109 protein-coding genes (2 of these 109 only partly in view) are annotated in these 115,343 nt (G+C 45.6%); 39 read left to right on the top strand and 70 right to left on the bottom strand.

All coding sequences use genetic code 11. The annotated features are described in order from the left end of the window. From ACETMN_RS24920 to hcp, 3 genes are all read right to left on the bottom strand, one after another. A protein-coding gene (locus ACETMN_RS24920; RefSeq protein ID WP_091013651.1) for a helix-turn-helix domain-containing protein crosses the window boundary here: on the bottom strand, nt 1–552 show its 5' end (the start). The gene continues 1,074 nt to the left of window position 1, outside the view; the window shows 552 of its 1,626 coding nt (coding positions 1–552); the start codon lies at nt 550–552; its stop codon lies off the left edge, out of view. A gap of 255 nt (nt 553–807) precedes the next feature. Beyond that, on the bottom strand, nt 808–2,190 hold the full coding sequence (locus tag ACETMN_RS24925) for a PTS transporter subunit EIIC (RefSeq protein ID WP_411735245.1): 1,383 nt from the start codon (nt 2,188–2,190) through the stop codon (nt 808–810). 257 nt (nt 2,191–2,447) lie between these two features. Next, on the bottom strand, nt 2,448–3,740 hold the full coding sequence (gene hcp, locus ACETMN_RS24930) for a hydroxylamine reductase (RefSeq protein ID WP_091013647.1): 1,293 nt from the start codon (nt 3,738–3,740) through the stop codon (nt 2,448–2,450). Nucleotides 3,741–4,047: 307 nt separating this feature from the next. Between hcp and ACETMN_RS24935 the strand changes: the two genes are divergently transcribed. Beyond that, complete coding sequence (locus ACETMN_RS24935) at nt 4,048–6,699, top strand: cation-translocating P-type ATPase (RefSeq protein WP_411735246.1); 2,652 nt, start codon at nt 4,048–4,050, stop codon at nt 6,697–6,699. A gap of 68 nt (nt 6,700–6,767) precedes the next feature. Here the strand turns inward: ACETMN_RS24935 and ACETMN_RS24940 are convergent, their stop codons facing one another. Continuing rightward, the gene (locus ACETMN_RS24940; protein WP_179198419.1) at nt 6,768–7,151 is read right to left on the bottom strand and encodes a VOC family protein; all 384 of its coding nucleotides are present in this window, start codon (nt 7,149–7,151) and stop codon (nt 6,768–6,770) included. A gap of 285 nt (nt 7,152–7,436) precedes the next feature. Between ACETMN_RS24940 and ACETMN_RS24945 the strand changes: the two genes are divergently transcribed. Then, entirely contained in the window at nt 7,437–8,777 is a 1,341-nt protein-coding gene (locus tag ACETMN_RS24945; RefSeq protein WP_411735247.1) for an MFS transporter, read from the top strand. A 156-nt stretch (nt 8,778–8,933) separates the two neighbouring features. Here the strand turns inward: ACETMN_RS24945 and ACETMN_RS24950 are convergent, their stop codons facing one another. Then, the gene (locus ACETMN_RS24950; RefSeq protein ID WP_091013641.1) at nt 8,934–9,590 is read right to left on the bottom strand and encodes a DUF2625 family protein; all 657 of its coding nucleotides are present in this window, start codon (nt 9,588–9,590) and stop codon (nt 8,934–8,936) included. A 285-nt stretch (nt 9,591–9,875) separates the two neighbouring features. On the opposite strand from ACETMN_RS24950, the gene ACETMN_RS24955 reads away from it, so the two are divergent. Then, on the top strand, nt 9,876–11,342 hold the full coding sequence (locus ACETMN_RS24955; protein ID WP_411735248.1) for a DUF5123 domain-containing protein: 1,467 nt from the start codon (nt 9,876–9,878) through the stop codon (nt 11,340–11,342). Nucleotides 11,343–11,470: 128 nt separating this feature from the next. On the opposite strand, the gene ACETMN_RS24960 is transcribed toward ACETMN_RS24955, so the two are convergent. Together ACETMN_RS24960 and ACETMN_RS24965 are read right to left on the bottom strand one after the other, a co-directional pair. Beyond that, nucleotides 11,471–12,454 carry a sensor domain-containing diguanylate cyclase gene (locus tag ACETMN_RS24960; protein WP_091013636.1) on the bottom strand — a complete coding sequence of 328 codons (984 nt, stop codon included), beginning with the start codon at nt 12,452–12,454 and terminating at the stop codon, nt 11,471–11,473. Nucleotides 12,455–12,479: 25 nt separating this feature from the next. Continuing rightward, complete coding sequence (locus ACETMN_RS24965; protein WP_192133511.1) at nt 12,480–13,286, bottom strand: alpha/beta fold hydrolase; 807 nt, start codon at nt 13,284–13,286, stop codon at nt 12,480–12,482. A 218-nt stretch (nt 13,287–13,504) separates the two neighbouring features. Between ACETMN_RS24965 and ACETMN_RS24970 the strand changes: the two genes are divergently transcribed. From ACETMN_RS24970 to ACETMN_RS24990, 5 genes are read left to right on the top strand one after another with little or no spacing between them, the layout of a single operon-like run. Next, complete coding sequence (locus tag ACETMN_RS24970; RefSeq protein ID WP_091013631.1) at nt 13,505–14,719, top strand: MFS transporter; 1,215 nt, start codon at nt 13,505–13,507, stop codon at nt 14,717–14,719. Further along, a complete protein-coding gene (locus ACETMN_RS24975) occupies nt 14,712–15,281 on the top strand; it encodes a TetR/AcrR family transcriptional regulator (RefSeq protein WP_091013628.1) in 570 nt (189 codons plus the stop codon). Before ACETMN_RS24970 ends, ACETMN_RS24975 begins: the two co-directional genes overlap by 8 nt. A gap of 46 nt (nt 15,282–15,327) precedes the next feature. Further along, on the top strand, nt 15,328–15,978 hold the full coding sequence (locus ACETMN_RS24980) for a hypothetical protein (protein WP_192133508.1): 651 nt from the start codon (nt 15,328–15,330) through the stop codon (nt 15,976–15,978). 34 nt (nt 15,979–16,012) lie between these two features. Then, complete coding sequence (locus ACETMN_RS24985; protein WP_105599872.1) at nt 16,013–16,570, top strand: DUF1697 domain-containing protein; 558 nt, start codon at nt 16,013–16,015, stop codon at nt 16,568–16,570. Between the two features lie 53 nt (nt 16,571–16,623). Continuing rightward, a complete protein-coding gene (locus ACETMN_RS24990) occupies nt 16,624–17,271 on the top strand; it encodes an Imm50 family immunity protein (RefSeq protein WP_341073764.1) in 648 nt (215 codons plus the stop codon). An 80-nt stretch (nt 17,272–17,351) separates the two neighbouring features. Here the strand turns inward: ACETMN_RS24990 and ACETMN_RS24995 are convergent, their stop codons facing one another. The 3 genes from ACETMN_RS24995 to ACETMN_RS25005 form a co-directional block, all read right to left on the bottom strand. Further along, nucleotides 17,352–17,795: an Hsp20/alpha crystallin family protein gene (locus tag ACETMN_RS24995; protein ID WP_036617413.1), complete on the bottom strand. Its 444-nt coding sequence runs from the start codon at nt 17,793–17,795 to the stop codon at nt 17,352–17,354. 191 nt (nt 17,796–17,986) lie between these two features. Next, nucleotides 17,987–19,189: an MFS transporter gene (locus tag ACETMN_RS25000; protein ID WP_411735249.1), complete on the bottom strand. Its 1,203-nt coding sequence runs from the start codon at nt 19,187–19,189 to the stop codon at nt 17,987–17,989. 111 nt (nt 19,190–19,300) lie between these two features. Then, nucleotides 19,301–20,260 carry a helix-turn-helix transcriptional regulator gene (locus ACETMN_RS25005; protein WP_091013614.1) on the bottom strand — a complete coding sequence of 320 codons (960 nt, stop codon included), beginning with the start codon at nt 20,258–20,260 and terminating at the stop codon, nt 19,301–19,303. Between the two features lie 243 nt (nt 20,261–20,503). Between ACETMN_RS25005 and ACETMN_RS25010 the strand changes: the two genes are divergently transcribed. Then, on the top strand, nt 20,504–22,090 hold the full coding sequence (locus ACETMN_RS25010; RefSeq protein WP_411735250.1) for a choice-of-anchor I domain-containing protein: 1,587 nt from the start codon (nt 20,504–20,506) through the stop codon (nt 22,088–22,090). A 495-nt stretch (nt 22,091–22,585) separates the two neighbouring features. On the opposite strand, the gene ACETMN_RS25015 is transcribed toward ACETMN_RS25010, so the two are convergent. Continuing rightward, nucleotides 22,586–24,829: a carboxylesterase/lipase family protein gene (locus ACETMN_RS25015; protein WP_411735251.1), complete on the bottom strand. Its 2,244-nt coding sequence runs from the start codon at nt 24,827–24,829 to the stop codon at nt 22,586–22,588. A gap of 642 nt (nt 24,830–25,471) precedes the next feature. Here ACETMN_RS25015 and ACETMN_RS25020 point away from each other — a divergent pair. Both ACETMN_RS25020 and ACETMN_RS25025 read left to right on the top strand, forming a co-directional pair. Further along, nucleotides 25,472–27,124, top strand: a complete 1,653-nt coding sequence (locus tag ACETMN_RS25020) for an alkaline phosphatase (protein WP_411735252.1) — start codon at nt 25,472–25,474, stop codon at nt 27,122–27,124. Between the two features lie 164 nt (nt 27,125–27,288). Beyond that, nucleotides 27,289–27,654, top strand: coding sequence for a VOC family protein (locus tag ACETMN_RS25025; protein WP_411735253.1), 366 nt, complete (start codon nt 27,289–27,291; stop codon nt 27,652–27,654). Nucleotides 27,655–27,770: 116 nt separating this feature from the next. Here ACETMN_RS25025 and ACETMN_RS25030 read toward each other — a convergent pair whose 3' ends face one another. The 4 genes from ACETMN_RS25030 to ACETMN_RS25045 form a co-directional block, all read right to left on the bottom strand. Then, nucleotides 27,771–28,994 (bottom strand): GNAT family N-acetyltransferase, encoded by a 1,224-nt coding sequence (locus ACETMN_RS25030; protein ID WP_411735254.1) that lies wholly within the window; start codon nt 28,992–28,994, stop codon nt 27,771–27,773. Between the two features lie 192 nt (nt 28,995–29,186). Next, nucleotides 29,187–30,665: a methyl-accepting chemotaxis protein gene (locus ACETMN_RS25035; RefSeq protein ID WP_091013599.1), complete on the bottom strand. Its 1,479-nt coding sequence runs from the start codon at nt 30,663–30,665 to the stop codon at nt 29,187–29,189. Between the two features lie 300 nt (nt 30,666–30,965). Next, nucleotides 30,966–32,009 carry a polysaccharide lyase family 1 protein gene (locus ACETMN_RS25040; RefSeq protein WP_091013596.1) on the bottom strand — a complete coding sequence of 348 codons (1,044 nt, stop codon included), beginning with the start codon at nt 32,007–32,009 and terminating at the stop codon, nt 30,966–30,968. A 289-nt stretch (nt 32,010–32,298) separates the two neighbouring features. Continuing rightward, nucleotides 32,299–33,141 (bottom strand): AraC family transcriptional regulator, encoded by an 843-nt coding sequence (locus ACETMN_RS25045; protein ID WP_105599895.1) that lies wholly within the window; start codon nt 33,139–33,141, stop codon nt 32,299–32,301. Between the two features lie 114 nt (nt 33,142–33,255). Between ACETMN_RS25045 and ACETMN_RS25050 the strand changes: the two genes are divergently transcribed. Beyond that, nucleotides 33,256–35,241 (top strand): beta-galactosidase, encoded by a 1,986-nt coding sequence (locus ACETMN_RS25050; protein WP_411735255.1) that lies wholly within the window; start codon nt 33,256–33,258, stop codon nt 35,239–35,241. A gap of 135 nt (nt 35,242–35,376) precedes the next feature. On the opposite strand, the gene ACETMN_RS25055 is transcribed toward ACETMN_RS25050, so the two are convergent. The 8 genes from ACETMN_RS25055 to ACETMN_RS25090 all read right to left on the bottom strand — a co-directional run bounded on the left by ACETMN_RS25055 (nt 35,377) and on the right by ACETMN_RS25090 (nt 39,856). After that, nucleotides 35,377–36,519 carry a DUF4179 domain-containing protein gene (locus ACETMN_RS25055; protein ID WP_411735256.1) on the bottom strand — a complete coding sequence of 381 codons (1,143 nt, stop codon included), beginning with the start codon at nt 36,517–36,519 and terminating at the stop codon, nt 35,377–35,379. Further along, on the bottom strand, nt 36,509–37,039 hold the full coding sequence (locus ACETMN_RS25060) for a sigma-70 family RNA polymerase sigma factor (RefSeq protein ID WP_210109153.1): 531 nt from the start codon (nt 37,037–37,039) through the stop codon (nt 36,509–36,511). Before ACETMN_RS25060 ends, ACETMN_RS25055 begins: the two co-directional genes overlap by 11 nt. Nucleotides 37,040–37,230: 191 nt before the next feature. Continuing rightward, nucleotides 37,231–37,632, bottom strand: a complete 402-nt coding sequence (locus ACETMN_RS25065) for a hypothetical protein (protein WP_411735257.1) — start codon at nt 37,630–37,632, stop codon at nt 37,231–37,233. A 36-nt stretch (nt 37,633–37,668) separates the two neighbouring features. After that, nucleotides 37,669–37,995, bottom strand: a complete 327-nt coding sequence (locus tag ACETMN_RS25070) for a hypothetical protein (RefSeq protein WP_105599902.1) — start codon at nt 37,993–37,995, stop codon at nt 37,669–37,671. A gap of 13 nt (nt 37,996–38,008) precedes the next feature. Then, nucleotides 38,009–38,725, bottom strand: coding sequence for an SMI1/KNR4 family protein (locus tag ACETMN_RS25075; protein WP_411735258.1), 717 nt, complete (start codon nt 38,723–38,725; stop codon nt 38,009–38,011). Beyond that, complete coding sequence (locus ACETMN_RS25080) at nt 38,685–39,365, bottom strand: hypothetical protein (protein ID WP_411735259.1); 681 nt, start codon at nt 39,363–39,365, stop codon at nt 38,685–38,687. The genes ACETMN_RS25075 and ACETMN_RS25080 overlap by 41 nt, the downstream gene beginning before the upstream one ends. Before the next feature lie 28 nt (nt 39,366–39,393). Beyond that, nucleotides 39,394–39,615 (bottom strand): DUF6386 family protein, encoded by a 222-nt coding sequence (locus ACETMN_RS25085; RefSeq protein ID WP_411735260.1) that lies wholly within the window; start codon nt 39,613–39,615, stop codon nt 39,394–39,396. Then, nucleotides 39,563–39,856, bottom strand: coding sequence for a DUF6386 family protein (locus tag ACETMN_RS25090; protein ID WP_411735261.1), 294 nt, complete (start codon nt 39,854–39,856; stop codon nt 39,563–39,565). The genes ACETMN_RS25085 and ACETMN_RS25090 overlap by 53 nt, the downstream gene beginning before the upstream one ends. Before the next feature lie 188 nt (nt 39,857–40,044). On the opposite strand from ACETMN_RS25090, the gene ACETMN_RS25095 reads away from it, so the two are divergent. Then, nucleotides 40,045–40,422, top strand: a complete 378-nt coding sequence (locus tag ACETMN_RS25095) for a PilZ domain-containing protein (protein ID WP_091013573.1) — start codon at nt 40,045–40,047, stop codon at nt 40,420–40,422. 69 nt (nt 40,423–40,491) lie between these two features. Here the strand turns inward: ACETMN_RS25095 and ACETMN_RS25100 are convergent, their stop codons facing one another. Together ACETMN_RS25100 and ACETMN_RS25105 are read right to left on the bottom strand one after the other, a co-directional pair. Next, entirely contained in the window at nt 40,492–41,835 is a 1,344-nt protein-coding gene (locus tag ACETMN_RS25100) for a uracil/xanthine transporter (protein ID WP_411735262.1), read from the bottom strand. A gap of 50 nt (nt 41,836–41,885) precedes the next feature. Continuing rightward, nucleotides 41,886–42,473, bottom strand: a complete 588-nt coding sequence (locus ACETMN_RS25105; RefSeq protein WP_411735263.1) for an ankyrin repeat domain-containing protein — start codon at nt 42,471–42,473, stop codon at nt 41,886–41,888. 184 nt (nt 42,474–42,657) lie between these two features. Here ACETMN_RS25105 and ACETMN_RS25110 point away from each other — a divergent pair, with 184 nt between their 5' ends. Next, entirely contained in the window at nt 42,658–43,560 is a 903-nt protein-coding gene (locus tag ACETMN_RS25110; RefSeq protein ID WP_341073776.1) for a LysR family transcriptional regulator, read from the top strand. Nucleotides 43,561–43,631: 71 nt separating this feature from the next. Here the strand turns inward: ACETMN_RS25110 and ACETMN_RS25115 are convergent, their stop codons facing one another. The 6 genes from ACETMN_RS25115 to ACETMN_RS25140 form a co-directional block, all read right to left on the bottom strand. After that, nucleotides 43,632–45,536: a beta-glucoside-specific PTS transporter subunit IIABC gene (locus ACETMN_RS25115; protein ID WP_091013565.1), complete on the bottom strand. Its 1,905-nt coding sequence runs from the start codon at nt 45,534–45,536 to the stop codon at nt 43,632–43,634. A 129-nt stretch (nt 45,537–45,665) separates the two neighbouring features. Next, nucleotides 45,666–46,517, bottom strand: coding sequence for a BglG family transcription antiterminator LicT (gene licT / locus ACETMN_RS25120; RefSeq protein WP_036668684.1), 852 nt, complete (start codon nt 46,515–46,517; stop codon nt 45,666–45,668). Nucleotides 46,518–46,750: 233 nt separating this feature from the next. After that, nucleotides 46,751–48,175: a glycoside hydrolase family 1 protein gene (locus tag ACETMN_RS25125; protein WP_411735264.1), complete on the bottom strand. Its 1,425-nt coding sequence runs from the start codon at nt 48,173–48,175 to the stop codon at nt 46,751–46,753. A 21-nt stretch (nt 48,176–48,196) separates the two neighbouring features. Next, the gene (locus ACETMN_RS25130) at nt 48,197–49,885 is read right to left on the bottom strand and encodes an S-layer homology domain-containing protein (protein ID WP_341073777.1); all 1,689 of its coding nucleotides are present in this window, start codon (nt 49,883–49,885) and stop codon (nt 48,197–48,199) included. Between the two features lie 155 nt (nt 49,886–50,040). Then, entirely contained in the window at nt 50,041–51,498 is a 1,458-nt protein-coding gene (locus ACETMN_RS25135) for a glycoside hydrolase family 1 protein (RefSeq protein ID WP_091013560.1), read from the bottom strand. Between the two features lie 289 nt (nt 51,499–51,787). Next, on the bottom strand, nt 51,788–52,081 hold the full coding sequence (locus ACETMN_RS25140) for an antitoxin Xre/MbcA/ParS toxin-binding domain-containing protein (protein ID WP_083657375.1): 294 nt from the start codon (nt 52,079–52,081) through the stop codon (nt 51,788–51,790). Nucleotides 52,082–52,228: 147 nt separating this feature from the next. Between ACETMN_RS25140 and ACETMN_RS25145 the strand changes: the two genes are divergently transcribed. The 3 genes from ACETMN_RS25145 to ACETMN_RS25155 all read left to right on the top strand — a co-directional run bounded on the left by ACETMN_RS25145 (nt 52,229) and on the right by ACETMN_RS25155 (nt 55,009). Beyond that, nucleotides 52,229–53,293 carry a suppressor of fused domain protein gene (locus ACETMN_RS25145; protein WP_411735265.1) on the top strand — a complete coding sequence of 355 codons (1,065 nt, stop codon included), beginning with the start codon at nt 52,229–52,231 and terminating at the stop codon, nt 53,291–53,293. 64 nt (nt 53,294–53,357) lie between these two features. Further along, nucleotides 53,358–54,119 carry a LuxR C-terminal-related transcriptional regulator gene (locus tag ACETMN_RS25150; protein WP_091013552.1) on the top strand — a complete coding sequence of 254 codons (762 nt, stop codon included), beginning with the start codon at nt 53,358–53,360 and terminating at the stop codon, nt 54,117–54,119. Between the two features lie 110 nt (nt 54,120–54,229). After that, on the top strand, nt 54,230–55,009 hold the full coding sequence (locus ACETMN_RS25155; RefSeq protein ID WP_091013550.1) for a hypothetical protein: 780 nt from the start codon (nt 54,230–54,232) through the stop codon (nt 55,007–55,009). Between the two features lie 114 nt (nt 55,010–55,123). Here the strand turns inward: ACETMN_RS25155 and ACETMN_RS25160 are convergent, their stop codons facing one another. Next, nucleotides 55,124–56,875 (bottom strand): ABC transporter ATP-binding protein, encoded by a 1,752-nt coding sequence (locus ACETMN_RS25160; RefSeq protein WP_306299266.1) that lies wholly within the window; start codon nt 56,873–56,875, stop codon nt 55,124–55,126. A 142-nt stretch (nt 56,876–57,017) separates the two neighbouring features. Between ACETMN_RS25160 and ACETMN_RS25165 the strand changes: the two genes are divergently transcribed. From ACETMN_RS25165 to ACETMN_RS25175, 3 genes are all read left to right on the top strand, one after another. Further along, nucleotides 57,018–58,460 carry an ABC transporter permease gene (locus ACETMN_RS25165; RefSeq protein ID WP_091013544.1) on the top strand — a complete coding sequence of 481 codons (1,443 nt, stop codon included), beginning with the start codon at nt 57,018–57,020 and terminating at the stop codon, nt 58,458–58,460. A gap of 40 nt (nt 58,461–58,500) precedes the next feature. Continuing rightward, nucleotides 58,501–60,012 carry an ABC transporter permease gene (locus ACETMN_RS25170; RefSeq protein ID WP_091013541.1) on the top strand — a complete coding sequence of 504 codons (1,512 nt, stop codon included), beginning with the start codon at nt 58,501–58,503 and terminating at the stop codon, nt 60,010–60,012. A gap of 74 nt (nt 60,013–60,086) precedes the next feature. Beyond that, on the top strand, nt 60,087–61,907 hold the full coding sequence (locus tag ACETMN_RS25175) for an ABC transporter substrate-binding protein (protein ID WP_091013539.1): 1,821 nt from the start codon (nt 60,087–60,089) through the stop codon (nt 61,905–61,907). Nucleotides 61,908–61,962: 55 nt separating this feature from the next. Here the strand turns inward: ACETMN_RS25175 and ACETMN_RS25180 are convergent, their stop codons facing one another. The 4 genes from ACETMN_RS25180 to ACETMN_RS25195 form a co-directional block, all read right to left on the bottom strand. After that, nucleotides 61,963–62,262: a DapH/DapD/GlmU-related protein gene (locus tag ACETMN_RS25180; RefSeq protein WP_411735266.1), complete on the bottom strand. Its 300-nt coding sequence runs from the start codon at nt 62,260–62,262 to the stop codon at nt 61,963–61,965. Further along, entirely contained in the window at nt 62,259–62,606 is a 348-nt protein-coding gene (locus ACETMN_RS25185) for a maltose acetyltransferase domain-containing protein (protein WP_411735267.1), read from the bottom strand. Before ACETMN_RS25185 ends, ACETMN_RS25180 begins: the two co-directional genes overlap by 4 nt. Nucleotides 62,607–62,667: 61 nt before the next feature. Further along, the gene (locus ACETMN_RS25190) at nt 62,668–63,675 is read right to left on the bottom strand and encodes an ROK family protein (RefSeq protein ID WP_091013536.1); all 1,008 of its coding nucleotides are present in this window, start codon (nt 63,673–63,675) and stop codon (nt 62,668–62,670) included. A 492-nt stretch (nt 63,676–64,167) separates the two neighbouring features. Beyond that, nucleotides 64,168–64,620, bottom strand: coding sequence for a hypothetical protein (locus tag ACETMN_RS25195; RefSeq protein WP_411735268.1), 453 nt, complete (start codon nt 64,618–64,620; stop codon nt 64,168–64,170). Nucleotides 64,621–64,831: 211 nt separating this feature from the next. On the opposite strand from ACETMN_RS25195, the gene ACETMN_RS25200 reads away from it, so the two are divergent. Further along, complete coding sequence (locus tag ACETMN_RS25200) at nt 64,832–65,032, top strand: hypothetical protein (protein ID WP_026080945.1); 201 nt, start codon at nt 64,832–64,834, stop codon at nt 65,030–65,032. A 183-nt stretch (nt 65,033–65,215) separates the two neighbouring features. Next, nucleotides 65,216–65,716 (top strand): AAA family ATPase, encoded by a 501-nt coding sequence (locus tag ACETMN_RS25205; protein WP_197997797.1) that lies wholly within the window; start codon nt 65,216–65,218, stop codon nt 65,714–65,716. Nucleotides 65,717–65,851: 135 nt separating this feature from the next. Here ACETMN_RS25205 and ACETMN_RS25210 read toward each other — a convergent pair whose 3' ends face one another. From ACETMN_RS25210 to ACETMN_RS25220, 3 genes are all read right to left on the bottom strand, one after another. Further along, nucleotides 65,852–66,055 (bottom strand): hypothetical protein, encoded by a 204-nt coding sequence (locus tag ACETMN_RS25210; protein ID WP_091013531.1) that lies wholly within the window; start codon nt 66,053–66,055, stop codon nt 65,852–65,854. Nucleotides 66,056–66,128: 73 nt separating this feature from the next. After that, complete coding sequence (locus tag ACETMN_RS25215; protein ID WP_143786462.1) at nt 66,129–66,650, bottom strand: hypothetical protein; 522 nt, start codon at nt 66,648–66,650, stop codon at nt 66,129–66,131. A gap of 194 nt (nt 66,651–66,844) precedes the next feature. Beyond that, nucleotides 66,845–67,582, bottom strand: a complete 738-nt coding sequence (locus ACETMN_RS25220; RefSeq protein WP_091013527.1) for a cyclase family protein — start codon at nt 67,580–67,582, stop codon at nt 66,845–66,847. Between the two features lie 200 nt (nt 67,583–67,782). Here ACETMN_RS25220 and ACETMN_RS25225 point away from each other — a divergent pair, with 200 nt between their 5' ends. Further along, nucleotides 67,783–68,418, top strand: a complete 636-nt coding sequence (locus ACETMN_RS25225; protein WP_091013524.1) for a type 1 glutamine amidotransferase family protein — start codon at nt 67,783–67,785, stop codon at nt 68,416–68,418. Here ACETMN_RS25225 and ACETMN_RS25230 read toward each other — a convergent pair. After that, the gene (locus ACETMN_RS25230; protein ID WP_411735269.1) at nt 68,402–69,316 is read right to left on the bottom strand and encodes an NADP-dependent oxidoreductase; all 915 of its coding nucleotides are present in this window, start codon (nt 69,314–69,316) and stop codon (nt 68,402–68,404) included. The genes ACETMN_RS25225 and ACETMN_RS25230 overlap by 17 nt on opposite strands. 209 nt (nt 69,317–69,525) lie before the next feature. Between ACETMN_RS25230 and ACETMN_RS25235 the strand changes: the two genes are divergently transcribed. After that, complete coding sequence (locus tag ACETMN_RS25235) at nt 69,526–70,404, top strand: PhzF family phenazine biosynthesis protein (protein WP_091013522.1); 879 nt, start codon at nt 69,526–69,528, stop codon at nt 70,402–70,404. A 74-nt stretch (nt 70,405–70,478) separates the two neighbouring features. On the opposite strand, the gene ACETMN_RS25240 is transcribed toward ACETMN_RS25235, so the two are convergent. The 5 genes from ACETMN_RS25240 to ACETMN_RS25260 form a co-directional block, all read right to left on the bottom strand. Next, nucleotides 70,479–71,426 (bottom strand): alpha/beta hydrolase, encoded by a 948-nt coding sequence (locus ACETMN_RS25240; RefSeq protein ID WP_091013519.1) that lies wholly within the window; start codon nt 71,424–71,426, stop codon nt 70,479–70,481. Between the two features lie 109 nt (nt 71,427–71,535). Further along, nucleotides 71,536–72,252: an expansin EXLX1 family cellulose-binding protein gene (locus tag ACETMN_RS25245; RefSeq protein ID WP_017687038.1), complete on the bottom strand. Its 717-nt coding sequence runs from the start codon at nt 72,250–72,252 to the stop codon at nt 71,536–71,538. 338 nt (nt 72,253–72,590) lie between these two features. Then, a complete protein-coding gene (locus ACETMN_RS25250; protein ID WP_076216431.1) occupies nt 72,591–73,796 on the bottom strand; it encodes a cation:proton antiporter in 1,206 nt (401 codons plus the stop codon). Nucleotides 73,797–73,799: 3 nt separating this feature from the next. After that, nucleotides 73,800–74,306, bottom strand: a complete 507-nt coding sequence (locus tag ACETMN_RS25255; RefSeq protein WP_036617317.1) for a cation:proton antiporter regulatory subunit — start codon at nt 74,304–74,306, stop codon at nt 73,800–73,802. Then, a complete protein-coding gene (locus ACETMN_RS25260; RefSeq protein WP_091013515.1) occupies nt 74,296–74,769 on the bottom strand; it encodes a GreA/GreB family elongation factor in 474 nt (157 codons plus the stop codon). Before ACETMN_RS25260 ends, ACETMN_RS25255 begins: the two co-directional genes overlap by 11 nt. A 388-nt stretch (nt 74,770–75,157) precedes the next feature. Between ACETMN_RS25260 and gdhA the strand changes: the two genes are divergently transcribed. Continuing rightward, nucleotides 75,158–76,543 (top strand): NADP-specific glutamate dehydrogenase, encoded by a 1,386-nt coding sequence (gene gdhA / locus ACETMN_RS25265; RefSeq protein WP_179198416.1) that lies wholly within the window; start codon nt 75,158–75,160, stop codon nt 76,541–76,543. A gap of 1 nt (nt 76,544) precedes the next feature. Here the strand turns inward: gdhA and ACETMN_RS25270 are convergent, their stop codons facing one another. Next, nucleotides 76,545–76,667, bottom strand: a complete 123-nt coding sequence (locus tag ACETMN_RS25270) for a hypothetical protein (protein ID WP_258170186.1) — start codon at nt 76,665–76,667, stop codon at nt 76,545–76,547. A gap of 31 nt (nt 76,668–76,698) precedes the next feature. On the opposite strand from ACETMN_RS25270, the gene ACETMN_RS25275 reads away from it, so the two are divergent. Continuing rightward, nucleotides 76,699–77,553: a pentapeptide repeat-containing protein gene (locus ACETMN_RS25275; protein WP_091013512.1), complete on the top strand. Its 855-nt coding sequence runs from the start codon at nt 76,699–76,701 to the stop codon at nt 77,551–77,553. Nucleotides 77,554–77,629: 76 nt separating this feature from the next. On the opposite strand, the gene ACETMN_RS25280 is transcribed toward ACETMN_RS25275, so the two are convergent. From ACETMN_RS25280 to ACETMN_RS25305, 6 genes are all read right to left on the bottom strand, one after another. Continuing rightward, entirely contained in the window at nt 77,630–78,607 is a 978-nt protein-coding gene (locus ACETMN_RS25280; RefSeq protein ID WP_372238418.1) for a diaminopimelate dehydrogenase, read from the bottom strand. 171 nt (nt 78,608–78,778) lie between these two features. Beyond that, nucleotides 78,779–79,357 (bottom strand): hypothetical protein, encoded by a 579-nt coding sequence (locus ACETMN_RS25285; protein ID WP_091013509.1) that lies wholly within the window; start codon nt 79,355–79,357, stop codon nt 78,779–78,781. A 32-nt stretch (nt 79,358–79,389) separates the two neighbouring features. Next, nucleotides 79,390–79,536, bottom strand: coding sequence for a hypothetical protein (locus ACETMN_RS25290; protein ID WP_165980244.1), 147 nt, complete (start codon nt 79,534–79,536; stop codon nt 79,390–79,392). A 50-nt stretch (nt 79,537–79,586) separates the two neighbouring features. Then, the gene (locus ACETMN_RS25295) at nt 79,587–80,570 is read right to left on the bottom strand and encodes an alpha/beta hydrolase (protein ID WP_091013506.1); all 984 of its coding nucleotides are present in this window, start codon (nt 80,568–80,570) and stop codon (nt 79,587–79,589) included. A gap of 235 nt (nt 80,571–80,805) precedes the next feature. Continuing rightward, nucleotides 80,806–81,561 (bottom strand): exodeoxyribonuclease III, encoded by a 756-nt coding sequence (locus ACETMN_RS25300; protein ID WP_036617303.1) that lies wholly within the window; start codon nt 81,559–81,561, stop codon nt 80,806–80,808. Nucleotides 81,562–81,642: 81 nt separating this feature from the next. Beyond that, a complete protein-coding gene (locus ACETMN_RS25305) occupies nt 81,643–82,218 on the bottom strand; it encodes a GNAT family N-acetyltransferase (protein ID WP_411735270.1) in 576 nt (191 codons plus the stop codon). A gap of 131 nt (nt 82,219–82,349) precedes the next feature. Between ACETMN_RS25305 and solA the strand changes: the two genes are divergently transcribed. Continuing rightward, nucleotides 82,350–83,483: an N-methyl-L-tryptophan oxidase gene (gene solA, locus ACETMN_RS25310; protein ID WP_091013501.1), complete on the top strand. Its 1,134-nt coding sequence runs from the start codon at nt 82,350–82,352 to the stop codon at nt 83,481–83,483. Nucleotides 83,484–83,614: 131 nt separating this feature from the next. Here the strand turns inward: solA and ACETMN_RS25315 are convergent, their stop codons facing one another. The 8 genes from ACETMN_RS25315 to ACETMN_RS25350 all read right to left on the bottom strand — a co-directional run bounded on the left by ACETMN_RS25315 (nt 83,615) and on the right by ACETMN_RS25350 (nt 96,530). Continuing rightward, on the bottom strand, nt 83,615–85,459 hold the full coding sequence (locus ACETMN_RS25315; RefSeq protein WP_341073793.1) for an RICIN domain-containing protein: 1,845 nt from the start codon (nt 85,457–85,459) through the stop codon (nt 83,615–83,617). A 40-nt stretch (nt 85,460–85,499) separates the two neighbouring features. Continuing rightward, the gene (locus tag ACETMN_RS25320; RefSeq protein WP_411735271.1) at nt 85,500–86,834 is read right to left on the bottom strand and encodes an AbfB domain-containing protein; all 1,335 of its coding nucleotides are present in this window, start codon (nt 86,832–86,834) and stop codon (nt 85,500–85,502) included. 447 nt (nt 86,835–87,281) lie between these two features. Next, nucleotides 87,282–90,320 carry a beta-galactosidase gene (locus ACETMN_RS25325; RefSeq protein ID WP_411735272.1) on the bottom strand — a complete coding sequence of 1,013 codons (3,039 nt, stop codon included), beginning with the start codon at nt 90,318–90,320 and terminating at the stop codon, nt 87,282–87,284. A 329-nt stretch (nt 90,321–90,649) separates the two neighbouring features. Then, a complete protein-coding gene (locus ACETMN_RS25330; protein WP_411735273.1) occupies nt 90,650–92,146 on the bottom strand; it encodes a glycoside hydrolase family 30 protein in 1,497 nt (498 codons plus the stop codon). Nucleotides 92,147–92,233: 87 nt separating this feature from the next. Beyond that, nucleotides 92,234–93,079 (bottom strand): carbohydrate ABC transporter permease, encoded by an 846-nt coding sequence (locus ACETMN_RS25335; RefSeq protein ID WP_091013492.1) that lies wholly within the window; start codon nt 93,077–93,079, stop codon nt 92,234–92,236. Beyond that, nucleotides 93,072–93,959, bottom strand: a complete 888-nt coding sequence (locus ACETMN_RS25340) for a carbohydrate ABC transporter permease (protein WP_091013489.1) — start codon at nt 93,957–93,959, stop codon at nt 93,072–93,074. The genes ACETMN_RS25335 and ACETMN_RS25340 overlap by 8 nt, the downstream gene beginning before the upstream one ends. Before the next feature lie 90 nt (nt 93,960–94,049). Next, a complete protein-coding gene (locus tag ACETMN_RS25345; RefSeq protein ID WP_091013486.1) occupies nt 94,050–95,321 on the bottom strand; it encodes an ABC transporter substrate-binding protein in 1,272 nt (423 codons plus the stop codon). Between the two features lie 180 nt (nt 95,322–95,501). Continuing rightward, nucleotides 95,502–96,530 carry a LacI family DNA-binding transcriptional regulator gene (locus ACETMN_RS25350; RefSeq protein ID WP_105599944.1) on the bottom strand — a complete coding sequence of 343 codons (1,029 nt, stop codon included), beginning with the start codon at nt 96,528–96,530 and terminating at the stop codon, nt 95,502–95,504. A gap of 290 nt (nt 96,531–96,820) precedes the next feature. Between ACETMN_RS25350 and ACETMN_RS25355 the strand changes: the two genes are divergently transcribed. Together ACETMN_RS25355 and ACETMN_RS25360 are read left to right on the top strand one after the other, a co-directional pair. Then, nucleotides 96,821–97,183, top strand: coding sequence for an iron-sulfur cluster biosynthesis family protein (locus ACETMN_RS25355; RefSeq protein ID WP_017687018.1), 363 nt, complete (start codon nt 96,821–96,823; stop codon nt 97,181–97,183). A gap of 373 nt (nt 97,184–97,556) precedes the next feature. Further along, complete coding sequence (locus ACETMN_RS25360; RefSeq protein WP_091013482.1) at nt 97,557–97,982, top strand: hypothetical protein; 426 nt, start codon at nt 97,557–97,559, stop codon at nt 97,980–97,982. Between the two features lie 85 nt (nt 97,983–98,067). Here the strand turns inward: ACETMN_RS25360 and ACETMN_RS25365 are convergent, their stop codons facing one another. From ACETMN_RS25365 to ACETMN_RS25380, 4 genes are all read right to left on the bottom strand, one after another. Further along, a complete protein-coding gene (locus ACETMN_RS25365; RefSeq protein WP_091013479.1) occupies nt 98,068–98,502 on the bottom strand; it encodes a hypothetical protein in 435 nt (144 codons plus the stop codon). A 104-nt stretch (nt 98,503–98,606) separates the two neighbouring features. After that, a complete protein-coding gene (locus ACETMN_RS25370) occupies nt 98,607–98,900 on the bottom strand; it encodes a hypothetical protein (RefSeq protein ID WP_411735274.1) in 294 nt (97 codons plus the stop codon). Between the two features lie 12 nt (nt 98,901–98,912). Beyond that, nucleotides 98,913–99,314 carry an NAD(+)--rifampin ADP-ribosyltransferase gene (gene arr / locus ACETMN_RS25375; RefSeq protein ID WP_411735275.1) on the bottom strand — a complete coding sequence of 134 codons (402 nt, stop codon included), beginning with the start codon at nt 99,312–99,314 and terminating at the stop codon, nt 98,913–98,915. Nucleotides 99,315–99,543: 229 nt separating this feature from the next. After that, complete coding sequence (locus ACETMN_RS25380; protein ID WP_411735276.1) at nt 99,544–99,888, bottom strand: winged helix-turn-helix transcriptional regulator; 345 nt, start codon at nt 99,886–99,888, stop codon at nt 99,544–99,546. Between the two features lie 197 nt (nt 99,889–100,085). Here ACETMN_RS25380 and ACETMN_RS25385 point away from each other — a divergent pair, with 197 nt between their 5' ends. Next, nucleotides 100,086–100,814 carry an SDR family oxidoreductase gene (locus ACETMN_RS25385; RefSeq protein WP_411735277.1) on the top strand — a complete coding sequence of 243 codons (729 nt, stop codon included), beginning with the start codon at nt 100,086–100,088 and terminating at the stop codon, nt 100,812–100,814. A 330-nt stretch (nt 100,815–101,144) separates the two neighbouring features. Here ACETMN_RS25385 and ACETMN_RS25390 read toward each other — a convergent pair whose 3' ends face one another. The 4 genes from ACETMN_RS25390 to ACETMN_RS25405 all read right to left on the bottom strand — a co-directional run bounded on the left by ACETMN_RS25390 (nt 101,145) and on the right by ACETMN_RS25405 (nt 103,585). Continuing rightward, nucleotides 101,145–101,657 carry a hypothetical protein gene (locus ACETMN_RS25390; RefSeq protein ID WP_411735278.1) on the bottom strand — a complete coding sequence of 171 codons (513 nt, stop codon included), beginning with the start codon at nt 101,655–101,657 and terminating at the stop codon, nt 101,145–101,147. 235 nt (nt 101,658–101,892) lie between these two features. After that, complete coding sequence (locus ACETMN_RS25395) at nt 101,893–102,543, bottom strand: hypothetical protein (RefSeq protein WP_411735279.1); 651 nt, start codon at nt 102,541–102,543, stop codon at nt 101,893–101,895. 127 nt (nt 102,544–102,670) lie between these two features. Continuing rightward, a complete protein-coding gene (locus tag ACETMN_RS25400) occupies nt 102,671–103,009 on the bottom strand; it encodes a hypothetical protein (protein WP_411735280.1) in 339 nt (112 codons plus the stop codon). A 99-nt stretch (nt 103,010–103,108) separates the two neighbouring features. After that, the gene (locus ACETMN_RS25405) at nt 103,109–103,585 is read right to left on the bottom strand and encodes a hypothetical protein (protein WP_411735281.1); all 477 of its coding nucleotides are present in this window, start codon (nt 103,583–103,585) and stop codon (nt 103,109–103,111) included. Between the two features lie 384 nt (nt 103,586–103,969). Between ACETMN_RS25405 and ACETMN_RS25410 the strand changes: the two genes are divergently transcribed. The 7 genes from ACETMN_RS25410 to ACETMN_RS25440 all read left to right on the top strand — a co-directional run bounded on the left by ACETMN_RS25410 (nt 103,970) and on the right by ACETMN_RS25440 (nt 110,563). Next, nucleotides 103,970–105,631, top strand: a complete 1,662-nt coding sequence (locus ACETMN_RS25410; protein WP_411735282.1) for a PucR family transcriptional regulator — start codon at nt 103,970–103,972, stop codon at nt 105,629–105,631. A 231-nt stretch (nt 105,632–105,862) separates the two neighbouring features. Beyond that, on the top strand, nt 105,863–106,639 hold the full coding sequence (locus tag ACETMN_RS25415) for an ABC transporter ATP-binding protein (RefSeq protein ID WP_411735283.1): 777 nt from the start codon (nt 105,863–105,865) through the stop codon (nt 106,637–106,639). Further along, nucleotides 106,639–107,505, top strand: a complete 867-nt coding sequence (locus ACETMN_RS25420) for an ABC transporter permease (RefSeq protein WP_411735284.1) — start codon at nt 106,639–106,641, stop codon at nt 107,503–107,505. The genes ACETMN_RS25415 and ACETMN_RS25420 overlap by 1 nt, the downstream gene beginning before the upstream one ends. A 53-nt stretch (nt 107,506–107,558) precedes the next feature. Further along, nucleotides 107,559–108,587 (top strand): ABC transporter substrate-binding protein, encoded by a 1,029-nt coding sequence (locus tag ACETMN_RS25425; RefSeq protein WP_411735285.1) that lies wholly within the window; start codon nt 107,559–107,561, stop codon nt 108,585–108,587. 11 nt (nt 108,588–108,598) lie between these two features. Then, a complete protein-coding gene (locus ACETMN_RS25430) occupies nt 108,599–108,784 on the top strand; it encodes a hypothetical protein (protein WP_105599972.1) in 186 nt (61 codons plus the stop codon). Next, entirely contained in the window at nt 108,781–110,157 is a 1,377-nt protein-coding gene (locus ACETMN_RS25435) for an amidase (protein ID WP_411735286.1), read from the top strand. Before ACETMN_RS25430 ends, ACETMN_RS25435 begins: the two co-directional genes overlap by 4 nt. A gap of 19 nt (nt 110,158–110,176) precedes the next feature. Beyond that, nucleotides 110,177–110,563 carry a RidA family protein gene (locus tag ACETMN_RS25440; protein WP_091013442.1) on the top strand — a complete coding sequence of 129 codons (387 nt, stop codon included), beginning with the start codon at nt 110,177–110,179 and terminating at the stop codon, nt 110,561–110,563. Between the two features lie 182 nt (nt 110,564–110,745). On the opposite strand, the gene ACETMN_RS25445 is transcribed toward ACETMN_RS25440, so the two are convergent. Further along, a complete protein-coding gene (locus ACETMN_RS25445) occupies nt 110,746–112,803 on the bottom strand; it encodes a methyl-accepting chemotaxis protein (RefSeq protein ID WP_411735287.1) in 2,058 nt (685 codons plus the stop codon). A gap of 485 nt (nt 112,804–113,288) precedes the next feature. Between ACETMN_RS25445 and ACETMN_RS25450 the strand changes: the two genes are divergently transcribed. Further along, complete coding sequence (locus tag ACETMN_RS25450; RefSeq protein WP_192133408.1) at nt 113,289–113,711, top strand: hypothetical protein; 423 nt, start codon at nt 113,289–113,291, stop codon at nt 113,709–113,711. Nucleotides 113,712–113,845: 134 nt separating this feature from the next. Here the strand turns inward: ACETMN_RS25450 and ACETMN_RS25455 are convergent, their stop codons facing one another. Then, complete coding sequence (locus ACETMN_RS25455; protein WP_411735288.1) at nt 113,846–115,009, bottom strand: iron-containing alcohol dehydrogenase; 1,164 nt, start codon at nt 115,007–115,009, stop codon at nt 113,846–113,848. A gap of 97 nt (nt 115,010–115,106) precedes the next feature. Here ACETMN_RS25455 and ACETMN_RS25460 point away from each other — a divergent pair, with 97 nt between their 5' ends. Then, nucleotides 115,107–115,343, top strand: partial view of a phosphotransferase family protein gene (locus tag ACETMN_RS25460; RefSeq protein ID WP_411735289.1) — the 5' portion only. It continues 720 nt past the right edge of the window; 237 of the gene's 957 nt are visible here — the first part of the coding sequence; its start codon is at nt 115,107–115,109; the stop codon falls past the right edge of the window.

Here is a 115,343-nt window from a genome sequence, read left to right on the forward strand (position 1 = left end):
TGTAATGACCTGATCATAATGTTGCTGCATGTAGTCAATGGAGCGAAGTATACCGTGTTCTGGCTTTAACTCGTCATCTGGCTGTTTCCGATAAAGATTACTTAACAACTCATATAACAAATGCTGATGGCCAACCCTTCCTGCACCCTGATCCTGTGAATGCACTTCACTCCAATGCTGAATGATACTTGCCAAACCTCCACCGGACAGTTGCACTTTCTGATACGCCTCTCCTGACGGTAACTGCCATTCGAACTTCTCAGCTTCCCGTCGATCATGCAGCACCGAATATGTATCGAACTGAACATGCCAGCCTGCCAGATCCAGGTTGCCACCTTCAATGACCTCCATTACGGAGTTCTCTTCAAGCGCAATTAATTCTCCATAAGAGACGTGAACTCGGTGTCCATTTATATTCCAGATCGCTTTTCCATCAATAATAAATATCAAGGTGTGACTGAAAAAGTGATGCAGCTCGCCTTTCGTTATCCATGCGTTGCTTAGTGCATTCGTTGACTTCCATTGAGCAATCCATTCCATGTTGTCAGACATAGGTTATCCTTTCAAAGGGATTAGTAATCCAGATTTATAGGTTTCACTATATCAAAATACATGACAACTCCATAACCAACAAGCTATGGCTTGAATAAAATGGTGGACAGCTACTGAGCATTTCATACTAGTATTATTCAGATACAAAAACAACAAAAGGCCCGTGCCATCAGGCACAGGCTCTTTATTACAACTTAAATGCTACTTCTCAATGCTACGTTTTACGTATTACTCAATGCTGGATTTTGGTGCCCCCTATCTCCGGTTCTGTCCTTTTCCTGCCATCCAATACGTCAGTCCACCTGAGACACCAAACGCAATAACCACACCAATGCAAGTGTGTAACAGATTCAGGCCACCCTCTTCAATGAAGAGCGGGAGGCTGACCAAGCTCGGATTCCCCACCATAGCAAATGCCTTGACAGATAACAACCCAAAATATAGTCCACCCGCAGCTCCACCCAGCAATGCCGCGTAGAAAGAGGATCTTTTTCGCATGTTGACCGCATACAATGCAGGCTCTACCACTCCAAGGAGGGCTGTTCCCGTTGCCCAGAAAGCAAGTCTTCTGGATGCTGGCTCTTTCGAACGCAAAGCGGTTGCGAGCGCAGCCCCTGCTTGTCCAACAATCGCCACTAACATGGCAGCAATCACCATAGAACCACCATTCATAACCATTTCATTAATGATGATGGCAATCAGCCAGTAGTGTAATCCCATAATTAACATCAGCGAGAAGACCGCTCCCAGTAACATCACCGACAACACTGGAGCATTAGCTACGAGTGAATCCAATGCCTGTGGCAGATATTCATCAATCCAGGTACCGACTGGACCAAGTATCATCAATACTAGCGGAACAAGAATCAGTAACGTCAGGAATGGAGCAAACATCCCTTTGGCGAATTTTGGACTCCATCGTTCAACGTTTCTTTCCAGGTAGGCCGCTGCACAGATCGTGAGAATGATCCAGATGGGCGTAGAGTAAAAAGCAGGCTGGGACACAAGTGGCACACCCAGGAAATGCACCTCTTTTTCCCCTGACATCAGCATGGTCATCTCCGGATAAAACATGAGTCCGCCAATAGATGCAGCAACATAGATGTTGCTCTTCAACCGATACGCTGTGCTGATTGCTACCAATACAGGCAGTACATAAAATACACTGTCTCCAATGATCCTGAATATCGTAAAGGTCTGGCTGTCCATCAATGCGGAAGAATCCGCAGAACTGTACGTATCCATTAACGCTATAATGGCGACTACAATTTTAATAACAGCGGCTCCGAGAATCGCAGGCATCAAGGGCATGAATACATCGGATACAAAATGTAAGATCGAGAATCTGTTCTTCTTCGCATGTCCTGCTTCCTGCAACACTGCCCCTGTCGATTTCCCAATCCCCATACCCAGTAACGTATTGTAGATAAGTGAAGATTCGTCTCTGATTGCCAGATGACACTGCTCACCTGTTACCCGAATATCTGCCATATCATCTGTGATGGTAAGAACCGACAGGTTCAATCGTGTGCTGTCCTTCAGTGCCAGCGTCGTTGTACCCTTATCATGTTCTACGAGCTTGATGTTCTCCTTGCCACCTGCGAGTTTCAACCAATCTTCAATCTGTCTGTCATGCATGATTTACAATCTCCTCATGTTACGGTAAACCCGTGTTTTGTGATGTGTTATGATCTAATCTGCCTCTATCTATATACACATTTCCACGAAAAAACTTCAATAGGATAAAAAAACTAATTTCCCTGACATTGCATGTTTATTTATACAAGGTATATTGACCTATGAAGGTCGAAAAAGCAAAAAAGCCTACTCTTATGTAGGCTCTTATCCATCTTTACTTATGAGTCATACTCTACATGTAAATATACATCCTCATCCTATGACAGTGCCAACATCGCGTTCATATCTTCTTCTGCTGTTGTAATTAACTTCAGACCGAACATGTCCACGAGTACATCCAAGACACCTTCGGATATGAATTCAGGTGGTTTTGGTCCAATGCGAATGTCCTGAATGCCGAGGCTGAACAGGCCAAGCAGGATCGCAACTGCTTTTTGCTCAAACCAGGACAGCACAATGCTGACAGGTAACTCATTTACAGTACAGCCAAAAGCATCCGCTAAAGCCATTGCGATTTTCACCGTAGAACCGGAATTGTTGCATTGACCCAGATCGATATAACGCGGGATACCCGTGTCTCCAACCGTACCATAATCCACATCGTTGAAGCGGAACTTGCCACAGGATGTCGTCAGAATTACGGTATCATTTGGCAATGATGTCGCGAGTTCACGATAGTAGTTGCCGCCTTTGCCTGGTGCATCACAGCCTGCAATAACGAAGAATCGACGGATATGGCCATCTTTCACCGCTTGAATAATCTCGGGCGCAAGCCCAATCACGGTCTCATGGTGGTATCCTGTCGTTAAGACTTGCTCCGACTGTACATCAGCCGCAGGCAGTGACAATGCACGCTCAATCAGCGGTGAGAAGTCATCATTCATAATCTTGGCAACCCCCTCCAGACCCGCCACTTCGTATGAGAAAAAGCGGTCTGCATAGGTGCCTTTAATCGGCATAACACAGTTGGTTGTTGCAAGAATAGCACCCGGGAATTGTTCAAACAGTCTGCGCTGATCGTACCATGCTTTACCGATATTACCCTTGAGATGGGCATATTTCTTCAGCGCCGGATAACCGTGCGCAGGCAACATTTCCGAGTGGGTATAGATGTTGATTCCTTTCCCTTCGGTTTGACGAAGCAGCTCCTCCAATGCATACAGATTATGTCCTGTCACCACGATGCACTGTCCTTCAATCTGGTTCTGGCTAACCGTAATCGGTTGCGGTACACCAAAGCGGTCCGTATGCGCACGATCCAGCACATCCATAATGCGGATGGCTGCATTACCTACCTTCATCGCCATCTCCAGATGTTCCTGTACATTAAAATTCGAGTTCGTTAATGTCATATATAATGCCTCATGTGTAATCCGATCCACCTCAGGATCATGATATCCCAACTGGCGTGCATGTGTCGCATAAGCAGCGATACCTTTTAACGCAAAAATCATCGTATCCTGCAAACTTGCGATTGTTTCGTTTTTGCCGCATACCCCTACCACGGTACACCCGCCACTCGGCGTCTGTTCGCACTGATAACAAAACATATGATTCCCCTCCAAACTTAGATTAAACGCAGTTCGTTATGTAATAGCGTAACAGACCCTGATATGAGCTAGTGTGATGGTGCACACAGTTTCTGATCCAATATCTGTATTTGGTTCTCCAGATATCATCCAAACTGGAAATAATAACATTCAAAAAAAGGCATATCTCGAATCATTATGAAAAATACTGTGTACAGCTAAAAATGTATAAATCCATAATCTTAAAAAAATACGAAAATGAAACGATTCTAGATTTTGCCCGTAAGGGTAATACACAGAGAAATCTAATATTCAAGGAGCTGGTCAATTGCAACATTATAGACACAGTGCGGAGGAAACCCTTCAGGATGTACAGAGTTCCTCCAAGGGACTCACAACCTCCGAAGCTGCCAAGAGACTTGAAACCGAAGGATATAACGAATTAAAAGGGAAAGATGCAACACCTGTCTGGAAATTGTTCCTCGAAAATTTTAAAGATCCGATGGTCATCGTGCTGCTGATTGCAGCTGCGGTTCAGGTTGTACTTGGACACCTGATTGAATCGTTGATCATATTCCTGGTTATTTTGCTCAACGCGGTAATCAGTGTAGTTCAGACCAAAAAAGCCGAGAGTTCGCTCGACGCGTTAAAACAAATGTCTGCACCCGAAGCCAAAGTCATTCGTGACGGGCAGAAAAAGACCATTCCAGCGAGGGAACTCGTTCCCGGTGATATTGTTATGCTGGATGCAGGTGATTATGTCCCCGCAGACGGGCGTATCCTGGAATCAGGAAGTCTGAAAATCAACGAAGGCATGTTGACCGGAGAATCCGAAGCTGCGGAAAAACACGCTGATGCCATCCCGGATGAAGCTCCAATCGGAGATCGTCGCAATATGGCCTTCAGTGGCTCACTGGTCGTATATGGACGAGGCATGCTTGTCATTACAGGTACGGCTCTCAAGACGGAAATTGGTAAAATTGCCGAACTGATCGAAAATGCCGAAGCCAAGAATACGCCGTTACAGCGTAAGTTGGAATCATTCAGCAAAAAATTGGGCTTTTTCATCCTGGGGTTGTCGATTCTCATCTTTGGCATAGAAGCCGGTCGTGTATGGTTGACCGAAGGTACGGAGAATATCGGGCCTTCCATCGTAAATGCACTGATGTTTGCCGTAGCTGTTGCGGTTGCTGCCATTCCTGAGGCGTTATCCTCCATTGTGACGATCGTATTGTCACTCGGAACGAATAAGATGGCCAAACAACATGCGATCATTCGCAGACTGCCTGCCGTGGAGGCGCTCGGTTCTGCCAGTATCATCTGTACGGATAAAACAGGAACACTAACTCAGAATAAGATGACTGTCGTTGATTATTACATTCCCCATGGTACCAAGGATGAATTCCCCGATGATCCCGATCAGTGGTCGGAAGAGGAACGACGTCTGTTACATATTGCAGTGCTCTGCAATGATTCGAATATTAACCAGGAAGGCAAGGAACTGGGTGATCCAACCGAAGTGGCTCTCATTGCCTTCAGCAACCGGGTGAACAAGGATTACAATGAAATCCGTGACCAGTTCCCGCGTGAAGCTGAGCTTCCTTTTGACTCGGATCGAAAACTCATGAGTACGGTGCATACCTTCGAGGGACAGACGGCTTTGCTGACCAAAGGTGGACCGGATGTGCTGTTCAGCCGCTGTAGTCATGTATTTATCAACGGTGAGGTTCAGCCCCTCACACCCGAGATTCGCACACAGTTTGAAGAAAAAAATGAGGCCTTCTCGAAGCGTGCCTTCCGTGTGCTGGCCTATGCGTACAAAAAATTTGATGACAAAAACCAGGTCACCATTGATGACGAGCATGATCTGACACTAGTTGGCCTGACAGCGATGATTGACCCACCGCGTGAAGCGGTATACGGGTCGATTGAAGAGTCCAAAAAAGCGGGCATTCGCACCATCATGATCACCGGAGATCACAAAACGACGGCTCAGGCGATCGGTGTGGATATCGGCCTTGCCGAACCGGATGATCTCGCCATTACCGGCGCCGAACTGGACAAAATGTCTGATGAAGAGCTGGATCAACAACTTGAACACATCTCGGTATACGCCAGAGTATCACCTGAGAATAAAATCCGGATCGTGCGTGCATGGCAACGCAAAGGCAAGGTTGCAGCGATGACCGGAGATGGAGTTAATGACGCACCTGCGCTGAAACAGGCCGACATCGGCGTAGCGATGGGTAGCGGAACGGATGTCGCCAAGGATGCGGCTGCCATGATTCTGACGGATGATAACTTTGTCTCCATTGTAAATGCGGTCAGTGTTGGGCGGATGGTATTTGATAACATCAAAAAAGCTATCGCTTACCTGTTCGCCGGTAACCTCGGCGCCATTATCGCCATTTTGTTTGCCTTGATCGTCGGCTGGGTTAATCCGTTTACGGCCCTTCAGCTGCTGTTCATCAATCTGGTGAACGACTCCCTGCCTGCCATTGCTTTGGGTACAGAGAAACCAGAGCCAGATGTCATGCGGCGTAAACCACGTGATATTAACGAGGGTATCTTCGCAGGTGGAACCCTGCAGGCTGTGATTACACGTGGTGTCCTGATTGGTGCAGCTGTTATTGTGTCTCAATATATTGGACTTGGTATTTCGGAGGAAATCAGTGTGGCTATGGCCTTCACAACCCTGATTCTGGCACGCAGTCTGCAAACATTTGCAGCACGTTCCAACACACAGACGATCTTCCAGGTGGGCTTTATGACCAATAAATTCGTGCTTGGCTCCATCCTGGTATGTCTCTGTCTCTATGCAATTACACTGATTCCAGGTGTTCGCGGCGTCTTCGCCATCCCGGATACATTCGGCTGGAATGAGTTCCTGATTGCAGGCGGACTTGCTCTTGTCGCTGTCATACTGATGGATGTCATCAAGTGGATTCGCAATCGTGGCAAACAAGTTACTGCGGCATAAGATCTGCAGATATCGTACGTATGCACAAACAGGCGCCCGTTATCGGAGCGCCTGTTTATGTATCTAAATCACCCCTGTTTTATGCCAAAAGCGATCCATCTTCCATCGATATCCTCGATCACAAACTCCTTGTTATTATAGTCTGTATGATTCAAGACACGTACGATTTTCACATCTGCGTTGATCAATTCCTGTTGAAGCTCTTCCTGGTTCTGGGTAATAAAATATGCGTCATATCCATAACCATATAATTCTCTGTTGGGAATGACCTTCTGTCCATTGCTTTGGGTCAAAATAATCTCGGTAAGATCACGATAAAGACATACATGAGGTTCCTCGGCATCAAGATATTCGACGACTCGAAAGCCCATCTTTTCTTCATAAAACTGCGCGGTGCGCTTCATATCCAGCGTCGGAAATACGCTGTGGGACATTAATAATGCATGAGTCATGGGTATAATCTCCTTCATTTTCAACATGCTAATAACTTACATATCTAATTACCTCACCGCTGATCCATCCGCTTATGTATGTTCAATGATCATTTTAGTTAAATTCAGGAAATCCGTCTATTGTTTATTATTAATATCTCTCTATACTCATCACATCCGAATGAATCAGTATGACATTATTGCCATATGATGAAATGGAGTGTAAAATGGTATATTGCTTTTATACAAAATTTCCTTTGAGGTTTTATCCGAATTCATATTCATACACAAGACAGGAATGGTACCGTGAAAGATAAAATTGTCATGCCACTCTGGACGTGTTGCTTGTTCATCGTTGTGATGAACACCACCATGTTCAATGTTTCTTTGCCAGTCATTATTCATGATCTTCAAATCACCTCGGACCTGGGGTCTTGGGTCATCTCAAGTTATTCGATTGGTTACGCCCTGTCTACGGTGATTTACAGTCGATTGTCAGACCGTATCCCGGTACGCAAACTGTTAACGGTTGGGCTCCTGATCCTCGGGTTATCTTCATTGCTGGGGTTGTTCGCGCATAACTTCGCGATCCTGTTGCTGACACGCATACTACAATCTGCGGGTGCAGGAGTTATGGCCGGGCTGGGTCTCGTCATTGCAAGTCGTTACATCCCGGTGGAACGACGCGGAGCTGCTATCGCACTGATCTCATCAGGTAGCGCCATGGCTTTTGGACTTGGCCCCATTGTCGGCGGACTCATTAGCGAGTACTGGGGGTGGAACGGACTTTTTGCCATAACCGTGCTTGTCCTGCTTGCCCTGCCTATATTGCTTTATTTTCTCCCCCGTGAATCCGTCAAAACAGATCAGCCGTTCGATGTTATTGGTGCCATATTAACCGTCATAAATGCCACTACACTTCTCGTCGCGATCACCCAGCAATCCTGGTTCTGGTTTACCATCGGCGTTATCTCGCTTATTGCACACCTCTTGTATATTCGGAAAGCGAGTCTTCCGTTTGTGAATCCACAAGTATTCCGAACGCCAGGGTACACCCGCTTAATCCTTATCGGGTTCTGCGTGCTGGTCGTGAATCTGGGCAATCTGTTTTTGATGCCGCTTGTGCTCGCAGATCTATATGGACGCTCATCACTCGCCATTGGTTTGCTGATTGCTCCAGGAGCCATTGTTGCAGCATTTTGCACCCGTTTCGTCGGACGCTGGATCGACCGTTATGGCAATATGCGGTTTATGATCATCGGACACATTCTGCTCGCAGCGGTACTTGCCTTATTCATGCTCGTACTTGATCAATCCGCCCTGATCATTACCAGTGGTTATCTCTTTTTCTCACCGGCACTCTCGGCATCCATGGCTTCATTGAATAATGAAGCGTCACGTGTGCTGCCCAAGGCACAGATTGGTTCAGGAATGGGGATGTTACAATTGATTCAGTTCTTCGGTGGATCGGTATCTGTAGCCGTGTGTGGGTTGCTGTTGCACAGCATTCCGGGAGTATCAGTAGAGGAAGCTTATCATGTGGTGTATGCTTGTCTGTTGCTCATCTGTGTTGTTTCACTCGGGCTGACCATCTGGCATAGCAGAGCTTCACGCTCAGGCATTAAACCTGTTACATTGGACAATTGATAATTGAGGTTTAAAGTTCAGAGCAAAAAGGCCCGCGCCAAGCGCGAGCCTTTTTTAGTTTGGAACAGAAATGCCGTTTTTTTTAAAAAGTGGATCACTCAATGAACTTGAACTTCCCGGTTACTTTCCTGATTTCATCCTACAGCAGCATGCCAACTATTTACCGTCCAGTGCGAACTTCCAGGCCTCCATGATGCTAATTGGGGCTTTACTGCTGCTCTCGCCGCCACCTTCCTGCGTCCAAAGTGGTGGGTAATACGCGAATACTTGACCTGTCTGTAGCTGAGACATATTCTCTTGCCAGCCTTTCCAGCGAAAGGTCTGATAGAACTGCTCCAGATCGCCATTTGCCAGCCAGTTGATGAAACCTGAATATGCCAGTTCTGTCGATTCCCATTCGAGTGTATCCGGTGCAAAATAATAAATGTGTCCCGTGCGGCCATACTTGCCTGTATCCAGTCCGAAGAAACCGCCTGCCGCATCATATGCAACGACCATCATACCCTCCAGCACATCTACCCAAGGTTGCTCACTTACCCCATTCCAACTGGTGAGACTCCCAGATGTACTGTCACCACCCGCACCAAGCAGCGTGATCCAGCCATGGTCCAGTACGATACCTTCTGTCTCATAAGCAACAGCCCCCAAATAGGATTTGGTACTTATTTGCAGACGATAGAGGGTATCCGTTCCAGCCTCCTGCTTTGCTGGAACATACACATATGTATTTTGCCCACTATCCAGGAGTTCCTTGAGTTCTTCCCACGCGTGATTCTCCCGATCTACTAATTCAGCTACAGTTAATGTATTCATGAGCAGTCTCCTCGCTGATTTTATAAGAGCATATCATGGGTTATTAACCCGTTCAAATCTGCTATAATCTAGGGCGTGTCTAAAAACTCCGAAGGAAGCAGATTTTGCCGAATTTTCGTTCCAAGCAAGGAAGTTTTCCGCAGGCGTGCCGGGGCACGTCAAGGGAAAGTGACGCAGCAGGGGGCGAAAAGGCGGAAAAAGATGCACTTCAGCGAGTTTTGAGACACGACCTAGCTTCAAAGCTAAATTCAAGGGGGAAACGATTTGATTCGCGTAGTTATACTTATGATTCCGATTCTGATGGTGCTTGTATCCGGTTGTCAGAATCATACATCTGCCATGAAGGAACCCGTTTCTGTTCATAAGTCTGATCCCCAGGTCATCCATTACATATCACCCCAAGGAAACGACTCGAATAAAGGCACCATTCAATCTCCTTGGAAAACGTTGCAGCACGCAGCAGACCATGCTTCGCCAGGAAGCATCATATATTTGCGTGAAGGTGTCTATCATCAGAAAGTCAAAATCACCCGGAGCGGTAATTCTTCCGCTAATCCAACGCTATTTTCAAGTTATCCTCAGGAGCAGGTTATCATTGATGGTAAAGGTTTATCTGTTCGGGGCATTGAAGGGTTAATTGAAATTGAAAATGCCAGTTATATCACGATTCAGAATCTCGAAATTCGTAATTTTACAACCACACTTGGGGGCCAGGTTCCAACCGGGATCTATGTCCACGGAGCAGGTGAGCATATTCAGCTGTTAGGCAACACCATACACGCGATCTCTAGTTACGCACCTCCTGAAGGTCCCGATTTGCGGGGCAGGGATGCCCACGGTATTGCCATATATGGCACAGAGCACCCGCAAGCATTACGCGATATCATCATCAAGGATAATGAATTGTATGATCTTACACTTGGTTCCAGCGAATCACTTGCAGTCAACGGTAATGTCGATACCTTTGCCATACAGGACAATATTATCCATGATTCCGACAATATTGGTATTGATCTGATCGGGTACGAGGGTACGTCCGAGGACGACACGTACGATCAGGCTCGGAACGGCATTGTACGAGGCAACGAAGTATACGATATTACGTCCAATAACAATCCCTCCTACGGTACAGACCTGCCCAATGATACCAACTCGGCGGGCGGCATCTATGTAGATGGCGGGAAAGATCATATCATCGACCAGAACCGGGTATATCGGAGCGATATCGGAATTGAGATTGCCTCGGAACATGCCGGACGTTCGACCAGCAACATTACCGTGCGTGATAACCTGATTTATTCCAACAGATTGACGGGTATTGCCATGGGAGGTTATGACGAGGAACGAGGAGCTACCGAGGATAGCAAGATTATGTACAATACACTTATAGGGAATGATACCCTGAATGCAGGCAATGGACAGTTATTCATGCAGTCACGGACAAAGAACAATACGTTCATGCGTAACATTCTCGTATCGGGCAGCTCGGAAGTACTAATATACAACGAATATACTAGCAATACCGGCAATGTGTTTGACCATAATGTCTATTATTCACCAGGAGAGCAGGAAGACGCCCTGTGGGTTTGGAAAAATAAAGCCTACTCCGGCATCGCCGCCTACATCAAGGGATCTGGCAATGATGCACACTCCATATATGTGAACCCGGCATTTATGGATGAACCGAGCGAAGATTTTCGTCCTCAGGCGAATTCTCAAGCTAAGGCGTATGGTTACCTTGCTCCGCGATAAATCAACCCTGAGTCTGTCATCTCAACTTAGTCAATCTGTTTCACGCAAATAAAAGGAGCCTGTGCATGTGGGATCACTTCCCCCATGTGCACAGGCTCCTTTTCGTTTCTTTTGATGCAATCCAATCCTTAACTTCTTACCATCTGAGCTGCATGTGTCACCCGGTTTCGTCCTCCGGTTTTGGAGGCATACAGGGCGTTGTCCGCTCTTTGGAACAAGGACTTTTCTGTATCTTCCTCTACTATAGTGGCCGCACCGATACTCACCGTAATGTTATATTCACTCCAGTCGGCTGAAGCAACCTGTGAACGATATCGTTCTGCGATACCGATCGCCTGCTCCTCTTCACAACCTGGAAGAATGATAACAAATTCCTCCCCGCCGTAACGTGCAACCACATCCGTACTTCGCGACACCGATTGCAGCAGCCCTGCCAGATTACCTAGCACCAGATCCCCGATCGGATGTCCGTACGTATCATTAATGCTTTTGAAATGATCAATGTCCACAACGAGAAGGGAGAAATAACGTTGTTTCTCCTGAAACATCATTAAACTTTCAAACATTTTTTCCTGGAAAAACCTGCGGTTCTTCAATCCTGTCAACAAGTCGGTGGAGGCCAGTGTCTCCAACTGATCATTCACTTTAATTAACGCCTGCTCTTTAATTTTATATTCCTCATGCAGTCGTTCAAGTTCTTTATTCGCTTCTTGCGTCGCTTGATACAGCTCCTGTAGTTTGGTTTTGGTATGCAAAATATCCTTCTCATGTTCGATTCGCTTACGCATGACTACAACGACACAATCTACCACACTCTCCCCGTTACGAGTCTGACGAACACCGTTAAGCAGAACGGGAACAGCCTGCTGATCACGAGTACGAAACGTGAAATACATCTCGTCCACATGTCCATATAACTGGATGTAAGGATAGAAATACGTATGGAAAAATACCTTATTGCTCACCGACATGGTGGATTCAATATGTTGCCCTATGAGCTCATCGCGTTCATATCCAAGCATCGTAAGCAAAGTTTGATTAACCGACTGTACGACGCCCGAATCAGAGATAGAAAAGTATCCACAGGGAGCCAGATCTAATTGTATATCCATGGAATAACTGCCTTTCTTCCGCGTTTTATGCGCTCGTTAAATAATCCTTAATCATTCGGATGGTTTCTTCCGGTTGACTTAGATGCGGATAATGTCCCTTGGCCGTCATCTGTTGCAACCTGCTATTCTTCAGATGAGCGTGTAAATAATCCCCTACTTCTACCGGGGCAATGCTGTCATCCGAGCACTGAAGAATCAATGTTGGCACAGTTGCCTGCTCCAGATCAATACGACAGTCAGATAAAAACGTCACTTCGGCAAATTGTCTTGCAATATGCGGATCTCTGGAGCAGAAGCTTTTCTCCAATTCTTCCGTCAGCTCTTTCCGTTCCGGATTGTTCATCACAATGGGTGCCAAATAACTCGCCCACCCAATAAAATTCATCTGCATCATCTCAAGTAATTCATCGATATCATTCCGATCAAAACCTCCATAATAATTCGGCAGATCATTCACGTAACGTGGGGAGGGCCCTAACATTATAATTTTTTTGAAATATTTGGGTTTCTGAATGGATGCCAGCATACCAATCATACTGCTGACGGAATGCCCGACAAATATGGTGTCCTTTAGCTCAAGCGCTTCCATAATTTCCAGCACATCCTGAGCGTATCCTTGAAGGTTGCTATATTTGACAGCATCATAATAGTTAATTTGAGATTCGCCAGATCCAACATAATCAAACAACACCACACGGTAGTTCTCCATAAAACCTGGAATAATGTAACGCCACATATCCTGATCACATCCAAAACCATGAGCAAATACAATCGTTTGGCTACCCGAGCCAAGTACCTTAACATTATTTCTTACAAGTATATTAACCGTCATTGCATATCACCTCTCCGAGGTAGTATTCACTTGAATCATTTTATCTGGTTATTATACCGGAAAATGTTGGGATATGAATTAAAAATTATTAATACTTCTCTCACCCACCAAAAAATAATGAACCCCTGCTCTGAATGTGCGCTTTACAATCTGACTACCGTCAGGTAAAATCAGTTCAACATGTCGCGCGACAGAGATCAACATTACGGAGGAAAACCATGAGTACTTCAACATTCAGTCCTACACCTCAGCAACTCTGGGGAAGATCATTTATTTTCATCATGTTAGCCAACGCATTATTGTTTATGGCATTTGAAATGTTGCTTCCCACCTTGCCTTTGTTTGTCTCAAGTCTTGGTGGCGAAGCCTCCCAAATTGGGCTTGTTACCGGCGTATTTATGTTCTCTGCCATCTTGATTCGACCCTTCACTTCTGTTTTGGCATCTCGAATAGATAAAAAATATCTGTTAATTATCGGCATCACTATCTGTGCATTAATGACAGGTGCATACTACCTATCGTCAGGTATTTGGATGATTCTTATATTTCGAGTGATCCACGGATTCGGATTTGGTTTGGCAACGACATATTTTGCAACGATTGCCACTGAAAACATACCAAGAGATCGCCGGGGAGAAGGTATGGGGTATTTCGGCGTAGGGGAGACGGTCGCCATATCCATCGGTCCTTTGATTGGAACAAGCCTGTTGTTTAGGTACGACTACCAGAGCCTGTTTATGGGAGGTATGTGCATTTTGCTGTTAGCTCTCCTGATGACAGTGTTTGTCTCCAGAAAGCCGAAAACAGGAGGTAGTAGCGAGTCCATGCAAACTCATGTACCTTCGGTGAAACTGATTGAAAAGAAGGTACTCTTCCCTTCTCTCCTCATTATGCTTGTTGGTATTGCAGCGGGTTCAATCATGTCCTTTGTGGCTTTATTTGCTGCCGAAAGAGGATTCGAGAATATAGCCTGGTTTTTCTTCATCGTTGCCATCGCCAGCTTCGCCGTTCGACTGTTCTCGGGGAAAATGTTTGATCGATGGGGACCAGGTTCCGTGTTGTTACCTTCTGCCGTGTTTGCAATCGCGGGACTACTGGTTCTGATTATCGCCCAGAGTAATGTGCAATTCCTGATCGCCGGCGCGTTATACGGCTTTGGTTTTGGTGCCATATTCCCGGCGATTCAGACCTGGTGTGTGAATCTTGTAGATGAACATGAGCACGAAAGTGCGATGGCTTCCTTCTTTAACTTCTTTGACCTCGGAATTGGCGGTGGTTCGTTGATCCTGGGCGTGGTGGCTTCTGCATTTTCCTATACGGTGGTGTATGCTATCTCTATAGGTATTTTTGTGGTATATATCTTGTTATATTTGGTATACTCCCAAAAACAGCAGAGGTATACCGCTCGCCAACTGGAGGTAGACATTGAGTAAAAAACGAATCAAGGAAATTGCCATTCAACATTTTAATCGTCTGGGTTACGAGGGGACCAAGATGGCGCAGATTGCCGAAGAGGCAGGCATTCGCAAGCAATCCCTGGCTTATCACTATTCATCCAAGAAAGCATTATTGCTGGAGTTATATGAGGAAGTTGTGCAGGAGGAACAACAGTTTGTACGCCAATTTTTCAGCGACTCTGTTACCCAAACCCATGCTCTGGATCAGCAGCTATATGCCTTTTTGCATGAACACAAAAATCGTTTTCTGACTCATCCAAACGTCGCTTTTATGTATATCCTGTCCTTTATCACACCACTGGAGGTGCATGATTTTGTACTGGCCCAGTATCGAACGTACCTCGGGACACTGAAGAAAGAGCTGGCAGCCGTATTTACCAGACATCCTGATATACGCCTGAGTCCGGAAGAAGCCACCGTAGCTTTTGTCACCGTGATGGATGGATTGGATGTACAGCTCGTGTATGAGACACGGCAATCCTATGAACAAGCTTTGGCAATCACCTGGAATGTCTTCTGGTCAGGCATCCAGCGTTAACGGATCAATTACGATCAGACTACACAAGTAGGAGGAATCAGACAGAATGCAACAACTGGATGCGGCCCTAAGCCGTTTTGTGGAACAGCAGGATTTATATAATGAAGCTTATGGACTTTTCAAAAATCATGATCTGCGTCCCCGCGAACAACATCACCAGCCGGAAGTGGATACACGAATACCTCTTTCTCCAGAACTTCAGTATCTGTACAGTCATTATGAAATGATGGATGCGGATGCGGAAGGTACACTCAAAATGAAAAATGCCGCCGTCGAAATCGGTGATGCAGCGCTGATCTCCTTTGTCGCACCTGAACATCTGCTTCGGCAGCAACTGGGTTTCCGCTGGATTGGCATGAATGAACCTTATGAGGAGTCCTCCACTTGGCCAAAAAATCACGTCGTCATCGCAAACTTTAACGATGATCCGTTAATTGTAGATGTGGAAGCACCAAACTCTCCCGTATATGCCGCTTTTACAGGTGGAGAACCAAACCGTGTTGCTGATTCGCTATCAGACTTTTTCAGTGCACTAGCCATCCTGATTGAAGCGGCGCGCACCTATGCCGGAGAAGTAAAAGATGAAGAAACCTATGAAACCAAGCCCGAGTATCTGGAGCAAGTGGAACCTTTATTGCAAGATTTGTTGGGAGAAGAGTATACTGCTCATCTTTTCGAATATCTGTCCTTTTGTTAAAACGGTGAATTGAAGGAATTGGAGGGGTGCCCATATGATCTATGTGGCTTTGCTACGAGGCATTAATGTAGGCGGGAACAATAAAATCAATATGAAGCAGCTGAAAGAAACGTTTGAACAAGCAGGCATGCTGGATGTTGTTACCTACATCAACTCTGGCAATATTATTTTTGCCGATCATCAGGAACGTGCCAATGCGAATGTGGAGATATCCCATGTGTTAGAACAGGCCATCGCTGCCGATTTTGGCTTACAGATCAGGGTTATGGTGCGGAATATGGATGAAATCCATAGCGTTATTCAGGCGCTGCCAGAAGAATGGGTTAATGATGACACCGCCAAAAGTGATGTGATGTTCCTTTGGGATGAGATCAATGAGCCCTCTGTGCTGGACCAACTGCCCATCAAACCGGAAATCGGCACACTGATCTATGTTCCCGGAGCGATTTTATACTCAGTCAGCAGAGAAGATGCATCCAAAAGTGGCATGAACAAGCTTGTGGGTTCCAAAGTCTATGCTTATATGACGGTTAGAAATGTGAATACCACACGTAAGATATATGCCCTGATGCAAGCAGCAGCAGAGAAATAATACAGACAGGTGGAGATGATGCCACGCAGCTTGTGGCAATTGGAGGTAGTCTAATGAACAGAGCATGGACATTAAATGTCAGCGTCCGATCCGTAGAGCGGGAACCTTTCTGGTATGCACCCCAGACTCCCTGGCAGATACAAGTACAAGGTTTTCGAGTAAAATTCCATACCAATAGGGCAATCGACTTGCTTGCTCAAGATCGACTGCTTGTTACCGTTGGTGAGGAAGGTACCGCGAACTGGGCTGCTTTTATCGGAACAGTCGTGGAATGCGAACCAGACTCTCTCCTGCTCTATACAAGTCCTCAGTACGAGGCACAGTTAATGGATATTCGGAGGTTGGAACGCGAATTTTCTCCTTTGGCTTCCATTCTCGGAGCGCAGCATGTAATCGAAACTCTGGGCTATTTCCCTCCCTTCCATTATGACGAAATTACGGATGTGCAGCTGGAAACAGTCCAAAATATACAATCCCTCTCTCTTGTGCTAACGCATAATGCTGATCAGGAATGGGAACAGCAGGTGCACTTCCATTTTGAACATATTCAGCAAGAGATGTTCTCCCCTGTGGAGGCATCTAACGTTTGTTTACAGCTAAGTTTCACTTATGCAGCCGATCAGATTCGTGTTAACTTGGATGCCGTATCCGGCTTCTCCGCTACATTCCTATGCAGCACAATTCATATTCAATTCCATTAACCCGGTTATGTAAAAAATCCCTTCATGGGACAACATGAAGGGATAGCTCAACTTCTTCAGCTACACATGTTGCATCTGGTTTAGTCAATCTGAATGCGTCTGCGAGATTGATCATCACCAGGACGTTTCGGAATTTCGAGCTTCAGCACACCTTCTTCCAATTTGGCCTTAATGTGCTCCTCATCAATATGATCAACATAGAATCGCCGGATAAATTCGCCGGAACGGCGTTCTTGCCGTATGATTCGATTGGAGTCATCCTTCTGCTCCACTATATCATTGCGTTTGGCACGAATAATCAATTCATTACCTTGAACCTGAATGTCTATATCCTCTTTGGCAATGCCCGGAAGCTCGGCTTCTACCGAATATTTGTCTTCTTCCTCACGAATGTCGGTCCGGAATGGCTGGGAGCCAGTTCCAAAAGGGGAGAGGAATGAGTTCTCAACCATGTCATTGAAGGATTTCAACATGTGTCCGAACGGGTCTTCATTTCGCTTACGAAACGGAATCAGATCAAACATGAAAATCAGCTCCTTTTATGTGGTTGGTTTATTGGTGTTGCTTACATTGATTATTATAATACCCGTGCAATTAAGGCTCAAAGTCCGTAAAAGACGAAAAAAACCGATTTTCTTTCACCATGGTTCACTATTTTAAAATAGATCCTTTTTTCTTTTATTTTGACCTTATTTGATCTTCTGACTTTGTCTGACTATAACGAATGAATGGGGTCCGTTACAGTATTGGATTCATTCTTCCGCATTCCCAGCATCATGATTGCCAGCAAGATAACCAGAACAGCTACGAGCATAAATGGAACATGTTTGTCCACCTGATAAAGTGTCGTTGTAAGTAAAGGCGTAATGACGGCGGATATCCCCTGTATCGCTGCTACCAATCCCGCTGCACCTCCCTGCTGTTCTTTGCTAACTGCCAGCGAAGCACCTGCCATGAACCCGGGCATCATCAGACCTGAACCCATGCCAAACAGGAAAAACGAGAAATAATACATGGATAACATATTGAAGACCAAAAAAAGGATCATGCTTGCGATCAGGAAAAGGGAACCGAGCAAAATCATTGGGCGTGACTTCCATTTCAACCATTTCATCTGAATGACCTGCATGATCAACATCGCTGCTCCAGAGAACATAAGTCCAAACGAAACCATTCGGGCAGTCGCCGCTGAGGATAGAGCCAGTTGATCCTGAAAATAAAATCCCCCGACAACCTGTAGTGTCATGATACCCATCATCGTGACTAAGCCGGCAGCAAGGTACATTCGTAATCCACGTTGGAACGGGTTTACTTTAGGCGGTTTTGCCTGAATGACCGGTTTGGCTGACGGGATTAACAGCAAGGCAATAATAAACGCAGCGATCGCTATAAAAATGCCAAAATAAAGCGGCCAGAGCAGACCGATAAGTGTAAAAGCTCCTGCAATCGCTGGTCCAAATACAAGGCCAAGTCCATTCGCAGCACTGATAATCGCCATCCCGCTTCCCCGCTCTTCACCTTCTGTCACATCACCCATATAGGCTTGGGCAGAAGACAGCACCGCCGGAATGAACATGCCGATCAGACTGCGCGTCACAATCAGAAGGGTTAACAATACTCCCCCTCCGATCCATGCATTTAATCCCCCGTACAATGCCAGTGCAAATAATGCACAGCTCACAGACATACCTATAAATCCAATCAATATGATTGGTTTTCTTCCTCTTATATCACTCCATCTGCCCCACACCGGAGCCATAACAGCCATCATAATGGAACCAAGTGAGATAATAAGACCGGAATGGCTTTCTTTCATGCCCAACTCGCGAATAAGCGGCGGCATAATGGGTGCAATCAGCATCAGACCCAACATGGCTGCAAATACGCTAAAAAAAATACTTCCTCTGATTCGGTTCATGCTCATACACTCCTCTATATTTCAGTACAGTATCCACTGTACCTGGAGTATACAAGGCGGAAAGAATCCCCACTGCCTCCATACGGAACAATTCACGCCAAGACGGATTTATTAATAAATCTTTTTCATCTCTGAGGGCTTCACGCCGAATTTGCGATAAAATTGCTGCGAAAAGGCACTGACATTGCTGTAACCGACCGCAATCGCGGCCTCGGTGACGTTGTTATTCTGATTGCGCAGCAGCTTCATGGCGTTGTCGAGACGAACCTGACGCAAATATTCGAAGACCGTGCTTCCGAAAAGTGCCTTGAATCCTTTTTTTAATTTAAAATCGTTAAGACCTACTTGTCTGGACAATGCTAGCAAAGATGGAGGATCTACCATACAGGCCTCCATAATCTCCCGTGCCGTATGTAACTTCCGGATGTCCTCTCTGGAGAATCCCGCGGGGATTGGCGCCAGATCAAACAGTTGGATCATAAATCGATTCAAGATCTCCAAGGCTGTCGCTTCCATCATTAAGGATGATCGATAACTGTTGTTTAATTCCACAATCAAACTGTCGATCATCGTTCGTATCCGGTTATCCAATTGAAATACAATCGGCCTGAACACTTTTCGTCCCAACACCTGATTAAACGCAATCGACTTGAAACCACCCAGTTGTGCCGCAGCATAATTGAACAGAGAAACCGGAATCCCCAGCGAAAAGGACGTATACAGCTCCCTTGCCGGAGGATGAAACCACGCTTCGAAATCATGCATAAAAATAAGGGCCCCTTGCCCAAGCGATAATGAATAATCCTGACCGGATATATCCACATGTCGCTCTCCCGATAAGGCAAATTGCAATTCCACAATGGGTGTCTCGGACGCAAAATACGTAGGATAAGGCTGAAGATATTCAACCTGGGAATATAAAATCTCAATGCCACTGTATGTTGTCACTCTTTTGACCTTACCGCTACCCGCCTTGGGAGAGAGCAGATACGTGTGTTCATCTTGCTGACTGTAAGGTTCCTGGGTCAGGTAATGCTGATATACTACGCCTAATGCATCATCCATGCGCATGGTATTCACCTCGCCTATATCTTGATCAGACTCATCAGTAAAGAAAGTCCGAATTAATTGATAATGATTCTCAATTAATTCTAGCGTATTTTCTCCCGTTCGACCAGTCCTATATATATGAAGGTCACGTATAACCTTTTACACAAATCGCAGACTTCTCTTACCTCTCCTTAACATTAGCTCCCTATACTAGAACAATTGTACAACTCATTACACAAGAAACGATAAAGGGGATCTGGAACATTGAAAAAGAGAAATCAATGGCTTGCCGTTCTGTCGATGACTGCCATTCTTACCGCAGGAACAACCAGCTACACATCCATGATTCATGCTGCTGACGTAACTAAAACTACCAATAATCATGTCGTACTGCGTACAGCCATCCAAAATATGCAGGGTACGGTCACATGGAACGGAAGCAGTCGCAGCGTTGATATCCAGATCGCAGATACTAAAGTACAACTTCCAATAGGAACGTCTTCAGCCACCATCAACGGTGTGAAAACTCCTTTGGACAGTAAAAGTTACATCACCAAAGGTACAACGTATGTATCTTCCCAAACGCTAAAATTAATTAAGGATCAACTGATCCTGAAACAAAATAAAAGCGGTTTTGAACAGACCGCATCCTTTCAGATGCCTGGGGGCAAAGCAGAAATATCAGCCTCTACGCCAGATGGACAGCGCCTGCTCGTAACCGAAGCAGACAATGGTAGCATTGCCATACTGGATATTGCTGACTTGAAAAACATCAATGTCCTGAAGACAGTCAGCTTCCATGACCTCTCCGCCAAAGCTGAAGTCACAAGCGTAACCGTGTCCAAAGATGGTAAATACGGTCTTGCTATTATTCGTACAGGGGATACAGATAGCGAAGCAAACAAAGGATTGCTTGCCATTGTGGATCTGACAACCTACAAAACCGTCAAAACGTATGAACTCGGCATTGGTCCTGACTCCATTGCACTGTCACCTGACGGTCTGCATGCGGTTATCGCGATAGAGGATGAAGAGCTGAATACAGCTGCCGATGAAATTGACTATGCCAACACCAAACGTCCGGGTAGCATTATGGTTGTATCTTTTGCTGGCGGGAACGTATTGGAGGGTGAAATCACCAACTTGCCGGTCTCTTTGGACAAGGTAGAAGGCGCCATCTATCCGCATGATCCACAACCGGAGTATGTTGCCATTAGTCCAGATAGTAAAACAGCAGCCATTACGTTACAGGAAAACAATGTCATTGCCATTGTAGATCTGGAGACAAAAAAAATTAGCTCAATCTTCGCTCTGGGTACCACTTCACATCAAGCAGATCTGAAAGATGATGGTATCGTTCAGTTTAAAGAGACGTTGACAGCTCGTTATGAACCGGATGGAATTGCTTTCTCGGCAGATGGTAAATACCTGCTGACAGCTAATGAAGGGGACTTGGGCAAGAATGAATTTGAGGATGGTGTAAAAGCGGGCGGACGCAATATTGCTGTCTGGGATCTGCAAGGCCAGCGGATGTACGATAGTCAGAACCTCATTGACGAGGCAACCGCCATGGTTGGTTTGTACCCGGACGATCGCAGTCCCAATAAAGGCAGTGAAGTGGAGAATCTGACCGTTGCTACTGTAGACGGCACAACATATGCCACGGTAGCTTCCGAACGGGCAGATGCCATTTTGTTCTTCGATCTTGCTGATCCGGTCAATCCGGACTACCTGGGTCTAATCCCTACAGCCGGAGAATCACCGGAAGGAATCCATCGTGTTAACGGACGCAGCCTGTTTGTAAGTGCAGATGAGAGCACCGGAACGCTTAGTTTTTTTGCCAAGAAATAGTTCGAGTGCACTCGGTATGTAAAGACTGAAATGAACATTTTCACTTTGTATTGAGTAGGAAGGGGCGATGAAGCCCCTAACCTCTCATACTATTGAACGCACTATTCCATGTACCCACATATAATGCTGCAAAGGTTATCGACGCTTTATATTTTCCAATTCCCGCCTGTTCCGCTCGACTTCCTCTTGTAATACTCGTACTTCCATCCTTAATGCGGATACTTCCTCTTTGACACCAGACCTCTTCATCACAAGATAGAAAACCAGATATAATACGAGGCCCATCATAATAAAGAAAATCAATAGAGTTATAATCCCAGCAATAACAAAATTACTAGCTCCATCCATAATGTACGTTTTCCCCTTTCCCATATCTTATTAATTTATATTTACAACAATACCATATTTAAGCATAACGAACAGTATAAAAAAGCCAAGAGAGCATGCTCTCTTGGCTTTCAATTTATCTATATATACCTTCCTATCCGGTGATTCTTATTCCCAGAAAAAACGACCTGCGAACACTTTTTCCGTCAACAATTTATACGTTTCTTCAGGCAATTCTTTTTTCATCTTTGCCATAACGGCGTCTTTGCCTTGATTATATTGTGTGGACATGCCAATCTCTGCGGTTGTATTACTTGCATCCAGACGCATGATTGGGGCTTGGGCATCTTTCGTCCAAGGTGTCCATGCCGTTAGATCAGGTGATCCACCCGTACCTGGATTGCCTGTGTACAGGAACTGCTTCAGATATGCTGCCATCGCGGCGGACAACTGATCACGTCCTGGTTTGTTTGTATCGCTAAAGTACCCCTCAGGGAAATAGGCAGCAATTCCGTCTGCGTGTCCTGTATAAAAGTCCATATCCGCACCATGTGGTGCGCCCAGTAACGTGAGCAAACGCTCAGAGATGACCCCAGGTTGTGTACCCCATGCAAAACGATACGCATATACCGGTGGCTGACCTGCTTCATTTGTCAATTGCTCCGCTACACGCTCTGCATTAAAGCCTGCATAAGCTTCGCTTCCGTATTTCAACGCAGCAGCATATTGTTCCGCCTTGGTTTTATCAGTAAACAGAGTTTCATCCGTGATGGATGGAGAGAAGTTTGGATCACCGAAGGCAAATCCGGAGAACTCCGTTTCCAGGCTGCCGAGCAATACAGGAACTTTCTTATAATTTCCATTATTGATGGCGTCAAACCCTTCTTTTGGAATCACTGTGCCATCACGGAACAGATGCGGGAATGGGTCCATACGGATTGCCGTTGCACCAAACGCTGTGACCAACTTGTCCGCAGGCAGTGCACGCAGGTAACTCTCCAGCTGTGCCTGAGATTGTTTACCAATCCATGCTTTTGCTTCTTCTGCGTTAGCCGCTTTTCCCTCTTGCACGAGTAGCTTCACAAGTACATCCTCGGATTTTTGTTCGCCTTCTTCCGGTGATGCTGTCGTCAATCCTCCGCTGAAAGCAACTGCTTTTTGATACAGTCCTTTGCTAAGTGGAGAGATCAGAGTTGCCAGCACATCACGTGCACCAGCAGATTGTCCGGCTAATGTAACATTGCCTGTGTCTCCGCCAAACCCTTCGATATTATCCTGCACCCACTCCAATGCACGGAATGCGTCAAGCAGACCATAGTTACCTGAGTCATCCAGGGCATTGCCTGTTTTCAGCGCTGCATTCTCGAAGAATCCAAGGGCTCCCAAACGGTAATTCACGGAAATGATAATGCTGTTGGTACTCCGTGCAAGCTGTTCACCTTGAAAATCTTTACCTGATCCGGTCATATTCCCGCCGCCGTGCAGGAACACCATAACCGGAAGTTTCGAACTGGTTGTGTCGGGACGCCAGATATTAAGATACAACGAATCTTCGCTTCCCGCTGTCGTCTTGCCGGAGATCTGCAAGCTGTTCGCTGCAAATTCCTTAGCCGATCTGGTTCCTGTCCATGATGCCGGTTCTTGCGGGGCTTTCCAGCGCAGTTCACCTACTGGCGGTTTCGCGTAAGGAACACCAAGCCAGCCGAGCGTGCCATATTGCTTATAGGTTTTGCCATCAATCGCGCCATACTTGGTCTGTTGCACCGTTTGAGGTTGGAACGCCCCAGCTCCTTTATGTTTCAACCAGTTCTGCTCCAAAGTTCCACTGCCATTCTTGAGCTGTATCTGCAATGCCTGTGCGGTTGCCTCTGCCATCAGACAGTTGGTAAGTTGACTCGCTCCCTTTCCTTGAAGTGCCTTGATTCCCTTACCAGCCGCGTAGGTGGAAGCCGTTCCCTGCTCATAATCCGTACCTGCTTCATATCCAAGCACCTTCAGCAGCATTTCGGCATAACCTTCCGCTGTAAGGGGTGCATTAGGTTCAAACTTCTCCGTTCCTGTTACGATCTCAGCCACATACGGATGCTGCTTTAAGTAACCAACGACCGGTTGCAATACTTTGCCCGCCTGAGCCGCATCGTCATACGTTTCCGATCCCTGATAGGCGAGTGCTTCTTTCTCCAATCCGGACAAACGCAAGTAAAGTACTGCGGCCTGAATACGTGTTGCCTTTTTGTTCAGATAAGCTACATTAACACCTTGACCGCTGCCACGAATAAGTTCGGATTGGATCAGCTTGTCCATCGCTGCTGAAGAAGAGGATGCTGTATTGCCTGCTGCATAAGCTGGTAGAGCGGATACACATAACCCCAAAATGGTTGCTACGGCAATCGAACGTTTAATGGTTTTCATGTCATAAATCTCCTCGCTGTCGAATAGTGTGTGATGGGATAAGTTCATTGGAAATGTTCAGTTGAAATGCGTATCTAAAAATCAGTATTCCAATGTCTGGATGAGTCTATATCTCTATTTATGAAAAATTAAATCTGCTGCGCTCCTTTCTGTTCGAAATATCTGCTACGGCGCTTGCGGTCATGCCATCAGGCATTTTTTTATATAAAAAAACCTGAACCGAAGGCAAACAGACATCGCTTTAGCGTGGTCTACTGCCCTCAATTCAGGTTTTGCCTGCAATCAGTAACAACCCTGAGGAATGAGGTTCATTCCATATGAAAATGTAAACGCAATCAATCGTTTGATGAACAAACAACCAACGAATGAACTGACACAGGTATTGCCCTAAACACGGTTACAATCCTGTTGTTATGGTGATGTTAGCACATAATGTAAGCGTTCGCAACACCCTTTTTCAAAATCGTCATCATACGATCTCTAAAAGGAGTAACAGTAAAAACAGTTCACCTGAATTCCAGCACCCTTCACTAATCGTAAATTTTACATATAGTTAACCCATTTCATACGTTAGTTTAGCAATTGTTGTATACACTTGGTTTGAGATACCAAACTATACATATATTCTAGGAGGATGCATTCATGTTAAACCGGTTTAATGTCCGTGCAGCCAAAATGATGCTCGCGGTGACAACAATTGTTACGGCTACACTCGGAGGAAGCAGTGCAGCGTGGGCTGTGGAAGACACCACCTCAACAACATCTGCATCACCGATTAAAAATGTAATTATTCTGATTCCTGACGGTATGGCTAATGATGCTACCGCTCTGGCTCGTTGGTATAAAGGCTCATCCTTGACACTGGACTCCATGGCAAGCGGCATGGTTCGGACTCACTCCGCCGATGCGCCGATTGCAGACTCAGCTCCTGCCGGAACTGCTTTTGCAACAGGTTATAAATCTCATACCGGATTTGTTGGTGTACTGCCGGACAAAGCTACGATGCCTGGACAAAAGGCTATTGCGCCTGGAGACGAAAGAAAACCGGTCGCTTCCGTACTGGAAGCATCCAAACTGGCTGGTAAAGCAACTGGCATTATCGCTACATCCGAGATTATGCACGCCACACCAGCGGACTTCTCCTCTCACTATCCGGATCGTAAAAACTACGATGCACTCAGCAAACAACAGGTCTACAATGGCATGGATGTTGTGTTGGGTGGAGGTAGCAAATATCTTGAGCCAGCCGGACGCAAAGACGGCGAGAATCTGATTTCGTCCATCAAGGCACTGGGTTACGATTACGTCACTACACCGGCTGCAATGAAAGCATCCGATTCGAACAAACTGTGGGGTATGTTTGCACCCGCAGGCATGGCTTATCATATGGACCGTGATCCTGCGAAGCAGCCAAGCCTTGCCGAGATGACATCCAAAGCCATTGAAGTTCTCTCCAAAGACAAAGACGGCTTTTTCCTGATGGTCGAAGGCAGTAAAGTGGACTGGGCAGCTCACGCCAATGATCCTATTGGTATTATCAGTGATGTGCTGGCTTTTGACGATGCCGTAAAGGTAGCCATGGATTTTGCCAAAGCCGATGGAGAGACTGCCGTTGTGGCTGTTACGGACCACGGCAATGGTGGACTCACCATTGGTAACAACGCAACTTCCGGCACTTATGACAAAGAGCCATTGTCTACATTTATCGGACCTTTGAAAAAGGCTAAGCTGACAGGCGAAGGCGTTGAAGCGAAGTTGAATGCGAAGCGGACAAACATCAAAGCAGTGATGAAACAGTACTACGGTATTACCGATCTGACTTCCGAAGAGATTGCCACAATTAAAGCGGCCGAGCCAGGCAGTCTTAACTATGCAATCGGTCCAATGATCAGCAAACGTGCAGGGATTGGCTGGACAACCGGTGGTCATACAGGTGGAGATGTCGTGTTGTACACGTATGCTCCGAACAATGACCGTCCATTCGGTGTGATTGATAACACGGATGTCGCCAAATATATGGCACGAGTACTGGATCTGGATCTCGACAGCGTGAGCAAACAATTGTTTGTACCTGCCAAACAGGCATTTACGACCAAAGGCGCGACGTACAAACTGGACCTGACGGACGCCAAAAATCCGAAGATCCTCGTTACCAAAGGCAACACCAAGCTGGAACTGCAAATCTACAAAAATATTGCACTCGTAAACGGCAAAAAGACAACTTTGGAGGGTGTCATTGTTTATAACGGTGTAGAGGCATTTGTACCACAGACGGCCGTTGATCTGATTCAATAATTCGCTAGAACTGCTGGAACTATAGGAGATTACACCATTTGGCTGCCGAATATTTCGGCAGCTATTTTACTGTTTATTATTAAGGAGTAGGTTCCTGCTAGCGCCTATCGTATAATGAACGTAACAAAAATACATATGATGCAAGAAAAAGGAGAGATTCACCCATGTTGATCAAATTAAACTGGATTACGCTGAGGGTCAGTAATTTGGAAGCTTCACTCAGTTTCTACCACGACATGCTTGGACTTCCAATTCAGCGCAAATTCGAAAGCCGCGGACGGCAGATTGCCATGCTGGGCATGGAGAATGAAGCCAAGCTGGAACTGATTGAGGGCAGTGAATCCATTCTTAAACCAGAGGCCGGCGTGTCGATCGGTTATGAGGTGAACTCGCTGGATGAAGCCATGGAACGACTAGCAGAGCTGAATATTCCAATTGTACGCGGCCCCATCCAGCCCAATCCGCACCTGCGTTTTATATACATTACAGATCCAGACGGCTTCGAGGTACAACTCGCAGAGCATGTTTAATTAGGCGATTGTGAAATGAGTGTGCGTATCACGATAACCAGTTGTTTGTGCATGTGTGCAGTCAAACCTGTATGCACACCCCCTCCTAGGGCAGCGTAAAACGTTATTATGTCTGTTTACAGCTTCATACGGCGCATCAGCGGAACACCTATGCGATTCAGCAACCGATCAAGCAGCAGCCAGCACCAGCGTCTGCCCCATGAAAGCTGGCGCTCATACACAGCGGAATATTCAAAATCCGCCACAGCACCGCGATTGCGCTTGAACTGTGCAGCCCCGGCGCTCTCATGTAACAGATGGCCGTTCTCGCGAGCCTGTCCGATCAGGCATGCCGATAACATGCGGTATAGTCCTACAGACTGGGGCAGCGCCGTATCGTAACCAAACAGTGGCGTTGTCATGATTCCATTTCGGCAGAAATAACCCATCACCGCGTCCAGGCGCCCCTCCTTTCGCAGTCCATAGAGTCTGAGTGTTCCTGATGCCATCGCAGCAGCAATGAAACGCTCGGTAAATTGCGGATTGTGATAGGAGTATTTTTCAAGGTACAACAGCTTGTACAATTCCACAATTCGCGGAATATCTGCATCCGTCATATCTGACTCGGAAACGAATTCGTAGTCGTGCTTGGCCAATAATTCGTAATCCCGCTTCAACAGCCAGCGCGATTTCGAGTTGCCAAAATTCGGATCATGCGCATGGTACAGGTAGATTTGTCGGCTCGGAATTAGTCGACACCCCACTTCCGTTAGCCTCGCCGTCAGATCGGGATGAAGTCCCGGACACAAGGAGCGAAACACAATGACATGCTCAGGGTATCGCTCTTGTACCGCTGTAAGCAAACATTCTGCCTGTTCACCGGACATGGCTGGATACAGATTGGTGGACAACAACCAGTTGTTCACATGCACAACTTTGTTGATCTGCGATTGCTTCATTCCCCAACCTATTAGACTGAGCAGCACAGAAAGACCTTTTTCCAACACAGGCTTCTGCAACATGGTCAGTTCCTCCTTGGCGTAACTCACATAATGCGTATATGGCGAACAAACATAAGCATTATCATACTCTGTATCATTCACCGTCAGCGGAATAACGAGATCATCAATCCGGGCGAGCAACAATGTCGTTTCCACGTTGGACATAAAGCTTTGGGTCCCGTCCAGCATCATAGGCTCCAGATAAGCTCTGGCATATCTGCCGTCCTCTGTATCGGGCCAGTCCATGCCTTCGAACGAATGCTGATCATAAAGACGCACGCGTTCAGCGTGATTATCATTCCTAACTTCATATGTACGGTCATCATAGGCCGAGCTGTCTTTCATTCCTTTATTCTTCAACCTTTTACTCCCCCATGAGGTAACATCTTCTTTTAACTACCATTTACATGGTTAGTTCTACTCTCTTCATACTCTACACAACACACTGTATAGGAAAAAAATGTCGGCATCAAGCTGTTTTGCAGATAAAAAAGGCCCGTCCAGTACGCTAAATACGCACCGACAGGCTCTCAACTATTAATATTAGTAATATTAAAGTTTGTTCACAACGGAAGAAGCCTGATGATCCGAGACCAATTCATTCAGGTCTACAATCAGTTGCTCCAGTTCTCCAAAGCTCTCTACCATCTTCTGTGTCAGGTTGCGTTGTTCTTCCATGCTTGCCAGAATCTCTTCTGTCGCTGCACTGGATTGCTCAGTCACACTCGAAATCTCGGAAACCTCATTCACAACTCTGGTGGAAGATTCCTTCATGGTCGCCGAACTAGTCTCGATATCTGTCGCTTGATTCAATACATGCTGAGAGTTGCTGTTGATGGTACGAAATACTTCCTCTGCCGTATGCACGCTATCTCTCCCTTGTTGTAACGAAAGACGAATGCGTTCGAATCGATCCGTCAGTGCCTGCGTCTGCCCTTTTAATCGAGACAGGATGGTTGCGATATCACTTGCGGACTGACCCGAGTTCTCTGCCAACTTGCGAACTTCCTCTGATACAACAGCAAACCCGCGTCCATGCTCACCCGCACGAGCGGCTTCAATGGCTGCATTGAGTGCGAGCAGGTTGGTCTGACTCGCAATATCCGCTATGCTGTTCAGCATAAGTGTCATGGATTCACTTTCCTCGTTGAACTTTCGCATGTCATTTGCAGTTGTATTGATCGTTTCATATAGATCTTGCATTTGGATGTTCAGCTGGTCCATCTGTGTGCTTCCTGTTTGCGTGCTCGTTGCCATACTTGCGGACAACTCTTTCATCTGTTGGGAATACGAAGCAACGTCCTTGATATGCTGATCCGACACAGATAAGGATTCCGAGATCTCGGCTACACTGGTCGCCTGAAACTCAACACCTTTTGCAACCTCACTGAACCCAAGTGTCACCTCATTGGTGATAGAACCGGTCGCATTCACTTTTTCCTTCAATTGATCCGTATAACGTGATAAACCTTCGACCGATTCCTTCACACGCTCCAGCATGGTTTCCACTCTTTGCTTAGAATGCTCCACCTCATTCTGGCGTACTTCACTTTCATGGAAGAGCCTTTGATTCAGCTGGGAGACCAGCATCAGAATGGCTCCCGTGAGAGCGAATAGTCCCACATTAACGATATTACCTATTAGCTCAACAGAGTCAACGGTATTCATAACAAATAACTGAAGAACACTGTTAACTAGTAATACCGAAAATCCAACCACAAAAAATTTCTTGTTAGGAAATAACAAAAGAACTGCGGTTATGACCAAACTTAACGCAAAATTGACCGTTCCCCAACCGACATAGACTCCACATATTGTCAGTAATACGGTAATCAGCCATGGAATGAGATGAATATGTTTCTTTTTCGCATTAGCGTATGTAATCCAAACTACAAAGATCAGAGCTACTCCATTGGACACAAGTAACTTCGGCATCGTAAAGGCCAGACCCATACCAATGGCAATAATAATCCACAAAATGATACCGATTAATTTGTTCCTTTTCCAAATAATTTCGTCCATACGATCCATGCATACCCCGTCCTTTTAAGTAGGTTAAATGTGAGTTGTAGGGCCTTTCTGTACTACATCTATTAGTCTTTGGTCCTGCTTATGTGCAAATCGCAAATACGCATCGCCTTAACATAGTACATATTAACTTCACAAGTATGAAATCAGCGCTACTTTATGTATATCGGTATTGTTAATTAAAAATTAATATGAATTGTAAAATGATATGTAAGCATATCATTTTACAAAAAAAAGGTCTGTCTTATGCGTTATGGTGCACAAGACAGGCCTTTTGGGTCGTGAAAGGATGTGCAGCAACTCTTACTTGCCAAATACAAGTGTCGTATTGGAGGAACCTGCATACTTGGTGACGAACTCACGTGCGTAGCTGGCACTCTCTACCTGATAACTGTAATTGGAGCTTGGTCTCCAGTTCGTTTTAGGAGAAGTCGGGCTATTCAGGGCCGGCGTACTGCCCGAATCCGTAAACTCACCTTTTCCTTTGTCATCCAAGATGCCGCCCTTTTCAGCACCTGCACCAAAGTAGTTGTTTTCGGAATAAATCCGTGCTTTTTCACCAATTGTGATGGCCTGATTAAAGTTGTTTGCATAGTTGTTTTTGAGATGGAAGTAACCATATCTTAAAAGCCCAGGACCACGTACATATAAATTTTCGAAGTAATTATTGGACATCGTCACATGAGGTACTCCGTTGTAACTGCTGTTACCATCATTCGGATGACCGAGGATGACGCCATACTTATGGTTCGCAAATTTGGAATTGCTAATCGTAATATAGTCGGCGCGATCGCCAATATACAGAAGCTTGTCCAGATCACTACCGCCAGAGCTGTAGCTGTGACCAGCAAACGTCACATGATCAATCCAGTAATTGGAGCCTGAAGTGATATACATCTGGATATCATCATTGGCATTAATATTGGAAGCGTGTTCAAAAGTCAGATTCTGAAATATCACATTGCTTGAACTGCTTGTGGATCTGAAATGAATATTCGTTAATGTATGTTTGCCAAAGGAACCTACCAGGGTCTTGTTCGCTCCGAATTCAACTTTTTGCAACGTAGAGGAGGAAATATTCTGTTCAACGACGACAATTTTGGCCGTAGATCCCGCCATGTGTGTTCTCAAATCATTGAGATTACTAACGTAAACCACCTGACCGTTCTTGCCACCTGTCGTAGCTGACTTGGATACACCATTCTCATTCTTGGCACTGCCTGCAAAACCAGTCAACCCGTTCGTACCTGTGTTTGGATAACTAGCCGCACCATATGTAGACGGGGCTGTGGAGACAGTTAACAACAATAGAGTTACAGCAAGTAAAAGCATCGAAAATTTCTTCAAAATTTCACCATCCTTTATAATATTATCCTCAAATACAACTCGATTATATCGTGTAACTTTGGCTGTGACAATACGAAAATTGCAAAAAGACAATAATTATCATTTTTATGCAACAGCAGATCAGATATAGTGAAAAAACGTAAAACCAGGCCATTCGTTCACACAAAATAGAGCCGCTAATTAGCGGCTCTATTAACGAGTACTATGTGATCCAACTTGGAACTGATCTGCACTCGGATCAGTTCCTAAAGCCTCTGACAAAAAAACATCGCTTGCGGATAATAATATGTTACGACTTCTGATAGCTGCGGCGGAAGGAGCCAGGTGTAATTCGTTCCAGCTTCTTGAAGATGGCTCCATAATAGCTGGTCGATTCGAAACCGACTTGACGAGCAATATCCTCCATCCCGCGCTGCACATTATCAAGCAGCAATTCCTTGCTCTTGTTGACTCTTACCTGATTAACATAGCTGATGGGACGAATACCTGTCGTTTTCTTAAACAAATGACAGAAATATTCTGGTGTGACACAGATCAATCCAGCCAGCGTTGGCAAAGTAATCTCTTCAGCATAATGTTGTTCAATATAGTCCAGAACCGGTTTTAATCGCTCATACTGCTGCCCGACCGTATCGCTGCCCTCAACAGATACGCGTTGAATAATCTCTGTCAATAAGGTATAGAGAATGGCGGAACAGGCGTAATTGCTTAATGTCTGCTCTTGTGGTGTTAAAGCAGCTTGCAGCAGCTCCCGCATTCGGGATAGAAGGTATTCAGGTTGTGCAAGCGTGTATACGCATGTGTGGACAATGCCCACGGTTTCAAATAAATTTGCTGACCCATTGCCATCGAAAATGATCCAGTCGACTTCCCAACTGTCGGATAGCGCATAGTATTCGTGCTTCTGTCCAGGGAATAACAGCATGCCCATACCTGGCTTGACGATATGTTCCGTTTCACTGAGCTTGAGCTTACCCACACCGCTGCGGCATTGTATCCACTGATAATCCTCAATGCCTTGGTCTCGGCGGATATGCTCCTGTTCATGATGCAGGCCAATGCCAAGTAAATAAAAAGGGAGCAGCTTGTCTCGGGCAGATAACACCGGAAAATTACGATTGGGATGAGGCATACGACTAACTCTCCTGATCTTAATATTGTTATATCATATTAATTATTTAAGATATTCACTCAAATTAATATAACATATAATCGCAATATATTGATAAATAAAGGAGATCACAGGATGACAATTAAGATCGGAATTGATTATTATCCAGAGCAATGGACCCCGGAGTTATGGGAGAAAGATGCCATACTTATGCAACAGACGGGGGTTGCTGTTGTGCGAATGGCAGAGTTCGCCTGGAGCCGAATGGAACCGACTGAGGGTAATTATCAGTTTGAATGGCTGGATGCAGCTATAGAAGTATTCGCTTCGCGTGGTATGGAAATTGTGTTATGCACCCCCACCAATACCCCGCCAAACTGGATGACTACCTGTTATCCGGATGTGCTGCCCATGGATGAACAACGCCACATCATTCGGCCAGGTGTCCGTGGACATCGCTGCAACAACAGCCCTTCCTTGAGAATGCTGGGCTCCAAATTTGTGGAAGCGATATCACAGCGCTATGGTAAGCATTCCGCCGTTATTGGCTGGCAAATCGATAACGAGATGCACTACCAGGAATGCCATTGTGATACATGTAATCGCGCATTTGTTGCTTGGCTGCAAAAGCGTTATTCCAATCTGGAGGAGTTGAACCGGGAGTGGGGTACGGTCGTCTGGAGTGGTGAGTACAGCAGCTGGGCTGAGGTAACAACACCACTCGGTGCCAGCAAACCGATGAATCCTTCCTATCTTCTGGAGTACAAGCGATTTTGTTCTGACAGCGTAGGCTATCTGCTGGGATGGCAGCTTGAGATTTTACGCCGTAACTGTCCAGACCAATTCGTGACGCATAACATGTGGCAGTATCCGAATAGCCTGGACTATTATGATATGCACAACGAATTGGACTTCGTCTCTGTTGATTATTATCCGAATGAGCTGTATCGCGATTATGGCGATCGGTTTCCGAGGAACGGAGCGCTTACGCTGGACTTGGTTCGCGGCATCAAACGCCGGAATTTCTGGGTAATGGAACAGCTCAGCGGAGCACAGGGAGCCTGGATGCCGATCCAGCGCACCCCGTATCCTGGACTGATCCGAGCTCGCTCTTGGCAGACAATCGCCCGCGGTGCCGATATGGTCGTCCATTTCCGCTGGCGGAGTGCAACCGTCGGAGCCGAACAATTCTGGCATGGGCTGATTGACCACAGCAATGTTCCTGGACGCAGGTTCAGGGAGTTCGCCGAGCTTACTCGCGAGGTGAACCAGCTAGGAGAACTGCTGGCCGACTCGACCATTGTTACCCAGGTTGCGATTCTGCATTCGCATGATCAGCATACGGCGCTTTCCCTTCAGCCGCAGGCGGAAGGGGGAATGCACTATATAGACAACTTGTCCTCTATGCATAATGCATTTCTGAAAATGGGCGTCGGTACGGACGTTATCAACTGGACCGAGGAACTCGACGGGTACAAGCTGGTCATTGTCCCCTCTCTCTTCCTGTTAAGTGAAGAAGTAGCACAACGACTGGAGCGATTCGCAGCTAAAGGGGGGACGGTTGTCCTCACCAATCGGACTGGTGTGAAAAACATGAGGAATGTATGTGAGATGCTGCCTCTGCCAGGGTTGCTGGCGGAAGCGGCGGGTATTGTTGTAAGTGAATATGATGCCATCGGCAACAGTGAGCATTGGATACGGAACGCAGAGGGCAAGACATTCGCTGCGAAGCAATGGTGTGATCTACTGGAACTGCGAGGTGCAGAGCCGATCGCCTGGTATGACAACGACTTTTACGAGGGTGTACCAGCGGTTACTGTCAATAAGTTTGGTGAAGGTGAAGTATATTATGTCGGCACTTGGCCGGAGCCATCGTATTTCTATCAGTTGTTTGAAGGCATATTGAAGGAAAAGGAATTGGCGCCCAAAATCGAGCTGCCGGAAGGTGTCGAGATGTCGATTCGAACGAAGGGGGAGCAAAACTTCCTGTTTCTGATCAATTTGACGAATGAGCAACGAGAGATTAAGCTGGACGTTCCTTATCGCAGCTTGTTGACCAGTGAGAGGTTGGATCAAAAGTTGACCCTTCCAGCTCTGGGAGTAGATATTCTAACTGTATAAGATCAGCAGCTTTTCGTATTTAAAAAGGGATGTATCACAAGGCTTACGACCTTGAGGGACATCCCTTCTCTGATTTCACTAACGTACACCTAATCCGAATAAAAGTACTGCCAGTTAGTTAGTTAGTTTGTTTGTTTATTTGATTTTTATTGCCAGCTCATCATTCTTGGCTTCCTGCAAATCATCATAGACCTTACCTGGTTTACCACTAAGTTTTAATATCATGGACTCCGGCTGGTCCAACTGATTGCTGCTGAAAGAATACATCATTCCATCTTCCGTTCCACTCCCGCCTACCATGGATAACTTGGTCTGCTTCCCATTCCTGGAGATCGAAATGATCTCGATAGGCCGAACGATCTCGTTGAGCGACAACTTCGTTTTGTAATCAATTTCTTGATCAGGTACATGGACAAATTTGACCCGAGTTACTAGAGGAGACACCTCCACCTCCGACAACAAGATCTCATAACCTCCGAGAGTAAAAGTCCGATTAACCTTGATGATTTCCGTTTTGGGGATAGAAAACTTGGGGTCCAGTGGGAAAGAAATATTCATCTTTTGGGAAAATTTATACTTTCGTTCTTTCTCCCCTTTGTCTGCATGATTCACCACATCTGGTACAACTGAGGACAACTGGAATTGTAGATTCACTTGCTCAGGCAGCGGTTTATTTCGACTTCGCTCAATTGTATTCCGGCCATAAATGGTATGCTTATCCTTGGAAAGATGAATACCTCCTGCACCGCCATTGTCAAGCAAGTCTCCTGTCGAAGCGTCCATCATCTTCATATCGACAGTCGAATACATCTGCTGCGAAGCATCCGTTCTGGCGGTATACAATACCGTTATTCGATTCTCATCTGCCATAACTGCATTCACCGTAAACGCATATATGCCCGATGTAACCGTCCGATCCACGAGTTGCACATAACCATTATTGAGCGTTGAAGTAATCGTGGCACGGTCCATATCCGAAGTTAGCAGGCCACGAAAGGGCTCTAGTACTCCCCAATTGGTTACAGGCTCAGTATATGTTGCCGGTTGTTGCCCATAGTTTCCAAGTGGGCCTATAAGAAACCAACCTGCAGCCAAGACCGTGACCAGCACTGCCGTGATCCATTTGACACGAAAGGTCCTACCTGATCGTTTTGTTCTAGCCTTTGCGAGACCACGTTGAATTGCCGCAGTCGTGTCCGCCGGATTCCAGTGCTGGTTCTCTCTTTTCACCTGATATGCGTCTGCAAGAAGTGCTTTCTCCTCCGGGTTAGTGGTCATGCCAATCCCTCCTGTTCTTCATCAACTTGCGCAACTGTTGGAGTCCTTTGTGCTGCCAGGTCTTAATCGTCCCTTCCGGTTTGCCGAGGATCGAGGCAATATCCGTCAGTGTCATGTCGTTATAATATTTCAGCAATAACACATGGCGATATTTTGGTTTCACCTTTTGCAAAAGAGATTCCATCGCAATTCGATTATCATCAACGCTAATCATCCAAGACGCCGGAATGCTGTCCTCCAGATTCTCCGCTGCCAGAGGTGTCGCCCGCTTGCGACGTCTCTGTTCATCGATGCAGACATAGATTAGAATCCGAATGATCCACGACTTGAACGCCTTCTCATTAATCAGCGTACGACGTTTAATCCAAGCCCGGCATGTCATCTCCTGCACAGCTTCCAGCGCATCTTGCCGGTTACGCAGGTAGCTATAGGCAATAGAAATGAGCGTATCTTGATGTTCCTTAATAGATTGCACAAATGCCGTCTCGTCTTCGGTCTGCACATAGATCCTCTGGTTCATCTCTGCTTTTGTTTCCACCCCGCATCCCTCCTTCTCTCTCTTTCTGTGGTATAAGACGGGTGAGTGAAGCAAACGGTTTTTATTCATCAAAAAAAGCTCCGCCATCATCATGAGGGAGCTTGATTACATAGCACTTCGGCCGCCGGTATACTGAATTACGCACAAGCATGAACAATTCAAGATCAACTAACTTACAGGTTACCGGTGACTTCGATCCCGTCGGCCAATTGCAGATGGTTTCTCACCCAAGCTGTGAACTGATTCAAAAAATTCCGTAATTCAGGCTCTGCAACCACCTGTTGATCCAACTCTGATAAAATCTCTACCCATACATCCTTCGTAATGGGATTGTCCCAGCAGGGATCAAGTGCCTTCATCTCTTCTCCAGTTCGCGGGTCAATTAAGGGAAATGTGCGATCCAATGCAGGACGAATGTAATCAAAGTCTTCATTATATATAAACAGCATGTCTTCTATCTCTACTTCAACCGATTCTTGTATGTATAAAGGGGATAAAACAAAACCCACATTCCGCTGTGGACCTTGATACTGATACACGAGTGCAGGAATCGTTCTCTTTAATTTTTTAGCCATATATGCTCCTCCTGTTTCAGGCAAATCTTCTATCGATCAGAGTTCAAACCAGATTAATCCACCATCTACCTGCCTGCTTTCTTGCTCCATCTGCTGCATCCAGCTCCGACCCTCTTCACCCCAGATATGAAATAAACAGTAGATATACGACTCCCCATCCATAATCTCTTCTAACCCGGAAGCCTCTTCTATCCACACTTCAAGGGCTCTAGGCCAGGAAGAATCTTCACGTTTCAGTACAAAACCGTTGGCTTGGTGTTCTAAGCTGTACATGTTGGTAAACGTTAATGCACTTGCCAGACGCTTCACAACTTCAGGTAAAATCGCAGGCTCCGTTGCTCTAATTCCATATTCCCAGCCCAATGTACAACCTCCTTTAGACTTCGTTCGCTCCAGATTGTTGCTTTTGTTCATGCATTTGATGGATCGAACGATCCAACCACAACTCATACCAGTCCAGAAAATGTAGTCGATTCGAATTGCCCCAATACTGATCAGGATAAATTCCATTACGGTTAGCCCGGTCATCAACCCAGACCTCTCCGTAGGAGGCTCCCTTAACAATCAGATTCAAGGATATGCCACAGCCAAAATCACTGATGCGCAACATGCCTGCTGACCACTTTGGATCAAAATATTCATGTTCCAGCGCTTCCCATTCCTCTTCTTCCTTGCTGTCATCGAACCAGTCATAGTTCCAGTTCCATGCTTCCGTGAATTGGAAAGGGTCCGAGACCGCGTTCAGCTCATCTTCATAACCAAGCACAGCGTATACGCCATCATCCGGATTTTCCAGACCATAATAAGGTCCTGCACCACCTGTTCCCATATGAAGAAGCCATATCTTATAATCCTCCGGCAACTCAATTCGCCATTTCTGTTCAAATTGCGCAATATCCTTCTGCGTCCACACAGACGCCATTTCATATTCATGGTTCTCTGCGCCAAACAGGTCCAGATCCGGGTCCAGGCTTCGTAGAGTGATCAACTTTTCACGCATACGCTCCAGTTGTACATTGTACATGGCTTCCCCACCTCCCTTCTTTACTCTGTTACGTTTGTTCCACGGCGTACCCGCGTTGCTGTAACTCATCCAGTACTACTGCCACATCTCGCTCAGGACACAACTGCTTAATCAGGCTGGCGGTCACCGGTTTTTCTTCATATACTTCAGCTACGGCTTCCAACGGCAGATCCGGCAAGTCATAGTACCCTTTGGCCCAATCAACGTAATCTACCGGGTTCTTCTCCAAATATCCCAGCAAAAATTCTGCACCACCTCTGGCGTCCGCTTCACCTTCCTCGGCCATCGCCATCTGAATCCAGTTACCAACCTTCCATGACAAGTCGTTCCCTTCTTGCCATAGGCAAAAGGTCACATTCTCCAGATCCAATGCCTCCTCATGATCCCGCAGAACAGCCATCAATGTCTTCGGCACTTCATCGTACATGCCTGGGTAGATCTCTCCATCCTCACGAGCATGCGGACTTAAAGGTGACTCATGATCGAATCCCTTGATCAACGTGCCTGAATTCGTAAATAATACATGCAGATGATCACCTGCGCCGTTATCGATGCTTCCCCATGGCACACCTGGCTGAAGTTCAGCTTCATAATGATGAACGCGTAGCCATTCTTCCTCCGAAAAGATAATATCCAAAGCAGCGAGTATTCTTATTTGTTTACGCAGGGCATCTGCATTCATCATCGTTATCTCGTTCCATTCCTGCATATGAATCCCTCCTGTTTGTATCTGTACACTATATCCGGATTAATTCATCCAGCGTGTTATTTCCCTGAATACTTGGTGTCATGACAATGGTGATCCGACTGGCTTCTCTGGAGACGATACATGCATAATTTCCAGGTTTTAACTGAAACAGAACCCCTTCACATGTCTCATCCGGCTCTAATTCACCGCCAGTGACATCATCCGCCGCCCCCAGATAGACGTGCCCAGACGGAACTTGCAGATGATACACCTTTTCCCGTTCCGCGATCTGGATCTGAATCCTCCTCTACATCCTCCAGGCTCCATTCCACCTCATACACTCCATCTGCACCCAGATTCAGGAACAGACAATGACCTGCATTCACCTCAGCCAGCTCATCCACTGGAATGGACCACCAGTCCGAAGTATCCTCAGCACGATGTTTTAACGCTGCTAGATCATACAGGCACAATGTTGCCGTATCTGTAACCATTTGAAATGTTCCTCTCATATTCACCCGTCCCTTCTGTCTGATCCAGTTCTGACCTCAGAAATATATTCCATCATTATATCAAGCCTGATACACGTGTAAAAGGAACCCATGGACCATCTCTGCTTGCGCAACTCTTCATTTCTTGCTCCAAATGGTCGATATAAGCATAACTGACTTTTTTTGAACCTGATGGAGGAAGCCAAGCCATGTCAATGAACAATAGAAAAGAACCCTTTCGCTACACATTGAAGGAACCAATCCACTTTGAGATCTATATTCTCAGCATCAACGGGGTTAACGCACCAGCCAAACCCATTCAGGCCGAACTCTGCGATATCAGTCGATCCGGCTGTCAGCTGTCATTTCCGCTGTCCCTTCCTGTAGAGAATAACGATATTCGGATTGGAATGAATATGCTGCTCTTTGAAGACCCTCTATATATGGAAGGCACTCTCCGCTGGGGTCAAGAAAAAAACACCTCATGGCATTATGGTGTTCAACTCGAAATGCAGGATGGGAACCAGGACCGTCTCTCTAGAGAGATGCGAATGCTTGCAGGACAAGGCAAAATTATTGTGAAATAGTTAGATGCCATATAGACTGATAACAAAAAAACAGCCCAATCAAATTGGACTGTCGCAAGATGAAACTCTTTATGCCGCTTTACTTACTGTCGCTGGTTGTTCCATTTTGGACCAGTTCACGGTTTTTTCAAGAACCAGTGAGACCAATACCCCAATGACGAGACCATTACTTATGATCGGGATGAGGTACATGGGCAAGGTTTGAAAGGCCTCAGCAGGAATATTCATGACTGCAACTCCCGTGAGGACCGGCAACGCTACACGATAGATCGTTTTAGAATTAAACGTTGTACCTTCAAGCGTTCTTAGTGCCGTGCCGAACATCTGAAGATAAGCCACGAACAAAACCGCACTGCCGACGCTTGGTGGTATTTGTGCAAAAAATGCTGTCACTGAAGGTGTAAGACCTATCATACATAACATCCCCGCTCCAATTATCAAGGCAGCACGACGCAGAATGCGAGTACTCTCCAAGAATCCGATCGATGATGCAAATAAACCAAAGGGCAGCACACCTACACAGGCTGACAACATCGTGAACAGACCCGTTAGCGCATAGGAATGCCTATACTGACGGCTTGTTGTTTCTGTCCGGTATAGTTTCTCAACTGTGCTTAAAGTGGTGATCGAATTCGTCTTGTTCACCAACCCCACGAAAAATGCAGTAATGACAATACCCGGTTCCCATCTGGGTGCTCCCCACGGAAACAGTTCGAGACCTGCCGGAGCCTGATTAGGCTGTCCGCTATGCTGTCCAGGAAACAATAGACTATAAGCGATCCAGCCTGCCACAATCCCAATCAGGATCGCGTAGTTCCCCAGTTTCCCCCTACCCTTTAATTGAATCCATGCCACCAAAAACGCAATGACAACGGACAATGCGGCAACAGGCAGATCGAAACGACCAAACTCCGTATATCCAATCATACCTTTGAAAAAATTCATGGTTAATTGAATCGTCATTAGAAACAACATGGCACTCTTCACCATAGGTGTGAACAGCTTTTGCAGCACTTGCGCTGCTCCCAGCCAACCCAGAATCACCATCGTTAGTCCCGCTAACAGAAAACCTGCAGCCAGTCCACCGCCAATACGCTCCAGACTCATACCTGCCGATGAAGCAGATACCGTCAAACTTAGCGTCAATCCCCACCATAACCCTGACGGACCATCCATAATCGCATATCGATGACCAAATACGGCTTGAAGAATACACACTGCTCCGGTAAGGATAAATGCGTGCTGCATGGAGGCAGCGATGGCATCCGGAGACAGATGAAAATTATGTCCAATGGATAGCGGAACAACAACGGTATTGGTAAACAGGAAGAAAAACCACTGTATACCTGCCAAAATCAGTGAAGATACGTCCTTCATATTCTTTTGTAAAAAATGCTCTTGATGTCTGTTCATTCGTTCGGAATATCCTTTCACTGTTCTGTATTATAAATGTATAAGTCTCTTCAGACTTGGGTTAATAGTCGTTCCATCTCGGCATACCGATGCCGGCTCGCATGTGCAAGCGGTGTAATCCCGTCCCGATCCGCAATCTTTGGATCTGCACCATATTGCAAAAGCAAGGCAACGATCTGCTGGTGACGCGGCCCGCCATCTCCCAAAATGACCGCTTCCAGTAAGGCTGTCCACCCCAGGTTGTTGATATGGTTCACATCCACATCACTGCGTGTCAGCAGAAGCTCCACAATGTCCACATGGCCCCGATCTGCTGCTGGGATAAGGGCTGTACCGCCAAAACGATTCGTTAACCTCGTATCCGCACCAGCTGTAATCGCCAATTCGACCATGTCATACATACCCTCAGCACTCGCATATAACAGCAGGTTGTCCAATCGTGCATCCCGAAGATTAATGTCGGCTCCGGCATCCACTAACATCCTTACCGTGTCTATCTTGTTACCGTGCACCGCAGCCAGCAGAGGTGTTCGCCCCAATGCATCCCGTTCATTCAACCTGTTACCCTGTTGTGTGATAAATCGAATGACCTCATCGGTATGTCCCGCTTGCGCAGCATCATGTATTGTTCTAACCACGTTGTTTTATCCTCCAATTCAAGGTCTTTCTCATGCAATAATATTCATATAGAAACCAAACTCTGTTAGTCAGGTATGCAAATCTAATGTATGGTAACATAAGATCGTAGTATATTAAAAATACATGTTTTGTTGGCTTTCCATACGAATTACATATACATTGCAGGCGAAGGAGAACAACCACTTGGATATCAAACAATGTCGCTATTTCATTGCCATTGCTGAGGAGAAACAGATTACAGCAGCTGCCCGAAGACTTCACATGGCTCAGCCACCCTTAAGCCAGCAGCTTAAGTTAATGGAAGAAGAGCTTGGTGTGATTCTATTTGAACGCAAAGGACGTATGATGGAGCTAACGCAGGCGGGTCGCAGCTTCTATGATTATGCGGTTACCTTGACCAAATATATGGAGGAAGCTGTAATGGAGATGCAAAGTTTCCGTCACGGCATACGGGGCAAACTCACCATCGGCATCAATACCATATCGGATCGCCTGATCCCGCAAGCACTGCAACAGTTTCGCACCACCCATCCACAGGTTACCTATAAAATTCAGCAAAATGAGTCTGCACAATTATGTCGCCTGCTGGAAGATGGCAAAGTTGAACTCGCCTGTGTACGCATGCCCGTCCAGACAGAACGCTATGAGGTGCTGCACCTGCCACAGGAGCGACTCTTCTATATTTCTTCAACACCGCTGGATAGTCCGACAGAGATGGGACCAGGAGCGGAGATGGGGACTTATTTTGAGCAGCTTACAGGTATCCCTCTACTGCTGCCAAGCACAGAAGGACTCGGTATGTTCGAGCTAATTTTGGACAAGTTCCGGGAGCATCAGGTTATCCCCTCTATCATGGGTGAGTGCTCAGACATTAATATGTTGCTGGAACTGGTCCGACTCGGCTTCGCCAGTTCCATCGTGCCTCACACGGTACTACAGCTATATCACGAGCACCCATTCCACGTATATCGCATCCATGATCAGCATTCCACGGTTGGCTCGGCGCTGGTCTGGTTGCAGAACCGTTATTTGTCCAAGCCTGCACAGCACTTTGTACAACTGGTGCAGGGTATGCTTCCCATGTAAAAGGCTATAAGCAAAAAAACAGCAGCTTTACCGGATTACATTCCGGTGAAGCTGCTGTTTCATTTCTATGGTTAAGCTTTAGCTGTGAACAACAAGTCTTTTTCTTTGATCGTAGTGCGACCAGCAGACTCAATCGACTCATACTGGTGCATGTTTGTAATAATAACTGGTGTAATCGTTGTATAACCGGCTTTTTCGATCTGTTCCCGGTCGAACTCCATCAGTACATCACCTACGGCAACCTTCACACCTGCTTGAACTTTAGGCGAGAAGAATTGACCTTTCAACTTCACGGTATCAATCCCGATATGAATCAACATCTCTGCGCCTGTATCACTTACCAGACCAATGGCATGTCCGCTCTTCGATAACGAGAACACAGTACCGTTAATTGGAGAAACCACACGTCCTTCAGATGGTTGAATCGCAAATCCTTTACCCATAATCTCTTCAGAGAACGCAGGGTCTGGCACTTCGCTCAGCGGTTTAACTTCACCTGTGATTGGGCTGAAGATTTGCTCATCTTGTGCTTTTGCTTCTTCAGTTACAACAGCAGAAGTTGTTGCTGCTGGTGTTGCCGGCTCAGCTGCTGGTGCTGGCTCTGTTGCATTTTCTTCTTGGAATCCAAGAATGTACGTCAGTACTGCTGCAGCTACGATGGCAATCAAACCACCAGCCAGAGCATAGAGCAGTGTGCTAATTGCTGGACTGATAAATGCTGCCACACTCGGCAGACCTGCAAGTCCTGTAATAACGTACGATTTAACATTGAAGATACCCATGAATCCACCGGCAATCGCTCCCCCGATAAGGGCTGCAATAAACGGTTTTTTGAACTTCATGTTGATACCATACATCGCTGGTTCCGTAATCCCCATGATAGCCGTGAGACCTGTGGAATATGCAAGGGATTTGGTTTTGCCATTTCTCGATCTGAGACCTACACCAAATGCTGCACCACCTTGTGCCAAGTTAGCTGCAAACATCAGTGGAATAATAAAGTCGTAACCCAGTGTTGTCATCGAACCAACTACGATTGGCAGCAACGCATAGTGCATGCCTGTAATGATTAGCAGTGACATCGTACCACCAATCAGAATACTTGCGAAGATGGACATGTTATCGAACAACCATGAAATACCACCGGACAAACCATTACCAAGAACCGTACCCAATGGACCTACTGTCATCAATGTCAGTGGAACCATAATCAACAAGGTAACTGTTGGAACAACCAAGAGTTTAAGTGAAGCATGTGTTACACGATCAACGGCTTTCTCTACATATGAAGCAATCCAAACTGCTAGAACAATCGGAATAACTGTAGAAGAATACGTTGCCGCTATGACTGTAATCCCCATAAATGATGAATTGTGACCATCCGCCAGTAGTGCTGTAATGGTCGGATGCATAATCCCTGCTGCGAGCGCTGCGGCAATATACATATTGCTACCCAGTTTACGGGCAGCACTGATTGCCAGAATGATCGGCAGGAAGTAGAATGCACCGTCACCAATCGCCGACAAAATGATATAGGTTGAACTAGTGTCGGACAACCACCCAAGTGCCACAAAGATGGCCACGATCCCTTTGATCATACCAGCACCCGTAATTGCAGGCAGGATTGGTGTAAACATACCTGAAATGAAGTCGAACAGCGCACTTATTGGATTTCTCTTTTTCTTCTCCCCAGTTGAAGCGCTTGAGGTTGCATTATCTGCGGTTGGTGATTTGGACATGTTACCAACGAGTGCGTTATACACGATAGGTACATCGTTACCGATGATAACCTGGAACTGTCCACCGTTTTCCATCACGCCCATCACGCCTGGTGTATTTTTTAGCGTCGCTTTGTCCGCTTTTTGGTTGTCATTCAGGTTAAATCTGAGTCTTGTCATACAGTGTGTGACTTGATCGATATTCTCTTCGCCACCAACAAGCTTCAAAATATCCTTGGACAATTGTTGTTTATCCATTGTGTTTTGCTCCTTTTATGTGTAATGAAGGTTAAAAAAAAAACCTAAACACTGAATAATGACAAAGCAGAAAAGCTTATCATTATTCAACGTTTAGGTTTTGCCTTTTTAGCAGTAACAATCCCAATTTTATTCAATTGTTTGTTCATTTCTGACAACTCGTTCAATATGAATGGTCAGATACAGTATTTCTTCCTTGGACAACACCCGATTATAGATCTTACGCGTATAGTCACTGATCCTTACTGCACATGCATGTGCTTCCGGATACTGCTTGCTCACCAAGTCATGAAGCGGGTTATCTTCTTCTTTATCTTCAATCGCTGTTCCTTGCAACACACGTTGGGCAAAGAACTTCAGATGAGTTAAAAACCGATAATAACTCAATGAATCTTCATCAAGTTCAATCACAAAGCTACGTCTTACGATGTTAAGTATGTCCTTAACAATGTTCGTAATACTGATCGTTTCCCTCATCTCACCGTTCATCTGGGCATTAACCAGATGCATTGCAATGAATGCGCATTCGTCTTCGGGTAACAGGACACCTAACGTTTCCTCAATAATCTGTAGCGCCTTGAGTCCAATGGCATATTCCTTCCGGTACATGCGCTTGATCTCCCAGAACAATGCGTTACGGATCTGCAATCCTTGACGATGTCGATCAATGGCAAAATGAATATGATCCGTCAGTGAAATGTAGATGCTTTCATGCAGCTTCTCACCTAACACCGTCTCGGCATAACGGATAATCTCATCCGAGCACTCGACATATTCAACCGGGATATCAGACAGAAGTGTTTTAAGTTTCTGTGATACTTCCTTACTTTCAAGCGAGAATATTTTTTCGACAAGACTCTCGTCAATCGATTCACCAGTATGCTTTTTGAAGGCAATTCCACGTCCCATAACGACCAGTTCGTTTCCTCCCGGATCAATTACGGTAACTACGTTGTTGTTCAGCACCTTCTCAATTTTCATTTCTTCACATCACCTTGCACCGTCAAAGTAGTAAAAGGCAAAACCAAAGCAGGTCACGAAATATGCCCCGCTTCTGGTTTTGCCTGATTGAACAGTAACAATCCAGTATTCATTAGCCTTAGGCCCATCTTACCATATAATTATCCATATGACAATGTTTTTGTGAAAGCGGTTAATGTGCGTTAATGTGACATAAAAAGGTGCTAGTACAACTATGCTTATAGAACTAGCATTTACTCGTTACTGTTCTTAAGACTTGCGCCATTTGTACTAATAACTTCCTTGTACCAAAGGAATGATTTTTTCTTGTAACGATCCAATGTTCCTGAACCATCATTGTTGCGGTCTACATAGATGAAACCATAACGCTTCTTCATCTCTGCTGTTGAAGCACTTACCAGGTCAATACAGCCCCATGACGTATAACCCATCACTTCTACGCCATCCTCAAGAGCTTCGCCAACCTGTACCAGATGGTCATTCAAGTATTGAATACGGTAATCATCGTTCACGGTTTTATTGCCATCTTCGTCCGTGATCAGCTCATCGACTGCACCCAGGCCATTTTCGACAATAAACAATGGTTTTTGATAACGGTCCCAGTATTTGTTCAAGGTTACGCGCAGTCCTTGCGGATCGATCTGCCAGCCCCACTCACTCGCTTTCAGATAAGGGTTTTGCACACCTGCGAACAGGTTTCCTTTTCCTTCGATACGTTTCTCGGGATCACCAGTCTCACAGATACTTACATAATAACTGAACGAGATAAAGTCTACGGTATGCTTCAGAATTTCAGCATCGCCATCTTCAAACTTAATATTGATATTATTCGCTTTGAAATAACGATTAATGTATTTTGGATAATAACCACGTGCATGGATATCAGCAAAGATATCATTGCGCTGTTCAGCATGCATCGCTGCAACCACATCATCCGGGTTCGGAGTCAGCGGATACGTAGGCATGCTCAGTACCATACAGCCAATTTTGGCTTCAGGCATAATTTCATGTCCCAGTTTTACTGCTAATGCACTGGCCACCAATTCATGATGGATTGCTTGATACAGATCCTGTTTGGACAGTTCTGCTTTTGGCGTATAGATTCCGCCGCTCATGAATGGCTCTTCCAGAATGGAGTTGATTTCGTTGAACGTCAGCCAGTATTTAACTTTGCCTTTGAAACGGTTGAAAAGAACTGTTACATAACGCTCGTAGAAATCGATCATTTTACGGTTAACCCAGCCATCATATGTTTTGGACAAATGCAGCGGTGTCTCATAGTGAGAGATCGTTACGAGTGGTTCAATCCCGTATTTGTGGCACTCATCGAACAGGTCATCATAGAATTGCAGACCTTTCTCGTTTGGCTCCAATTCATCACCTTTAGGGAAGATACGGGACCAGGCGATAGATGTACGGAACACTTTGAAGCCCATTTCAGCAAACAGTTTAACATCCTCTTTGTAACGGTTGTAGAAATCGATACCGATCAGTTTCAGGTTATCTTCTGTAGGTGCTTCCGTTCTAGGCGTTGTAATCCCGTGTGGCATTACATCTTGAACAGACAGACCTTTGCCATCTGTATTATAAGCTCCTTCAAGTTGGTTGGCTGCTACAGCGCCGCCCCATAGGAAATCCTTCGGAAATGGTGTTGTCATGTCAATCATTCCTCTCATTATTTAGTCTTCTAAGTGTCGATTCGCCTTTGTCAGATACAAGCGGCCCATAATATCATGAAATTCTTCTCCATCAACCACATCATTAGGTGCAAAAAGTTGTGCCTCTTTGCCGCCCATAATATCGTATTGTGAGCTGTTTCGTATTGCTTCATATGCCCAATGAGTCGGAGGTACATCATCAAACATAGCCGCCTCTGATTGATCAGGTTCTATACCCAAGTTTTTCTTCATTTTGTCCAAAATAACCGCTAATTGAGCTCGTGTTATATCACCTAATGGGGAAAATTTATTATTCCCCGTTCCTTGCATTACACCTGCTTCTGTAACCTGCGAGATAGCCTTTTGAGACCATCGCTCAAACGTATCGCTATAACTCTCTTCATATTGAGGATTTGGGAGTTTCAAAAAATCAGCAATCCATACGGCAAGCTGAGTCCGATCCACAATTTCATACGCTTTAATTCTCCGGTCCATCCGGGTATATATATCGGCATCAGATATTCCTTTGTCTTGATTAAACAAAAAGTCAGGTGTCTGATAACTTGCCAAAGCAGGAACCCACGACCAATGTTTCAATCCACCATAGAGATTATTTCCTTCCATGAAATCATCATCGTATACGAAAATGTCCGGATCACTCCCTAGTTCCAACAACGCTTCATACGCAAGTATACTCGTACGACTATCTGTTGTAGGATCACCCTTAGCATGGTGAAGCCAAATAGGAACATTCACTATATCTTTAAGTGCATCTTTAAATCCATCCACAGACCCCGTATAATCTGCAACTGTATCCTTGGCCGCAATGACAACAGCTCCTGCAAACAGATCCGGATATTGCATCATAAACCGAAGGGCTCCGCCACCCCCACTAGATACACCAGCCAGATAAATCCGATCCGGATCAACCTCCCCTTCAGCTACAAGCTTCTGGATCAGCTCATACTGTGCAACAAAATAGGCTTGCATTTTAGCCAGTTGTTCAGTGTTATCGTAAATTTTGAAACTGTAATTCTCGGGATACTGTACAGCAAGCACGGAAGTATCATACCCCGATTCTGTCCAGACTACTGCTCCACGATTAGCCGTAAGATGACTTCTACCATCCGTACCTACTTCTCCCCCGCCATGAAGCCATACGACAAGCGGTTGTGCGTTGGTGGAAGGACTACGCTTCAGACGGTAAGACAACGTTTCACCGTTGCTGCCCGTGTACGTACCTTTTTCAAAATCATCGACGGTTCGGGTAACAACCTTATCCACATTGGTCTCATCAAAAGATAGCTCTGGATACGTTTTGTTCGTTACCTTAAATTTTGAAATCATACCTCCAGGATATTTAAACGGCTCGACCTCCATATGGATGGTATGATCCTGAATCGTCAATTTTATCCCGTCGTCTGCATAGTTAGTTTGTACAATTTCTTCTGCTTCATTTAATGGATAACCATCATAATTGCCTGTAATTTCGAAGTCAGAAGCTTTTAGATTCTGATATTTCACGGGATTGGCAATGGTAATATCAAAGGATTCGACCATTTCTCCCGGATCACCTACATAGGTATTTGCCTGAATCCGACTGACCTCAACACTTTCCGCACTCGCTGCTGCAGGCCAAATTGTGGTTAGGCACAGGGTTAATGCTAGCATCCATCTCGCACTCTGTGTGCTCATGTTCCATCTTTTCAAACGACAATCCCTCCAATGTAATGTTGGGCAACACATGGAAAAGCGGACAAGCACTAACCAAAAGGGCCCTCAAAACCATGAGTTCATTGAGATAGCTACTTTCGTGTTAAGTTTTGCCCGCTTTTTATGCGGTAAAAATCCTGAAAACGTGAGAACTACAGTTGCTCACCATTACTGGAGATTACGTTTTTGTACCAGTCGAATGAATCCTTTTTGGAACGTTTGAGTGTTCCGTTACCTTCGTCATCCAGATCCACGTAGATGAAACCATAACGTTTGGACATTTCGGAAGTGGACATGCTCACAAGGTCAATCGGGCCCCATGCTGTAAATCCAATCAGATCGACGCCATCTTTGATGGCTTCTTTCATTTGTTCGATGTGTTTTTTCAGGTAATCCACACGATAGGAGTCATGGATCGAACCATCTTCTTCAACTTTATCATAGGCACCCAAACCATTTTCCACGATGAACAATGGTTTCTGGTAACGATCCCAGAAGTTGTTCAGGGTTACGCGCAGACCGATCGGATCGATCTCCCAGCCCCAGTCGGACGCTTCCAGATAAGGGTTTTTCACACCGCCAGTCAGGTTGCCGGATGTCTCTGCTTCGTTGGCAGAAGCGGATTTGGTCACGGACATGTAGTAACTGAAGGAGATGAAATCAACGGTATTGTTCAGCAAGATCTCGTCATCGCCTGCTTCTTTTTGGATCACGATGTCGTTTTCTTCAAAATAACGAGCCATGTAGTTCGGGTATTTACCACGAGCATGCATGTCCGTGAAGAAGAGGTTGATCTGATTCTCGTGCTGAGCCAGACGAACATCTACCGGATTACATGTTGCTGCATAAGTTTCCATACGAGCAAGCATACAGCCGACTTGGGAACCAGGGATAATTTCGTGTGCAAGCTTCGTAACCATGGCACTTGCTACAAATTGATGATGAAGCGCTTGATACGTCGTCTGCAGCTTGTTGTCCACTTTATCGATCAGAATGCCGCCGCCAGTGTATGGGCTGAACAGCATTACGTTAATCTCATTAAACGTCAGCCAGTATTTCACTTTATTTTTATAACGGTTGAACACCGTTTCTGCATATCTAACATAGTGCTGAATTACTTCACGGCCAGCCCAGCCATTGTATTTTTGCGTCAAGCCAAGCGGAGTCTCGTAGTGAGACAATGTAACGAGTGGCTCAATACCGTATTTCAACAATTCGTCGAATACTTCATCGTAGAATTTCAGACCTGCTTCATTTGGCTCTTGATCATAACCGTTCGGGAAAATACGTGCCCAGTGAATGGACAAACGGAATACTTTGAAGCCCATTTCGGCGAACAATGCAATATCTTCTCTAAAGTGATGGTAGAAGTCGATACCAAAACGTTTTGGAAAACGTTCTTCAATTTTGCCAGAGAGAATCTCTTCAATTCGGGAAGAGGAAATTTCCATGGCATGTCCGCCTGTACGCTTCTCTTTCGGAACATGAGCGATCATGTCCGCTGTGGAGAGGCCTTTGCCGTCCTTATCGAATGCACCCTCCAATTGATTGGCAGCTGTAGCGCCGCCCCATAGGAAGTTTTCGGGGAATCCTTTTTTTGCCGTGGTCATGAATAACAACCTCTTTTCGAAATTTATTTTGGTTTTTCCAGGTAAAAAACTGTAATTTAGAGCAGAAAACAAGAAAAACCTAAACTCAAGGTAAAATAGCACCAAAAAAAGGAGCTTTCATTTCACCATCAGTTTAGGTTTTGCCTGTCTTCACAGTTACAATCCATCAAAAGATGTTATTGCATATTCTGTTGTGTTTGCTCTTGTAATGTAAGCGTAACATATCTATTTTGCAAAATCAACTTCACTGGATCATAGGATCGTTCGCACACTCTCACCATCGAAAAAATTAACGCGGCATACGCATAATCGCTGCCCTTAATGCCTGCGCTCCTTCCTCCGTTTCCAGGTAAACAGCGGGACTTTGGTCCCCTAAAGCCGGGATATCTTTCGCCATCCATTCAAAAGCGTACTCCCCCATTTCACACAAAAGCACCCGACTTATATCTGCCGGAATCCCTTGTAATCGCGCACGTTCTACCCACGCGGGGTCCATCTTTTGTCCAAGTTCTTCAAACAGTTCGGAAAATGAGTCCCAGCTTGCCTGATTAAACTCCTTTAAATAGATACCTTTCATACTCATGTAATTTCACTCCCTGGATTGCAATTAATAACACCGAAGTCCTATCTGACACAATTCATCCTTAAGCCGCTTGAATCCGTTTCTGTAACAGGTAGACTTAATTTTAAATGTTTTTCGGGGGAAAGAACAGTCAAGGAGGATTCAATAATGACTCAGGAAGAAAACACATCCGGTTGGGATGCGATTGATCAATCCATGCGTGAATTGTATGGGGAACAAGAGCCAAAACACTACGGCACTGCCCTTCCGTATATACTCGGAGGTCCCGATCCACTCGATGGCATTAGCGTTTATGAGGTGAACACACCTATGCCTCACTGGCATTTTGTCACCTACGGTTTCTCTGAATTATATGAAAAAGAGATGCAGGATGCATCCAAGAGCGGGTATGGATTCGAACTCACCTTTCGTCTTACACGCACTGAAGAAGTAACTGAACCGCCAGCCTGGGCGCTGAATCTGTTACAGAATGTAGGACGTTACGTGTTCAACAGCGGAAATATCTTTCAGCCAGGAGATTACATGGACGCCAACGGTCCGATCTGCCTAGAGTCGGATACACTGCTGACTGCTCTCTCGTTTATTGAAGACCCGGATCTACCCGCGATCTCTACGCCTAATGGTTCAGTGCAATTTATTCAGATGGTTGGCATTACAGGTCGGGAACTGGAAATGATTCAAAGCTGGAATGCTCGTGGCTTCCTGTCTGCCTCCTCCATGTTCATGCCCAAATATGTGACGGATCTGATGAGAAATTCGTACGCAGATATTCCTTCGGTTATACAAGCGGTTGAGGATGGAATGGAACAGGACGGGTCCAGCACCGCCTTTTTATTCATACAACAACTGGCCTGGGAGTCTCCACGCAAAAAAATGCTGATAAAGACCGTTCCGGGCAAACTCCAGCTTGGAGCCAAACAGGCTGTATTAGTCGGAACCATCCTTCGTAGCCGAATTTCGAAAGGTACCTCTCTATCCTTGATCGGACCTGATACTACTATTCTGTTCGAAGCCGGAGAACATCCTTCAGTACTAGAATCGGACAGGCAAGTTACCCTGACGGTGAACAAACAAATTGTTGAGGAGCTGGCAGAAAACCTTCAACCCGTTGAAGGAACATTCGAGATAAATTCACTGGATCATATTCTCGTTCAGATTGTTAAAACAGAAATAAAAAACCAGGAAGGGCACGTAATCAAAACCATTGGATGACGCACCTCAGATTCAATCAGAATCCTACGCTTACTAGCGACTGTGCAGGAAGGAGGAATCAAACATGCCTGCCATTACACTTGCCTCGCGGCACAAGGAGTCCGCCATGTGCCAACATGTTACCGAAACAGATCCGTTCGATTATTTACCAAAATCTCAACTGGACAGGCTTCGCAAAATCAATCATTTCCTGATTCATGCATTCCAGAACAGCCTCTCGGATATTAAAGAGAATTTAACGGGCACTTATCTTTTTCTACTCACAGATATGGACGGTGTGCTTCTCTCCATGGATTATAGTCCAGATCTGGAAGCCGTCGTAGAAGGTTCGCCCATCCGTCCGGGCATGATCTTCACTGCACAGAGCTGTGGAGTTAACGCCATATCAGAAACGATGGATAACAATAAGCCTGTACTGCTGCTACCCGAGCAGCATGAAAGTCCTTATTTTCAAAGCTGGCATTGTTACGCCGCACCTTTGTTCATGGGATCGCAACATGTCGGTTATCTGGATGTGTCCACCATTAATGCAGATATGCAAGGTGAACTGATTGCCATTGCCAAGCTAATTCCAGCGTACATGCAGAACTGTTATCAGAGTCAGCAGACTGCTGAACTGTGCGACAAACCGGCAGTGGAGTTCACCGAGCGTCAGTTAACCATTCTGGAGATGATAGCCGGAGGCCTCACGGTAAAAGCCATTGCTTTGAAATTAAAGATCAAGGAATGCACCGTGAATCATCACAAAAAAGTGATTTTTAACAAATTAGGTGTGCAATCCAGCACAGAAGCTGTTTCAATTGCCAGCCGAATGTCTTATGTATAGAAGACCCCTATAGATTCCTATAGGTAGTATATGAGAACGTTTGTGCTACAATTTAGGAAGCAGGCAACATGTAGAGAGAGAAACAAACACACACATTTCAGGAGGGTAATATGACAATTCCAAAAAAAGCTTCTTTATTCGCCATGCTCATTATGATTATGCTGGTTGCAGCCGCTTGCGGTGACAAAGCAGATAACACAGCCGCAACAGAAGAGCCTACCCCGACAGAAACAACGACGGGTACTGATTCTAATACAGCCAATACAGAAGAAACAGAGAACACAGAACCAGCAAGCGAAGAGTCCAAGGAAACTGATAATTCCCAAGACGTTGAGCTGGGGACCACTGAAAAAGGTTCTTACACCAATGACTATTTCGGCGTATCTCTGAAATTCCCGGAAGCATGGGAGTTCCAGGATGCTGCAGGCATGAATGAGCTGACAAGTGCTTCATCCGAAGCGATTGCTGGTGATGATGAAACAAAGAAAAAACAAATTGAACTGTCTCAGACCAAAACATTGAATCTGCTTATGGCTTCAAAATACCCATTGGACGGAGGTCAAGTTGGCCCTTCCGCTATGGCCATTGCTGAGAAAGTAAGCTTGTTGCAAGGCATTCGTACAGGTAAAGACTACCTGGAAGCAACCAAAAAATTCATGGTGGATAGCCAGTTCCCTTACGATTATAAGGAAATGACAACGGAAACCATCGGTGGTAAAGAGATGGATCTGATGCAAATCACGATGGATCCAGGTGACGGTTCAACCATTACTCAAGATTACTATAGTACAATTATTGAAGGATATGCTTTCAACTTCATCTTCACTTACATGGATGATAAGACCAAAGCCGAGATTGATACCATCAAGAAATCGGTTCAATTCAAATAATTGCTTTTGATTACTGCCATTATATGAAGAACATATAACTTAACCCCGATAACGATCTATGGAGATCATCGTCGGGGTTCTTTTGTCGTTGAAAAAGACTATATATTGCACTATCTAGCTAGATATGGCTACCCAGTGCCCTTCTGTGACTTCTACCCACTTGGAATGTTCGAGATTATAACGGTCCTCTACTTCAACATTTTCTCTAGGTGTTTCTCTGAAAACATGTCTCTTTTTCTTTGCTTCGATCGCCGGATCAGGCACAGGAATAGCAGATAGTAATGCCTTGGTATAAGCATGTTGTGGGTTGGAATACAGTTCTTCACTCTCAGCCAGCTCCACAATTTTCCCGTTATACATCACAGCCACTCGGTCACTGATATGTTTAACCATGGACAAGTCATGCGCGATGAAGAGATACGTCAATCCGAGTCGCTGTTGCAACTCTTCAAGCAATTGTACGATCTGAGCCTGTATCGACACATCCAGTGCAGACAGTGGTTCGTCACATACGATGAATTCCGGCTCCACAGCCAGAGCTCGCGCTATACCGATCCGCTGTCTCTGTCCTCCCGAGAATTCATGTGGATAACGCTGCGCATGGGTAGGATCAAGACCCACCATCTCCAGCAATTCCTCCACACGCTTCTCCCGCTGAGATGCTGTACCTGCAAGTTGATGAATATCAAGGGCTTCTCCAATGATATCCATAATCCTCATTTTGGGATTCAGAGATGCATATGGGTCCTGGAAAATAATCTGCATATGTCTGCGCATCGTTTTCATCTCCGAAACTGATAAGCGATTGAGTGGGACTCCTTTAAACAGTACATCTCCACCTGTTGGCTCATGCAATCGCAGAATCGCACGCCCCGTGGTTGATTTTCCGCTGCCGGATTCCCCTACAACGCCGAGCGTCTCTCCTTGACGAATATGGAAACTGATATCATTTACAGCCTTTAAGGTATTGCCTTTTCCCAGATTAAAATGTTGTTTGAGTGATTTCACCTCAAGCAACGGCTGATCATCCTCGAGATCTCTTGGGACCAACGATACCGGTTTGGGCTTTTTCTTCTGATCCAGACGTGGTAATGCATTCAGAAGCCTGATCGTATACGGGTGTTTGGGATTAGCAAAAATCTCTGTTGTAGTCCCGGTTTCCACAATCTGTCCTTCTTTCATCACAACAACCCGATCACACATGCCTGCTACTACGCCCAAATCATGGGTGATCAGAATAATAGATGTCCCAAGTTGCTCTTGCATATCTTTCATCAAATTCAGAATCTGTGCCTGAATTGTAACGTCCAGTGCGGTTGTCGGCTCATCGGCAATGAGCAATTCAGGACGACAAGCAAGTGCAATACCGATCATGACCCGCTGACGCATGCCTCCAGAGAATTCGTGCGGATACTGGTTGTAGCGGATTTCACTGCGAGTTATCCCCACCCGCTCCATCATGGCAATCGCTTGTTTCTTGGCTTCCCTTTTGGACACCTTCTGGTGTTTGATCAGACTCTCGGAGATCTGTTTCCCCACTTTAATGGTCGGATTAAGGGAACTCATCGGGTCCTGAAAGATCATGCCAATATCACGTCCACGGATACTCTCCATCTCTTTCTGCGTTTTATTGGCCAAGTCGACACCTTTAAATAGAATCTCTCCCTTTTTCATCTGTGAAGGCGGCGATGCAAGCAGCCTCATAATGGAACGTGCTGTTACACTTTTTCCACTTCCCGATTCTCCTACAATACCTAGCGTCTCACCTTTTCGTACTTCAAAACTCACTTCTCGCACTGCCTGAAACTCACTCTCTCCAGAATGAAAAGAGACCGATAGATCATTCACTTTCAATAAAGGTTCCATGTTATCACCAGCTCTCATCCGTTTTTCACATACCCATATGTATACAATTATTACCTTGACAATTGTTTAGACCCTAAATAATATATACTATATCAATCGGAATAATGCAATTTAAACCTGAATGAAAGGAGGTGCGCTTGGTTTGAATCTTGCAGAAAGCAGCAGACTCTCGCGGTTGGTACATAATTTAAGCTTTATTTATGGCAAAATGCTGCTTCATCCTTCCTACCGATATGTTCTGTTCATTCTTGGATTACCGATCAATCTGGTCGTGTTTCTAATATGGCGTTCGAATCGAAAAAATGACGGCTGGGTAGCTGCCAGGCAGACGGCTGAGCAAGAACTGCTCACTTCTTCCTATCGGAACCAGCTGAAGTTCGAAGTGGAAGATCAGCTGCGTCGCAAACATCGTTTTTTCCAGCAGCAGGTCAGTGAGGGAGAATTCACACGTCAGACCGAGGAATGGTTGGAAGAAAGTGTTCAGAAAGAGTTGAAGGAGCGGACGTCTCGAATACTTCAGGAACAGGGAAGTCACCGTCTTACGATGGCTGATACATTCCACTCACTGATCGACAAACCATGGTTTTTCACGATATCCCTTATTCCCGGCTTTCTGATGTATGGCATCCTCTTTTTGTATGGAAATCCTTATCTAAAGTACATATTTGAAAGAATACTGATGACGGTATTTGTCATTCTGGGCGTAGCCACACTCGTATTTACGATTTTGTATCTGTCTCCGTTTAACCCGGCAGCTAACATTCTGGGAGAGACAGCAACGCAGGAACAGATTGCCGCATTCAATCAGGTGTATGGCTTGGATCAGCCTTATCTTACACAGCTCTGGAACAATATCAAGGGCGTCGCCTTCTTCGATCTTGGCAAGTCTTTTGCAGGAAATGAAGACGTAACAGCTACGATTGCAAGGAAGTTTCCCATTACCTTGACGCTTGCGGTCATTTCCCTGCTGTTAGCACTTGTCATTGCATTACCCATTGGCATTATCTCAGCAATTAAGCCTAATTCGTGGTTCGACTACACCTTCATGTTCATTGCTCTGATTGGATTATCGATCCCGAATTTCTGGCAAGGACTTATTTTCATTCTGAATTTTTCAATCAAAATGCAGTGGCTTCCCGCTACCTTCAACCCGCAGAACTGGCTGTCGATCATTATGCCAACCATTGTACTGGGTACGGGACTCACAGCTGCGGTGGCCCGGATGACCCGGTCTTCTACACTGGAAGTCATTCATGAGGATTATGTGATGACTGCCCGCGCCAAGGGGTTAAGCGAACGTCAAGTCATGCTGAAACACGCAGTACGTAATGCATTGATCCCCATCGTAACGGTGGTTGGACTTCAATTCGGAGCGATGTTGGGTGGAGCAGCAGTGACGGAGAAAGTGTTTAATATCAGCGGTCTCGGCAGCTATATTGTGGATAAACAATTTATCCCCGATATTCCGAGTATCATGGGCGGAGTAATCTACACAGCAATTACGATCTCCATTATCAATGTAGCGGTTGATCTGCTGTATGCTTTTATTGATCCAAGAGTGCGCTCCAAGATGAAACAATATTAATGTGTGAACTTTTTGAACTACCTCTTAAAGCAGGTGTATTATGACAAACTCGTCCTTAACACAAGAAATGCGTTTCCGGCTTAAGTCTTCTCGAGAATACAGTCAGGCCAGCTTCGCCTGGATCACGTCCCTTCTCTTGACTGCTTTGTTGCTGTTCAACAGTTACGACTGGAGCGAGCAGGCGTTCAAACCATTTCTGCTAACGATACTTTGGATCTATGTATTCTTCACACTGGTTCAAAGTATCATCACCCTTCGGATTCGAAAAGACTTGATCCGTACGGGTACGATCTCTACTTTGACCCGCAGGATCGCCTGGGTTCAACTGTTTGCTATCATTTCAGGCAATATATTTATCGTAACGGCAGCCTTTCATCTGATTCGAAAAGCGAGGAATGTGGAGTATACCTTTGCGGTGTACATGCTGTTAACCCAGCTGTTCGTGATTGGTGTATCTGCGTTAAATATCTTCAAACCTTATGTGGCTGACAACTTTCTGCCAGCCATGGCGGTGCTCATATTTATTCTCGTCATTGACCTGGTCGTACTGATTATCGTATCCCGATATAACGCGACCTCTATCCTCCCTCGCTGGATGATCGGTGTCAGTGTAGTGCTGATTCTGACCTCAATCACAGGTAATGTATTTGCACTATTGCTCGGCATTTCCATCATTGGACGCATTCGCAGACAGGGGAAACAAAAATCAAACTTCTGGAATGATCTGTGGGAGCGACTTGCTCCGAATATGACTGCCATGTCCGGTTTGTTTTTTATCATTTTTCTGTTCTCGATATCGATCTGCAGCTTTTTTACCTTTGACTACAGCATGGCTGTGGAAAATAACTACTCGGCGCTGCTTCAACCCCCTTCCCTGGCGTATCCGTTGGGAACGGACGATTTCGGACGATGTTTATTTTCCCGGATTGTATTTGGTGCCCGAATCTCCTTAATCGTAGGTTGCATGTCGACCATCATTCCAGTGTTGATCGGTGGAGTCCTCGGAGCTTTCTCCGGCTTCTACGGCAGACATACGGATAACATCATCATGCGGCTGCTCGATATTCTCTATGCCATTCCGGGAATTCTGCTTGCCATTGCGATTATTGCGGCGTTTGGAGCCAATACGATCAATCTCATTCTGGCGCTGAGTCTGGGTTCGATTCCAACTTACGCCCGTACCATGAGAGCCAGTGTTCTCTATGTATCTACTTTTGAATTTGTGGAAGCTGCACGTGCACTGGGGTACAACAATCGTACGATTATTTTCAAACACATTATTCCCAACTCCCTTGCGCCCATGATTATCAAGTCCACACTCACGATTGGTGGAGCTGTTATCGCTACCAGCAGTTTGAGTTATCTGGGACTCGGCGTGGAGCCGCATATTCCGGAATGGGGTAACATTCTGAAGCTCGGCAGTACATATCTGGAGACCCACTCTTATCTGGCGATTTATCCAGGTTTGGCTATTATTCTGCTGGTTCTTTCGTTTAACTTTCTCGGTGACGGTCTGCGTGATGCGCTTGATCCCAAGCTGGAGAAGGCCTAAATGATTTGTTGAAATGAATGATATAGAAAAAAGAAATCACACATCATACATTCCAAAATATGGAGGGTAATCCCATGAAAAAACGTACACTGATCTCATTACTATTAATTCTCGTCATTGTGATTTCTGGTTGCAGTGTAAAAACGAAAACCGAATCCCAGGCGGAGACCGCACCAGCGGACACAACGGAAACTGCACAAAAACCGGCTGATATTGAGCTGCTCGCCATGAGTTCTTCCGAAAATGATGTAAACATTGTACGCGACCAGCTGACTAAAAACGGCTTCAATGTGAAGTTGAATCTTCAGCCGGATTACGGTAGCTTCAAATCCCAGCAGGATGCAGGGAATTATGACATTGCCTTGTCCAGCTGGACCACGGTAACGGGAAATCCCGATTATGCGGTGCGTTCCCTTTTCAAAACAGGTGGAGATTACAGTATCCTTGCAGATGCGGAACTTGATAAACTCATCGATCAGGCAGCTACTCAAACTCCAGATGAGTACAAAGACACGTACAAACAATTGGAAGATCGCTTGGTAACGGATCAGGCGTATATCGCTCCTCTGTACATTTCCCTAAAGAGTCAGGCTGTGAACCAAGACATTCTGAATGTTGACACCGTTCGTCTCTCCAAATCCCGGGCCATGGCTTGGGAACCGATTGAGTTCAAGGACAACTCCAAAAATGCCAAAGATCCGTTGATTCTGACGCAAAGTGCATCCGTACTGACTTCCCTTGATCCAATCAAAGGAAACGACGGTTCCATCAACCAGTTGAACACCAATATGTATGTACGTCTCGTTAACTTGACAGATGACGATCAACTGACAGCAGAAGGATCACTGTCCCATAATTTCAGCATTGCTGAAGGTAATTCCGACTATTACTTCATTCTCAGAGACGATATCAACTTTGCGAAGATTGATAACAAAAAAGCGGTAGATACAGGAGAACGTGTTGGTGCAGATGATGTGATCTTCTCCCTGGATCGTGCTAAGAATAAAGATTCCGTTCCGGATCACCGGACGTACAGTCTGCATGAACACATCAAAGAAGCTGAGGTTGTAACGGATCTGAGTGCATTAAAATCCATCAAACAATCCAGCGGCAACGGCACAATACTCGAAGCATTGGAACAAGGATTGGGCAGCAAAATTACAGAACTCGTGACGGACAAAACCAAAGCAGATAATAGTGCAGGTAAATATCAGGTCGTTAAACTGACAACAACTGAACCTTTCCCGCAAGTACTGAACTATCTGGCTCACCAATCTGCGGGTATCGTGTCCAAAAAACAGGTGGAGAGCATCAACACATATGATGTAGCTTCCTTTGACGTCAACAAAGATATTCCTTACGGTGATCAGAACACGGTGACTGAAGGCGCAGCATACAATAACACCCTTTATACTAGCGGACCTTATATTTTGTCTTATAAAAATGACTATGAAGGTGTATTCTTGAAAAATCCTGCTTACCGTAAAGGCACGGAAGATGAGCCAAAAATTGCTCAGGTTAACGTCCGATTCATCGCGGATGCAGACAGCGCCCTCTCTGCTCTTCGCAGCAGTGAAATCCATTTATACTACGGTGTACCTGAAACCAAGTATGACATCATCGAAAACGACAGCAAACTAAAACTGCAAAGTCTGCCAAGTAACGCTGTCTCCTATCTGTTGTTCAATACGGCCAATCGTGAAGTTGCCAAGAGCAGTGACCTGAGAAAAGCCGTGCTGTACTCCATTAATCAGGATGAGATTTTGAGTTTCTACAAGAATAACAAACTCAAAGCATACTCCACAGTAAGCCCGCTCGTTCAGACGGGGAATGAGTTGAAAGCTGATCCTGCAAAAGTAAAAGAATTCTTGAGTAACTACAACGCCTCCAAATAAACGTATACCAAAAAGGCTGTCACTGGATCATCTACCGATCCTGGTGACAGCCTTTTTATTCTTCCAGCACACGACAATCTGCCATAACATCAGGGTAATTTCGCATGCTGTCTGCTTCTGTGATTTTGCGAATAACTCTGCACGGTACGCCTGCTGCAAATGAATGCGGTGGAATATCACGAGTCACCACGCTACCTGCTCCGATCACACAGCCGTCTCCAATCGTTACGCCCCCGCACACTGTGACGTTTGCCGAGATCCATACATCGTTACCAATCGTGACCGGTTTTGCATAACATAGTGACTTCACATCACCATTTTGGTCCACCATCTGTCTCCGCTCGCTGGCAATCATGGGGTGAATGGGGGGGTAACAATTGTAACGTTGGGTCCAAAACTGGTATAGTCCCCAATCGTCACTTGCGCATCGTCTTGTATCGTCAAATTGTAATTACCGAAGAAGTGATCGCCTATCCGGGTATGCACACCATAATGAAAAAAGATGGGGCCTTGCAGGAATCCACCTTTACCGATCTGCCCCAGTAACTGTTGCAATATCTGATCCCTTTCCTCAGTCTGTTCCTCAAAGGTCTGACTGTAACGCTGACTGAGATTATGGGCTCGCCTTTTGATGGTTTTTAATTCCGAATCACTTGGACTAAACAATATGCCCTTCATGATTCTCTCTTCTTCACGCATCATGAATCCTCCTCTACAAGAGTTAGCTTATAAAATAAAAGCCACAGACATGACCTGTGGGTTATAAGGCTTCTGATAGAATGCCTGACTTCAACGCCTGAAGAACCATTCCTCGTAACCCGGCATCAAAATCATGTTGGAACGAGTCCTGATGTACGATCTCGGGCAACGATGGCATGGGATGATCCTTCCCGTAGTGTTTCCACGCCAAATCCAGTTCTTCTCTCTCCACCCGTTCCTGATAAATGACAATCTGGTGCGGGGCAACGACGGCATTAATCGTTTGCAAGATATGGCATACCTGCACTACAAAATCATCGTTACTCATGTCACGTTTCCAATCAGGTGAATAAGGAAGATACTTAATCTCACCAAACATCCCGTTTTTCCCACGGATCATCTGTCCATTCAACATCATGCCCATACCCGGCGGGTATCGGTTTGGAAAATAAATTCCCGCTACACTCCGTTCCTTCATATCCGCGTGCTGTGCACAGTACCCGCTAATCGCTGCATTCACATCATTCTCCACGAGAACTTTCAGCTGGAACTCGCTCTCGATCTCCCGAATCAGATGTGAATGGATAAGCTCTTCATGACTGCTCACCGTGATGTCCCCATCCACGGCTTGCCCCGGAATACCGATGCCGATCATATCAATGGAGGGATACTCCTTAATGAAACGCGCGATAAGTTGCAGCATGTTCTGTTTATCAAAAGCAGGCAAGATGCGCTCTTCCTTCAACACAACCTTATTCTCCAGATTCATGACCGTTGCCGAAATTAACTCCTGACCTTTCATCTCTTTGATGTAAAGAACCAAAGCAAGCTTAAAGTTATAATTATATCGATATGCCTGAGCAGGACGACCGCCATTCGAGGGAACCACTTTATCCTGGTACAACTCTCCGCCATCACATAATTCCTGAATCAGCGCATTAATGGTAACCACACTAAGATTGGTGAGTAAAGCTAATTGCGGTTTGGTCGCCGTCTCGATCTGCTGCATGACTTCACGCACATTATTCAAATTGATGTATTTCATCATTGTAGCGTTGGCTTTTTTCATAACCCTCTCGTTTCTACTCTGGTTCAATGGAGCCAAAGCAATGGTATGGATGTCATTCACACCATATCATAACATAATGCCTTACTCGAACACATGAGTTCCATCGTGCTGGCGATGGATCGAAATCGGCAGAGCTACTTGGTTCACTCAAACAAATCATCCATTGACTTCACAGGCTTCACTTCAATTGGTTGCTTGGACAAGACCATACTGGCATAGGTACCTGCCCAGATTATAACTGCCATAATAACGTAGACCATCCATACTTACCTCCCTGTTTCATGCGGTTTATGATTTTGCGATCCTTCCCCACATGTGACTATTCCTCTAGTTAATAAATAAACTTTATAAAGTATATTTCGTAAGTATGCGAGGATAATAGTTCTTTGTCAACTACAACAACACGTATCAACTCGATGCCCATAAAAAATAACTGCCGAAAGAATCATTCAACGATTCTTTCGGCAGCCGTTTGTTCAATATACAAGTAGTTTATTTCGAATAGATTCGCTGTACCCCGGGCAATAAGGTCACAACTTGAATACCCACTCCCCATGCAAAATAGACCAAGTGAATGATAGAGACATCCTGAATCCAGTACACCTGCACCATAATCCAGATGATGAGAGCAAACCCCGAATACAAGGAAAAAGTCCAAGCCCAATAGCGGTCAGGATAGAGATTCAGTCTCTCAGCCGGCCCCCAATGAACGTAGCGGATGAGCGAAATAGCAATCGTCGTAGGCATCACGCCAAGAACCAGCAATAGGATGATCCCCGGGAACAAAAAACTGGCAAACGGAGAATTCTCCAACAAAGATGCGGGCAAATTCACCATACTTCCGGATGGGTCTATGATTAAAATGACGCCTCCAACGATCGCCCCAATTCCCAGCATTCCATGCATCAAAATGAGTAACCACGATCTGCCTATACGCTGCTTCATCATGAATTGCTCCTTCCGTCCTCTCGTTTCTCAACTTCATATATGGAGGATTATGCTCAAACCCTCTAGTACCATTCTCACACATGCCACGTATTGTTCCTGTGTTTCTTTTCACTATATTGAATCTCGAAAATCATTCTTAATGGAAAAACTTGATAAAAGAACGTACGTTCGGTATAATGGGGATATCCTGAATAAGCGAGAGGCAGATATGGACGACAAATTTATTAAGGAATTACGCGAGATTAGTCGGGATGACAGACGAAGATCGGAATTTATGATTCAAGGTTTGAAGGAAACACTGCAAGAACGCAAAGAAGAAGGCATACTCAAGCGCTGGATACGGCGTAAGAAAACTGAAAAAAAAATCTCTCAAAGATTTAATCAAGATCCTCACTCGGATCAAAAGTAACAACATAAAAAGGAGGCATAATACGCCTCCCTTGCTATTTACATATTTGAATCATTTAGATTAGTTAGTTGTGACTTAACCCATAAGTCTGCCAAAGCACACATTTATGCTTCTAATAAATCAAACCCTGGCTTGGTTCTTGATAACTTCCTTATCTGACTTTCTTATACAGGGAGTGAAAATATGACAAATACTTCGGGCTCAATATCAAAAAAGAAGGCGATAATTCTGGTGACAGGAATGTCGGGAACAGGTAAATCAACGGTTCTGGGCGAACTTGCTCATAGAGGGCATAGCGTTATCGACACCGATTATGATGGTTGGAGCGAGAATGTGGATGGTTCTGGGTGGTTATGGCACGAGAATCGAATTGATGAGCTGCTCACTGAACATAACGAAGGTACTTTATTCATTTCGGGTTGTGTATCAAATCAGGGGAAGTTTTACCCGATGTTTGATGCAGTAGTGTTGTTAAGTGCCCCCCTCGAAGTAATCCTTGAACGTATAGCTTCCCGTAAGACGAACGATTATGGAAAAACTGTCGAACAACGTGAAGAAATTATACAAAACGTCGCTAGTGTTGAGCCTCTCTTACGTGCTGGAGCTACTGTTGAGATCGACACCAGGAAGCCGCTTGATGAAGTTTTAACAGAGCTTGAGCTCATTGCCAACTCCACTAACTGATCACTTCTTCGCACTGTACAAAACCTCCCAGTTCGACCAATCTAAGTACCTTGTTAAACTAAGCAACCAATCACAATGATCGGCTGCTTTCTTTGTTTTATTGAGTTAACGTTTCCCGCTAGCTTAAGAGTAATTTCACTTTTTTAATTGAGTCATCTTTTTAAGGAGTACCGCGGTGCAGACAGATATAACACTGGCTAAGTATAAAAGAGCATATGCTATGGTAGCATAATATGTAAGTTCAGCTTCAATATCAGAGCTTGTAAGAAGAAGAATAATGGAAAAGCCAACAACAAAAACTACAGTACCTAACAGAACATTTTTAATTCCTTCTTTCACATATTCACCTCCCAGGGATTTTTGACAGTTCCCGACCTGCTATTTTAGCGTTTATAATTTTTCCTCCCTTTGACTATTCTTGATTGTGATCTAGCCCTTTCCCAAAACAAGTCTTTAGGTTATATGATTCGAAAAATTCGGAACGAATATCCAGTGTTTTAATAGTGAGTAGATACCCATTTATCGTATTAGTAATCATTTCAATTTCAGATACATTGTATGAAGTTATATCCATTTTCGAAATGATCACTTGCTTACTAAGCACTTTTGATAAAGAAGAGGTAATTTGTTTCTTTACATCGTCATTTAAACTTTCAAACTGGAGTACAAGGCTTTCAAGATCATCCTTGCTACCTTTAATCAAACTGTGGGATTGGATAGCACTATGCTTTGGAGATGAAGACTTGATAGCATAAATCTCAATGATATCATTCATTTTAAATTTAAAGTTTTTACCTTCTTCTGTTTCAACAAATAGGTAGTCTTCCTTTAATTCTTTAGCAACACCACGGAAAAATTCATCTCGATTATTAACTTTAAATACTACGGAATGTTGTTCTTTAACTGTCATCTCAATAAATTGTCTCTTATTCATCATACTGTGCAATGTGTCCCCCTCCCCTTTAAAGATAAAGTATTCTATATGAGGTATGTTATTCCCTTTTCATTAAACTAACCTGCCCGTTAGCTTAACTGAAAGACAGCCGACTATTTAGCCGGCTTTCTACTTGAGTATCATTCTGAATTCTGTGCCTTATTTAACTATTTCAGCTTTTGATCTACCCCGTTTCACGGCAGAATGGCAAAGGATCGAACTGGAAAACCAGATGCTTTTTCCGCCTTCGGTACGATGTTGAAGATCACCGCACCTTTAGCCGGCACCTGATCCAGGTTTGTTAACAGCTCAACTTGATATGTATCCTGGGCGAGTACATAATATTCTGCCAGAAGTGCTCCATTCTTCTGATAATCCACGGCCGAATCCGTGTCAAAGGTTTCATGCCCAATTGCCTTTATTTTTCTTTCCTCAAATAAAAACATGAGCGCACCAACCGACCATCCGGGTGCATGACTGTTGCCCTTATCATCCTTGTTATCAAATGTTTCATGGTTAGGCCAGCGTTTGCTCCAATCGGTACGTAAGGCTACAAAGCTCCCAGCTTCAATCACGCCATGCTGTCTTTCAAATTCAAGAATATGCTCCACATCCAGTGTGAAATCCGGATTGTTCTCTACTTCGGCAGACTGGTCAATGACCACAAGCGGGAGCACAAGCTCCTTCAAACCTAGTTCAGCCAGATACCGGGTATCCCGAACGAAGTGGATCGGCGCATCAAGATGTGTCCCGTATTGACCTGGGAACTTGAAGCTCTGGGCAAAGAAACCTTGATCGTGATCAAACAGTGTATCGAATTGTGCTGCCTCAAAAGCTGAAAAGTGTGGAGAGTCCGGTCCAAAAGTATGGGTCAGATCCACCCATTTCTTTTCTTTTAACAATTGAATGGCTTGAATGAGTTCGTTGGACATCCTAATCACCTCATGCACAAAATAGAATAAATTTCTCCTATTATATCTTATTCCACTGCAATTGGGGAGCATTCCCTATATTGGTTCTTAGGGCTATAAATTTCAAATTCGAAAACTTCACTGACCGTAGTTGTCAGTGAAGTTTATTTATAATAGGAGAGTAATCCATTCAATCATGAATAACAAAAGGAGTGTGTATGATGCAAACGAGGAACGTATATCTTTATGTATTCGATACGATGTCAGACTGGGAGGTAGGTTATTTAACTGCTGAACTTAACTCGGGAAGGTATTTCAGGAAAGAGATCGAGCCTTTGCAGGTCGTAACGGTAGGTGTAGATAAACATCCGGTAACTACAATGGGCGGATTAAACATCCTCCCCCATATTTCTATTGATGAATGTACATTGAGAGGTGATGACATCATCATTCTTCCAGGAGGAAACACCTGGATGGACACCATCCATGATCCTCTATTGAAAAAAGTTGCTGCCTCTATAAAAGAGGGTACGGTTATTGCGGCGATTTGCGGTGCGACAGTTGCACTTGCAAAAATAGGGATGCTGGATTCCAGACAACATACAAGCAATGATTTAGAATACCTGAAGATGATATGCCCAGATTATACTGGAGAAACATATTATGTAACGGAGCCTGCAGTAACCGATGGAAATCTAGTTACTGCATCTGGAATAGCTCCGTTAGAATTTACGATGCATGTGTTGAAGCTGTTGAATGTCTATGCACCAGAAACATTACAGGCCTGGTTCAATCTGTATCAGACTCATGAGTCCAAATACTTCTACCAGTTAATGAATTCTATTGCACCTGAATAACCAGTTTCCCGCGTGTATGATGGGATTCACTTTTCTCGTGTGCTTCCCTTACTCCCTGCTCAGTTAACGGGTAGGTTTCATCAATAATCGATTTGAGCTTGCCTTCCGCAGCCAGTTCAGCCAGCTGATCCAGTTGATCCCCTTTGGGCTCCATCATGAAAACGTTGGCCGTTACTCCGGCTTCCTTGGCAAGCTTCTCATCCGGTTGTTCCACCAAGGATACCAGATGCCCGCCAGACTTTAACACCTTGAAGCTATCGCGCTGAATATCACCGCCCATGGTGTCCAGCACAACATCATAACCGGAGAGAATCTCCGAGAAATCTTCTTTTTTATAGTTGATAAAATGATCTACACCCAACGAGCGAAGCAACGCTTCGTTTGATTCACTTGCCGTGGAAGCCACTTCAGCGCCGAGGGACTTGGCAATCTGTATTGCATACGTTCCCACACCACCTGCACCAGCATGAATGAGTACCTTCTGCCCTTTGCCTAAACGTCCATGATCCACAAGGGCTTGCCAAGCCGTCATCGCAGCCAGCGGGATCGCTGCCGCTTCCTCGAAGCTCAAATTCTCCGGTATACGGGCAATAATGTCTGCATCAACAGCAACATATTCTGCATAAGTTCCGAATTGACGCGGACGCGCAAATACCCGATCACCTTCTCTGAACCGCGTGACATTTGAACCTGCTTCAGCCACAATACCCGCAACATCGCCGCCCAGAATCAACGGAAAACTCTCCGCTGCTTCTTTCATATAACCTTGTCTGATTTTGAAGTCCACCGGGTTCACCGACGTGGCATGTGTTCGAATTAACACCTGATTCACTCCACATGCTGGCTTGGCTACTTCCTTTTCCTTCAATTGTTCCGCTCCACCAAATTCTTCAATCACAATTGCTTTCATTAGAAATCCCAGCCTTTCCATTGATTATCGTTATACTCTCTCTCTCCCTTAATTACCCTTTCCCGGCGATCACTTGACCTATTCATTCAAAATTCACAGCAATCTGGGATTCACAAGCCCGTTCAACAATCATGATATAATGTCCATTATCATTACGTTAAATCTTAACCCAATAACTGAACAAGCGAGGTAACACGATGGAAGTAGAAGTAAGTACATTACATGCATTTTCGGACAAGGTTTATGGTGGAAACCCCGCAGGTGTTGTTTTACAAGCAGCGCATTTGTCTGAAACCCAGATGCAGGAGATTGCCAGACAAGTCGGTTTTTCAGAGACTGCATTTGTTATGCCCTCGGATCAGGCTGATTTCAAAGTGCGTTATTTCACCCCAAGTGATGAAGTCGATCTATGTGGACATGCCACAATTGCTTTATTTTATCTAATGAAGATACAACAGCTCGTTAATGTTGGTACATATACACTGGAGACACTAGCCGGAATTCTTAAAGTTGATATCGCAGTCAATGGAGAAGTCTATCTGTCTCAGACGTTGCCAGAGTTTGGGGAGATCGTGGATCGACAGCAGATTGCCGATTCGTTACGTATTTCTATGGAGGATTTGCATTCCGAACTACCTGTACAGATTGTGTCTACCGGGCTACCCGATATCATGATAGCCGTTAAAGATGTTGATGCTCTGACCAAAATCGATCCTGACTTCCAGCGTATCACTGAAATAAGCAAGGCTCATCATGCCGTAGGTTATCATGTGTTTACACTCAAATCAGATGCTGAGGACGTTCTGGCAGAATGCCGTAATTTTGCACCACTTTATGATATACCGGAAGAGAGCGCAACGGGCACATCCAATGGTGCCATGCTCTGTTATTTATCCCAGTACAACCAGCTTACAGATCCTCATCATCACACGTACACGATCAGACAAGGGTATACCATGAACCGCCCCTCTGAGATCCGAGCCAGATTAACGCTGGACAGCTCTAATGAAATCACACAGATTCAGGTTGGCGGTCGTGCAATTCATATCAAAAACATTCAAATACACCTCCCTTAGTGGGAGGTGTTTTACGTACTTAGGATATGTAAACTATCTTATGCGAAGCAGTGTAATAGCCTGGCCTGTGGTCATCATTGAATTTGTTGTAAAAATCGTAGTACCGCTACCTCCAACTGGTTCAGTCCTGGCTGCTCTATAGGAAAATGGCCTGCCCCTTCCAAGATCACACATTCCTTGTCTACCACCAGACGATCAAAAAAAGATTGGCTGAACCTGATCGGTGTCATGGGGTCCAGATCAGGGTGAACCAACAGGACCGGACACTGATTGAACTGTTCCGGGCTTACCTCCGGTTTTTTATTAAGGAATGTTCTTAATAATTCCAACGGAATACGTGTAGCTGCCGCTTGTGGATCATTCATAATAAGCCGGGTTAAGTCCTTGTTATTAGTAATCAGTTGCATACGGGATACCTGTTTGACCGAAATACGTACATGATCCAGCAGAGCAGGAAACATATCCATCATCCGTTTTCCCGCCCGGCTTACCAGACGATTCGGTGCAAGCTGATCTCGCATTTCCTGATTACTCGTGTCTACAAATGTAGTTGCGATCAAACCCTTAACATGCTTGCTGCGTGCACTGGTGTGATAGGCAAGCATACCTCCGATGCTACTTCCCAATACAACGATTGGCTTGCCATCTTTTTTGTGTTCCCGTTCGATGAGTGACACAAGCAGCTCTATCCAAAGTTCGTAGTTAATACGTGTACCAGACATTGCGTAACTTAACCCATACGGCGGAAGATCTGGCGATACCACCTCGTATCCATGTCGCTGCAACATGCGGGCATATGGAGCGAGCAACCTGCCGTTGCCCCCCGCACCATGAATGAACAGAATTTTGAGTGAAGACTCCGGCGCAGGTAAGCGATCGATATGCATATTAACCCCATTTGACTCCCACCATTCTTCCTCAGGAACTGTATGCTCCCCTAACCTCACTTCTTCCGGGAAAAAGCCCTGATACTGTTTCCAATAGGGATGTGTTGTCTGATATGAAGGCAAACTTTTTTTCATACGGTACATTCTCCTCTTTTCGTATACAAAAAAAGCCGTACAGTGTACGACTTTTCGTTAAGAATACGTCTATGACCATACTTCTTTTTATAACACCTTCGTATATCTGTCAATCGGGAAACTGTACATTGCCCGGTACGATATATGCACCACCTGACCCATCATTAGGTAGAGCCGGGATCGTGTCATTTAATACCTGACCGCGAATATCGGTAATACGAACGTTTAGTTTTTCTTTGCCCAGTCCAGTTCCGAGGAAATGATTATAGTCCTGCTTTTCAAGATTGAGCCACGTACCATCCTTCTGTTTCACTTCGAACTTCAGCACCGGATATTTGTGATTACGAACCTGAATGGCTGCCCACCACTGACTGCTGCCTTCCTTGATCCGATAGGAGACATTGCCTTGAATTGGAGCTTTGACCACTTTCCAACTGATATTGATTTTGCCTGCCTTTGGGTCACCAATCAGGTTAAAGGCATTCGGGGAGAGGTCGAGCGCTCCACTGGCACCTTCTGGATAGAGGTCTGTTACATAGACAGTTGTTTTGCCTTTAGGACCTTGAACTTCAAGGTAAGCTCCCGCTAGAGCGGCTTTGACACCGTTATAATTGAGCTGAAACGGATTAAGTGCAGTAATCTTCATGTCCGCCGGGATGGGATCAAGCAACACCGCACCTCCCGAGTAACCTGAGCCTGTATACGTCGCATAACCCTGATATGTATCATTCCATGCAGCAGATGCAGGTAGAGCAAATAATACGAGACTGAGCAACATCCCTGTACCGGCCCATTTTAACCGTTGAAATCTACTTTTCTTGTTCATGAGCTATTCCTCCTCGTCTGTTCTCGTGTAAATGATCCTTTCAACTGCTAGATTTGAATATAACATTATTTTACATAATGACTGTTTATTTTCAATCCCTATCTACCAAATCACATCCAAAGTCCTGCCTCTGGACTTGAACATTCATGACCACGCACAAGATATGGATACATACCATAATTTGGTTGAATGAGCATAACTACAAGCCGACATTAGGACGATTCCCAGTAATAAAAAAACGCCACACCCCGGAGTAATTTCTCTCTCCAAATGGTGTGACGCCTATTAAACACTCCGGTCAGAATACCCGGTCTGTCCAAGGACAGCCAGCGTTTGACTCAACCTGTTTCCCTTCGTTTCATCCGCTTCCTTAGTCGCTCATACGATGCGTAAATCCGCGGAGATTCTTTTGTCAGGATAGGCCCCAGCACAGCCAGAATTAACACATACAACACGGCAAACGATTGGATGGATGCCATCAGCCCTCCGGCCTTGCCGATGTTCGCCATGATAATGGAGAATTCGCCCCGCGAGACCAGGGTAAAGCCCACATTCAACGAGGCCTTAGGGCTCATTCCAGCCAGTCTGCCAGCGATCATACCTGCACCATAGTTACTGGCAATCGTCAGAATAACGGCAATAATCGTCATCCCAACAGCTCCGCCAAGTGAAGCCGGCTCGATGGTCAGACCAAAACTGAAGAAGAAAATGGCACCAAAAAAATCTTTGAAAGGCATGATCTGATGCTCAATCCGACTCACATGTCTTGATTCGCCCAACACAAGCCCCATCATCAATGCTCCAATGGCTTCTGCTACATGCAGTGTCTCCGAGAAACCAGCCACCAGGAAGAGCAGTGTCATGACGGTAAGCAGAAACAACTCTGATGACTTGATATTCAGTGCCTTATCAATATATTTGATGCTTTTCCTGCCAATAATCAGGAACAGCACAATAAACAGCAGGGCAGACAGCGATACCAGCAGAACACTTAAGAATGAAGTTGCCCCGCTGAGCACAAGCCCAGTCAGGATGGAGATATGAATCGCGATGAACAAGTCATCAAACATGATCATGCCCATAATAATCTCTGTTTCAGGGTTTGCCGTGCGTTTCAAATCAACGAGCACTTTAGCTACAATGGCTGTAGAAGAGCTGGTCATGATCCCGCAGACAACAAGTGTCTCCTGAAGGGGCAGATCCATGAACCACCCCAACAGCAATCCAGAGACAAAATTCAGACCAACATAGAACATGCCCCCGGTCAGAATGGCTTTACCAGACTTTAATAACCGGGAGACCGAGAACTCCAAACCCAGATAAAATAACAAAAACAAAATGCCAAGCCTGCCCATAAATTCAATAAAGGTCGAACTTTCGATAAAACGTAAATCCACTATGCCGATCTGTGGTGCATGTGGTCCAACAGCCATACCAATCAGGATATAGAAAGGAATGACCGAAAATCGTAATCGTGAAGATATCAGCCCAGTAAGTGTAATCAGCGCAACGGCAATTCCCACTTCGAATATGAGCATATCCATAGGCTAAGTCCGTCCATCAGTCAACAATTGTTTGAGATGTTTGATCTGATTCCGTTCACCGGCAACTACAATTGTAGCTCCAGCGGTAAAAGCATAATCCGGGCCTGGATTAAAATGCTTCTCCTTATCCTTGGTCACAACAGCGAGAATTACGGCGCCCGTGGCCTGACGGATATCCAGTTCACCAATCGTCATGCCTACGCTTGCGGCGTGAGGCTCAATCCGTAGCCATTCGATTAACAGCCCTTCAAGCATTACTTCACGTTCATCCTGAAACTTCGGTTTATAGGTCATACCACCAACAATAGCGGCTACCGCCCGGGCTTCATCATCGTCCAGGGTGACAAGAGATACCATATCACCCACCTCTTCAGGTGTATCCCCTGACTCCATATGGAACAGGTCACGTCGCTCGTCGTTATGAATCACAATGACCAAATGCTCACCACTACGGGTATGCAACCAGTATTTACGTCCAATCCCTGGTAAGTCCGTCTCTTTAAAGTGCATGATCTGCACCCCCTAGCGCCGGCTCGTTCAAGGTTTCGCTCCTCAGCTCAATCCCCGTAATGCGTATCCTCATGGAACCTGATGGTGTATGAACAGACCTAATTTCCCCTACACTGCCAAGCAGTAATTGACTCCCTACTGGAGAGAGGAAGGAAATACGCCCCTCATCAGGATTGGTATCCTCTGGCATGACAATCATGAACGAATCCGATGTATGAAAATCGATATATTCAAAATCAATATGACTACCGATCAATACCGCCGAGTCCAGATCTTCATCCGGGCCCAGGAGCAGTTTTTCCACATACTCCTTATATGCCGATAATTGTTTTTCCAATTGTATCCGCTCCGGATCGCGCACGTCGAAATAGGCGTCGAGAAATGTTCTTTTCTCTTCACCGAATGTAAATAGCTGGCTCACCAGCTTCTCTCTGCAATTATGGCGGGAAGTTCTATGGTTCATAATAGATTTCACCCCCTATACAAGCCTTGTTCTCCATGTTGATTGGCATGTTTCTCTTCATCATCTTGTTTTCCTCCTTTTTATTTTAAAAAGCCCCCGGGATACGAGACCTTCTTACCATCTTACCAAAACTAATATTTTAATCCAGTATATTCGTCTAACTTGCTTTTTTATTATCATTTGTGGTCATATCTTCCATTTAATAACTTAATTCTTCACATCATATGGTAGATCCATAGAACATTTTAATTACTGCATAAAAAACATTTTATGAATTTATATCTCGTATTTTTATTTGCTTTCCTGTATATTTAACTACAAACTTTTATTCAATTTATGCAAATAGGTATTTACAGACTTTAACACGATAAAGGAGTGCATCGAAAAAGTGTCCACGATAACAAAAGAAACTACAGAGTCCGTTCAAGTTACTGCCGCAGATTATGTTCATTCCGTTTATGAGTCGGTTGTCGCCAGAAATCCGCACGAAGATGAGTTCCATCAGGCTGTCAAAGAAATTCTGGATTCCCTTATTCCTGTTATTGAAGCACACCCCAAGTATAGGAACCATAGTCTGCTGGAACAGCTTGTTGAACCCGAACGCGTAATCACATTCCGTGTCCCATGGGTAGATGATCAGGGCAAAGTTCAGGTTAACCGTGGATTCCGGGTGCAATTCAACAGTGCCATTGGCCCTTACAAAGGCGGACTTCGCTTCCATCCTTCTGTATACTCGGGCATCATCAAGTTCCTTGGCTTCGAACAGATCTTCAAAAATGCTTTGACTGGTCTGCCCATTGGCGGTGGTAAAGGCGGTTCTGACTTCGATCCCAAAGGAAAATCGGATCTGGAAGTCATGCGTTTCACGCAAAGCTTCATGACAGAGCTGTACAAATATATCGGCTCAGATACGGATGTACCGGCAGGTGACATTGGTGTAGGCGCAAGGGAAATTGGTTACATGTTCGGGCAATACAAACGTATTCATGGCGGGCATGAGGCAGGTGTATTGACAGGTAAAGGTCTGCTGTACGGAGGAAGCTTGGCACGTAAGGAAGCGACTGGCTTCGGCTGTGTGTACTTCGTGAAGGAGATGCTGCAATCCAAGGGGCTCAGCTTCCAAGACAGCACAGTCGTTGTCTCCGGCTCTGGTAATGTGTCCATCTATGCCATTCAGAAGGCACAGGAGCTTGGAGCTACAGTCGTGGCGTGTAGTGACTCAGGTGGCTACATACACGATCCACAAGGCATCAACCTGGATACCGTGAAACGTCTGAAAGAGGTTGATCGTCTTCGCATCAGCGAATACATCAAAGAACACCCGCATGCTACATATACCGAAGGCTGCGAAGGCATCTGGTCTATCCCTTGTGATATTGCTCTTCCATGTGCAACGCAAAACGAGATTGATGAAGAAGCTGCGGCCCTGCTGGTTAAAGGTGGCGTGAAGGCCATTGGCGAAGGCGCGAATATGCCTTCCACCCTGGATGCCATTGACGTCTTCCACGGTGCAGGCGTGCTGTTTGGTCCAGCCAAAGCGGCTAATGCCGGCGGTGTAGCCGTGTCTGCTCTTGAAATGTCACAGAACAGCATGCGGTTGTCCTGGTCATTTGAAGAAGTAGACGCGAAGCTGCATGACATCATGAAGAACATCTACACCAGCTGTGTAGAAGCTGCTGAAGAGTATGGCTGTGAAGGTAACCTCGTAGCGGGAGCGAATATCGCCGGTTTCCTCAAGGTAGCCGATTCCATGATTGCTCAAGGTGTAGTTTAATTTAAATACGTGATTCTCCACGATCAAAGGGCGTTCCCATCAATTTGGGTAACTGCCCTTTTTTCCTTGTCTTCAATTGCTCTAATCGCAAGGCAATGGTAAAGTGGTACTGACGTAATTCCATCTATTTGTACTTTTATAAGGAAGTGTTCACATTGTCTAACCAACCATTTTCCAGCACTGCGAATCCTCATCTTAGCGCAGACTGTGAGCAATGTTTTGGCCTGTGCTGTGTTGCCTTGCCCTATGGCAAGTCATCTGACTTTGCTTTTGATAAAGCCAGCGGCACACCCTGTTCCAATCTGCGCACGGACAATCGCTGCGGTATCCATACCCAGCTTCGGCAGAAAGGGTTCAAAGGTTGCACGGTATACGACTGTTTCGGAGCTGGACAGAAGCTGTCCCAAGTGACCTACGCGGGCAAAGATTGGCGTGATCATCCAGAGTCTGCAAAGGAGATGTTTGATTGTCTGCCTGCCTTGCGACAACTTCACGAGTTGCTCAGTTATATGAAGGAAATGATGATGAGACCGGAGACGTCATCCCTTCACTCGGCATTTGGTGAGTTATATGAGGAGGTTGAGCGCTTGAGCAATCTGGAGCCTGCGGCTCTTCTCCGTCTGGATATCGCCAATTATCGGTCCAGTGTGAATCAACTCTTGGTCCAGGCAAGTGAGATGGTACGCGCGAATTTGCCACCCACCGCTCATGGACAAGGGAAGTCGAAGAAGAGTAAAAAACGTACCGGAAGTGACTTTTTTGGTGCCAATTTAAAAGGGGCTGACCTGCGGGGCGCAAGCTTCCGTGGGGCTTTAATGATCGCAGCCGATCTCCGAAATGCAGATACACGAAATGCGGATTGGATTGGCGCGGACTTGCGGGATACGGATCTGGGCGATGCAGACCTGAGAGGTGGCATCTTCCTGACGCAATCCCAGATTAATGCAGCCAAAGGTAATGTGAATACCAAGTTGCCGGATCATCTTAACATTCCCTCACACTGGGTGTAGCAACAGCAAAAAAAACAGCTCGTCCTATACATCCAAGGACGAGCTGTTTCTATAAAATCACTGGAACCAATCAGAATTATAACAAGTCACGGCGAAGATCTTCAGCCGATTTCGGAGACAAGTGACCGAGCGGAATATCAAATACCGTTTTCGCTCCCTTATGTCCTTCCACGCTCAAGCGTTGTGCGGCTCTTGCATACGCCACAAGTACGCTTGCTGTAAATTCAGGATTGCTGTCGAGTTTCAGACCAAATTCAATAATTTGCTTTTGACCAGCACCTGTAACCCCACTGCGAATAACAAATCCACCATGAGGCATACCTTCATGCTCGGATTTCAATTCTTCTTCGCTAATAAATGTTACAGTTGTATCGTAATCTGCAAAATAGTTAGGCATCGACACAATCGTCTCACGGATCTCATCCTGATTAGCACCATCTTCTGCTACCACATAACATTGACGCAGATGTTTCTCGCGTGTAGACAGCTCTGGTGTCTCCCCTGCACGAATGCGGTTGATCACCTCTTCAACAGGTACAGTATACTGTACACCCGCCTTAACGCCTGGAACACGACGAATAGCATCCGAGTGGCCTTGGCTCACACCTTTGCCCCAGAACGTGTACTCTTTTCCTTCTGGCAGGATGGACTGTGCAAGCAGACGGTTCATGGAGAACAAGCCTGGGTCCCAACCTGTGGAAATGACACTTACGTGACCGCCTTGCTCTGCCGCAGCATTAACTTCTTTGTAGAATTCAGGAATCTTCGCATGTGTATCGAAGCTATCTACCGTATTGAACAACTTGGCGATGGCTGGTGTCTGCTCTGGAAGATCGGTTGCAGAACCACCACAGAGGATCATAACATCAATCTTGCCTATGTATTGCTCCGCTGCAGAGATATGCTCAAAACGTACTTCTGTGCTTTCAGCGACCATCTGCTCCGGATTACGACGTGTAAACACAGCAATCAGTTCCAGATCCTCGTTCTGGGAAATGGCTTTCTCTACACCTTTACCCAAGTTACCGTAACCAACAATACCCACTCTAATCATGTTCAATCCTCTCCTGTCTTCTTCTATAGTTGTCTATTACTCTGTTTATAATGATATAACATACCATGTAACCTGTCAGGTTTCCAGTTCGAAATAAAAATACCTTGCAGCGGTGCAGCAATAATGCGGCTCCGTATGCAAGATATTTTGGCGTTCATTCGTTATATTTGCTTATGATTCTGTCCAGGTCAATGTCAGTTCAATAACGCCTTCCTGTGACGCCAATGCCCCTCCAATTAAAGACCAGACATCCTGCGTTTCCGGGTCAGTTCCCTGAATGATAATATTTTTGTCATCAATCGTCTGACCTGCATCCGTCAACTTTTTGGCATCGAAGTAATCTTTATACAGCTTGGATATGGTCTTCATATCTTGTTCCGTGGTGAAAATCACCATGGCCGATTGCTTGCCTTCATCCTCACCGGAATTGGCCAAACGAATGGTTGCATCTTCCGGCAGGGGGAAGTCACTTGGCAAATTCTCTGGCAACTCATTGGTTCCAGCAGCCGCTTCCTCACCACTTTCTGAATCCGAGTCGGTTGGCGCAGTCGTACCTTCCGTCTCGGTCACTGCACTAGTTGTTGCTTCGCTTGCACCTTCATTAGTCGCTTGTTCACCCGTTCCGGAGGAAACTTCAGTGTCCACCTTCTCCGTATCACTCGGTTCGTCTGCCGCGCTGCTGCAAGCACTCAAGGCCACCATCATCGCCAGTGCCGCACAGGCCATTACATATTTCCTTCTCTTCACCATCTGTTACCACTCCTTCCACTTCATTTAATGTGCTAATCGCGTTCAAACGACTGGATCACAGGCACCGCATGAACGTTATTCTTAACCCATATCACAGATACAGATAATACACTTAAAGACAATAGACAACTGGCTACGAGAATGGACAGGAAGCGGGTGATCACTCTAAACTTTTTCATCCATCCCTCCTCCTCATCCTGTTCATCATGTGTTTGTGGAATCATGTTACTCATAGGTCACTGGACGGTGTCACTAATTTCATGATCTCGGCGGCGACAATATCCGGTTGACTGTTGTGAATGTAATGCTCGGCGTCAGGAACAAGCCGCTGGTTTCCTTGTTTGGACCATGAAGCAAATTTTGCTTGATCTGCCTGCCATGCCCAACTCCCCTCACTTGGTTGATCTGTTCCGGCTGTCAGGATCGTCAGAGGGAAAGGAAACTCCTTTTTGTTCTCCAGCACACGTAATGCGTTGATCTTGGAATGACGAATCTCATCCATCACGTTGTCATTGTATGCATGCTTCAGGGTAGAAATGGTGGCAGCCTTTTTCATCGGCGCAGAAACCAACTCCGGGTCAATGACCAGTGTTGCCATCATCTGATCCGAATGTAGCAATGTACGCGCAATGCCTGTTTTAACCAGGAATCGGACTGAAGTAAAATACCATTCGGGCGTATCCATTTCCACCGTACTGTAATATTCAGGACTGCCTCCATCGATCATAACCATGCCAGCCACCTCATCAGGATACCTTTGCGCAAACCGCAGTGTCTCCAGCGCACCCAGGGAGTGACCAACCATGATGTAAGGTGGACGTTGACCGGATGTTCGCAGCAATTGGTGGATCTCTTCCGAGATGGTGTCAACATCACGAGGGTCATCCGTATAGTCGCTGTATCCGTACCCGAACCGGTCATATACCGCAATTTTCACCTGTGATTTCAACTTGTCATATAGCGGACTGAAATCCACATACGGATTAGGTGTACCCCAGCCTGAGGCGAACACCACGGTTACCTCTCCTTTGCCAGCGGTGTATAGGTGCATGTTGCGACCACTCACTTCATAATACTTGCCTGGCGGGGGATAAGACTTCATATCCTGCGTGGATTGATACGCTTCATACGCTGTACCTGCCAGCAGCAAAAGTCCTGTGGCAAGCATGATGCCTCCCAGCACTTTTAAGCCTCTCCGTAACCCCTTCTTCATCTTCTCTACCCCTTATCCCAAAGGTTCATCTATATATATGTATGCTTCAATCGTACCCAAGAAATAGCGGGATTGAAACAATCCCGAGTCCAGTTCTTTCCCCAACCAAAGTCCAGTGTCCCTCCCCTACCTGTGACGCAAAAAAAACTGCAAATCTCCCATTCAGGAAACTTGCAGTTCATCTATACTTGTATTCTAAAACTCCTACCTCAATCTATCTCACGATGATCCTTACCTATAGTTGCAAAGTAAGACCCACCGGGCAATGATCACTGCCCATCACATGGCAGTCGATATGCGCATCTGCCACCTTGGGTGCCAATTGATTGGATACTAGAAAATAATCAATGCGCCAGCCGACGTTCCGTTCTCTAACCTTCGGCATATAAGACCACCAGCTGTATACATCCGTACGATCCGGGTACAGATGGCGGAAGCTGTCCACATAACCGGAAGCAAGCAGATCGGTCATCTTGCCACGCTCTTCAAGGGTAAATCCGGAATTGCCCAGATTGGGCTTCGGATTCTTCAGGTCAATCTCCTGATGAGCCACATTCAGGTCACCACAGACGATAACCGGCTTGGTCTGCTCCAATTGCAGAATGTACCCCCGGAATCGATCCTCCCATTCCAGACGGTAAGGCAGTCGGGTCAGATCCCGCTTCGCGTTAGGGGTATAGACGTTCACCAGATAAAACTCATCATACTCCAGTGTAATCATCCGGCCTTCCGGCTCGCTGTCCTCCTCCATCCCGTAACGAACGGATAAAGGTTTAATTCGGCTAAATACAGCCGTACCGGAATATCCTTTTTTAATCGCATAATTCCAATATTGATAAACATCTTCCCCCAGGTCCATCTCAATCTGTCCGGCTTGTAATTTGGTCTCCTGAAGGCAGAAGATATCTGCCTGACTCTCCTGATAATAATCCATGAATCCTTTGGTCACACATGCCCTTAAACCATTCACATTCCAGGACACCAGCTTCATATCCTCATCTCCTCACATCTCTCCAATATAGCATGGGCTCATTCAGAGGGACAAGCCTTACGGCTCTGGAATGAGATGGTGTCATTGGAATCCTTGTGGGCTAATTTCGATTCGTAACTTAGAGAACACCGCAAGGTCAATATATCTGCCTTTCTCAAACTCATGCTGCCGCAGTACACCTTCCTGTTGAAAACCAAGCTTGTGTAACAGGCGAATTGACGCCTCGTTCTCCGGTTCAACCTTTGCTTCGATCTTGTTAAGCTGCATGCTTGTGAATCCAAAATGTAACACAGCACAGGCCACTTCAGTCATAACACCGCGGCCCCAGAAAGAGGAACGCAAGTCGTATCCAATCTCTGCACGATGATGTACATCTTCATAGTTCAGGAACCCACAGGTTCCGATCACTTTACGAGTTTCACGGTCTTCAATCATCCAGCGTAAACCCGTATGTTCCTTGAAAATCTTCGTATACCAGTTCATCTCACCCTGTGCATCCTCCACGGATTCAAAGGGAGTGAATGGCATATATTGAACCACAGCTTCATCGGAATATAACGCGAGCAGATCATGGCTGTCTCCAGCCTCTGCTGACCGGAGGATGAATCGTTCTGTCTGAATTAACGGAAATAGATCAAACCTAAATTGTTCACTCATGCGAGGTCTCCTTTGCAACATTCATTGTAGAAGTCCATTTTACTACACTTGCCTTCATCAAGCTTTTACTATTAATATGTTCTATTAAGGCATTACTGTAGAAAAGGATACATAGGAGAGGACGTGCTATTATTACACAATCATATGACGTTATTATCGTAGGAGCCGGCTCCATGGGCATGAGTGCAGGTTATTATCTATCGCGCAGTGGATGCAAAGTTTTACTAATGGATGCCTTCGACCCTCCGCATACAGAAGGTAGCCATCATGGGGATACCAGACTGATGCGCCATGTGTACAGTGGTGGGCCTGACTATATGGCCATGGCACTGCTTGCGCAGAAGTTATGGCATGAACTGGAGGAAACGACCGGAGACCAACTGTTTGTTCCTTCCGGTGTAATAAATGTGGTTGATCCGGAGATTCATTCCTTCCACAACCGATTGAGCCATGCAGATGATGCAGGCATTCGTTATGAAACTTTGCACGCAGCCGAGGTGATGAAACGCTGGCCAGGGATTACAATACCTGAACATTACGAGGGCATGTATGAGCCTGATGCGGGTTATCTGTATAGTGAACCCTGTATTCGTGCCTTTCGCAGGGCAGCCGAAGCTCATGGTGCTACCTTGTTAACGCACACTCTTGTGGAGCATATCGAATACGGACCACATTCCGTGGCAGTTCAGACTTCAGGTGGCGAGACATACCACGCGAATCAAATCATCCTGAGCGCTGGCGCCTGGTTTCAGACATTGAAACCTTTCGTGGATCTCCCCATTCAGGCCGTACGTAAAACAGTTGGATGGTTTGATGTACCAGAGGCTTTGTATGGTGAGACACATTTCCCCGGATTCACATTGGCAGGAAAAGAAGGTACATATTATGGATTCCCGAGCATTGGCGGATCAGGACTGAAGATGGGGCGTCATGATACAGGTCAGGTGTGGACACCTGGAAGTACAATGGCTGCTTTTGGTACGGAAGAGTCCGATGAGGGTGATCTTCGAAGATTGCTAGAGCTTCATATGCCGCAAGCAGCTGGAGAGTTGAAGCGTGGCAGTGTGTGCAAGTATGAATTCACTTCGGATGAAGATTTTATTATCGACCGACACCCTGCCCATGAACGTGTGTGGCTCGCAGGCGGTTTCTCCGGTCATGGCTTCAAGTTCGCAAGTGCCATTGGACAGATTCTATCCGACCTGGTGCAAACGGGGCACACGGATCAAGATATTAGCAGGTTCGCCCTATCCCGTTTTCGTTAAGTACCTGCCGGGTGGATGAATATATGTATTGTCTAAAATAGCTACTTTCCTTGAGGGTGCAGTGTTGCTTAGAGCACTGCACCTCCAAGAAAGAAGGACACGTAATAACGGTTAATTCATGCGTACTCACACTAATTAACTTTGACTAGGCTCCATTGCTGATTGGCCCCGCCATTGTCGGCCCACTGAATCGTGGAGGCACCCGCGGTCAGAGAACCTTGATTGATGTCAATCGTCAGGCCACTGTTTCGATTCGCAAGTACCACATATCCTCCCACATCAATTGGCAGCCATTGCTGATTGTTGCCCCCGTTATCTTGCCACTGAATCAGAGCGGCTCCGCCTTGTGTAGAACCCGAATTCACATCCAGCAAAAGCCCACTGCCCACATTGCGGATGTTGTAATATCCGTTCCCTGCGGACTCCAGTTTCCACTGCTGGTTGGCTGCTCCATTATCATTCCACTGAATGATTGTTGCCCCACCCGTAGAAGAAGCACCGTTAACATCGAGTGCAAGTCCACTGTTGCGGTTGATTAATTTGTAGATGGCCCCGGATTCATATCCTGTACCGCCATTGTAAGTTGCACCGGAAATGACGTAGGTTGTGACCGAATTGGCCTTGGCCGTAGCGGTAAAGGTTTTGTTTTGCACCGAAATATTGGTCAGTTGCTGCAACTTCTCTGTTGAAGAGGTCCGATATACTTGAGCAGACGTGCCTGTGTTCGTAAAACGACTGAGATCATAGGTTACCGTTGTATCCGTCGAATCCGAATTGGTTGTTACCAGCACAACTTTGCCGGAAGCCGCATCATAGGCTGCAAGGGTATTGGCATCACTCATGCCGATAATCTTGTACCCAGGACGAATAAATTTGCTGTAATTACCCATGACATAGTATTTTTGGTTCACGGTGTAACTGGTCGTTTGGGTATTGTTCAACACGTTTTTGAAGAATCCCCATCCGTCGGCACTATCCACGGCTTGCCAATACACCCATCCACTTGCGCCCATATTGCGAATATCCTTGAGGATGGTCCGTGACATCGTAAGTCCGCTTGCATCCCCATCGCCATATTCCGAGGTCCACAGATGTTTGCCCGCAGACGTCGCTGTGTTGCGCAAAGCCGTACGATTGCTTCCACCATACGTATGGGTATTGATCTGAGTAATCGCTGATTTAACCGCATTGCTGTAGCTGTTGAACGACACATTGGTATCATCGATACTGTATTCTTCCGGTGCGCTCAGCTTCGTGGACAGACCCTTCGCATTCAACGAAGCTTGTAGCTGACTCAGAATTGTGTTCTGATCCGCCCGGTCAAAGTGCATGCCCTCCTGGTCATTGCTCTGCTTCCACCATGTCGAGATCGGTTCATTCAGCGGAGTTACACTATCAAATGTGATCCCCCAGTTATCCCGAAAATGCTTCACAACCTCGGTTAAGTAATCGGCAAAATCATCGTAGTAATCGGGCTTGAGGTTGTTACCTCCATTGGCCGAACCGGACACATTACCACTGATGGTCATCCAGTAAGGTGCGGAATTCGCAAAAGCTTCGATGACATTCACGCCTTGCGCTTTGGCAGCTTGCAGCATATATCGTTGGTTTGCATCTGCATTCCAGTCATACACGCCCGGAGAAGGCTGGTAACCAGGAACGGCTTTGCGATATTCAAGGATATTGGACGATGGATTATCCCCGCCTCCAATGTTGTACCGCAGGATGTTCAGCCCCAGTCCGGTATTCGCATTGAACATTTTCTCCACATACTCATCCCGATTGGAGTATTCTCCAACCACCTTGCCCCACCACGCGAGGGATGTTCCCCATCCTTCCATCGTCTGATATTGCTTCGATGGATCGGCAACAGCCGTGTAGGCTCCCGCAGCAGATACCTCTGTGCCCAGACCCAAACTACTTGTTAGCAGACTTCCTGCCAGCAGCAGCGAGCTCATTCGTTTTAACCACTTCATCCGCTTCACTCCTTGTGATTTTTTAGAAAACGAACACCCATTATTGTGCAACCTCTCGGAAGGTCGCGTCTGACTTATCAAGTGCGGTAACGACAGCTTCCAATTTCAGCACATTGTTGTAATGTCTAAGATACAGGTTCGGATTACTAAACGAGGTATACGATGTCCAACTGGCGTTAGCAAGTCCATTTACCCGTTTGAACGTGGCGTCATTTCGGAATGTAGTGCTGCCGTCATTTTTCACGAGTGTGATGCTGCCATTATTATTGCGCAGGAAATAACCCGGATAATTCATGGACTCAAACGAAATGCCTGTTGCATTCGACAGCCCGGGAACGATACGGAATTGTGCATCTTCCGCTGGACTGACATTGACATCAATCCGTGCCTGATAGTTGTAGTGACGAATGAAGCTGCCCGGCACATTGAATGACTCCAACTTGCGGATATCACCCGGTTGTCCGGATTCTTTCAATACGGTCATATGCCGGACGAGTCCGGTAAGACCTGCAATCTCTTGTTTGGCACCCCAGGTCTGGAAGTTATCAGCAGAGTCGCTGTAATAATATTTTTGTGTTGCATAGCCGTCAAAGTAGATTCGCCATGAACCATTATCCAGTTGAACAAGCGCCGGACCTTCCACCCAAGAGCCCCAACCTGCCCAATCTCCTGTACCTTTGAAGGTATAAGGACCCTTTAGCGAAGTGGATGTCGCATATTCAATGTATTTAGTGGTCTCATTCTTGGTAAACGCATGATAGGTTGAGCCTGTCTTCACAATAAAAGTGTCGATATAATTGGGAGCAATGCCTGCCAGTTCAGTAGGTGCAGACCATGAGGTAGACGCTAGATTGCTGCCTGAAGCTGTGAGGACATAAGGTTTGAAATTCTCATAGTTGCCTGGGGAGAGGGACACGATAATATTCAGACTGCCGTTGCTGTCTTTGAACCATTCCGGTGCCCAGGTGTGTGCGATTGTGGCAGGTGTGGATAATGTAATGTTACGAACAAATGTCCAGTTAACCTTATCCGGGCTGGAGGCGATGCCGATGGTATTCCCTGACCAGTTCGTGGTGTAGACGACGTAATATAGACCATCTGTGTGCTTCATGATGCTTGGATCGCGGATCAGATTGGCCGGAGGTGTATAGGCTGGCCCTTTTAGCAAACCATAGTGTGTCGCATTATAGGATTCATAGATATACATATTGGACTCACTTGTGTTCGTGAAGGCGGATATCGTATAGACACTTGTCGCTGCTCTGGCTGTATTGGGGAATACCATGGTTAATAGAAGCAATGTTCCAAGCAGCAGGATCATTCCGGCCTTGAAACCGCTGTGTCCTCTTGCTCTGTCTTTCCTCTTCGTTAACATCAGGTCATCTCCTTATCCAGGATTGAAAGGAATAATGAATTAGACTTAACATACCTTACAGCCGATTTAAACGTTATCTTGGAGTCATCCCTCTATAAGCACACCTTACGACTACCTGTTCAAATTCCAATTACATGAAGCATCACTCCCTTCACAGATCATGGATGAACACTCTTTATATATGTAAACGGTTACAATTCATTAATCTACAAGTGTTACCTTAGTTCGTTGTACCAACCTGATCACCACAGTTCCCCCATTCCCTTAGCTAATTCACTCACAAGACTGAATCCAAAGATTCACAAGCTCGGGTTATTTGACTAAGAAAATGAGGTAGTGTGACTGTGTTAAAAGGTGAAACGTAGCGTGCGACTCGAACTATCTCGATCCAGTTCTTGTTCTCAACCATAGTTGAATCGGTAAGACAGCTAACGATCCATACATGAACTATTCCACCGCAACCCACGGATAACGGGATAATGCGTCCAACAGGAATCGTACCCGTTCTGGCGTTTTTCCTTCTTCATCGAACAAAAGTAATTCATTCTCTTCCTGTAGCCATGCTACTGGAATTTTGTAATCCTCTTGCGGACCAATCTGCCAGTAACGGCCCAGATGATGTCCGTTCAGGTGAATCGTTCCTTTGCTCATCCCGGTCAGGCGAAGCATCAGATTCACTTTATGATGCTCCGAAACCGCAGGCTTCGCGAAACGCCAGCGGTACCAGACCGGCTGACCATACGATCCTCGGATTGGAGTATGATTGGATACAGGGTGAGACTTCTCACTCAATGTAGCACGATTAACCGATTCATTCGTGGTGTGGGGCACCAGATTGGCAGTACAATTGCCACCTGCGGCGATACCAGGCTGTCCTGCACGCTGGATTGACCCCTGTGCTCCAGGTTGGATCGATTCCTGTCCTACCTCGTAGCTCACCCATTGTTGCGGAAGCAATGCATCCGTCCCTGCCATACGCCAATCCTTCAGTTCTCCCTGACTCGGATATGTGATTAGTTCCAGTCGATCCAGCGAAGAGCGGCTATACGGCATTTCCAGTGTATTTGTCTCTCCGGGCTTGATATACAAGGATATGTCTAACGTCTGGAAGGCAAACCAATCCTGATATCCTTCCATCGGAACTTCGATGCCATTGATACGAAGGCCTTTGCTCAGTGCACCCACGAGAATCGCACGATCCATGCCATCCAGCGTAAAGCTTCTGCTCAGAAGTGGAGATTCTTGGAGAGAGTTCACCTCATCGAGATGCACAAGTCCACTCTCCATACGCCAATCCCGACGAATATCCTGAACCTTGCCACTCAGATACACAGCACCAGCCAGACCTTTGCTCTCACCTAAATACGGAGAGAAGTTCAATCTGCCCATATGCTGTACCAGAATCTGAAGTGTATTCTTCCCTTTGGCCACCTGCAACTGCACTCCAGCGGCACCTATCTGACGCACTAATGCCTGCTGAACACCATTAACGATGATTCTGGCAGTATCCTGGATATCCGGCAAAATGAGGTTAGTGACCCCTTCGGTTGGACTCTCGAAATCACATTCGTACAATAGATAACCAAAATCTTGTCCGTATCGGGAAAAGTCTTCGGGTTGTCCACTCGCCGAGCGTTGCTTCGCAGTTAACGTAATACGTGACATCTCAGGAGAATCAGACAACGTCGGCGCACTCGGTAATGTCCACGGAAGCTGCTGCTGTATACCTGTAATAGACTCCTCACCGTCAAAGAACTCGTGACCTGTTAACGTCCGTTCTCCATCTGTCCAGTCACCAAGCAGCATTATCATGCGATCCGGATCCGTGATCATGCCCTTGACCTGACCAGATGACAACACGTCCACGTCATCGAACCCGATCACATAACGTAGTCCCTTCTGATCTGTTGCTTCCAATCGCCATGTTCGATTCATCATCTCTTGATCCAGAATGACGAAACGGATCGGTGTGCCGTTTGCTTCCAGTTGGATCATTCCCGGCTCCTGGAAATGGAACAGGTCGAAGCGGTGTACATTCCTTGATGAATCATGCTCGACCAGCACTTGCAGCGAACTGTCCATGACGTTCAAGTCCACGGCTTCCAATTCAACTATGGAACGCTGCCCTGCTGGGGCCACGATGAACAGGGTCAATACTCCATTGATCATTTCATTGCCCGTAATCATCGTTCCTGCAGTCAGGTATACGTGTTCAGCAATCTGTACTCGATCCAGCAACGGAACAATCTGTCCTGGATTCAGCGATACGAGAAGAGTCCGGCCTTCCTCTAGCGTAATGTGCATGGTCTCCCGTTCATCCTTGTGACTCTCCAGGAACCAAATCTTCTGGTTGTTAGCCTGTCTGCCTCGTACAGATATGCCTTCAGGATGACGTACAACGATCTGTTCTTCTGGAATTTCCTCTGTTTCCATCAGAAGGGCCCCGAAAGCATGGACGAAATAGGACAAATTCTTGGTTACAGCATATTTCGGTGTCACCCGTCCATATTCGTTCAGCGGTGCATCATAGTCATAGGACGTAATCATGAAGATGTCACTGCTACCCATCGTTCTGCCGCCATATCCTCCGAAGTTCGTGCCACCATAGAACATGTAGTGACTGATTCCGGTATACCCGGCACGCAAAATCTCCATGATACGTCTCTCCAGCAAAGGCGCTGTCTTCTGAATGGCTGAAGGCCCTCCCCAATTCTCAAACCATCCGGTCCAGAATTCAGTGACCATCTTCGGGGTGTCCGGCTGTTTGACTCGAAGTTTCTCATAATGCCCGTCAGCACCTGACCAGAAATTAGCCCCTTCAATGGTGCCTTCCGCCCCGCCAACGCAAGTGATCAGCGTAGCGTCAATGCCACGTTGCAACAATCCATCTCTCAGCGTAATCATATGGTCACTTGCAGCAGCGTCATCCATCAGATACCCGTATTCATTCTCCACCTGCACAAGAATGACCGTACCCCCAGCTGATAACTGTCGCTCCCGAATAATTGGCACAAGCCGGTCAAAATACAAATTCACATAGTGCAGATACATCTCATTGTTTTCCCGGAATTTCACGCCGTCCTTCGTACCAAGCCAGTATGGGAAACCGCCAAAATCCCATTCTGCACAGATAAACGGACCCGGACGTGCGATGACCCACATGCCCAGTTCTGCGCACAAATCCAGAAATGCTCCGCAATCGTTGTCCCCTTCAAAGGACCACTGTCCTTCTTCCGGTTCATGCACGTTCCACGCAAAGTAGGTGTCGATGCAGTTCATACCTGCCAGCTTCGCCTTCAGCAGAACCTCACGCCATTCCTCCTTTGGCATACGGAAATAATGGATCGTTGCACTGTTCAGAAATACACGCTCTCCGTTCAGGAAAAAACTGCGTGCATCGTATGTTAATTCAGATTGAACACTGTTCTCAGCCCTGGCGGTGTTCTTCTCCTGTTCCTGCAGCAAAAGGGATGCTTTCTCTGTCAAAGATATCCCCTCCTTCTCTTTATTGATATAAATTGAACTAAAGCTTATTTACACTGCGCACTTCGATGACAGAATAACCTTCCGATCGCTGTTATCCCCAGATTTTTTGATTTTCTTTTCTCAAAGGGGAAAATCCGGGGATAAAGGCGAACGCTTCGCTTCTTCAGGTTTTTTCTGTCCTCTCCGTTTGGTGTAAATGTTTAATTCAATTTATATAGTTTCATATGTCCTATGACTTTTTTAAAAATATAAGGCAAAACAAATCCGTTGAACTAGATGACAATTTACACCGAGACTACAATGACAGAACAACTTTCAGATCACTGTTATCACTTTGACTGCAACGTTACACCGTCCAGTACAACGGTTGTGATGGAATTGTCGGCCGTAGGCACTTCCAGTCCGTTTGCGTACACCGGTATGTCTTCAAGCTGTTCCATGTTCCGATCCGGTGAAGTCTGATACACCTGCGCGTTGGCTGATTTTCCGTACGCATACCCTTCCAGTTCAAACGCCGTTGTTCCAGCCGACAATTCATTACGAATGACCAGCACCAGTCGTTGACGTTCCGCATCATAGGCAGCCAACGTGCGACCATCATCCGTTGGAATAATTGTAGCACCAGGACGAATGAACTTCGTAAACTGGGCCATGCCATAATACTGTTTGGTCATCTCATACTGCTCTTCTCCGTTAAAATTGGCGTGAATGAAGCCCCAATTATTATTGGCCCCTTCATCTTCAACGGCCTGCCAATATACCCAGGCGGATGGCTGCATGATTTTCAGATCAAACATGATCCGCTCCGCCAACTCCTGCACCGAGGTCATATCCTCATGACTGTGCGGCTCGCTGCCGCCGGTTCCGTACTCGGACATCCACAGCTTCTTGCCATGGCCTTCTGCCAGCGTGCGCAGCTCTTCCATTTTGCTACCATTATAGGAGTGGGTATTGATCTGCTGGATTACGTCCAGCGTGTCCTGATCGTAGAGGTTGAAATTAAACACCGTCTCATCAATACTGTTATCGTCCGCGGCACTAATGACGGTTCCATCCAGTCCTTTGCTCTTCAACGATGCAGCGACTTTCTTGATAATCTCGGCCTGCTTCTCATTCGTAAAATGACTGCCTTCCTGCATATTGCCTTTCTTCCACCAGTCGGAGGAAGGTTCATTAAGCGGATTCAGTGTACGGAAAGTGATCCCCCACTCGTCCCGATAATGCTTCACAACTTCGGTCAGATAATCGGCAAATGCATCATACTGGTCGTCACGCAGGTTATTGCTGCCATCCACGGCTCCGGTAACCGATCCACTAATCGTCATCCAGTAGGGTGGTGAATTGGAGAATGCTTCAGCAATGTTCACGCCGCGCTCCATCGAGCCTTGTAGTACAGCACGCTGACCTGCATCGGCATTCCAATCCCACTCCCCAGGTTCAGGCTGAAAGCCAGGTACATCCCCACCGGGACGGAGGGCTTTCATCTCCGGATTTTCCTCACCGCCAATATTGTAACGAACGATGTTCAGACCTAATCCTTTCTCCGGGTCAAAGACCAGATCCATCACTTCACTCACTTTCGCCTGATCCTTCCATCCGCCAAGATCGTTGGCCCACCAGGCAAGTGACGTGCCCCAGCCTTCAAAATGATCATAGGACTGATCCAGCTTCAGACGCACAGGCTGCCCTTGGAACTCAAGTGTTTTGGATGATTCATTGGCAAAATGATTGATAACAATTCCTCCTCCTGCCAGCAGGGCAACCAGGGCCACACCCATGAGGATGTAACTCCGTTTGCTCCTGCTGCGTTGTTTTTTATGCGCCATGGGCTATACAATCCTTTCTCCATGTACGTTAATGACTTCATTGGCCTTGAACAACAGGTTCAATACATACACGCTACACACCTACTGTTACTTGATTCCGCTGCTTCCGCCGCTAATGTTCGCTTCATAGACATAACGTTGTCCGAACAGATAGACCAGCACCATCGGAATGGTGAGGAAAAGGGAAGCGATCATGACAAGGTTCCAAGGCGGCATCTGTCCGCCACCTACCGTAGTCAACAGCTGCACCCCGAGTGCAAGCGGCATTTTCTCCGGGTCATTGATATAGATGAGCGGCCCCATGAAGTTGCCCCAGTTATAGGAAAACGAGAAGATCGCAATGGCCGCCAGAATTGGATACGTCAGTGGCAGTATGATCCTCCAATAGATTCCCGGGTGGCCCATTCCGTCGATCATGGCGGCTTCATCCAGTGATTTGGGAATACTCATGACGAACTGTCGAATCAGGAATACGTTGAATGCCCCAGCGAAGAAGCTCGGTACGATCAGCGGGTAAAATGTATTAATCCAGTCCAGGTGACGGAAGATGATGAACTGCGGCACCATCGTCACCTCACCCGGAATCATCATCGTACTGAGCAACACAATAAACAGGAAACGGCTTCCTTTCGCTTTGATCCGGGCGAAGCCGTAGGATACGACCGAAGCTGATAATACCGATCCGACAATCGTAAAGACGGTGATGATAATCGAGTTTTTGAGATACGTACCAAGATTGTTATTCGTGAAGATCGTATAGAAGTTCGACCATTGGAACTCCATCGGTACGAAGGTAAAGGCTGACTTGACGGTTGTTGCGTCACTTGCCAGTGCAATGGAGATCATGTACAGGAAAGGTGAAGCAAGCAGCACCCCGACCAGAATCAGAAAAATGTAGGATATCGTCTTCTCCACAGTCGATGGATTACTCATTGGCTTTTCCCTCCTCGTAATGCACCCATAGCGCCGATGAACGGAATACAACCAGTGTCAACGCCATGATGATAATGAATAATACCCACGCAATCGCCGATGCATATCCCATTTTGTAGAATTGGAACGCATTCTGGAACAAGTAGGGAACGACCATCTGACTTGAATTATCAGGTCCGCCGGCAGTGACGATGAATACCTGCGCGAAGGTCTGGAGCGCTCCGATCATGCCAGTCACGAGATTGAAGAAAATGACGGGAGTCAGCATCGGGAATGTAATATGGAAGAACGATTGTGTACTTTTCGCACCGTCGATGGCAGCGGCCTCGTAGAATTCCTGCGGTATTCCTTTCATACCTGCAAGCAGTAATACCACACCACCACCCACACCCCATAAGGACATGAGAATCAATGCAGGTTTAACCCAGTTCGGATCAAGAAGCCAGGCAGGACCCTGAATACCGAAGATCGCAAGTGCCTGATTGATCAATCCTTCCGTCGGCGCAAGCAAGTGGATGAAGAGCAATGAACTCGCAACCACCGGAACGACGGAAGGCAGGTAGAACAGAATCCGGAAGAAAGTAATACCTTTGATCTTCTTGTTCAGGTAATACGCGATCCAGAGCGAGATCGACATGCCCAGCGGGATCGATATCAGGGCGTAGAAGAACGTATTTCCCACCGCTTTCCAGAAGATCGGGTCATCCGTCAACAGTGTTTTGTAGTTGTCTATACCGATAAATTCAGGGGACTGGAACAGATCCCAGTTCGTGAAGCTCATATAGATGGAAAATAGGATTGGTCCCAGGGTCAGCCCCAGAAATCCGAGCAGCCAAGGCGAGATGAAGATATAAAACCATTTCCCGTCCTTTTTTTTCACGTTAAGCCCTCCCATGACGCAGAGAGCAGATGAAATCCGCATTCACGCCGAATTCCACCTGTCCTCCTGTCGATGCTATTTGAACAACCTCTATTTGTAGAGTCTTTCCAGTCCACTCTGGATTTCGGTTACGGTATCATCAAGCGAAGCTTTGTTATTGAAGTACACACCCAGCTTGTCGTTAATGAGCTTCATCATTTCGTTCCATTGCGGGTTGAATGGTTCTGCATAGATCGTCGATTCACTGAACGCAGCCATGTTAATTTTTTTGCCACCATATTCAGCATTGAGGAATTCATCACTGGACAGACCCGCTTTGGTTGCAGGAGCATCCTGACCGGCTTTGACCATTGGCATCTGCGCTTCTGGTGTCGTCATTGCTTCAATCACTTTGAATGCCTCTTCCTTGTGTTTGGAAGCGTTGGTAATCGTTAAACCGTTGAAGAATGCGTTTGTTTCGCCCCATACCGGAGAAATATCCCAGTTGATGCCTTCGACCTTAGCAAGCGAACCAATGTTCCAGAAACCGGTTGTTTCCATGGCGATCTTGCCTTGTGCAAACAGCGGATCGGCTCCGATATTCCCCATGTCGGCAATCTCAGTTGGCGTTGGTCCTGCACCGTGGGTGAAGGTCAGATCATTCATGAATTGCAATGCTTTACGCACAGGCTCCGTATCGAAAGTTGGTTTGCCACTCTCATCGAACAATGAGCCACCGTTCTGGTAGATCAGTTGCATCCATTGCGGCCACCAGCTGCCTGGGTAGTAGCCCCATTGAGTCGTTTTGCCGTTCTCCTTCACCGTCAGCTTCTGAGCAGCCGCCATCAGATCGTCCTGCGTCCAATCTTTGGTTGGGTATTCCACCCCGGCTTTATCAAACAGATCTTTGTTATAAAAGAGGACCATTGCGCCTGCCCGATCCGGCAAACCAAATTGCTTGCCATCATATTTCATGAGGTTTGCTATATCATCGGAATAACGCTCAGACATGTTCACATTGTTCGCCTTAATCATGTCATCCAGCGGTATAATCTGATTCTTGGAGGCGTAGGCCTGATAGTTCTCGGCAATCATCATGATGTCCGGTGCTGTTCCCCCGGCGATCATCGTCTGTACCTTCTGGTCATAATCTCCTGCAACCACGTTCAGCTTCACGTTGATATCGGGATACGTCTGTTTCACAATGTCGAGTCGTTCCTGATAAATCTTCTTCTCATCCTCCGAGCCCCAGATCGTCATGCTTAGATCAACCTTGCCACCGGACTCGCCGGAAGAACCGTTTTTACTCCCGCTACTGCAGGCTGTCAGACCCATTACCATGACCAGCATCAATAACGAAATGACCTTTAGACTTCTTCTCATACGTTACGCCCCCTTGAACTAATGAATGGATGACCACACTGAAACCCGTTTCATGAAATGGGTTTCATTAAGCTGAAACATAAAACCCGTTCCACTTTATGAAAGGGGTTTCATTCACGCACTCATTATATTTCACCCTTCGAGGAAATGTCAACGCTTTCTTTTCCAATTACAGGCCCTTTATCTTGCAGCAGGTCCTGTACTTTGACGCACAATCAGCTCCGGTTGCAGAATGATCTGCTTCTTCGGTTTGCCTTGGTTAATCAACTCATGCAGCACATCCACAGCCTGTTTGCCCAGCTGATATGTGTTCTGGGAAACGGTCGTCAGTTCCGGTATAACCGCACTGGCAAGAGGTGTATCATCATAACCCACAATGGATATATCCTGTGGAATCGAGAGCCCATGCTCAATCGTCGACTTGATTGCACCAATGGCCGTATTGTCATTCACACATATGACCGCGGTTGGCGGATTGTCCCGATCCAGCAGTTTGGACATTTCCCGTTTGCCATCGTCAATGGAGAAGCTGCCGAGCAGTTGCCGTTCTTTTGGTATTTCGAGCCCATGCTCCCGAAGTTTCTTCTGCACAGCTCTGACCTTGACCATGGTGGTTGATAACTCTTTCAGCCCGCCGACAAAGGCGATATCGCGATGCCCCAGTTCAAGCAAATGCTCAGCTGCAAGGGCCGCCCCTGCTCCTTCATCGGTGTACACCCGGTGGAACCCGCCTTTGGCAATATTGCCATTGACCAGCACGATCGGCATGCGTTTGCCCATATCAATCAATTCCTGCGCCATGTCATCCGGACAGACCTGCATGTTGATTCGCCCTCCGAGAAAAATAATCCCGTCTACCCGCTTCTCTCTCAGGATGGACAAATATTCAGATTCCCTGTTGTAGTCGCCTGCAGTATTGCACAGAAAGAAGGTATACCCCAATCCGCGAGCCTCATTCTCCGCACCCCAGAACACTTCCGGGAAAAACGGGTTTGTAATGTCCGGCAGGATGATGGCGATGGTACCCGTCTCTTTCTTGATCAGACTGCGCGCCTGCGCATTGGGCTGAAACTGGTGTTTTTCGATGATGGACATAATCTTCTCTCGGGTGCTTGCACGCACAGGTGCCGTATCATTCAGTACCCGGGAGACCGTCGCGACAGATACATTTGCTTCCTTGGCGATGTCGTATATGGTGATCGGTGTCATAGCGGAACCTTCCTTTTTCTCTAATTTTCCCTATTTTCCCTGCTTATCATACCAGATAAGGAATGCCGATGAAATGGGTTTCATTGTTGGGCGAATGATTTCACACTGAACCCATAGAAGTTCCGGGTATGACATTCATACGTGAATTGTTCGTTGTATTACGCATTAGCGTCAATATTTTCAACCGGACATGTTTGCTTTTCTTTATTTCACCTTCTAATCTGCGTTTATGGTCCATATATTAAATTGTAAGCGAATTCATTGGAGATTAGAGGAGTGTGAACAACGTCATGATCATTCAAGTCAGTCCGCTGGCAGAAGCAAGACTTACTGAAAAGCTGGGAGATCGACCAGGCTATTTCAAATTGTTTTATGATACCGATGGATGCGGTTGTGACGGAATTGCGGTACTTCTGATCTTAAACGAACCGGATAGCGATGATGTTACCGTAGAAGCGGGTTCGCTTCCCTTTGTAATCAACAAACAGCAGCAGATTTACTTTGAACCCTCTCTGCGTCTGCAATCCGAGCACAGTTTCCCTTCATTCCGATTAAGTAGTGATTCCATGATCTATGGCAGTAATGTTAAAGTCCATGATTTACGAGATACCGCAGACGTAGCCCCTCAGCCCACTGGATGGTTTGTACGATAAACGTTGAATATGCACTATAATCAAAACCTCCCAATCCCATATGCTCCGTGGGACAGGAGGTTTTTTTATAAATTTCGATGAGTTCATTAGGCATTATTTTCGAAAACATTTCATATTCGTGCAGTGCCTCTGTACCTCTGCCAATCTATTTCCGACCATTTTTCAGGACAAAAGAGGTGAAAATTTGATTAATTAATATGGACTTTAGTTTAATACAAATAATTACAAGCAAACCGTATACTTAGATAACCACATATGAATTTGGGAGATACACAAAATGGAATACCTGATTAAAGATATAAGTCTAGTTATACCAAAAACACGGTTAGACAATGTATCCGTTTAGAAGTGTCGAGGAGGAAAATTGAAACTTATGAAGTCACCCACAATCCTGAACGTAGTCCGCATCTTGTTGAGTATTAAAGTTATATACCTCATTGTTTCTTTCAGTGTATTTCTCTATATTTTCAGTCAAAATCCTGAAGCCTTTGCCGGTTATCAAGTGAACGGCAATGATCTGATTAATTTCTCTAATGAAATTACTGGGAGAATCATATTTTTGATCATTCCTAGTTTGCTTGCTATCATTTGCATCACCAAACGACAATTCAGATCGACTGTTACGTTCCTGAGTATCGCTTTATTTATCGGACTACTGAATGAAGGATTATTAACTGGACTTATTCAACTATTCGCCTTGTTAGTTGTGCTCTTACATCGACCAAGTAAGATATTCTTAAAGCGCCAGGATTCAAATGACACAGAGACACAATACATCGCCAAGAAGAGCCTGACTTAAACGTCTGGCTCTCTTTTGCTTTGGTTTATTCACAAACAAATCCATTAAGCGTACTTATCTACCCGACAACTCAATGTAACTAAAATTACTTCACAAGAATTTCAATTGGATTCATGGTTAAAGAGATATCCGCGGTCATATCCACAATGAGATTTTGTTTCCCTTTTTTGGTTACCATAAATTCATCTTCAACCTCAACCACTTGACCTGATATAAATTCAGTTACATATCCCACATCCGTATAATTACGCTCCTCGTTACTACCGGAGAAGGAGAAACGAATTATAGGTTTTCCATGGGTAACTTCAACGGGTTTAATACCTGTATATTTTAAAGTCCCTTTTACTTTCATTGTCTCACCCGTGCCTATAACAGTTGGTGTTGTTACTTCGAGAACAAAATCAGATGCGACTACACGTTCAGTAACTTTATCTTCAATTTTCTCTGTTGATGAACACCCAGATAACATCGCGAATACCACTGATACCAACATTAAGATGCTATTACTCATTTTATTCATTTCACATCACCTCTCTCATACTCTAACGAATGATATATGGAGAGGGTTGCTCAATTCGTTCATTGATTCCCTGAAATATCTTTTACCAATAGTCCAATCATGTATCACACGAATTCAATTAACTTCCTATCTATTTCTGCGATATCACCAATCTCGGATGTGCCATCCCAAAGAATTATTGAAGAAGCTTCATCGTTTTCAACAAAATCATCAAGTTCGCACAGTTCACCCATGAACAGAGCTCCATACTCTATCCGTTCCGGTCCATGAAAACTTGGCTGGAGTCTAAACTTCATTAGCCCTTTGAATTCAGCTGTATCCAGAATTTGATTGATTTCCTCATACAATTCTCTAATTACAGCATCATATATAGTACTTAATAGAAGTCTACCGATCATTCAATAGTTAGACTAATTTAGAATCTCACCTTTATCTATTTTCGCCAAGCGTTTATGCCAAACTGCGAGTTGTTCAGGCGTTTGTCGCACCCAATCTTTCACTTCGCCAACAATTTTTAGTGGGGCTATGCTGCGATATGATCTCGTCGGATTACCTGGAAATTTCTTGTCCGTCACATTTGGGTCATTTTCCCATTCCCCTGTTGGTTCAACAAGATACACGCGCGGTTCACCACCGCCTTTTGCCAACTCCGCAGCTAACCCAGCCCCATCACGCAAAGCTGTAAAATAAATGTGATTCATCACAACATCCGGATTGTAATTTGAACGAAAGCCAGCTGTAAGCAAGTCCCCAATCTGCAAATCTGCTCGTGTCCCATGATAAAAAGGACCTTTGTCAAGAATTTGAGCCATCTCGCCACCACCTCCAAATTTAGTAAGATGCTCTATTTTATCATGAACCTGCCCTTAGATTTTTCTCGCATAATACATCCACAGTGCCAAAAATACGATTAAAACAAATAATAAACAAGTTAGTAAGGTGTAAAATATCATGGTTGAATCCCGCTATGCGGCGCGGTGAAAAATGGAGACGCCTACGATTTCCGACACAGCTATTCATTAAGACTTCCCGATCGCAGACTTAGGATTGAAACTCTTTTCCCCATACTCTTATAGACTCGATGATACTCGACAATTTATTTCCTTGTTCAGTGAGGGAGTATTCTACTTTGGGTGGCACAGTGTCTTCTATGACCCTCTTCACAATCCCATCCGCCTCGAGTTCCCTGAGTTGTAAAGTCAACATCCGTTGTGTAATCCCTGGTATTAATCGTTTAAGTTCATTAAATCTGACCGATTTTTCGGATATAATGTCGATAATGATTCCCTTCCATTTTCCTCCTATCATATGTAAAACCATTTCAACAGGACAGGCCTTTATAACCTCTTCACTGCAGTCGCCATAATTTTTTAATCCATATCCCATATTGCCACTCCATTCATTAAGTTACAAAAATGTGCGTACTTATAAGTATCAATCATTTCCACTATATTAACTATATCAGAAATGAAAGGAGATATATCACGGTTACAATGAGAGAATCTAACTAGCAGTCACAACTATAAGAAATAAATACACTTTTGTAAGTACAGGTTGTAAAAACAGATTAGGGAGGAAATTTTATGAATAAATCCAAGATCGTATTAATTACAGGTGGCAACAAAGGTATTGGTTTTGAGACAGCAAGACAATTGGGAAACATGGGGTATGAGATTTTAATAGGAGCAAGAAGCGAAGAAAAAGGACATGAGGCCGTAACGCGCTTGGAAACGGAGAACATTAAAGCTAAAACGGTGGTTCTTGATGTCACAAAACCCAGCTCCGTTCTCTCCGCAGTAGAATGGATTGAACAAGAATATGGATACCTTGATATCTTGATTAATAATGCAGGCGTGTTTTTTGAAGGCAACACATCTCCAAGGGAACTGGAACTGTCCGTTCTCAAGAATACTTATGAGACAAACGTTTTTGGCGTATTTTCTGTCACCAAAGCTTTACTTCCATTGCTCCAAAAATCTTCTGCCGGAAGAATCGTAAATCTTTCCAGCGCATTAGGTTCCTTAACTTTGAATTCAGACCCAACGTCGGAATTTTATAATGTGAATTCGCTCGCCTATAATAGTTCCAAAACGGCTGTAAATGCTTTAACTGTTTTCTTTGCTAAAGAATTAAGAGATACTCCTATTAAAATCAACTCGGTTTGCCCTGGATTTACAGCTACCGATTTAAATGGTAATACTGGCTATCGCACAGTCGAACAAGCAGCTTCCAGTGTAGTTAAGCTCGCCACAATCAATAATGATGGTCCAACGGGTAGCTTTTTTGATGAAAATGGAGTTGTGCCTTGGTAAACCATTTTACCCGTGCAGTTTCTGAGTATTCCGCAAGCTATATGCAGTTTACCCCGTCCCACTCACCAGAGTAGCGGAGTAGACATTCTGTGTAGTCAACGGATATAAGGACTTGTTCATGTCCACTATCGGCATAGGGTCAAATTCATGTATCTGACCAAGGACATGAACTTGACCCTTTAAAATAAAAAAAACGCGCTTAGAGCGGGTTTGCATAGGGCTGTATTAATTGACTCCATAACTTCGCAATCTGCGATCTACAATCCAGTAATGTACATTTAATATTGATTGCTAAGTTGAATATGTATTTAAACTAACCTGCCCGTTAGTTCAATAAGATAGATCAACAACATCGTCCAACTCTGAACAAGCTGATCCCCATACTTCCCCATCAACACGATAACCGCCACCACTCCATTGAAGCAAGTAGTCTCCAGTACTCATACCTTCTGAGTAACCTTCTTTAACATTTATCCAATCTAACGATTCCCCGGGAGCAATTGTTCTAGAGAGATACACTCTATTAGTATCCAAGTGCGTTAAACTAACATTGACTTCATGGCTACTATTGTTCTTCATAAGCAGTTTTATATGTACAAATTCCGGATTTATAGAAAAGTGTTGCTGCACCGTAGCGCCTCCAGAAGCAATAAAGTGGGAGGGTTTGCTCTCTTGTTCGCTTAAAGAATCAGAAAGGGTTGAACTTTGGGACTTGCTTGAAAATAAAACAGATTTTGGAGGAGACAAATTCTCTTGAGTTGGACTTGTTGGATCACAAGCATTTAGGGTCGCTGTGGTCAAAACTAATGATACAACAGTTAAAAACAGTCTCTTTTTCTTCAATACTTCATCCCTCGTATTCTTTTGTTAGTTATTCTAAAGAACCTATAAAAAGTTTTTCGTTATTAACAACGCTATTAATTAGTCAAAAGTTACACTTGTAATTCGCAAGATGACATTTAGTTAACCTGCCCGTTACCTGAACAAAAGCAGCCGATTAGGTTAATCGGCTGCTTTCTGTGGTTTATTGAGCTATCGTATTCCTTAAGTGTAACGACGAATGATATAATTTGTCCCTTCAGTCTCTCGAAAAACCGAAATGCCTCTCAACTTCTAATAACATCTGCTCTTTATTAGACTGAGATGTTCTCATAAACCATTTTAATTGATACTGCTCTGCTTGCTGCAGGTAATGATTCGATGCTCTAACCACTGTGTTTAATGTTTCGTCCCGCGCACGTTGTGGATCTGATAAATTAGGAAACAAACCCTCCATGCCTCTCAGGTGATCTCGATCTAAATAATCTGCTCGAATGAGGTCATCTTCTGCAAACATATAAATAACTCGGTTGGGATCAGCGATCTCCCTTAGATAAGCAGGTTCCATAAAAGTATCTACTACGATTGGCTTCTCTTTCCCCATCTGTAACAAATCCAAGATGATAAATTCCACACTCTCGTCAAACACGGAATTTAACCAGTGACTTCTATCATTCCCTCGTCCTAAAAAGAACCATTCCCAATCAATAAAATGTCGTAATATGGCGGGATGATCCTGCGGATTAGCCTTTTTTTGATAATCGAACGTGTGGTCATCTGAAGAATAATAATTCATATTCCATTTTGAAGAAAGCAAATTAGTCATCGTGCTTTTTCCGCCGCAAGGGCCTCCACATATCCAATAAACATGATCTAAATATTGTCTTAATAGTCGGTCTGAAATTTTCATAGTATGAACAGCTCCTAGTATAAGATTATTTTCTTATAAGGGAGAATGTCTCTTGTCCTATCTGCACTAAATGTCCAAGTAGCTGGCATTTTTACACCGCCTTTCCTAACTTCCTTTTATGACAAATTTATTTCTCGGAATCGCTTTTCACAAAATAATTACCATGAGAAAAAATTTGTTTGGTATCGGCCGTTAAATGTTCTAAGTTATCAACCGTTTCCTTCTCGGTAATGTAGGGGTCTTTCTCGGTTACCCTTTTAAATGTTCCAAAAGAAGTCGTTATACCACTGACATTTTCTAAAGCTCTATTTATTTCCTCTTCTGATAATGTTACTCCTGGACCAAAATCTGGATAGTTTGGGTTATCCGCTGTAGCATCATCATAAAAATTACTGGCATAAATACTTAAAGCAGTCACTGCCGAAACTGTCATAATCAATGCCGTACTGATCAAGAATTTTTTCATTGGAGGTCACTCCTCAATCGTTTCTATAGTATGCATTCATAGATCCATTGCCTTCTAGTTCAAGTGGGCCTATGTTTTAGTAGAAGACAGATACAACAACTAATAATCTGTATACTGCATAGCGTGAATCGGTGTACCTTTCGTGACTTCACCTGTCCATGTATTGATTTCTAGTGGCTCTACTAAAACCTTCCATCCATTTCCGCTTTTGAAAATTTTATATGGGAGTGGCGGTGACTGTTCATAGTCTTGTCCTGCATACTTTTGAACGACATAAAGTTGAACTTCATCCGTATTGATTTGTTTGCTCTCCACAATCTCATACCCTGTAGTTGGATTGGTCTTCAAGTCCTTTACATATCCTTCTTCACGACTCTTCTCATCCAAATAATTTGTATCTTTAGCATAGAACATCATCCCCTCTACATCCTTAGCAATGTAAGCATCAAAGTACTCAGTTGCGGCTTCCATCGGAGTTTGGGCTATGACTCTTTCCGCAGTTGTAGTCGATGCAACTAAAATAGAACTAGCAACAACACTGGCAAGTAGAAGCGATACTAATCCTTTTCCTTTCATGGATCGAGAACTCCTTTTTAGTGATAGAATTGTTAATAGGTATCAAATTTTCTTTATATCTATTTAGTATAACGCATTGAATTATTGGAAAGTTTTTATATTTATGAGAAATTTGTTTGCATTGGATTTCCGAAAGCTATCGACACCATTCGATGATCACCGAATCAGACAACTGCTGATCCTCCTTATCTTATGTAACTTTACCTCACGCATTTTAATAGAAACACACCTAATCCACCTCAGCATTTTGTACAATCTGCTTAAAAAATCAATATCATTTAGCCTCTTTATCCAAACTCTTCTTTACGCCCACCTCACTTAATGTTAGATTTTATAACATATTATGATGAAAGCGGTGGGTTGAAGATGGATCTGCAACAGTTATTGACTATCCCCATTCTCTCCAAAGCAAAGGTTATTGCCGGACATCGTGGCCTCGATCGCTTGGTGCAATCCATTAATATTATGGACGCGCCAGATATTGTACAATTCCTGAAACCCGGAGATATGCTGCTGACCAACGGTTATATCCTGAAAGACCGGCCCGAAGCTCATCTTGGATTCATTACTGACATGCATGCGATTGGTTGTGCGGCGCTTGCTGTCAAGACACAGCGCTTCTCTCTTGAATTATCTCCGCAACTGCTCGAGACAGCGGACAGGCTGGGCTTCCCGATCATTGAGCTGTCTGAGATAGACAATACACTCGGTGAAATATTTCAACATTCGATCAGTGCCATCCTACAGAACAAAACCCATGAGCTCCACTATGCCTTGTCTATTCACAAGCAATTTTCCACGATGGTGATGCAAGGAAAAGGCATCCCCTCTATCGTAGATACGTTGTCTCAGTTGTTATCCTCACCTGTACTGTTGCTTGGCTCCAAGAAACAGATTACGGCCAGCTCCCATTATGCAGAACAGATGGATGACCAGTCTCTCGCCGCACCCTTACTGACATTTATAGATGAGCACCCTTCCTTCCATACCACAATCTCAATCTGTCTACTTACCGCTGAGAAATATCGACATGCCGAGTTTCATCCCATCTTCACGGATCGGCACGAGGGCTATTTGATCGCACTATACGACAGTTCCGCAAGCTCTAAGCTCTCCACTCTGGCACTGGAACAAGCCGTCAATGTAATCGGTCTGGAGTTAACCAAGAAGCAAGCGGTCAAGGAACGCTCCCGCCGTTACAAAAATGAATATTTCTCCGATCTCATTCAAGGCTTCATTCGTTCGGAACAAGAAGCGCTGCATCGCGGCAAGAAATACGGGCTGCAGGCAAAAGGAAGTTCCGTTCTCATCATCGCCAAGATGGATGAACCTTTAACGAACAAACCTAATCACATTCTCACTCCCTCAGGAGAAGAGCGGTTCATCTCGGAACGAGACGCTAATTACGAGCTGATTAAGCAGGAGTTCACCAAACTGGATCTTTCTTTTGTCATGTTCACGAAGAATGACCAGTTCGGCATACTCGTCTTTTTGGCCGAATCATCTTGGGATGAACACACTGTTATTCAGCAGCTTGAGTGGATTGCGGGCAATCTGTATATGGCGTCGCAGCTTAGTCTTTCTTTCGGAATAGGCAATCCCTACACGAATGTACTGGATATCGGGCTTTCCTACAAGGAAGCAGTCAAGGCACTTCAATCCGGCTATCAGATGCGAAAGACCCGCTTCGCCCATTCCTATCAGACGATGGATATAAGTCGCCTGCTGCGTATGATTCCCCACGATGAAATGTTACAGTTCCATCAAGAAACCTTTAAACCCTTCGAAGGCCGAGATCCAAACGAGCGCAGCGAACTTATGAAGACCTTGTCCTCCTTCTATGAGAATCATTGCCAGATCGTCGATACAGCGAAAGAGCTGTTTGTACATCGCAATACAGTGATCTATAGGTTGGAGAAATGTGAGAAACTAACCGGCAGGAACATCAAGGACCCGATGGAGAGCCTGCGCTTCCGTCTGGCCTTTGCACTGGAGTCGCTGCTGAATGTTAATTCAGCCCTTAGCGAAGCTGATCATACGTCTTGAACGGAGAGCGTGTCATGTATAATGACACGCTCTTTTGTTTTTCTTTTCATATCCAATCTTCAATTGTTCATTTTAACTGATTTAATTGTATTTTTATGTTCAAAGTAACTAATGACAACAGGACCCACAGTCTATATGATTAGGAATATATTAATTAATGTCACTTTAATTAACATCAAATCACATCAAGAAACAAACCATCATCAGGCTGTAGGAAAGGGGCTACCTATCATGGCTATACAGATACAAGGCGTATCCAAATCATTTGTCAGTGCAACCGGAGAAGATATTCAAGTACTCGCTGAGGTTTCGATGCAAATCAAGAAACAGGAGTTCTTCAGTATCGTGGGACCGAGCGGCTGTGGTAAGAGTACGATCTTCAATATTATCGCGGGTCTGCTTAAGCCAACGAATGGCAAGGTTATCGTCTGTGGCGAAGAGATCGATCAGACCACCGGGCATGTCGGCTATATGATGCAGAAGGATCTGTTGCTGCCTTGGAGAAGCATCTTGGACAATGTCACGCTAGGCTTGGAAGTGAAGGGCATGTCCAAAAAGGATCGCGGCGATATTGCCATGGATTATCTGGATCGTTATGGCCTGGCTTCATTCGCAGAAGCCTATCCGTCCACACTATCAGGCGGTATGCGCCAACGTGTAGCCCTCATACGTACCCTCGTTACCCAGCCCGATATTATACTACTGGACGAACCCTTCTCCGCACTGGATTATCAGACCAGACTCATTCTGGAAGATGAAATCTTGTCCATCCTGAAATCCGAGGGCAAGACAGGCGTGCTTATCACTCATGACATTGAGGAAGCCATCGCCATCTCCGACCGCATTGCCGTCATGAGCAAACGACCAACAACCGTGAAGCAAGTGTATGACATTGGTCTCGCCTCGCAATATGGCTCAGCATTGAAAGCCCGCTCCGACCACAAGTTCAAACAGTATTTTGAATCGATCTGGTTAGAGCTTGATATCCAAATGGGGAGGATCAGCTAATGAAGAGCACATCACCTGAAATTACCCTTACCGGAAAACCTGCTGGAGTTGTGAAGAGCAAACGCAGACAGTCCACCTTCTCCAAAGAATGGCTAACCACGATGCTATGGCGATTCATTATTGTAGCGGTCATCCTGGTGATCTGGGAATCCGCTGTTCGTTTGGAGCTGGTTAACGGGTTCCTCATGGGATCACCAAGCGCAATTCTGGATGCCGCCATCACGATGGCCAGCTCAGGGCAACTGCTTACAGATGCTTTTGCAACGGTGAATGCCACTGTTATCGGCTTCGTAGCAGGAAGCTTAATCGGCTCGTTGGCAGGATTGCTCATGTGGTATTCCAAATCTGTTGCCCGTGTACTCGATCCCTTCATCGTAGCTATGAACGGTATCCCGAAAATTGCACTTGCCCCCATGATTATTATCTGGTTCGGTTCAGGCATCTTCTCCAAGATTGCTCTCGCCTCTGTCGCAACGTTTATCGTAGCGCTATTATCCGCCTACCAAGCGACTCATCAGATCGACGAATCCCAGATTAATCTGATGAAATCCTTCGGTGCAAAAAAATCACAAATTTTCCGCAAAATTATCGTTCCTTCCTCTCTGCCATGGATCATCTCGGCCTTCCGGATCAATATTGGTTTGGCATTAGTGTCTGTCGTAGGTGGAGAATTCATCTCTTCTGACAAAGGACTCGGACATATGGTATTCGTCGAAGGTAACCTGTTCAACCTTCCAGCCGTATGGGTTGGCGTGTTCATGCTGATGCTGGTTGCCATGCTCCTTTACACCTGTGTCGGTTATATCGAATCTCGTCTCCTCCCATGGAATGACAACAAGAGCAGCAGCAAATCTACATCTGTCTAAGCTGACCCACAACGACTAACTTAACTACGACCATTAAAGGGGCCTGATGACTTATGCGTACATTCAAAAAGATAGCTATCCTAGCAACGATGACGGTGATATTGACCACACTACTCATTGCATGCGGAAGCAATGCTACAACACCTGCGAGTGGCGGAGGTACATCCAGTAGTGAGGGGCAAGATGCTACGAAGGTGGATAAAATCATGGTGTCCGAGGTGTATCACAATCTGCTCTACCTTCCGCTCTATGTAGCGAATAACCAAGGATTCTTAAAGGAGAATCGCATTGAGCTAACCTCCATCCGTGCTGCCGGAAGTGGACCAACAGCATTGTCTTCGGTCATCTCAGGCGAGTCTGCATTCTCCTTCCACGGTCCTGAGCATGTCGCATTCGCGAATGCAAAGGGCGGCGATGCTCGCTCACTGGTCCTTCTGTCCGGCAGTGCTCCTGTTTGGGCGGTTGCACGAGAAGGAGTAACGGTGGACTCAACAGAGGATTTCAAAGGTAAAACCATTGTTGTAGGTTTGGCACCTACAAGCTCCAACAGCTTACTGCGGAAGCTTTTCGCTGACAACAACATTGATATCGACAAAGACGTGACGATCACCGAGGTTCAGAATGGCTCCGAGCTTGGTGCTGTATTAGCCGGCAAAGCCGATATTGCTATCGTCTACGAGCCTCAGTTAGATCAAGGCATTGCAGAAGGGCTGCATATCGTCCATGATTTCACGAAGGATTATCCTGACTTCGCCTTTGCAACGATGAATACAACCGCAAGCTTCATTGAGGACAATCCTGATCTCACCCAGCGCTTCGTCACCTCCATCGAGCAAGCCCTGGACTATATTCAATCCAATCCTGATGGTGCCAAAGCAGTCGCTGTGAAGGAGTTCCCCAATCTGGACAAAGAAGTCGTGGAACAAGCCGTACAACGTATGATTGACAGCAAGGTATACCCTGCTGAGGGGCTCATCAACGAATCAGCTTTTAACACCGCAATCGATATGCAGCGCTTCATCGGCAATCTGAAGGAAGAACTCGCTTACGAAGATATTATCGATTCAAGCTTCACCAAATAGAGAGAGAAAGGGTGATTACTCTGAAACAGGACGACTATCTCACACACCGCCGTACGGAAAATGCGAAATACACGAACGGAGTTATTACGAGCGAGGAGCTTGATCTATTTACAGCCGACTTGGAGCTGATTCGAGGTTTCAAGTTGCCAGAAGAAGTCGGCCCCAATGCTCCGCATAGGAGGGTGCCTCTGCGATGATTACGAAACCACTGAACGAACTGACGATTACGGAAGCCGCAACATGGATTAAAAACAAGACGATATCTCCTGTTGAGCTTACAGAGTCCTATTTGAAACGAATTGAGAATGTAGAGCCTGCTGTGCAAGCCTTCGTTACGGTCACCGCGGAACAAGCATTGCAGGCCGCAAAAGAGTCTGAGCGTAAGCTAATGAATGGCAACTATCTCGGCCCTCTGCATGGCATTCCCTATGGAGCCAAAGACATTATCCATACCGCTGGCATACGCACCTCGGCTGGATCTAGTACCTATCCTGACTTCGTACCAGAGACGAATGCTACTGTGATAGATAAGTTACACGCTGCGGGCGCTATCCTGCTCGGCAAGACAACAACGACGGAATATGCCTTCCAGGGAGGAGAAGCACCAACCCGCAACCCGTGGAATCTGGAGCACACCCCAGGTGGTTCCAGTTCAGGCTCCGCCGCTGCTGTAGCTGCTGGTATGGCCTCCTTCACTCTCGGAACTCAGACCTTTGGATCTCTGCTCAGACCCGCAGCTTACAATGGATTAACCTGTATGAAGCCAACTTACGGCAGGGTTAGCCGTAACGGTGTCATCACAGCCAGTTGGAGTCTGGATCATATTGGCGCCTTCACTCGATCCTCACAAGATAACGCGATCGTTCTGGAAGCGATGGCCGGGCAGGATGAGTTGGACCCCTTCACACTTCCTCACGGCAAGCCAGACTTAACAAGCGCTCTTGAGCATCCTATTTCGGGAATGGTGATCGGCCTGCCGAGCAACTTCTTCGAGACCGATGAACCGGCGATCTTGTTAGCTGTAGAGTCGGCACTCGCTGTACTTGAGAAGCTGGGCATGCAATGGAAGAAAGTTGATCTGCCTTCTTATATGGAAGAGACCATTGCTGCTCATCGTACGGTTATGCGGGCAGAAGCTGCCGCCTTCCATCAGGAACGCTTCGCAGAAGCCTCTGATCGTTACGGTCACACGATGCGGGAGCAGCTTGAGCTTGGATATCAGACGAGTGCCGTTGATTATTTGCAGGCACAGCGCATTCGAACGATATTCCGCAGCGAGATGATGATGCTTTTCGATGAAGTGGATGTGTTATTGACTCCATCAACGCCGTATGTGGCCCCCTATGGCTACAAGACCGGTAGTCCCATTTTCAACGGACCTTTTACCAATACAGGGCTACCTTCCATTACCGTTCCCATTGGGTTTGATCCTTCCTCAGCAAAGCCATTACCTATCGGCATGCAGCTTGCTGGTCCACTCCTGAGAGAAGACCGCTTGTTGTCCATCGCCCATCATTATCAGCAGGCTACGAACTGGCATCAGTTAACACCCAATATACACCCTCATTAGGAAAGGAATGATAACTACTATGTCTACCATCATACATGCCAGTACAGCACCCAAGTTCCCACTTCCTTTCTCCCACGCTGTCCGTGCAGGAGATATGGTCTACGTTGCAGGTCAGGTAGGCGTTGATCCACAGACCCTTGAGCCTATCGGCGGCATTAAGGAGCAGACTGAACAGTGCATTCGCAATATTGAGGTCATCCTGCAAGAAGCCGGACTTACACTGGATCATATCGTGAAGGCAACGACTCATCTGGCACGAGTGGAGGATCAGCCCGAATACAACGAAGTATATGCGCGAATGATTAAGCAACCCTATCCCGCCCGTATTACCGTATTCAGTGGGTTAGGTCCTTATTTAATTGAAATGGAAGTGCTGGCGTATGCGCCATCCATTCGAGGAGAGTAGCACATCACAAAAGAGCACCTGAAGACATAAATGGCTACAGGTGCTCACATTTTTGAAAAGCCCGGTTCTCTTTTGAGAAACGGGTTTCTTTCGTATTCATTTAACTATGCAAACTGAAGAAATTCTACGCTGTGTCTCACAGACTAGCTATACTGCTTCTCACTACGCAGGTGGCTGCTATGCTACTTTATTTTGAAGCGGGATGATTCCTCGGCAAGTTCTTTGGTCAGTCCATCAATTCTCTGCACCATATCTGCCAAATGTTCTGTCATACCGGACTGCTCCTGCATCGTCGCTGTGACTTCTTCCACAGACGCGGATACTTCTTCACCAGAAGCGGACAGATTCTGTGCAGCTCCAATGACGTCATCCTTATCACGTTCAATGGATTCGATCTCAGTAGCAATAGCCTGAACCTGGCTCATCATCTCATTCATATTCTCAGTGACAAAATTGAATGTCTCCTTGGTCTGGCTCACACTGCTCTTATGCTGCTCCGCAATCTCCTCAATAGCCTGAACACTTCGGTTATTCTGCTCCACGTGATTAATTGTCTGCATGACAATTCGGTTGATATCCTCCGATTGCGCTGTCGTCTGCTCTGCCAGCTTGCGAATCTCGGAAGCAACCACGGCGAAGCCGCGCCCTTGCTCACCCGCTCTTGCAGCCTCAATGGAAGCATTCAACGCAAGTAATTTCGTCTGATTCGCAATTTCGGCAATGGTACCTGTAATCTGGTGAATGCCCGAGGAGCTTTCAGCGAGTTGCACTGTAATTTTGGAGATGTTGCCAACTTCGATCTCGTTCTGCCCGTTCACTGCAATGAGCGCATCAATAACTTCATGATTATTTTTGAATGCATCCGTAATTTCATCTGCCTTGAGCATAACGGACTGCGACATCTCATTCACGTTCTCAATCTTGTTACCGACATTCATGAATTTATCAACAATGGATTCGGTATCGTTCGCCTGGGACTCCATAGCTCGTGAAATCTCAAATGCTGTTGTCGTTGTTTCAGCAATAGTGGTCGAGGTTTGCTGAGTGGACTTTTCCAGCTCGGATGTACTTGTTTTCAGGATGCCGATGGAATGGTTCATGCTGGAGATCAGCTGTTTGTTCCCCTCGGCCATCGTGTTGAAGCTATCTGCCAATACTTTAAATTCCCCACTATACTTCCCTTGTGCCTGTACAGTAAGATCTCCTCCAGCCAACTGTTTAAACAACAGTGTGATTCGGCTAATCGGTCTGGTTACCAGTTGCGAGATCAGGATGCCTGCAATGATCGACACCGCAATAGCACTGAACAGAACAATGTACATTTGATTCGCCATACCTGTCAGCGGCTTCTTCACATCTTCATACGTATCCTCCACAATGACAGTCCAATCGGATTTCGGAATTTTGGAATAGAACACTACTTTTTCCTCCGTGCTCGCCTCCCCTTGTTGCAACTGCTCATTGGCAGGCAGATCAATCAGCGACTGATACTCAGAGGAATTCATCTTCTGACCAATCATTTTCTCATCTGCTGAATTAAATATAACCAGGCCTAAACGATCCAGAATAATAACTTTTCCCTCTTCGTTAATCTTGACGTTCTGTAACTGGTTGACGAAAAATGAAGTCGAGGCAGTCGTCGCAAGCACGCCTTTCACTTCTTTGTTATCACCGTAGATCGGCATCGCAAAGACGGTCCCCAGCGTTCCAAGAGATTCGGAGATCACACCTTCGCTGACATAGTTGTGCCCTTGAAGTGCCTGCTGAAAATACGTGCGTGTGGCACGTTCCCCGCCGACCACTTCGGGATTGTTTGCTGCAACCACAACGCCTTCCCGATCCAGGAGAATTAGAACGCTACTGCCCTCCATTCCTGTCAGGCTATCTGCCAATATGCCATTGGCCTTGTTCACCAGTTCGCTATTTTCCGAAAAAAACGCGTCATCACTCTGTCCTGCTGTATCTCGAATCTCCAGTAAGTCTTGGAATGTCCGATGTGTTGTGATTAGAAACGTGGACTGCTCCTCCAGACTTAGTGAAGTAAATAAACCTGCTCCAATCCGGTCAGAAGTTGACTGGATCTCATCCTTGCTTTTGTCCAGTGTGATCTCTTCTGCCACTTTGTAACACAGTACTGCCGTCACGGCCAGTACGATGCAGACCAGAATACTGATCATCATTGGCAATTTGAACCGAAAAGACATGTTGGTCAAGCGTTGCCTCGCTTTTGCAAATAACATGAATACATTCACCATCCATCCTCATTCTTGTTGGGCTCCATATAATATGGGATAACTTTATATCGGTTGTTATTAAATAAACGTCCAGTATGGAAAACGCTTTCAAAAATATTTTCCTTATTCTTTGGAAGCGGATATCTGTAGGTCCAAGATCGGTGTTGACGATTGGAAAATGTAGACTTTGGGTTAATACAAAATATGACATCAACCTCGATTAATGTCTGTAATACATATCGTCCCCCGGTTCTGACCATCGTATGGATCACAAGACGAAGCTATAAGCTAACCATTACGTTCATGAGCCAGACTCTATTGTTTGACATTGTGTTCTTTCAGAATTTCCATGTCTAGTTTCACATCTTCATGTTGCTCTGTCTGTTGCTCCACAAGCCCAGCAAGGTGTATCTGAAGCAGGAAGCTCCTTCGCGAGATGACAACCAGGAGAATCTGAGGTTATAGGTTCGAAGTAGAAGAGGAGTAGTGGTATGGTAAAAACAGCTTTACCCACACTTTTAAATGTCGTGCGCATTTTATTGAGTGTAAAATTGATCTACGTGATGGTGTCCTTTATTGTGTTCCTCATCGATTTTAACCAGAATATGGAGGCCTATCTTGCTTTCTCACGCAAAGGAGATGATCTGGCTTACGCCTCTGGCGTAATCGTAGGCAGAATGTTGTTTATGATTGGACCAAGCCTGCTCGCCGTTATATTCATTACCAAGAGAAAGTTCAAGCTCACCGTCACATTTCTAAGTTTGGCGCTACTTGTTGCTATTTCCAATGAAAGTAACCTGTTTATCCTGATTCATCTCTTCGCCCTGCTCATCGTGCTCTTGCACCGTCCAAGCAAGTTGTATCTGAAACGGATGTATACTGGTGGCAATGATGAAGCGGTTGAACAATCTTAAAGTGCTCGCAAGATATGAATCTGGAATATACCGTTGAAGGTACAATAGATGATGTTAAAATAAAAACAAGGACTTTCCTCAGTCGTACAGGAAGGTCCTTGTTTATTACATTCACTATATAAGTGAATTTCCAATTACAGTGCGGCTTGATAGATTTGCACGACATCTTCACGCTGCAATTTTTGGAAGAATCCGAACGGGCCGAATCGCATCGCTTTATCAGCCATCGCGTCAATCTGACTATCGTCGATGTCATAGTCAGCCAGACGGCTAGGGGCACCGATCGAAGTCCAGAAATTACGCAGGGCTTCGATGCCTTCTTCAGCCACTTGTTTGTCTGACTTTCCATTAGGATTGATATCAAATACATTTACAGCCATACGTTTGAATCGATCTACATCCACATCCAGATTAAGCTTCATCCAGTGTGGGAACAGTATGGCGAGGCCACCCCCATGAGGAATGTCATACACGGCTGACACAGCATGTTCTATATTGTGAGATGCCCAGTCTCCAGCAAGCCCCATATTCAGAACATCATTAAGCGCCATTGTTCCACAGTAGAGAATGGTTTCGCGCAGTTCATAGTTTTCCGGATCTTTGATCAGACGAGGGGCAGTATCAATGACGGTACGAAGAATCGTCTCACAGAATCCAAGCTGAACCGGTGTATTGGTATCCAGATGGAAATAATGTTCAAACACATGAGACATCATGTCCACCATACCGTATACCGTCTGATCCAGTGGTACGGTGTATGTGTACTCCGGATCAAGAATGGAGAACGCTGGGAATGAATACTCGCTGAACCATGCCCATTTCTCCTGCGTATCCTGATTCGTAATCACTGAACCGTTATTCATCTCGGAACCTGTCGCTGCCATCGTCAGAATTGTACCCAGTGGAAGTCCGCCTTGCGGAGTTGCTTCTCGCACAACAACATCCCACATGTCTCCATCGTATTTGGCCCCTACTGCGATGGCTTTAGCGCAATCAAGTACACTGCCGCCGCCAACCGCAAGAACAAGATCAATATGATGTGTTCTGCATAACTCTACACCTTTATGAACCGTAGACAGCCGCGGGTTCGGTTCTACACCAGCCAGTTCCGTCACCTCTGCTCCAATCTCATTCAACTGGCTGATCACCTGATCGTACAGCCCGCTGCGTTTGATGCTTCCACCACCATATACAAGCAAAATACGCTTTCCGTATTTTGGAACTTCGGTCTGTAGTGCTTGAAGTTGCCCTTTGCCAAAAATCAGCCGGGTCGGATTATAAAACTGAAAAGATCTCATTACGTATGTTCCTCCAAAAAAGTCTTAAATTTTGTGCATCCACCATTATAGTTCTCTTTATTCGTAAAAACAAATACAGGCAAAAAGGAGATGACAGATGAGTATGGAGTCTCTCACATTACAACAACTAATAAAACAAACCATTCATCAATATGTATCCTCGGATGTTCACATTCAAAGTATTAAAAGTAACCCTGTCGGTGCGGGATCTCAAGCCGTTGAATTGCTTCGACATTATATTCAATTTCTTATAAATGGAGTGAACAAGGATATTTCTCTCGTGACCAAGAAGGCCACGTTTATTGAATGCTCTGCCTTGTCCAGATTATTTTTA

This window comes from Paenibacillus sp. M2 (genome assembly GCF_046713495.1).
Lineage (GTDB): Bacteria > Bacillota > Bacilli > Paenibacillales > Paenibacillaceae > Paenibacillus > Paenibacillus amylolyticus_B.

Coding starts and splice junctions, on each gene's coding strand:
- ACETMN_RS24925 (WP_411735245.1), bottom strand. CDS start 2,190: ATGCATGACAGACAGATTGAAGATTGGTTGAAACTCGCAGGTGGCAAG.
- hcp (WP_091013647.1), bottom strand. CDS start 3,740: ATGTTTTGTTATCAGTGCGAACAGACGCCGAGTGGCGGGTGTACCGTG.
- ACETMN_RS24940 (WP_179198419.1), bottom strand. CDS start 7,151: ATGACTCATGCATTATTAATGTCCCACAGCGTATTTCCGACGCTGGAT.
- ACETMN_RS24950 (WP_091013641.1), bottom strand. CDS start 9,590: ATGAATACATTAACTGTAGCTGAATTAGTAGATCGGGAGAATCACGCG.
- ACETMN_RS24955 (WP_411735248.1), top strand. CDS start 9,876: ATGATTCCGATTCTGATGGTGCTTGTATCCGGTTGTCAGAATCATACA.
- ACETMN_RS24960 (WP_091013636.1), bottom strand. CDS start 12,454: ATGGATATACAATTAGATCTGGCTCCCTGTGGATACTTTTCTATCTCT.
- ACETMN_RS24965 (WP_192133511.1), bottom strand. CDS start 13,286: ATGACGGTTAATATACTTGTAAGAAATAATGTTAAGGTACTTGGCTCG.
- ACETMN_RS24970 (WP_091013631.1), top strand. CDS start 13,505: ATGAGTACTTCAACATTCAGTCCTACACCTCAGCAACTCTGGGGAAGA.
- ACETMN_RS24980 (WP_192133508.1), top strand. CDS start 15,328: ATGCAACAACTGGATGCGGCCCTAAGCCGTTTTGTGGAACAGCAGGAT.
- ACETMN_RS24985 (WP_105599872.1), top strand. CDS start 16,013: ATGATCTATGTGGCTTTGCTACGAGGCATTAATGTAGGCGGGAACAAT.
- ACETMN_RS24990 (WP_341073764.1), top strand. CDS start 16,624: ATGAACAGAGCATGGACATTAAATGTCAGCGTCCGATCCGTAGAGCGG.
- ACETMN_RS24995 (WP_036617413.1), bottom strand. CDS start 17,795: ATGTTTGATCTGATTCCGTTTCGTAAGCGAAATGAAGACCCGTTCGGA.
- ACETMN_RS25000 (WP_411735249.1), bottom strand. CDS start 19,189: ATGAACCGAATCAGAGGAAGTATTTTTTTTAGCGTATTTGCAGCCATG.
- ACETMN_RS25005 (WP_091013614.1), bottom strand. CDS start 20,260: ATGCGCATGGATGATGCATTAGGCGTAGTATATCAGCATTACCTGACC.
- ACETMN_RS25015 (WP_411735251.1), bottom strand. CDS start 24,829: ATGAAAACCATTAAACGTTCGATTGCCGTAGCAACCATTTTGGGGTTA.
- ACETMN_RS25020 (WP_411735252.1), top strand. CDS start 25,472: ATGTTAAACCGGTTTAATGTCCGTGCAGCCAAAATGATGCTCGCGGTG.
- ACETMN_RS25025 (WP_411735253.1), top strand. CDS start 27,289: ATGTTGATCAAATTAAACTGGATTACGCTGAGGGTCAGTAATTTGGAA.
- ACETMN_RS25035 (WP_091013599.1), bottom strand. CDS start 30,665: ATGGATCGTATGGACGAAATTATTTGGAAAAGGAACAAATTAATCGGT.
- ACETMN_RS25045 (WP_105599895.1), bottom strand. CDS start 33,141: ATGCCTCATCCCAATCGTAATTTTCCGGTGTTATCTGCCCGAGACAAG.
- ACETMN_RS25050 (WP_411735255.1), top strand. CDS start 33,256: ATGACAATTAAGATCGGAATTGATTATTATCCAGAGCAATGGACCCCG.
- ACETMN_RS25055 (WP_411735256.1), bottom strand. CDS start 36,519: ATGACCACTAACCCGGAGGAGAAAGCACTTCTTGCAGACGCATATCAG.
- ACETMN_RS25060 (WP_210109153.1), bottom strand. CDS start 37,039: ATGAACCAGAGGATCTATGTGCAGACCGAAGACGAGACGGCATTTGTG.
- ACETMN_RS25065 (WP_411735257.1), bottom strand. CDS start 37,632: ATGGCTAAAAAATTAAAGAGAACGATTCCTGCACTCGTGTATCAGTAT.
- ACETMN_RS25075 (WP_411735258.1), bottom strand. CDS start 38,725: ATGAGTTACAGCAACGCGGGTACGCCGTGGAACAAACGTAACAGAGTA.
- ACETMN_RS25080 (WP_411735259.1), bottom strand. CDS start 39,365: ATGCAGGAATGGAACGAGATAACGATGATGAATGCAGATGCCCTGCGT.
- ACETMN_RS25090 (WP_411735261.1), bottom strand. CDS start 39,856: ATGAGAGGAACATTTCAAATGGTTACAGATACGGCAACATTGTGCCTG.
- ACETMN_RS25095 (WP_091013573.1), top strand. CDS start 40,045: ATGTCAATGAACAATAGAAAAGAACCCTTTCGCTACACATTGAAGGAA.
- ACETMN_RS25100 (WP_411735262.1), bottom strand. CDS start 41,835: ATGAACAGACATCAAGAGCATTTTTTACAAAAGAATATGAAGGACGTA.
- ACETMN_RS25115 (WP_091013565.1), bottom strand. CDS start 45,536: ATGGATAAACAACAATTGTCCAAGGATATTTTGAAGCTTGTTGGTGGC.
- licT (WP_036668684.1), bottom strand. CDS start 46,517: ATGAAAATTGAGAAGGTGCTGAACAACAACGTAGTTACCGTAATTGAT.
- ACETMN_RS25125 (WP_411735264.1), bottom strand. CDS start 48,175: ATGACAACACCATTTCCGAAGGATTTCCTATGGGGCGGCGCTGTAGCA.
- ACETMN_RS25135 (WP_091013560.1), bottom strand. CDS start 51,498: ATGACCACGGCAAAAAAAGGATTCCCCGAAAACTTCCTATGGGGCGGC.
- ACETMN_RS25140 (WP_083657375.1), bottom strand. CDS start 52,081: ATGAGTATGAAAGGTATCTATTTAAAGGAGTTTAATCAGGCAAGCTGG.
- ACETMN_RS25145 (WP_411735265.1), top strand. CDS start 52,229: ATGACTCAGGAAGAAAACACATCCGGTTGGGATGCGATTGATCAATCC.
- ACETMN_RS25150 (WP_091013552.1), top strand. CDS start 53,358: ATGCCTGCCATTACACTTGCCTCGCGGCACAAGGAGTCCGCCATGTGC.
- ACETMN_RS25155 (WP_091013550.1), top strand. CDS start 54,230: ATGACAATTCCAAAAAAAGCTTCTTTATTCGCCATGCTCATTATGATT.
- ACETMN_RS25160 (WP_306299266.1), bottom strand. CDS start 56,875: ATGGAACCTTTATTGAAAGTGAATGATCTATCGGTCTCTTTTCATTCT.
- ACETMN_RS25170 (WP_091013541.1), top strand. CDS start 58,501: ATGACAAACTCGTCCTTAACACAAGAAATGCGTTTCCGGCTTAAGTCT.
- ACETMN_RS25175 (WP_091013539.1), top strand. CDS start 60,087: ATGAAAAAACGTACACTGATCTCATTACTATTAATTCTCGTCATTGTG.
- ACETMN_RS25180 (WP_411735266.1), bottom strand. CDS start 62,262: ATGATTGCCAGCGAGCGGAGACAGATGGTGGACCAAAATGGTGATGTG.
- ACETMN_RS25185 (WP_411735267.1), bottom strand. CDS start 62,606: ATGCGTGAAGAAGAGAGAATCATGAAGGGCATATTGTTTAGTCCAAGT.
- ACETMN_RS25190 (WP_091013536.1), bottom strand. CDS start 63,675: ATGAAAAAAGCCAACGCTACAATGATGAAATACATCAATTTGAATAAT.
- ACETMN_RS25195 (WP_411735268.1), bottom strand. CDS start 64,620: ATGAAGCAGCGTATAGGCAGATCGTGGTTACTCATTTTGATGCATGGA.
- ACETMN_RS25200 (WP_026080945.1), top strand. CDS start 64,832: ATGGACGACAAATTTATTAAGGAATTACGCGAGATTAGTCGGGATGAC.
- ACETMN_RS25205 (WP_197997797.1), top strand. CDS start 65,216: ATGACAAATACTTCGGGCTCAATATCAAAAAAGAAGGCGATAATTCTG.
- ACETMN_RS25215 (WP_143786462.1), bottom strand. CDS start 66,650: ATGAATAAGAGACAATTTATTGAGATGACAGTTAAAGAACAACATTCC.
- ACETMN_RS25220 (WP_091013527.1), bottom strand. CDS start 67,582: ATGTCCAACGAACTCATTCAAGCCATTCAATTGTTAAAAGAAAAGAAA.
- ACETMN_RS25225 (WP_091013524.1), top strand. CDS start 67,783: ATGCAAACGAGGAACGTATATCTTTATGTATTCGATACGATGTCAGAC.
- ACETMN_RS25235 (WP_091013522.1), top strand. CDS start 69,526: ATGGAAGTAGAAGTAAGTACATTACATGCATTTTCGGACAAGGTTTAT.
- ACETMN_RS25240 (WP_091013519.1), bottom strand. CDS start 71,426: ATGAAAAAAAGTTTGCCTTCATATCAGACAACACATCCCTATTGGAAA.
- ACETMN_RS25245 (WP_017687038.1), bottom strand. CDS start 72,252: ATGAACAAGAAAAGTAGATTTCAACGGTTAAAATGGGCCGGTACAGGG.
- ACETMN_RS25250 (WP_076216431.1), bottom strand. CDS start 73,796: ATGGATATGCTCATATTCGAAGTGGGAATTGCCGTTGCGCTGATTACA.
- ACETMN_RS25255 (WP_036617317.1), bottom strand. CDS start 74,306: ATGCACTTTAAAGAGACGGACTTACCAGGGATTGGACGTAAATACTGG.
- ACETMN_RS25260 (WP_091013515.1), bottom strand. CDS start 74,769: ATGAACCATAGAACTTCCCGCCATAATTGCAGAGAGAAGCTGGTGAGC.
- ACETMN_RS25270 (WP_258170186.1), bottom strand. CDS start 76,667: ATGGAATTACGTCAGTACCACTTTACCATTGCCTTGCGATTAGAGCAA.
- ACETMN_RS25280 (WP_372238418.1), bottom strand. CDS start 78,607: ATGATTAGAGTGGGTATTGTTGGTTACGGTAACTTGGGTAAAGGTGTA.
- ACETMN_RS25285 (WP_091013509.1), bottom strand. CDS start 79,357: ATGGTGAAGAGAAGGAAATATGTAATGGCCTGTGCGGCACTGGCGATG.
- ACETMN_RS25290 (WP_165980244.1), bottom strand. CDS start 79,536: ATGAAAAAGTTTAGAGTGATCACCCGCTTCCTGTCCATTCTCGTAGCC.
- ACETMN_RS25295 (WP_091013506.1), bottom strand. CDS start 80,570: ATGAAGAAGGGGTTACGGAGAGGCTTAAAAGTGCTGGGAGGCATCATG.
- ACETMN_RS25300 (WP_036617303.1), bottom strand. CDS start 81,561: ATGAAGCTGGTGTCCTGGAATGTGAATGGTTTAAGGGCATGTGTGACC.
- ACETMN_RS25305 (WP_411735270.1), bottom strand. CDS start 82,218: ATGAGTGAACAATTTAGGTTTGATCTATTTCCGTTAATTCAGACAGAA.
- ACETMN_RS25315 (WP_341073793.1), bottom strand. CDS start 85,459: ATGAAGTGGTTAAAACGAATGAGCTCGCTGCTGCTGGCAGGAAGTCTG.
- ACETMN_RS25320 (WP_411735271.1), bottom strand. CDS start 86,834: ATGTTAACGAAGAGGAAAGACAGAGCAAGAGGACACAGCGGTTTCAAG.
- ACETMN_RS25330 (WP_411735273.1), bottom strand. CDS start 92,146: ATGGCGCATAAAAAACAACGCAGCAGGAGCAAACGGAGTTACATCCTC.
- ACETMN_RS25335 (WP_091013492.1), bottom strand. CDS start 93,079: ATGAGTAATCCATCGACTGTGGAGAAGACGATATCCTACATTTTTCTG.
- ACETMN_RS25345 (WP_091013486.1), bottom strand. CDS start 95,321: ATGAGAAGAAGTCTAAAGGTCATTTCGTTATTGATGCTGGTCATGGTA.
- ACETMN_RS25350 (WP_105599944.1), bottom strand. CDS start 96,530: ATGACACCGATCACCATATACGACATCGCCAAGGAAGCAAATGTATCT.
- ACETMN_RS25355 (WP_017687018.1), top strand. CDS start 96,821: ATGATCATTCAAGTCAGTCCGCTGGCAGAAGCAAGACTTACTGAAAAG.
- ACETMN_RS25360 (WP_091013482.1), top strand. CDS start 97,557: ATGAAGTCACCCACAATCCTGAACGTAGTCCGCATCTTGTTGAGTATT.
- ACETMN_RS25365 (WP_091013479.1), bottom strand. CDS start 98,502: ATGAATAAAATGAGTAATAGCATCTTAATGTTGGTATCAGTGGTATTC.
- ACETMN_RS25370 (WP_411735274.1), bottom strand. CDS start 98,900: ATGATCGGTAGACTTCTATTAAGTACTATATATGATGCTGTAATTAGA.
- arr (WP_411735275.1), bottom strand. CDS start 99,314: ATGGCTCAAATTCTTGACAAAGGTCCTTTTTATCATGGGACACGAGCA.
- ACETMN_RS25380 (WP_411735276.1), bottom strand. CDS start 99,888: ATGGGATATGGATTAAAAAATTATGGCGACTGCAGTGAAGAGGTTATA.
- ACETMN_RS25385 (WP_411735277.1), top strand. CDS start 100,086: ATGAATAAATCCAAGATCGTATTAATTACAGGTGGCAACAAAGGTATT.
- ACETMN_RS25395 (WP_411735279.1), bottom strand. CDS start 102,543: ATGAAAATTTCAGACCGACTATTAAGACAATATTTAGATCATGTTTAT.
- ACETMN_RS25400 (WP_411735280.1), bottom strand. CDS start 103,009: ATGAAAAAATTCTTGATCAGTACGGCATTGATTATGACAGTTTCGGCA.
- ACETMN_RS25405 (WP_411735281.1), bottom strand. CDS start 103,585: ATGAAAGGAAAAGGATTAGTATCGCTTCTACTTGCCAGTGTTGTTGCT.
- ACETMN_RS25415 (WP_411735283.1), top strand. CDS start 105,863: ATGGCTATACAGATACAAGGCGTATCCAAATCATTTGTCAGTGCAACC.
- ACETMN_RS25420 (WP_411735284.1), top strand. CDS start 106,639: ATGAAGAGCACATCACCTGAAATTACCCTTACCGGAAAACCTGCTGGA.
- ACETMN_RS25425 (WP_411735285.1), top strand. CDS start 107,559: ATGCGTACATTCAAAAAGATAGCTATCCTAGCAACGATGACGGTGATA.
- ACETMN_RS25435 (WP_411735286.1), top strand. CDS start 108,781: ATGATTACGAAACCACTGAACGAACTGACGATTACGGAAGCCGCAACA.
- ACETMN_RS25440 (WP_091013442.1), top strand. CDS start 110,177: ATGTCTACCATCATACATGCCAGTACAGCACCCAAGTTCCCACTTCCT.
- ACETMN_RS25445 (WP_411735287.1), bottom strand. CDS start 112,803: ATGTTATTTGCAAAAGCGAGGCAACGCTTGACCAACATGTCTTTTCGG.
- ACETMN_RS25450 (WP_192133408.1), top strand. CDS start 113,289: ATGGTAAAAACAGCTTTACCCACACTTTTAAATGTCGTGCGCATTTTA.
- ACETMN_RS25455 (WP_411735288.1), bottom strand. CDS start 115,009: ATGAGATCTTTTCAGTTTTATAATCCGACCCGGCTGATTTTTGGCAAA.